This is a genomic window from Kitasatospora sp. NPDC087314, assembly GCF_044744365.1.
Taxonomy (GTDB): Bacteria; Actinomycetota; Actinomycetes; order Streptomycetales; family Streptomycetaceae; genus Kitasatospora.
In genome coordinates, this window is sequence record NZ_JBIUYE010000002.1 from 435,510 (window position 1) to 550,852 (window position 115,343).

At 73.9% G+C, this 115,343-nt stretch carries 88 protein-coding genes and 1 pseudogene (1 of these 89 only partly in view); 39 read left to right on the forward strand and 50 right to left on the reverse strand.

From position 1 onward, the window contains the following. From ACIO5E_RS05775 to ACIO5E_RS05785, 3 genes and pseudogenes are all read right to left on the reverse strand, one after another. A pseudogene (locus ACIO5E_RS05775) lies at positions 1–1,667 on the reverse strand (hypothetical protein); the annotation flags it as partial. A gap of 203 nt (positions 1,668–1,870) precedes the next feature. Beyond that, positions 1,871–3,460, reverse strand: a complete 1,590-nt coding sequence (locus tag ACIO5E_RS05780) for a lipase maturation factor family protein (protein WP_400664159.1) — start codon at positions 3,458–3,460, stop codon at positions 1,871–1,873. A 337-nt stretch (positions 3,461–3,797) separates the two neighbouring features. Continuing rightward, positions 3,798–4,859: a GAF domain-containing protein gene (locus ACIO5E_RS05785; RefSeq protein WP_400664161.1), complete on the reverse strand. Its 1,062-nt coding sequence runs from the start codon at positions 4,857–4,859 to the stop codon at positions 3,798–3,800. Positions 4,860–5,294: 435 nt separating this feature from the next. On the opposite strand from ACIO5E_RS05785, the gene ACIO5E_RS05790 reads away from it, so the two are divergent. The 5 genes from ACIO5E_RS05790 (at position 5,295) to ACIO5E_RS05810 (ending at position 10,593) form a co-directional block, all read left to right on the forward strand. Further along, positions 5,295–6,563, forward strand: a complete 1,269-nt coding sequence (locus tag ACIO5E_RS05790; RefSeq protein ID WP_400664452.1) for an acyl-CoA dehydrogenase family protein — start codon at positions 5,295–5,297, stop codon at positions 6,561–6,563. A gap of 502 nt (positions 6,564–7,065) precedes the next feature. Continuing rightward, positions 7,066–9,153 carry an ATP-binding protein gene (locus ACIO5E_RS05795; RefSeq protein WP_400664162.1) on the forward strand — a complete coding sequence of 696 codons (2,088 nt, stop codon included), beginning with the start codon at positions 7,066–7,068 and terminating at the stop codon, positions 9,151–9,153. Then, on the forward strand, positions 9,153–9,584 hold the full coding sequence (locus ACIO5E_RS05800) for a roadblock/LC7 domain-containing protein (protein WP_400664164.1): 432 nt from the start codon (positions 9,153–9,155) through the stop codon (positions 9,582–9,584). The genes ACIO5E_RS05795 and ACIO5E_RS05800 overlap by 1 nt, the downstream gene beginning before the upstream one ends. After that, positions 9,581–9,961 carry a DUF742 domain-containing protein gene (locus tag ACIO5E_RS05805; RefSeq protein WP_280680941.1) on the forward strand — a complete coding sequence of 127 codons (381 nt, stop codon included), beginning with the start codon at positions 9,581–9,583 and terminating at the stop codon, positions 9,959–9,961. Before ACIO5E_RS05800 ends, ACIO5E_RS05805 begins: the two co-directional genes overlap by 4 nt. 56 nt (positions 9,962–10,017) lie before the next feature. Next, the gene (locus tag ACIO5E_RS05810) at positions 10,018–10,593 is read left to right on the forward strand and encodes an ATP/GTP-binding protein (RefSeq protein WP_280680940.1); all 576 of its coding nucleotides are present in this window, start codon (positions 10,018–10,020) and stop codon (positions 10,591–10,593) included. Positions 10,594–10,638: 45 nt separating this feature from the next. On the opposite strand, the gene ACIO5E_RS05815 is transcribed toward ACIO5E_RS05810, so the two are convergent. The 7 genes from ACIO5E_RS05815 to ACIO5E_RS05845 form a co-directional block, all read right to left on the reverse strand. After that, positions 10,639–11,136, reverse strand: a complete 498-nt coding sequence (locus tag ACIO5E_RS05815) for a MarR family winged helix-turn-helix transcriptional regulator (protein ID WP_400664166.1) — start codon at positions 11,134–11,136, stop codon at positions 10,639–10,641. A gap of 400 nt (positions 11,137–11,536) precedes the next feature. Next, entirely contained in the window at positions 11,537–13,507 is a 1,971-nt protein-coding gene (locus tag ACIO5E_RS05820) for a hypothetical protein (protein ID WP_400664167.1), read from the reverse strand. A gap of 2 nt (positions 13,508–13,509) precedes the next feature. Continuing rightward, complete coding sequence (locus ACIO5E_RS05825) at positions 13,510–17,253, reverse strand: DUF5682 family protein (protein WP_400664169.1); 3,744 nt, start codon at positions 17,251–17,253, stop codon at positions 13,510–13,512. A gap of 4 nt (positions 17,254–17,257) precedes the next feature. Next, a complete protein-coding gene (locus ACIO5E_RS05830) occupies positions 17,258–18,421 on the reverse strand; it encodes an AAA family ATPase (protein WP_400664171.1) in 1,164 nt (387 codons plus the stop codon). Further along, positions 18,418–23,664 (reverse strand): hypothetical protein, encoded by a 5,247-nt coding sequence (locus tag ACIO5E_RS05835; protein WP_400664173.1) that lies wholly within the window; start codon positions 23,662–23,664, stop codon positions 18,418–18,420. The genes ACIO5E_RS05830 and ACIO5E_RS05835 overlap by 4 nt, the downstream gene beginning before the upstream one ends. Continuing rightward, positions 23,661–24,536 carry a DUF4132 domain-containing protein gene (locus ACIO5E_RS05840; RefSeq protein WP_400664175.1) on the reverse strand — a complete coding sequence of 292 codons (876 nt, stop codon included), beginning with the start codon at positions 24,534–24,536 and terminating at the stop codon, positions 23,661–23,663. The genes ACIO5E_RS05835 and ACIO5E_RS05840 overlap by 4 nt, the downstream gene beginning before the upstream one ends. Positions 24,537–24,936: 400 nt before the next feature. Beyond that, the gene (locus ACIO5E_RS05845) at positions 24,937–26,088 is read right to left on the reverse strand and encodes a CapA family protein (RefSeq protein WP_400664177.1); all 1,152 of its coding nucleotides are present in this window, start codon (positions 26,086–26,088) and stop codon (positions 24,937–24,939) included. A 349-nt stretch (positions 26,089–26,437) separates the two neighbouring features. Between ACIO5E_RS05845 and ACIO5E_RS05850 the strand changes: the two genes are divergently transcribed. From ACIO5E_RS05850 to ACIO5E_RS05865, 4 genes are all read left to right on the forward strand, one after another. Then, positions 26,438–27,175, forward strand: a complete 738-nt coding sequence (locus tag ACIO5E_RS05850) for a universal stress protein (RefSeq protein ID WP_400664178.1) — start codon at positions 26,438–26,440, stop codon at positions 27,173–27,175. Between the two features lie 69 nt (positions 27,176–27,244). Then, entirely contained in the window at positions 27,245–28,537 is a 1,293-nt protein-coding gene (locus tag ACIO5E_RS05855) for a M48 family metalloprotease (RefSeq protein ID WP_400664179.1), read from the forward strand. A gap of 30 nt (positions 28,538–28,567) precedes the next feature. After that, positions 28,568–28,990 (forward strand): MarR family winged helix-turn-helix transcriptional regulator, encoded by a 423-nt coding sequence (locus tag ACIO5E_RS05860; RefSeq protein WP_280680924.1) that lies wholly within the window; start codon positions 28,568–28,570, stop codon positions 28,988–28,990. Positions 28,991–29,080: 90 nt separating this feature from the next. Then, on the forward strand, positions 29,081–30,265 hold the full coding sequence (locus tag ACIO5E_RS05865) for a PP2C family protein-serine/threonine phosphatase (RefSeq protein WP_400664181.1): 1,185 nt from the start codon (positions 29,081–29,083) through the stop codon (positions 30,263–30,265). Positions 30,266–30,324: 59 nt separating this feature from the next. Here the strand turns inward: ACIO5E_RS05865 and ACIO5E_RS05870 are convergent, their stop codons facing one another. Next, positions 30,325–31,116, reverse strand: coding sequence for an SDR family NAD(P)-dependent oxidoreductase (locus ACIO5E_RS05870; RefSeq protein ID WP_400664182.1), 792 nt, complete (start codon positions 31,114–31,116; stop codon positions 30,325–30,327). A 193-nt stretch (positions 31,117–31,309) separates the two neighbouring features. Here ACIO5E_RS05870 and ACIO5E_RS05875 point away from each other — a divergent pair, with 193 nt between their 5' ends. Further along, positions 31,310–31,831: an SgcJ/EcaC family oxidoreductase gene (locus ACIO5E_RS05875; protein WP_400664184.1), complete on the forward strand. Its 522-nt coding sequence runs from the start codon at positions 31,310–31,312 to the stop codon at positions 31,829–31,831. Positions 31,832–31,945: 114 nt separating this feature from the next. Here ACIO5E_RS05875 and ACIO5E_RS05880 read toward each other — a convergent pair whose 3' ends face one another. Next, positions 31,946–32,875, reverse strand: a complete 930-nt coding sequence (locus ACIO5E_RS05880; RefSeq protein WP_400664185.1) for an NADP-dependent oxidoreductase — start codon at positions 32,873–32,875, stop codon at positions 31,946–31,948. Between the two features lie 149 nt (positions 32,876–33,024). On the opposite strand from ACIO5E_RS05880, the gene ACIO5E_RS05885 reads away from it, so the two are divergent. Both ACIO5E_RS05885 and ACIO5E_RS05890 read left to right on the forward strand, forming a co-directional pair. Beyond that, complete coding sequence (locus ACIO5E_RS05885; protein ID WP_400664186.1) at positions 33,025–34,434, forward strand: LuxR C-terminal-related transcriptional regulator; 1,410 nt, start codon at positions 33,025–33,027, stop codon at positions 34,432–34,434. A gap of 75 nt (positions 34,435–34,509) precedes the next feature. Next, positions 34,510–34,944, forward strand: coding sequence for a protein phosphatase (locus ACIO5E_RS05890; protein WP_400664188.1), 435 nt, complete (start codon positions 34,510–34,512; stop codon positions 34,942–34,944). A gap of 58 nt (positions 34,945–35,002) precedes the next feature. Here the strand turns inward: ACIO5E_RS05890 and ACIO5E_RS05895 are convergent, their stop codons facing one another. The 8 genes from ACIO5E_RS05895 to ACIO5E_RS05930 all read right to left on the reverse strand — a co-directional run bounded on the left by ACIO5E_RS05895 (position 35,003) and on the right by ACIO5E_RS05930 (position 42,055). Then, the gene (locus ACIO5E_RS05895) at positions 35,003–36,013 is read right to left on the reverse strand and encodes an urease accessory protein UreD (RefSeq protein WP_400664190.1); all 1,011 of its coding nucleotides are present in this window, start codon (positions 36,011–36,013) and stop codon (positions 35,003–35,005) included. Further along, positions 36,010–36,630: an urease accessory protein UreG gene (ureG, locus tag ACIO5E_RS05900; protein WP_280680908.1), complete on the reverse strand. Its 621-nt coding sequence runs from the start codon at positions 36,628–36,630 to the stop codon at positions 36,010–36,012. The genes ACIO5E_RS05895 and ureG overlap by 4 nt, the downstream gene beginning before the upstream one ends. 200 nt (positions 36,631–36,830) lie before the next feature. After that, positions 36,831–37,556: an urease accessory protein UreF gene (locus tag ACIO5E_RS05905; protein WP_400664192.1), complete on the reverse strand. Its 726-nt coding sequence runs from the start codon at positions 37,554–37,556 to the stop codon at positions 36,831–36,833. Next, entirely contained in the window at positions 37,553–39,277 is a 1,725-nt protein-coding gene (gene ureC, locus ACIO5E_RS05910; protein ID WP_400664193.1) for an urease subunit alpha, read from the reverse strand. The genes ACIO5E_RS05905 and ureC overlap by 4 nt, the downstream gene beginning before the upstream one ends. Continuing rightward, on the reverse strand, positions 39,277–39,675 hold the full coding sequence (locus tag ACIO5E_RS05915) for an urease subunit beta (RefSeq protein ID WP_400664195.1): 399 nt from the start codon (positions 39,673–39,675) through the stop codon (positions 39,277–39,279). The genes ureC and ACIO5E_RS05915 overlap by 1 nt, the downstream gene beginning before the upstream one ends. Positions 39,676–39,699: 24 nt before the next feature. Then, positions 39,700–40,644 (reverse strand): sirohydrochlorin chelatase, encoded by a 945-nt coding sequence (locus tag ACIO5E_RS05920; RefSeq protein WP_400664197.1) that lies wholly within the window; start codon positions 40,642–40,644, stop codon positions 39,700–39,702. 3 nt (positions 40,645–40,647) lie between these two features. After that, the gene (locus ACIO5E_RS05925) at positions 40,648–40,953 is read right to left on the reverse strand and encodes an urease subunit gamma (RefSeq protein ID WP_063349823.1); all 306 of its coding nucleotides are present in this window, start codon (positions 40,951–40,953) and stop codon (positions 40,648–40,650) included. A 130-nt stretch (positions 40,954–41,083) separates the two neighbouring features. Continuing rightward, entirely contained in the window at positions 41,084–42,055 is a 972-nt protein-coding gene (locus ACIO5E_RS05930; protein WP_400664198.1) for an urea transporter, read from the reverse strand. A gap of 729 nt (positions 42,056–42,784) precedes the next feature. Between ACIO5E_RS05930 and ACIO5E_RS05935 the strand changes: the two genes are divergently transcribed. Beyond that, positions 42,785–44,755 (forward strand): MFS transporter, encoded by a 1,971-nt coding sequence (locus ACIO5E_RS05935; RefSeq protein WP_400664454.1) that lies wholly within the window; start codon positions 42,785–42,787, stop codon positions 44,753–44,755. Then, entirely contained in the window at positions 44,752–45,282 is a 531-nt protein-coding gene (locus tag ACIO5E_RS05940; RefSeq protein WP_400664200.1) for a MarR family winged helix-turn-helix transcriptional regulator, read from the forward strand. The genes ACIO5E_RS05935 and ACIO5E_RS05940 overlap by 4 nt, the downstream gene beginning before the upstream one ends. 34 nt (positions 45,283–45,316) lie before the next feature. Here the strand turns inward: ACIO5E_RS05940 and ACIO5E_RS05945 are convergent, their stop codons facing one another. Continuing rightward, positions 45,317–46,081 (reverse strand): alpha/beta fold hydrolase, encoded by a 765-nt coding sequence (locus tag ACIO5E_RS05945; RefSeq protein ID WP_400664202.1) that lies wholly within the window; start codon positions 46,079–46,081, stop codon positions 45,317–45,319. A gap of 105 nt (positions 46,082–46,186) precedes the next feature. Between ACIO5E_RS05945 and ACIO5E_RS05950 the strand changes: the two genes are divergently transcribed. Continuing rightward, positions 46,187–46,720, forward strand: coding sequence for a SigE family RNA polymerase sigma factor (locus ACIO5E_RS05950; protein ID WP_400664204.1), 534 nt, complete (start codon positions 46,187–46,189; stop codon positions 46,718–46,720). Next, complete coding sequence (locus tag ACIO5E_RS05955; RefSeq protein WP_400664205.1) at positions 46,717–47,664, forward strand: hypothetical protein; 948 nt, start codon at positions 46,717–46,719, stop codon at positions 47,662–47,664. The genes ACIO5E_RS05950 and ACIO5E_RS05955 overlap by 4 nt, the downstream gene beginning before the upstream one ends. Before the next feature lie 205 nt (positions 47,665–47,869). Here the strand turns inward: ACIO5E_RS05955 and ACIO5E_RS05960 are convergent, their stop codons facing one another. Next, positions 47,870–48,676: a nucleotidyltransferase gene (locus ACIO5E_RS05960; protein ID WP_400664207.1), complete on the reverse strand. Its 807-nt coding sequence runs from the start codon at positions 48,674–48,676 to the stop codon at positions 47,870–47,872. A 220-nt stretch (positions 48,677–48,896) separates the two neighbouring features. On the opposite strand from ACIO5E_RS05960, the gene ACIO5E_RS05965 reads away from it, so the two are divergent. From ACIO5E_RS05965 to ACIO5E_RS05985, 5 genes are all read left to right on the forward strand, one after another. Continuing rightward, a complete protein-coding gene (locus ACIO5E_RS05965) occupies positions 48,897–50,036 on the forward strand; it encodes a hypothetical protein (protein WP_400664209.1) in 1,140 nt (379 codons plus the stop codon). A gap of 302 nt (positions 50,037–50,338) precedes the next feature. Continuing rightward, entirely contained in the window at positions 50,339–51,034 is a 696-nt protein-coding gene (locus ACIO5E_RS05970; RefSeq protein ID WP_400664210.1) for an alpha/beta hydrolase, read from the forward strand. A 321-nt stretch (positions 51,035–51,355) separates the two neighbouring features. Continuing rightward, positions 51,356–52,681: a DUF4157 domain-containing protein gene (locus tag ACIO5E_RS05975; RefSeq protein WP_400664212.1), complete on the forward strand. Its 1,326-nt coding sequence runs from the start codon at positions 51,356–51,358 to the stop codon at positions 52,679–52,681. Positions 52,682–52,995: 314 nt separating this feature from the next. Continuing rightward, positions 52,996–53,736, forward strand: a complete 741-nt coding sequence (locus tag ACIO5E_RS05980; protein ID WP_400664214.1) for a class I SAM-dependent methyltransferase — start codon at positions 52,996–52,998, stop codon at positions 53,734–53,736. 93 nt (positions 53,737–53,829) lie between these two features. After that, positions 53,830–54,450 carry a hypothetical protein gene (locus ACIO5E_RS05985; RefSeq protein ID WP_400664216.1) on the forward strand — a complete coding sequence of 207 codons (621 nt, stop codon included), beginning with the start codon at positions 53,830–53,832 and terminating at the stop codon, positions 54,448–54,450. Positions 54,451–54,697: 247 nt separating this feature from the next. Here ACIO5E_RS05985 and ACIO5E_RS05990 read toward each other — a convergent pair whose 3' ends face one another. After that, positions 54,698–55,066 (reverse strand): hypothetical protein, encoded by a 369-nt coding sequence (locus tag ACIO5E_RS05990; protein ID WP_400664218.1) that lies wholly within the window; start codon positions 55,064–55,066, stop codon positions 54,698–54,700. 220 nt (positions 55,067–55,286) lie between these two features. Beyond that, a complete protein-coding gene (locus tag ACIO5E_RS05995) occupies positions 55,287–56,996 on the reverse strand; it encodes a 2-isopropylmalate synthase (RefSeq protein ID WP_400664220.1) in 1,710 nt (569 codons plus the stop codon). 177 nt (positions 56,997–57,173) lie between these two features. Between ACIO5E_RS05995 and ACIO5E_RS06000 the strand changes: the two genes are divergently transcribed. The 6 genes from ACIO5E_RS06000 (at position 57,174) to ACIO5E_RS06025 (ending at position 64,063) form a co-directional block, all read left to right on the forward strand. After that, positions 57,174–57,866 carry a FadR/GntR family transcriptional regulator gene (locus ACIO5E_RS06000; protein ID WP_400664456.1) on the forward strand — a complete coding sequence of 231 codons (693 nt, stop codon included), beginning with the start codon at positions 57,174–57,176 and terminating at the stop codon, positions 57,864–57,866. 545 nt (positions 57,867–58,411) lie between these two features. After that, positions 58,412–61,378: a nitrate- and nitrite sensing domain-containing protein gene (locus tag ACIO5E_RS06005; RefSeq protein ID WP_400664222.1), complete on the forward strand. Its 2,967-nt coding sequence runs from the start codon at positions 58,412–58,414 to the stop codon at positions 61,376–61,378. Next, positions 61,375–61,830: a roadblock/LC7 domain-containing protein gene (locus ACIO5E_RS06010; protein ID WP_400664223.1), complete on the forward strand. Its 456-nt coding sequence runs from the start codon at positions 61,375–61,377 to the stop codon at positions 61,828–61,830. Before ACIO5E_RS06005 ends, ACIO5E_RS06010 begins: the two co-directional genes overlap by 4 nt. A 5-nt stretch (positions 61,831–61,835) precedes the next feature. Next, the gene (locus tag ACIO5E_RS06015; RefSeq protein WP_400664224.1) at positions 61,836–62,294 is read left to right on the forward strand and encodes a DUF742 domain-containing protein; all 459 of its coding nucleotides are present in this window, start codon (positions 61,836–61,838) and stop codon (positions 62,292–62,294) included. Positions 62,295–62,297: 3 nt separating this feature from the next. Next, positions 62,298–62,900, forward strand: a complete 603-nt coding sequence (locus ACIO5E_RS06020) for a GTP-binding protein (RefSeq protein WP_400664225.1) — start codon at positions 62,298–62,300, stop codon at positions 62,898–62,900. 29 nt (positions 62,901–62,929) lie between these two features. Continuing rightward, on the forward strand, positions 62,930–64,063 hold the full coding sequence (locus ACIO5E_RS06025; protein ID WP_400664226.1) for an FAD-dependent monooxygenase: 1,134 nt from the start codon (positions 62,930–62,932) through the stop codon (positions 64,061–64,063). A 395-nt stretch (positions 64,064–64,458) separates the two neighbouring features. Here ACIO5E_RS06025 and ACIO5E_RS06030 read toward each other — a convergent pair whose 3' ends face one another. From ACIO5E_RS06030 to ACIO5E_RS06050, 5 genes are all read right to left on the reverse strand, one after another. Continuing rightward, positions 64,459–65,238: a serine hydrolase gene (locus ACIO5E_RS06030; RefSeq protein WP_400664227.1), complete on the reverse strand. Its 780-nt coding sequence runs from the start codon at positions 65,236–65,238 to the stop codon at positions 64,459–64,461. 183 nt (positions 65,239–65,421) lie between these two features. After that, the gene (locus ACIO5E_RS06035) at positions 65,422–66,927 is read right to left on the reverse strand and encodes a hypothetical protein (RefSeq protein WP_400664228.1); all 1,506 of its coding nucleotides are present in this window, start codon (positions 66,925–66,927) and stop codon (positions 65,422–65,424) included. A 123-nt stretch (positions 66,928–67,050) separates the two neighbouring features. After that, positions 67,051–67,686, reverse strand: a complete 636-nt coding sequence (locus ACIO5E_RS06040; RefSeq protein ID WP_400664230.1) for an SRPBCC family protein — start codon at positions 67,684–67,686, stop codon at positions 67,051–67,053. A gap of 160 nt (positions 67,687–67,846) precedes the next feature. Continuing rightward, the gene (locus tag ACIO5E_RS06045) at positions 67,847–68,602 is read right to left on the reverse strand and encodes a leucyl/phenylalanyl-tRNA--protein transferase (RefSeq protein WP_400664232.1); all 756 of its coding nucleotides are present in this window, start codon (positions 68,600–68,602) and stop codon (positions 67,847–67,849) included. Beyond that, positions 68,599–72,063, reverse strand: coding sequence for an amino acid adenylation domain-containing protein (locus ACIO5E_RS06050; protein ID WP_400664234.1), 3,465 nt, complete (start codon positions 72,061–72,063; stop codon positions 68,599–68,601). The genes ACIO5E_RS06045 and ACIO5E_RS06050 overlap by 4 nt, the downstream gene beginning before the upstream one ends. A 160-nt stretch (positions 72,064–72,223) precedes the next feature. Between ACIO5E_RS06050 and ACIO5E_RS06055 the strand changes: the two genes are divergently transcribed. From ACIO5E_RS06055 to ACIO5E_RS06075, 5 genes are all read left to right on the forward strand, one after another. After that, positions 72,224–75,385: an EAL domain-containing protein gene (locus ACIO5E_RS06055; protein WP_400664236.1), complete on the forward strand. Its 3,162-nt coding sequence runs from the start codon at positions 72,224–72,226 to the stop codon at positions 75,383–75,385. Between the two features lie 396 nt (positions 75,386–75,781). Continuing rightward, positions 75,782–84,238, forward strand: a complete 8,457-nt coding sequence (locus ACIO5E_RS06060) for a ricin-type beta-trefoil lectin domain protein (protein WP_400664240.1) — start codon at positions 75,782–75,784, stop codon at positions 84,236–84,238. Between the two features lie 85 nt (positions 84,239–84,323). Next, positions 84,324–84,695, forward strand: coding sequence for a hypothetical protein (locus ACIO5E_RS06065; protein ID WP_400664242.1), 372 nt, complete (start codon positions 84,324–84,326; stop codon positions 84,693–84,695). A gap of 49 nt (positions 84,696–84,744) precedes the next feature. Further along, the gene (locus ACIO5E_RS06070; protein ID WP_400664244.1) at positions 84,745–84,984 is read left to right on the forward strand and encodes a hypothetical protein; all 240 of its coding nucleotides are present in this window, start codon (positions 84,745–84,747) and stop codon (positions 84,982–84,984) included. A gap of 259 nt (positions 84,985–85,243) precedes the next feature. After that, positions 85,244–85,414, forward strand: coding sequence for a hypothetical protein (locus ACIO5E_RS06075; RefSeq protein ID WP_400664246.1), 171 nt, complete (start codon positions 85,244–85,246; stop codon positions 85,412–85,414). A gap of 335 nt (positions 85,415–85,749) precedes the next feature. Here ACIO5E_RS06075 and ACIO5E_RS06080 read toward each other — a convergent pair whose 3' ends face one another. The 3 genes from ACIO5E_RS06080 to ACIO5E_RS06090 all read right to left on the reverse strand — a co-directional run bounded on the left by ACIO5E_RS06080 (position 85,750) and on the right by ACIO5E_RS06090 (position 87,701). After that, on the reverse strand, positions 85,750–85,992 hold the full coding sequence (locus tag ACIO5E_RS06080; protein ID WP_400664248.1) for a helix-turn-helix transcriptional regulator: 243 nt from the start codon (positions 85,990–85,992) through the stop codon (positions 85,750–85,752). 104 nt (positions 85,993–86,096) lie between these two features. Beyond that, a complete protein-coding gene (locus ACIO5E_RS06085) occupies positions 86,097–87,062 on the reverse strand; it encodes a DUF4331 family protein (RefSeq protein WP_400664250.1) in 966 nt (321 codons plus the stop codon). A 153-nt stretch (positions 87,063–87,215) separates the two neighbouring features. Further along, positions 87,216–87,701 carry a MarR family transcriptional regulator gene (locus ACIO5E_RS06090; protein WP_400664252.1) on the reverse strand — a complete coding sequence of 162 codons (486 nt, stop codon included), beginning with the start codon at positions 87,699–87,701 and terminating at the stop codon, positions 87,216–87,218. Between the two features lie 94 nt (positions 87,702–87,795). On the opposite strand from ACIO5E_RS06090, the gene ACIO5E_RS06095 reads away from it, so the two are divergent. Beyond that, positions 87,796–88,152 (forward strand): HGxxPAAW family protein, encoded by a 357-nt coding sequence (locus ACIO5E_RS06095; protein ID WP_400664254.1) that lies wholly within the window; start codon positions 87,796–87,798, stop codon positions 88,150–88,152. Between the two features lie 145 nt (positions 88,153–88,297). On the opposite strand, the gene ACIO5E_RS06100 is transcribed toward ACIO5E_RS06095, so the two are convergent. The 3 genes from ACIO5E_RS06100 to ACIO5E_RS06110 all read right to left on the reverse strand — a co-directional run bounded on the left by ACIO5E_RS06100 (position 88,298) and on the right by ACIO5E_RS06110 (position 91,767). Next, a complete protein-coding gene (locus tag ACIO5E_RS06100) occupies positions 88,298–89,029 on the reverse strand; it encodes a hypothetical protein (RefSeq protein ID WP_400664256.1) in 732 nt (243 codons plus the stop codon). 104 nt (positions 89,030–89,133) lie between these two features. Continuing rightward, complete coding sequence (locus ACIO5E_RS06105; RefSeq protein ID WP_400664258.1) at positions 89,134–89,673, reverse strand: PadR family transcriptional regulator; 540 nt, start codon at positions 89,671–89,673, stop codon at positions 89,134–89,136. Positions 89,674–89,700: 27 nt separating this feature from the next. Continuing rightward, the gene (locus tag ACIO5E_RS06110; RefSeq protein ID WP_400664260.1) at positions 89,701–91,767 is read right to left on the reverse strand and encodes an FAD-dependent oxidoreductase; all 2,067 of its coding nucleotides are present in this window, start codon (positions 91,765–91,767) and stop codon (positions 89,701–89,703) included. Positions 91,768–91,950: 183 nt separating this feature from the next. Between ACIO5E_RS06110 and ACIO5E_RS06115 the strand changes: the two genes are divergently transcribed. Further along, positions 91,951–93,228, forward strand: a complete 1,278-nt coding sequence (locus ACIO5E_RS06115) for a monooxygenase (RefSeq protein WP_400664262.1) — start codon at positions 91,951–91,953, stop codon at positions 93,226–93,228. Positions 93,229–93,289: 61 nt separating this feature from the next. On the opposite strand, the gene ACIO5E_RS06120 is transcribed toward ACIO5E_RS06115, so the two are convergent. Beyond that, positions 93,290–93,865, reverse strand: coding sequence for a TerD family protein (locus tag ACIO5E_RS06120; protein WP_045709215.1), 576 nt, complete (start codon positions 93,863–93,865; stop codon positions 93,290–93,292). Between the two features lie 247 nt (positions 93,866–94,112). Between ACIO5E_RS06120 and ACIO5E_RS06125 the strand changes: the two genes are divergently transcribed. Next, positions 94,113–94,406 (forward strand): hypothetical protein, encoded by a 294-nt coding sequence (locus tag ACIO5E_RS06125; protein ID WP_400664265.1) that lies wholly within the window; start codon positions 94,113–94,115, stop codon positions 94,404–94,406. 88 nt (positions 94,407–94,494) lie between these two features. Here ACIO5E_RS06125 and ACIO5E_RS06130 read toward each other — a convergent pair whose 3' ends face one another. Beyond that, positions 94,495–96,069, reverse strand: coding sequence for a glycerol-3-phosphate dehydrogenase/oxidase (locus tag ACIO5E_RS06130; protein ID WP_400664267.1), 1,575 nt, complete (start codon positions 96,067–96,069; stop codon positions 94,495–94,497). Then, positions 96,066–96,701: a TetR/AcrR family transcriptional regulator gene (locus tag ACIO5E_RS06135; RefSeq protein ID WP_400664269.1), complete on the reverse strand. Its 636-nt coding sequence runs from the start codon at positions 96,699–96,701 to the stop codon at positions 96,066–96,068. Before ACIO5E_RS06135 ends, ACIO5E_RS06130 begins: the two co-directional genes overlap by 4 nt. Before the next feature lie 20 nt (positions 96,702–96,721). Between ACIO5E_RS06135 and ACIO5E_RS06140 the strand changes: the two genes are divergently transcribed. Together ACIO5E_RS06140 and ACIO5E_RS06145 are read left to right on the forward strand one after the other, a co-directional pair. Beyond that, positions 96,722–98,344 carry an FAD-binding oxidoreductase gene (locus tag ACIO5E_RS06140; protein WP_400664271.1) on the forward strand — a complete coding sequence of 541 codons (1,623 nt, stop codon included), beginning with the start codon at positions 96,722–96,724 and terminating at the stop codon, positions 98,342–98,344. After that, positions 98,341–99,249: a diacylglycerol kinase gene (locus ACIO5E_RS06145; RefSeq protein ID WP_400664273.1), complete on the forward strand. Its 909-nt coding sequence runs from the start codon at positions 98,341–98,343 to the stop codon at positions 99,247–99,249. The genes ACIO5E_RS06140 and ACIO5E_RS06145 overlap by 4 nt, the downstream gene beginning before the upstream one ends. Before the next feature lie 90 nt (positions 99,250–99,339). Here the strand turns inward: ACIO5E_RS06145 and ACIO5E_RS06150 are convergent, their stop codons facing one another. The 9 genes from ACIO5E_RS06150 to ACIO5E_RS06190 form a co-directional block, all read right to left on the reverse strand. Next, on the reverse strand, positions 99,340–100,260 hold the full coding sequence (locus ACIO5E_RS06150) for a DUF6891 domain-containing protein (RefSeq protein WP_400664275.1): 921 nt from the start codon (positions 100,258–100,260) through the stop codon (positions 99,340–99,342). A gap of 59 nt (positions 100,261–100,319) precedes the next feature. Then, a complete protein-coding gene (locus ACIO5E_RS06155) occupies positions 100,320–100,859 on the reverse strand; it encodes a GNAT family N-acetyltransferase (protein ID WP_400664277.1) in 540 nt (179 codons plus the stop codon). Positions 100,860–101,013: 154 nt separating this feature from the next. Beyond that, complete coding sequence (locus ACIO5E_RS06160; protein ID WP_400664279.1) at positions 101,014–102,372, reverse strand: DUF2252 domain-containing protein; 1,359 nt, start codon at positions 102,370–102,372, stop codon at positions 101,014–101,016. A gap of 126 nt (positions 102,373–102,498) precedes the next feature. Then, entirely contained in the window at positions 102,499–104,070 is a 1,572-nt protein-coding gene (locus tag ACIO5E_RS06165; protein ID WP_400664281.1) for a multicopper oxidase family protein, read from the reverse strand. After that, positions 104,067–104,537 carry a hypothetical protein gene (locus ACIO5E_RS06170; RefSeq protein WP_400664283.1) on the reverse strand — a complete coding sequence of 157 codons (471 nt, stop codon included), beginning with the start codon at positions 104,535–104,537 and terminating at the stop codon, positions 104,067–104,069. The genes ACIO5E_RS06165 and ACIO5E_RS06170 overlap by 4 nt, the downstream gene beginning before the upstream one ends. 323 nt (positions 104,538–104,860) lie before the next feature. Beyond that, positions 104,861–107,395 carry an FtsX-like permease family protein gene (locus ACIO5E_RS06175; protein WP_400664285.1) on the reverse strand — a complete coding sequence of 845 codons (2,535 nt, stop codon included), beginning with the start codon at positions 107,393–107,395 and terminating at the stop codon, positions 104,861–104,863. Between the two features lie 94 nt (positions 107,396–107,489). Beyond that, on the reverse strand, positions 107,490–108,332 hold the full coding sequence (locus ACIO5E_RS06180) for an ABC transporter ATP-binding protein (protein ID WP_400664287.1): 843 nt from the start codon (positions 108,330–108,332) through the stop codon (positions 107,490–107,492). Between the two features lie 179 nt (positions 108,333–108,511). After that, complete coding sequence (locus ACIO5E_RS06185; RefSeq protein ID WP_400664289.1) at positions 108,512–109,303, reverse strand: aminotransferase class IV; 792 nt, start codon at positions 109,301–109,303, stop codon at positions 108,512–108,514. Next, positions 109,296–110,240, reverse strand: coding sequence for a GNAT family N-acetyltransferase (locus ACIO5E_RS06190; protein ID WP_400664291.1), 945 nt, complete (start codon positions 110,238–110,240; stop codon positions 109,296–109,298). The genes ACIO5E_RS06185 and ACIO5E_RS06190 overlap by 8 nt, the downstream gene beginning before the upstream one ends. Positions 110,241–110,416: 176 nt before the next feature. Here ACIO5E_RS06190 and ACIO5E_RS06195 point away from each other — a divergent pair, with 176 nt between their 5' ends. Both ACIO5E_RS06195 and ACIO5E_RS06200 read left to right on the forward strand, forming a co-directional pair. After that, a complete protein-coding gene (locus tag ACIO5E_RS06195) occupies positions 110,417–111,799 on the forward strand; it encodes a hypothetical protein (RefSeq protein ID WP_400664293.1) in 1,383 nt (460 codons plus the stop codon). Continuing rightward, complete coding sequence (locus tag ACIO5E_RS06200; RefSeq protein WP_400664458.1) at positions 111,706–112,800, forward strand: glycosyltransferase family 4 protein; 1,095 nt, start codon at positions 111,706–111,708, stop codon at positions 112,798–112,800. Before ACIO5E_RS06195 ends, ACIO5E_RS06200 begins: the two co-directional genes overlap by 94 nt. 478 nt (positions 112,801–113,278) lie before the next feature. On the opposite strand, the gene ACIO5E_RS06205 is transcribed toward ACIO5E_RS06200, so the two are convergent. The 3 genes in view from ACIO5E_RS06205 to ACIO5E_RS06215 are tightly spaced (at most 9 nt apart) and all read right to left on the reverse strand, a layout consistent with a single transcriptional unit that may run on beyond the window. Continuing rightward, entirely contained in the window at positions 113,279–113,935 is a 657-nt protein-coding gene (locus ACIO5E_RS06205; protein ID WP_400664295.1) for a response regulator, read from the reverse strand. Next, positions 113,920–115,284, reverse strand: a complete 1,365-nt coding sequence (locus tag ACIO5E_RS06210) for a sensor histidine kinase (protein ID WP_400664297.1) — start codon at positions 115,282–115,284, stop codon at positions 113,920–113,922. Before ACIO5E_RS06210 ends, ACIO5E_RS06205 begins: the two co-directional genes overlap by 16 nt. 9 nt (positions 115,285–115,293) lie before the next feature. After that, positions 115,294–115,343, reverse strand: the final stretch of a protein-coding gene (locus tag ACIO5E_RS06215; RefSeq protein ID WP_400664299.1) for a DMT family transporter. 892 nt of this gene lie beyond the right edge of the window; 50 of the gene's 942 nt are visible here — the last part of the coding sequence; the start codon falls outside the window, past its right edge — the gene reads right to left on this strand; the stop codon is at positions 115,294–115,296.

Here is a 115,343-nt window from a genome sequence, read left to right on the forward strand (position 1 = left end):
ACAACCGGCTCCACGACGACGGCAGACGCCTCCTCAACGGCCTCGACCTCGGCCACCGGCTCCGTAGCCTCAGCAGCCTCAGCAGCCTCAGCAGCCTCAGCAGCCTCAGCAGCGGGAGCCTCGGCCGCCTCCGCCTGGGCCACCAGCTCGGGCTCGGGCTCGGCAGCCGTCTCGACGGCCTCCTCGACCGCCTCCGGCTCGACGACCGGCGCGTCCTCCAGGGCAGGCGTCTCGTCCGCCGACTCGGCTTCGACCTCGACCTCGACCTCGGACTTGGCTTCGGACTTGGCTTCGGCGGCGGTGGTCTCGACGACGGCCTCGGTCTCCGTGTCCTCCGGCGTCTCAACGGCCTCCGTCGACTCGGCCACGGCCTCGGCCGACTCTGCGGCCTCCGCCAGCGCGGCGGTCGCGGCGGCCACCAGATCGTCGGCGGCCGGGGACGGCGCCGGGAGGGAGACCACGGTGACGGGGGCGTCTTGCGCCACCTCCGCCACCTTCTCCTCAGCCACCCCGACGGCGGCCTCGACCACGGACTCAGCCTCGACCGAGTCCGAAGCCGAGCCCGAGTCCGACTCCGACTCCGACTCCAGCTCCGCCTCGGTCACCACGCCGCTCGCCGGCTCCTCCACCGGTTCCTCCACCGAGGCAGGAGCCGAAGCCGGAGCAGGAACCGCAGCCTCGACGGCGCTCCCCGTCCCCGCGAGCCCGTCACGCTGGCCGCCGGCCAGGGCCTGGCGGGCGACGAAGGCGGCTTCGGCGGCGCGGCGGTCGGCCTGGGCGACGGTGAGTTCGGCGAGCAGGTCGCCGAGGCCGGCCTCCTCCAGGGTGGTGCGCAGGCCGCGGATGGTGGGCAGGCGGTAGAGCGTGCCCTCGTCGGCGGCGAGCCGTTCGACCAGGTCGACGAGGTCGGCGAAGGCCAGCCCGTCGAGGTCGTGGTCGGGGAGCATCCGGGCGAGGCCGCGCAGGCCGGTGTTGATCGCCTCGAAGGCCTGGGCGGTCCGCTCGACCAGCGCGCCGTCGGTGGGCACGACCGGGAGGGTGCCCGCGGGGGCGATGGCGACCCAGGCACGGCGCTCGATCTCGGCGGAGGCGAGTGCCTCGTGCAGGTCCTCGCGGCGGACGCGGCGGTCGGTGGCGAGGGCCGTGGCCTGCTTGCGCAGGGAGCGGGCGCGCAGCCAGGAGAGCTTGACGCCGTGCTCGCGGCGCCAGGTGCTGTCGGCGGTGGCGGCGGTGAGGGCGTCGAGGTCGGCGTCGTAGGCGGCGCCGGTGAGGGTGGCGGAGGTGCGCTGGACGCGCTGGAGCAGCTCGACGAGCAGGGCGGTCTTGGCGACGGTGTCGGGTTCGTCGAGCTTGACCTCGGCGGCGAGGGCGGTGACGGCGTCCCAGGTCTGCTGGAGGTCGCGGCCGCGCAGTTCGGCCAGTGCGGTGGAGGCGGCGCGGGCGTCCTCGGGGGTGGCGACGGTGTCGACGGCCGCGTACCAGGCGTGGGTGTCGGCGGTGAGGGTGAAGGCCCCGAGTTCGGCGTAGCGGCCGAGGTCCTCGCGGAGGTCGGTCTCCGCCGTGGTGGCCTTGGCGTCCTGGGGGTCCTTGACGTCTGCGGCGTCTGCGGCGTCGGCGACGTCCGCCGGGTCGGCTGCGTCGGCGTTGCGCGAGTGAAGCACTGTCATGTGAGGTCCGGTTCTGGGCGACGACGGCGGGGCTGGCGGCGAGGGGGCGGCGGACCGGTTGCGCGGAACGCCCCGGAACGGGGCTGGGGGCGCGCGGTAGGGCCGCCGGTTGTGGACGCCCAGAATACGGGTGCCCGTTCGAGCCTTGCACGCACCCACCGCCCGACGGGCCGGTGTCGTGTGCCATACCGCCCACCTGGCCGCTACTCGGGAGGGCCGCCTGGGTGGTGGGGCGTTGGGCCGGACGGGTGCTCGGGGCTTCGGTCCCCGGGTCGGCCGGACGGTCTCCCCGACCGGGCCCCGAGCCGCCGTGGCCGGTCCAGCGGCACGGTGCGGAGCCGTCGGCCGAGGGGCGGGCGGTACCCGGCGCGGGCGAGGGAGGCGAGGTCGACCGGCGCGAGGTACTCGTAGAGCGCGGTGCGGTGCCACCACGCGCCGGTTTCCCGCAGTTCGCGCCAATCGGTGAACCGGTAGAGATAGAGGGTCGCCCGGACGTGGGTCGGCGGGGTGCCGGGGAAGGGGTTGTGGCGCAGCAGCCGGAGGGTGGCGCGGTCGCCGGAGAGCAGGCGGGCGACGAAGGGCAGGAACCAGGGGCGGGCGTAGGCGGGCGAGATGCCGGCGAACCACATCAGCCAGTCGAGCCGCAGGTGGTAGGGGGCGTACTGGCGCGGGAGCCGGCGCACGTCTCCGGGTTTGCCCTTGAAGCCGTACTCGTGCCAGACCGTGTGCGGGGTGAGGGTCGGTTCGTCGGTCCCTTCGACGACGATCTCCTGGCGGATGCGGTTGATGCTGCCGAAGGCGCCGTAGGTGTTGACGAGGTGCAGCCGGTTGAAGGAGCGGTTCATGGCCTGGCGGCGGGAGACGAGGTTGCGGACCGGCCAGTAGCTGAGGACGGCGACGGCGGCGGTGAGCGCGATCACCAGCACCTCGAACCAGACCGGGGCGCCGGGGCGCGCGTGGGCGTGAACGGGCAGGCCGAGGCGGGCCGGGTCGACGGCGGCGAGGGCGAGCGTGATGGTGAGCCAGTTGAGCCAGGCGAAGTTGCCGGAGGCGATCAGCCACAGCTGGGTGGCGACGACGATGCAGGCGGCGTAGCTCGCGACCGGCTGCGGGAGGAAGAGGCAGACCGGGACGACGAGTTGGACGAAGTGGTTGGCGGCCACCTCGACGCGGTGCAGCGGGTCGGGCAGGTGGTGGAAGAACCAGCTGAGCGGTCCGGGCATGGGCTGGGTCTCGTGGTGGTAGCGCAGGCAGGTGAGGTCGCGCCAGCAGCGGTCGCCGCGCAGTTTGATCAGTCCGGCGCCGAACTCGACCCGGAAGACCAGCCAGCGCATCAGCCAGAGCACCAGGGTCGGCGGGGCGGTGTCGGCGTTGCCGAGGAAGGCGGCGAGGAAGCCGGCTTCGAGCAGCAGTGACTCCCAGCCGAAGGAGTACCAGGTCTGCCCGACGTTGACGATCGAGAGGTAGAGCCCCCAGAGCACCGCCCACAGCAGGACGGACGCCCAGAGCGGGACGAGGTCGCCGAGTCCGGCGGTCACGGCGGCGGCGAGCGCGGCGCCGCTCCAGGCGACGGTGGCGAAGAAGCGGTCGCTGTAGTGGAGGTGGAACAGCCCGGGCGCGTGGCGGAAGGGGACCCGGGCGGTGAAGCGGGGCACCGGCAGCATGCCGTCGGTGCCGATCAGGGCGCGGAACTGCGCGACGGCGGCGAGGAACCCGATCAGGTAGAGGCCGGCGAGCAGGCGTTGGACGAGCAGCCGGCTCAGCCAGTAGTCGGGGGCCGCGAACCAGTCCATGCGGCCCATGCCTACCATCGGCGCCCTTCGGGCGGGCCGTGGCCGGGGCGCGGGCGGGGCCGGTTCACCCACTCGGGCTCGGACGCCGGGGTGCTCCGGGTGGCCCGGCGCCCCCGGACGGCACCGTGGCGGGGAGCCTCTCATCGGGGGTGAGAGGCGCCCCGCCACGGTGGCGGATGTCGCGGTGGTGCGGTCGTGGGTGGTGCGGTCATCAGTGGTGCGGTCGCTGGTGGTGCGGTGATCGGTGCTGCGGTCGCGGGTGGTGCGGTGGTGCGGACCGGTGGGCGGTGGTACGGAGGGGGACTGCGGCGCCGCACGCGGACGGCAGGTCGGCGGCTCAGCTCGGCAGGATGAGTCCGGACTCCCCGGCGAGGCCCGGGCGTCCGACCGGGGTGGCGCCGTTCTGCTGGAGCCGGTCGACCAGCAGGGCGGCCAGCGTGCCGAGCTCCTCCTCGGTGCGGGACTGCGCGGTGACATCCATGCCGACGGTGAGGACGCCGTTGACCTGGCCGGTGCGCGCGGTCCGCAGCGGGGTGCAGGTGAAGCTGAAGATCTGCTGGATGCGCTGGGCGTCCGGGCGGCCTGACTGGGTCCGGACGTCGTTCAGGACCGTGCTGCGCCCGGTGTGGTAGGCCTCCACGACGGCCTGCTGGAGTCCTGCCGCGCCGAGCTGCGGGTAGGCCGCGCCGATCGCCCCGTACGCCGCCGGGGCCCCGAAGGTGTCGGCGTGCTGGGCGTTCGCGTAGCGGATCTCCTGGCCGGGGCCATCGGTGAGCATGATGGGGAACGGGGAGCCGTCGAAGGCGGCGAACATCTCCTGCTGCTGGGCGAGCAGGTTGTCGCGCAGCCGGATCTCGGAGAGCAGCGCCTCGGCGAGGTGCTGGATGTCGCGCAGCCGCTCGCGCCCCCACTGCCGGGGTTCCCGGTCGAGGACGCAGACGGTGCCGATGACGGTTTTGGTGTCGTCGACGAGTGGGGCGCCGAGGTAGGCCCGCACGCCCAGTTCGTCGACGACCGGGTTTCCGGAGAACCGGGGGTAGGCGAGGATGTCGTCGAGCGCGAGGGGGGAGCGCTGGGCGACGACGTGCGGGCAGAAGCCGTGACTCAGCGGCATCTGACGGGTCGGAAGGTCGAAGGCGATGCCCCGATCGGCCCAGGAAGCGCCTTCTTCGGACGCGACGTCGCTCGAGTTTGGCGGAATGTAGAGCCCCCGGAACATCTGGCGCTCGTCGTTGATGAAGTTGACCATCGCGATGGGAGCGCGGGTGATGCTGGCGGCCAGGTGGGCGAAGCGGTCGAAGGCCTCGTCCGCGGACGGTTCGTTGAGACCGAGGCTGCGCAGCCTGCGGGTCCGCTCGGACTCCCCGGGGGCACCCGGGAACTGGCCTTGAGTGCTCATCACATCAGTCATGGCGCACATGTAATCAGACATCAGGGCGCTTCGGCTCGCTCGGTCCGGTTCGTCACCTTTGCTGATGAACAGTCAAAGCCGCATGTGAGCGGCCGCTCAGCAGGTTGTCGCGGTGGGGAGGATCACTCCCCACTCGGCGTCACGGCCAAACACCTCAGCGTAAGGACGGGCCGATTTCCGCCAATCGAAGATCGACTCTGGGTCAGCACAGGAGACCCATATGACAATGAGCCCTGCCGAAGACACGGACGGTATTCCCAACCCCGGGAAAACCGCCCCGAGTTCCGCTTGCCCCGATCGCAAAGGGGCAGTCGGCCACCACCACCTCCACACCCCACTCACCCTCGGGGGCGGCCGAAGCGGCTTCGACGGCGCGGACGGAGGCACGGCACACCCCTGACACGAGAGGACCCCAGCATGGCGATGGACTACTTCACCGACGAGCGCCACGAGAGTCTCCGAGCGGAGGTCCGTGAGTTCGCGGAGAAGGAGGTACGTCCGCACGTGGCCAGGATGGAGGCCGAACGGAACGTCGAGGTCGAACTGTCGAGGGAGATCGCCCGACGGGGATGGATCGGCGTGACCATTCCGCGCGAATTCGGCGGAATGGGGCTGGGGCACCTCGCCAAGACCGTCATCGTGGAGGAGCTCGCCCGGGTCAGCGGTGCCATGGGCGCGGTGGCGCAGGCCTCGCAGCTCGGTGTCGCCAAGGTCATCCACTTCGGCTCGAACGTCCAACGGCGGTACTGGCTACCGAAGTTCGCCTCCGGTGCGGCGCTGCCGACGATCGCCGTCACCGAGCCGGAGTCGGGCGGCCACGTGCTCGGGATGTCCGGCACCGCCCGTCGCGAGGGCGACGAGTACGTGCTCGACGGCCGCAAGTGGTTCGTCGGCAACTCCCACATCGGCGACGTGCACGGGGTGATCCTCCGCACCGGAGAGGGCAGCCGGGGCCTGTCCGCGTTCCTGGTCGAGAGCGACCGCCCCGGCTTTCGCGCCGGGGAACTCGGTTCGCAGAGCGGCCTGCACGGCTTCAGCTTCGGCGAGATCGTCTTCGAGGACTGCCGCATCCCGGTCGCCAACCGGCTGGGCCTGGAGGGCCAGGGCCTGGACGTCGCCTACTCCTCCTCCACCCTGTACGGCCGGCTCAACCTCGCCGCCGTCGCGCTCGGCATCCACACCGCGATCGTCGCGGACACCGCGCGCTTCGCGGAGGAGCGGGTGCTCTACGGCAGGCCACTCAACCAACTGCCCAACATCGCCCTGAAACTGGGCGAGATGCAGTCGCGGCTGATGACGGCGAAGCTGGCCGCCTACCACGCCTCGTACCTGCTCGACCACGGCAGGGCCTGCGACGCCGAGCTGATGAACGCCAAGCTCATCAACACCGAGTACGCGCTGGACTCTGCGCGCAACGCCATGGAGATCCACGCTGCCCGGGGCCTGCAGGCCGAGTTCAGCATCGAGCGCTACCTGCGCGACGCCACCCACGTCTACCCGCCGGCCGGGACCTCGGACGTCCAGCGGCTGCGGCTCGGCCAGGTCGCCTGCGGCACCTACGGCAAGCAGTGGTCGGCGGAGCTGTCCGACCTGGCGAGCTGGGCGTGGACCGAACTGGCCCAGCGGGAGGCCGCGATGGAGTTGCAGGTCGTGGGGGGCGGGCAGGTGGTGCCGATACCGCTGGCGGGTTGAACCGACGCGCCCGACGGACTGGACCCGTGGCACGTCGGCGCGAACCGGCACATCGGCAAACCGGCTTGGCGAACCGACGCATCGGCAAACCGGCCTGGCGAACCGACGGACCCGACCGGCCGGACGGCGTCGAAGCCTCCAGCATAAGCGGCTTGACCTGTTCCTGACGGCTCTCCGGGAGACTCCCCTGCCCCCCGGAGAGCTGTCCGGGGCACTCCCCCCGGCCGACGTGAGCTGCGACGATCCGACGACTGACGATCCGTCCGCGACTCTCCACCACCGCCATCAGTCGCTCACACATCGTCAGTTGATGTTGCGACGAGGGCGCCTGGGGCTGATAGCGTTCCTGCCGTCGGCGGCCGTGCTGCACCCCCGTCCGGACGATGACACCGCGTCACCCCGTCCGGCCACCCCGGCCGTGGCGCCCTGAAGCCCCGGCCGGACCACGGACAGGCCCAACCGCCGTTCGGCCCAGCGACTCGGCCCTGCAACGAGGAATCAGATGCCAGGCATATCGGCCCCCCGCACGGGCCACCGCGCCGGCCGGTCCGGCTCGCTCCGCAGCTCGCTCCTCGCCCTCGTGCTGGTTCCCAGCCTGGGCCTCGCCGCCGCCTGGGGCTACGCCGCCTACCTGCTGCGCGACGCCGGACACCGCACCGCCCTGATCGCCGGCAGCTCCGTCGTCGCCCTGGTCCTGCTGGTCAGCCTGGTCCGCGGCATCCGGGCCGCCCGGGCCCTGTCCACCCGCCTCTCCGTGCTGCGCACCGACACCCTCGCGCTCGCCCAGGACGAGATCCCCGAGGTCGTCGGACGGCTGCGCGCCGGGGAGCCGGTGCCCACCCCGCCCGCCTGGTCGCCGCCCCGGCGGGCCGGCGACGAGGTCCAGCAGACCGCCGACGGCCTCGCCGCCGTCCGCCAGGCCGCCGTCGCCGCCATCGTCCACCAGGCCCAGGGCCGCGAGGGGACGAAGAAGGTCTTCCTCAACATCGCCCGCCGCACCCAGATCCTGATCCACCGGCAGATCAGCATGCTCGACGCCCTGGAGCGCGAGCACGAGGAACCCGAGCTGCTGCGCGAGCTGTTCGCGGTCGACCACCTCGCGACCCGGATGCGGCGCAACGCCGAGAACCTCGTCATCCTCGGCGGCGCCCTGCCCGCCCGGCGCTGGCGCAACGCCGTGCCCGTGGTCAACGTGCTGCGCAGCGCCGTCTCCGAGACCGAGAACTACGCCCGGGTCGTCGTCCAGGGCGTGCCGCGCGCCTCGCTCAGCGGACAGGCCGTCGCCGACGTCATCCACCTGATCGCCGAACTCATCGAGAACGGCACCACCTTCTCCCCGCCGTACACCCAGGTGCAGGTCTCCGCGCAGGAGGTCCCCAAGGGCCTGGCGGTCGAGGTCGAGGACCGCGGCCTCGGCATGACCGAGGAGGAGTACGAGCGGCTCAACGACTACCTGGCCAACCCGCCCGAGCTGGACGTCTCCGCCCTCGGCGACGACCTGCGGCTGGGCCTGTTCGTCGTCGCGCGGCTGGCCGCCCGGCACGACATCCAGGTCACCCTGCGGCCCTCGCCGTACGGCGGCACCCGGGCCGTGGTGCTGGTGCCGTCCGTGCTGCTGGAACAGGCCGAGCAGCCGGCCGCGGTCTCCGGGCTGCCGTCCGGCGCGCGGGTCACCCGGACCCCGGTCCCCGAGCCGCTGCCGACGGCGGGCGGCGACCTCGGCGGTGCGGGCGGGGAGCTGTCGGGCGCGCTGGCCGGGGTCCTCGGCGGGCTGCTGGGTGGGGGGCCGGGGGCTCCGGTGCCCGGGGCCGCGCCTGGTGCGGCCGATGGGGCGGGTGCGCCTTCGGTGCCTGGGGTTCCTGCGGGGTCCGGTGTGGGTGACGGTGTGGGTGACGGTGTGGGTGACGGCGGTGTGATCACCGGTAAGCTGCTCGCCCAGTACTCCCTGGGCGCCACCCCCGCTCCGACCAACGGCGGTCTGCCGGTCGGCGCCGAGATCCCCGGCCTGCCCGGTGCCGTGGTCGTCCCCCGGCCCGTCCTTCCGCGCCCGTACGACCTCCCGGTCGGCGAGCCGTCGGCGGACGGGCACGCCGTGGACGGGCGTACTGGGGACGGGCGCGCGGCGGACTCGGTGGTCGAGCCCGCGGCCGTGCCCCTCGACGGCGCCTGCGCCGACCGCGCCCAGGAGAAGCGCTTGGAACACGGCTCGGACGGCGAACTGCGCACCCCGCGGGTCCTGCCGCAGCGGGTCCGCAACGCCAGCCTCGCCGAGCAGCTCCGCGAGGCCAACGCCCCCGGCGTCATGCTGCCCCCCGTGGTCGGCCACCCCGCCCGGACCGGGCCCCAGTCCGTGCCCCAGTCCGGCCCGCGGCACGGCGCCCCTGAGGCCGACGATCCGTCACCGCAGCGCTCCCGCGCCACCATGGCCGCCATCCAGCGCGGCACCCGGACGGCCCGCGCGGCCGACCCCGACCCCTACGCGCCGATCACGCCCACCACCCCCCAGGCGCCCGCCGCGCCCCACGCCCCGGCCGCGCCTTCCGCCGTCCGGGACGCCTCCGCCGTTCAGGAAGCCAAGGAACAGCAGTGATGACGCAGCACACCGACACCCCGCGCGACCTCAACTGGCTGCTGGACCAGCTGGTGGCCCGGGTACCCGAGACCCGGCACGCCATCGTCCTCTCGGAGGACGGCCTGCTGGTCGGTATGTCCCAGGGACTGGACCGGGCCGACGCCGAGCACCTCTCCGCCGTCGCCTCCGGACTGCAGAGCCTCGCCCGCGGCGCCGGACACCGGTTCAACGGCGGGCGGGTCCGGCAGACCGTGGTCGAGATGGACCAGCTGTTCCTGTTCGTCACCACCGCCGGGCAGGGCGCCCGGCTCGCCGTCCTCACCAGCGAGCAGGTGGACGCCGGCCTGATGGCGTACGAGATCAACGTGCTGGTCAAGCAGGTCGGCCAGTACCTCACCGCGGCGCCGCGCAGCGACGCCGGCCAGGTCGGCGCGGGTGGCGGTGCGTGACCGCCGACGCCGACGAGGCCTGGTTCTACGACAAGGACGCAGGCCATCTGGTCCGCCCTTACGCGATCACCAACGGGCGCACCGGCCCGGTCCGTGACGGCTTCGCGCTGATCACCCTCGTGGTCACCGCCGACCCGCGCACCGACACCAGCCGGCTCACGCCCGAACCGGCCGCGATCATCGACCTGTGCCGCGAGCGCCCGCTGGCCGTCGCCGAGATCGCGGCCACCCTCGACCTGCCGGTCAGCGTCGTCAAGGTCCTGCTCGACGACCTGGCCGAGGCCCGGCTGATCCTCACCCGCGCCCCGGTCCAACTCGCCGAGGCACCGGACATCTCGCTGATCCAGGCCGTGATCGAGGGCGTCCGCCGGCTCTGACCCGGCGGGGCCCCGGCCCGCCCCGCATCTCTCAGTCCCACTCCAGGAGACCCGAATTGACGACCCAGAGCCTGGTGCCGGGCGCGGTCAAGATCCTCGTCGCCGGCGGCTTCGGCGTCGGGAAGACCACCATGGTCGGCTCGGTCAGCGAGATCGAACCGCTGCAGACCGAGGAGCGGATGACCCGCGCCAGCATCGGGGTCGACAACCTCGACGGCGTCCAGGGCAAGTCCACCACCACCGTGGCGATGGACTTCGGGCGGATCACCGTCCGCGAGGACCTGGTGCTCTACCTGTTCGGCACGCCCGGGCAGTTCCGGTTCTGGTTCATGTGGGACGACCTCGCCCTCGGCGCCCTCGGGGCGATCGTCCTCGCCGACACCCGGCGGCTCGAATCCAGCTTCGCCGCCGTGGACTTCTTCGAGCAGCGCGGCATCCCGTTCGCGATCGGCGTCAACTGCTTCCACGGCCGCCGCGACGCCAGCCCCGAAGCCGTCCGGCGCGCCCTCGACCTCGGGCCGGACGTCCCGGTCGTGCTCTGCGACGTGCGGGAGCGGGCGTCCAGCAAGGAACTGCTGCTCGCCCTGCTCGACCAGGTGCACCGCAACGCCCTGTCCGCCGGGCGGCGGTGAGGGCGCGGGGTTCGGCCTCGCGGACGGTCCGGCAGGCGCGGACGGTCAGGCGGTGACCGGGGTGCGGTCGGCGTGGTCGGCCGGGTCCGTGTGGTCGGCCGGTTCGTCGAGTCCGGCGAGGGCGTGCACCAGCGGCGCCAGCTCCGGGACCTCCGCGGCCTGCGCCAGGGTCGCCTCCAGGGTGGCGTCGTGCACCGGGCGGGCGGCCGCCAGCAGGGTGCGGCCCTCCGGCGTCAGCTCGGTGTAGATCCCGCGCCGGTCGTCGGCGCAGAGGTAGCGGCTGAGCAGCCCGCGATCCTCCAGGCGGGTCACCAGGCGGGTCGTCGCGCTGCTGCTCAGCGCCGCGGCGCGGGCCAGCTGCTGCATCCGCATGTGCCACCCGTCCTGCCGTGACAGCGCGTCCAGCACCGTGTACTCGACCACCGAGAGCCGGTGCTCCGCCTGCAGCGCCTTCTCCAGCGCCGTGTCGATCAGCCCGTGCAGCGCGGCCAGAGTTCGCCAGCCACGGGCCCGGATCTCGGCCGCGTCGTCGCGGATCCCCATCGCTCGCCTTCCCTTCCGTTTCCCTGCGCGTTCCGTCTTCCCTGCGCGTCCCGCAATGTCCCTCGTCAGACAAGTATGCCAGTCGGCGCGGATTACCTGTCTGTGCAACTAATTTTCCTTGTACCTCGCCGCCGGATCGGCCCCTCTGCCGGGTCGTTCGTATCCGTTGGGAGGTGGCGGCGGCCGTGCTGTGCCAGGTTGGTGGCCGGATCGGCCTCCTCTGGCCGGGCAAGGACCACGGGATGGTCCACAAGGCCTGGGACGTGAACGCCTGGCCACCCCCTCCCAGACAGGCTCGGTGTCGCTCGGCGGCACCTTCTCGCCGTCCGGCGGCACCCTTGCGTGAGCGGGGCGCCCGGCTGATCCGGGCAGCCCGGACGGGCCGGCCTGACCTCCCCGGCTATCCATCCTCCCCGGCCCAGGCGGCGGAACAGAGCGCGGTGGCCAGCTCCTCGGTGTAGCAGGCGGCCGCCAGCCAGGCCCCGGCGAAGGCCTCGTGGTCGTCCGGGACGACCCGGCCGAACACGTCGCGGCGCTGGTCGACCGCGGCGGCCCGCAGGGTGTCGAGCAGCTCGGCCGCCGTCGCCAGCCCTGCGACGCGCAGCAGGCTCCGGTCGGCGGCCGCCGTGGCCGCCCCCGGGGCCAGGGCGTAGCGCCCGGTGGTGACCGTCTGCTCGACCCGGCGGCCGAGCACGTGGGCCGGAGGGCCGTACGGCACCGTGGCCGGGAGGCCGGGGGCGGCGTCGGTGGGTGGGACACCGACGGGCACGGTGGCCCCGGGGCTGGTGCTGGCCGGGCTGGTGGTCTGGAGGTCGGCGGTCTGGAGGCGTTCGAGGCCGAGGTTGATCCGGCCGGCCCGGTCTGCGGGGACGACGAGCGCGGGGAGTCCGGCGGGACCGGGGGCTCCGGGGCCAGCGGTCCCGGGATCCTCCAGGGACTCCGGGGGTGTGCCGATCGCGAGCAGGCGAAGCTCGGGACGGTCCGAGCGCTCCAGGCGGCCGATCACCCGTAGCCGCAGGCCGGGCGCGGTGGCGAGCAGCGCGAGGTTCGCCCGGAAGGCCAGCCCCGGGTGCTCGTGCCCCGCCCGCAGGGCCACCACCAGAGCGCCGTCGCCGCTACCGGCGCTGGTACCGACGCCGCCCGCGCAGCGCGCCAGCAGCTGTGGCGCCCCGCCCTGGCCGACCGGGGCCGGGCCCAGCAGGGTGACGTCCAGGAACAGCAGATCGCTCCCGGCCGGGCGACTCTCGTACGGCAGCGACTCCGCCGCGAGCGCCCGCGCCACCTGGGCGGCCGCCGGTTCGGCCCAGAGCGCGGCCGGCGGCTCCGCCGTCCACGCCGCGCCCGCCGCCCGGACCGCCCGGACGGAGGCGCCGGCGCCCAGCCGCCCGACGGCGGATCGGGTGGCGCCCTGCACGGCCAGCCCGGCGCGACTGAACTCCCGGTGGCTGAGCGGGGCCTCGCCCAGCCGGACCGTCCGGTTGCCCGCCCCGACCGCCTGCGGGGCGGAGGCTGCCGCGTCCCCGTGCGGCATCACCTCGGCCACCGTGCTGAGCCGGCCGTCCGCGTCCACCGCCCAGCTCACCACCCCCGCGTGGGTGGCCGTGAGCACCGGTTCTGCGAACAGTCCGTACAGCCGCAGCCCGCCCTCCTCGCCGTACACCTGGCGGGCGGTGCCGCGCAGTCCGGCGACGGGGCCGAAGCCGGTGGTCAGGGCGGTGGTGAGGTCCAGCAGGTCGCGCAGACCGGCCACCAGGTCCGCCAGTCGGTGGTCCGGCGCCCCTGAACGGGCCGCGCGCACCCGCGTCACCACGGCGACCGCCGCTGCGGCCGGGCGGTACAGCCCTGCCAGCCGCGCCCGGTGGGCCGCCCGCAGCAGCTCGGCCTGCGCGACGGCCCCCGCCCCGCTCACCCCGGCGGCCAGGATCGCGCACCCGGCCCGGTGGAGGTGGCGGGCCGCCGCCAGTTCGAACGCGGTGAGCGCGGGCTCGGGCTGGTCTGGCTGCTTGGCCGTCTTGGCCGGGCCGATCGGCTCGGCTCGCTCGGGTGGCTCGGCCGTAGCGGGCTCCTCGACCGGGTCGGCCAACGGGCAGAGCGTGACCACGGCGGCCCGGTGCACGCAGGCCGGGGCGAGCAGGCAGCCGCAGCGCACGTCGGCTGCCTCCGCGACCACCCCGCCCGGGGCGTGCAGCACGAGCACCGTCTCCTCGTCCACCTCCACCCGCCACTCGTCACCGCTGCGGGTCACCGGCCGCTCCGCCAGCTTCGCCGCCGCGCCGTCCAGCCGCTTCTGCAACCGGGCGCTCAGCCCGGCCACCACCTCGGCGACCACCTCCGGCCGAACCGTCGGCCAGCCGCTCGTCCGCTCCGCCACGCTCATCGCACCTTCTCCCCCACCCAGCGGGCCAGTTCCAACGGACTCAACGCCGCCACGGGCATGCCGGCCGCGACCAGTTGGCCCGCGACCGCCTTCGAGTAACGGGCCGTCCCCGTGTCGTCCAGCGCCGCACAGCCGAGCAGGTGCACGCCGGAGTCCACCAGCGCCCGGGTCTGGGCCAGCAGCCCGCCCACCGGTCCGCCCTCCTCGAAGTCGCTGATCACCGCGACCAGCGTCCGGGACGGCACCGTCACCAGCTTCCGCGCGTACCGCAGCCCGCTCGCGATGCTGGTGCCGCCGCCGATCCGCACCTCCAACAGCAGGCTCAGCGGATCCTCCACCCGCTCGGTCAGATCGACGATCTCGGTGGAGAACGCCACGAAGTGGGTGCTGAGCGAGGGCACCCCGGCCAGGATCGACGCCGTCAGCGCCGCCCAGACCGTGGACGCCTCCATCGACCCGGAGACGTCCACGACCAGGATCAGCCGCCAGTCGGCCGCCTGCCGGGCCCTGGTCCGGAACACCGGACGCTCCGGCACGATGATCGTGCCGCCGTCCCCCGACGGGCGGGCGGTGGCGAGGTTGGCCCGGATCGTCCGGTCCAGGTCCAGCCCGCCACCCGGTCGACGCGTCGGGCGCGGCACGCTGATCCCGGTCAGCGCCGGGCGCAGCCTGGTCGCCAACTCGCGCGTCAGCTCGTCCACCAGCCGCCGCACCAGCGGACGCAGCCGGGCCACCCGCGCCTCGGGCAGGCCGCCCGCATGCTCGAGCACCGTGCGCAGCAGATCAACCGACGGGCGGACGGCGCCCGGCTCGATCGCCTCCAGGACGTCCGTCCGGCCCTGCGCCACGGCGGCCGCCAGCACCTCCTCCCGAACGCCCGGCCCGAACAGCGCCGACAACTCCTCGGCCCACTCGCGCACCCCCGGATAGGGCGCCTCGCGTCCGCCCCGACCACCTCGTCCGGTCCGCCCGTCCAGGCCCGGGCCGGAGCCCTCGCCGCGCCCGCTGCCGTACAACTCGTCGAGGGCGGTGGCGAGTCGGGCGCCGCGACCGCTCAGGACCCCGCTGCCGGGGCGGCCGAGGAGCAACCGCCAGCGCTCGGCCGGGGCCAGGGCGTGCGCCTGCGGGGCGCCGGGCGAGGCCGGGAGGGACCCGCTGCGGTGTGGTGGTCCGGGCGCGCCGACGGCCGGCTCCGGGACCCCGGCCACCGGCGGCAGCAGGCCGCGCCGGGCCAGCGCCGCGCGGGCGGCCAGATCGGCGCGGACCCAGCCGGCCAGCACGGCGGGCGGAACCTCCTCGGGCAGGCCGGAGAGCCGGGTGCCCAGGCGTTCCTCGACCAGGACCAGCAACCGGTCCCGGGCCGCCGGGCTGAGCGAGTCGAAGCCACCGCGCAGTGCCGGCAGCCGGTCCAGAAAGGCGGAGTCCGGCAGCGACGTGACCCGCTCCAGCAGCGGGTCCAGCGCCTCCGGCGCGGTGGCGAACAGCCCCTCCGCCGCCGTCAGCAGACCGACCAGCCCGCGCCCGAGCGCATGCCGCGCCTCCGGGCCGGTCGCGCCGTCCACCCACGAGGCCGTCCGCCCGCCCAACACCTCCGCCCGCTCCCGGCCCAGCAGCACCCGCACCGCCCCGGCCGCGCCGCGCACCAACGGACTTCCCCGGTCAGCGAGTTCGGCCAGGGCGTGCCCCAACCGCAGTCCACCGTCCGGATCCGCCCGCCGCGCCAACTCCACCAGCGCCCGCGCATCCGCCGGATCGTCCGACCCGCCCAAGCCCTCCAGCTGCCGCACAGCCGCCACGGTCAGCAACTCGCCCACCGCACCCAGCCGATCCGCACCAGGCTCGACAGCGAGCCCCCTAGGGGTGGGCGATGGTTCGGGGACGCCGAAGGCTGTGGGCGCAGCGAGGTGGTGAGACGTCGGCTCGCCGGGAATGCCCGCCGCACCGGGGGCGCCGCCAGGGGTGGGGGTGTAGCCCGGGATGTGGCCGGCGGTGAGGCGGTCGAGGAGGGCCAGGGCGTCGAGGAGTTCGGGGAGGGTGCCGGAGGACGGGAGGACGGTGGCGAGTTGGGCGAGGCGGGTGTCGACGAGGCCCGGGAGGCCGCAGGCGGCCGCGTCGGCGAGGCCCTGGAGGACCTCGCGGGCGGTGGGGCCGTCGACCTGGTGTTCGCGGCGGAGGCGTTCGCGCAGGGCGCCTTCGGCGGCCTGCGCGGGGGTGACGCCGCGGGTGCCGGCGACGGTGAGCATGGCGGCGGTGGCCGGGGTCCAGTGGAGGCGCCAGCGGGTGCCGAGGGCTTCGGTGCCGCCGGCGCCGGTGGTGGTGACGGGGTCGGCGTAGGGGACGTCGCAGGCCGCGAGGCGTTGGAGGAGGATCTCGCGGCGGCGGTCGAGGGGGGTGCGCAGCGGGGCGAGGCGGAGTTCGCGTGGGCCGGGGTCGGCGGGGTCGGGCAGGCCGAGGTCGGCGAGGAGGGTTTCGGCGGCGGGGGCGAGCCCGCTGCGCGGGGCCGCGGGGGTGGCGCGGCCGGTGCGGGTGCCGATCAGGACGCGTTCGAGGGCGCGGGCGACGACCCGACCGCGGCCGAGGGGTTCGCCTTGGGCGAGGACGGTCTGGACGGCTTCGACGAGTTCGCCGCGGCCGGGTGCGGCGTGGCCGCGGAGGCGGGCGAGGTCGCCGGCGAGGCGGACGATCTCGCGGGCGTCGGCCGGGCCGGAGGGGTGGTCCTGGCTGCGCAGGGCCTCGCAGATCCGGACGGCGGTGGTGGTGAGTGCCCGGGTCAGCTGGTCCGGGTCGCCGCCGGCGTCGAGGACGGTGTGCTGCCATTCGGGGTCGCGGATGCCCGCCGGGTAGCCGGAGCGGGCGTCGAGCAGCGGGTAGGTGTAGGGGATCAGGGAGAGGACGTGTCCGGGGTGGTCCGGGTGCGGCGGTTCGTCGGTGGCGGCGGGGCCGTCGAGCAGGGCGGGCGCGTGGAAGGCGCCGACGACGGCGGCGACCCGCCGTCCGCCGGCCGCCGCGGCCCGGATCCGGGCGCGCATCCAGGCTTCGCGCCGCAGGTCGTACGGATCGACGCCGGGGCCGGTCTCGGCGTCGCGGCGCAGCGCCCAGCCGACCAGCAGTGCGGCGCGCCGGACGGCGTCGGGGGCGGAGCCGGGGGCGGCGGTCTCGACGAGGCGGTCCCACAGGTCGTCGTCGGAGCCGCGCCCGGTGAGGCGTCGGCGCAGCGCGTCGGCGACGCCGGGGGTGTCGGCGGCGTGCCGGTCTCCGTCGCCAGGCGCGACGCGGTGGGCGAGCGGGAGGTCGCAGGCGAGCGCCTCGACGCCGTTGCGCCGTGCCCAGCGCAGGGCGACCAGTTCCGGGGAGAAGTCGGCGAACGGGTAGAAGGCGAGCCGCCCGGGACCGGGACCGCCGGCCGGGCCGTCGTCGGGACCGGCCGGGGCGGCCGCGAGGGCGACCGGGGCTTCGGTGGCCTCGTCCGCCAGCCAGCCGAGCCAGGGCTGGAACTCGGCGGGGAGTTCGACCAGCACCACCTCGGGCTTGGCGGCGTCGAGCAGCGCGGGGAGGACCGCGCTGAGCGACGGTGCGTGGTGCCGCACGCCGATCAGGTAGGGCCCGGGCCGGTCGGTGCCGGCCAGCCGGTCGACCTCGGCCTGGACGGCCCGGCGCGGGTCGTCCAGGTGCCCGTCGTCCAGGCGCCCGTCGTCCGGGTGGGAGGGGCCCGCCGGGGCGGGCTTCACCGCGCTGCTCATCGCCTCACGCCTCCAGTGCCGGGCGGAGGTCCCACAGGGTGCGCCAGGTGGCGGCGCCCTGTTCGGCACGGCGACGGACCGGGCCGTCCCAGTAGCCGAGCAGCCGGGCCGCGTCGGCCGGGTCGTCCTTGCGGACGACGCCGATGAGCTGGCCGGGGAGGCGGCCGAGCAGGTCTCCGCCGTCGGGCAGGTAGGCGGCGGAGACGCCGAGCGCGGTGGCGACCGAGACGGCTTCGGCTGTGCTCATCACGGTGGACGGACGCTCGACGTCCCAGCCCTCGGTGGAGCGGCCGGTGCGCAGGTCGCGGAAGGCGGTGACCAGGGCCTCCAGGACGGCGTCGTCCACCGCGTAGGGGGCTCCGGCGCGGGCCACGGCGGCGGTGGACTGGCGGCGGACCAGTTCGACCTCGGCGGCCAGGCTGGCGATCGGGCCGACCGTCTCGAAGTTGAACCGCCGCTTGAGCGCCGCGGACATCTCGCTGACGCCCTTGTCCCGCAGGTTGGCGGTGGCGATCAGGGTGAAGCCGGCGGCCGCGTGCAGCTGCCCGTCCGGGGTGCCGGCCAACTCGGGTACCGCGACCCGCCGTTCGGAGAGCAGGGAGACCAGCGCGTCCTGCACCTCGGGCAGGCAGCGGGTCACCTCCTCGACGCGGGCGACCGCTCCGGTGGTCATCGCGGTGAGCACCGGGGAGGGCACGAGGGCCTCCCGGCTGGGCCCCTTGGCGAGCAGGAGGGCGTAGTTCCAGCCGTACTTGAGCTGGTCCTCGGTGGTGCCGGCGGTGCCCTGGACGGTGAGCGCGCTGGTGCCGCAGACGGCGGCGGCGAGCAGCTCGGAGAGCATGGACTTGGCGGTGCCGGGCTCGCCGACCAGCAGCAGGCCGCGCTCCCCGGCGAGGGTGACGACGCAGCGTTCGACGAGGGCGCGCTCGCCGACGAACTTCTGCTCGACGGCGAGGCTCCGGCGGCCGGCCTTGAGCTTCTCGCCGTCGCTGCCCATGACGAAGGTGACGACGGCACGCGGGGTGAGCCGCCAGCCGGGTGGGCGCGGGCCGGTGTCGTGCGCGGCCAGGAACTCCAGCTCCGCGGCGTACTTCTCCTCGGGCGGGATGATCTGCCGGGTCGCGGTGGCGGTGTCGGCCCGGTCGGGGGCGGTGGTGGCGGTGCTCATCGGCGGGCCTTCCTGCGCTTGCTGGTCTGGAGCTCTTCGTAGCCGGGGGTGTCGCCGTCGAGGATCCGCTGCCAGGTCCGGGCGAACAGCTCCGGAACGGGCAGGTGCGGCAGCGAGACCTGGTGGGTGGGCAGTTCGTACAGGCCGGCCTTCCAGGTCTCGGCAGGAAGGGCGGGTGACTTGGCCTCCTGCCAGCCGCCGGGCAGGAAGAGGCTGCGGCCCGCCCGAGCGCGTTTGGCCTCCAGCACCAGGGCGGTGGCGGCGAGTTCGGCGCGGGCGCGCTTGAGCCGGGCGGGCTTCCAGCCCGTCCAGCGGGCGACGTTGCGGTCGGTGGGGTCGGGCAGGGCGAGCAGTTGGAGGTAGAGCACGGCGGCGTCCTCGCCGAGGCCGTGCGTCCGGGCCACCTCGGCCACCAGGTCGGGGACGGTGTGCTGCGGATGCTGCAGCCAGGTCTGCTCTCCGGTGGCCGCGGCGGCGGCATCGGCAGCGTCGGCGGCGGTGTCCGTGTCAGCGTCCGCGTCGGTGTCTGCGGAGGCGGGGATGGAGCCGGAGGCGGCCAGGTGCTCCGCCTCGCCGCGCAGGACGGCCTCGATGGCGGCCCGCTCGGAGGTCAGCCAGTAGCTCTCGCCCAGCCCGCTGAGCAGGTCGAGCACCGGGTCGTCGGGGCCGGTGAGCCCGGCCGGGCGCAGCCAGATCCGCTCGAACTCGGCGTGGTAGGGCGTCAGGACGAGGGCCGGGCCGCAGCGGACCAGTCCGTCCGGGTCGGCTCCGCCCTCGGCCGGCAGGCCGAAGTGGGTGCGCAGCACGGCCGACATCGAGGTGCCCTTGGCGGTGTGGACGAGGTGGAAGTCGAGCAGCAGGCCGGGGTCGGCGAGGCGGCTGCGCAGCGCGGCGGCGGCTGAGGGCAGCAGCGGGCGCAGCGGGCTGTCGGCGGGCAGGTGGTAGGCGAGCCAGCGCAGGGCGTCGAGGGTGCGCCCGAGGTCGCCGGAGTCGGGTGCCGCGGCCGGGTCCTCGGCGACCAGCTGGGCCGTGGCCCGGCCGTCGTCGGTGAGCCGGAAGCCGGTGGTGCGGGTCAGCCAGGGGGTCTGTGCCGGGTTGAGCACCGCCTCGATGTTCTCGATCCGCACGCCCTTGACGGTGGCCTGGGCGGCCTCGGGGAGGGTGACGAGCCGTCCGAAGTGCCGGATCCAGGCGGCGGCCCCCGCGTCGAGGTCCGGGCCCTCGGTCCAGAAGGCCTTCGGGTCGGCGGGCAGCAGGGCGCTCCAGACGGCGGCGAGGGCGGCCCGGTCGTGTCCGCGCAGCCAGTCGCGGGCGGCCTTGGCCTCGGCGGGCTTGAGGCCGTACTCGGCGAGCCGGTCGGCGGGCAGGACGGTGCCGTACCACTCGAAGAGCGTGGGCGGCGGGCTGAGCAGCAGGGCGGCGCGGGCGGCGCCGATCCCGGTGAGTTCGCCGAAGGCGGCGGCGCGGGCGGGCTCCCAGCGGACGCTGCCGCGCAGCGCGGCCACCCGCCAGAACTTGGCGACCCAGGCGGCGCTGATCCGCTCCTCGGTGCCGCGCTCCTCGACGGTGGTGAAGTGGGCGACGGGGCCGAACTCACCGCTCGGGTCGTGGTCGACGGCGAGCCACTGCTCCATGTCGTCGCGGTGCTGCCGGTGGCCGAGGATGACGACGGTGCGGTCGCCGTGGCGCAGCACCTGGCCCTGACGCTGGACGGCGGGCTGGTTGCGGTTGGCCCGGGCGGCGGGTTCGGCGAGGACGATCTCGCGCAGGGTGGCGCCGCGGTCGGCCAGGACGCCCCTGGTCAGTTCGCCGAGGAGGAGGACCAGGCTGGAGCGGTGGGCCGGTTCGGTGAGCGGGGCGGCCACGCCGAAGGCGAGGGTGTCCAGACGGCCGAGCAGGTGGAGCCAGCCGTGGTGGCCGGCCTCGCCCTGCAGGGTGACGGTGGCCGGGCTGCTCCAGCCGTCTCCGGTGCCGGCGGGCGGCTCGGCGAGGACGGCGGTGACGGTGCGCAGGTTGTTGAGCACCCGCCACCGGTCGGCGGTGCCCCAGCCGGGGCCGAAGCCGTCGACGTCGGGCAGCAGGGTGTCGACGGCGTCGCGCAGTTCGTGGTCGCGGCCGTGCTCGGGCCGGTGTTCGGCGGCCTCGGCCCCGGGGCGCCTCTCGGCCTCCGGCTGCGGGAGGAACCGGGCGATCCGGGCCAGCAGGTCGGCGGCGCCACGGGCGAGCCCGGCGACCCCGGCGAGCAGCAGCGGGTGGCTGATGCCGGGCAGGACGGCGCCGACCGCCTGGAGCGGCAGGGTACGGGCGACGCCGGACCGGGCGAGTGGGCGCCGGACGCCCTGGACGGTGATCCAGCGCTGCTCCTCCTCGGGCACCGGCCGACTGTCGGTCGGCCAGGCGGCGTCGATCAGGCGGGCGGCCTGCTCGGTGCCGACGGTGCGCAGGACGCGGGAGCCGGCCTCGTCGCGGGGCCGCAGGGCGTGCCAGTGGTCGAGCGGCGGGACGAGCGCGGTGCCGGCGGCGGAGAGGTCTCCGGCGCGGCAGGGCCGCAGGTCGGTGGTGCGGTCGGTGTCGGCGGCCAGGTCGGGCAGCGTGAGGGCGAGGCCGTCGCGGCGCGCCTCGGTGACGACCGGGCGGGCCTGGCCGGGGAGGGTGAGCCGGCCGACCGGGACGCTGTCCGGGTGGCGGCCGGTGATCGGCAGGACGATGGTCGACCCGTCGGCGGTGGCGGTGGTGACGGTGCGTCCGGGCTCGACCCGGACCCAGCTGCCGAGCACGGTGCCGTCGGTGCCGAGCGGCGTCTGCTCCAGGCCGGGCTGCAGCGGCAGCAGCCTGCTGCGGCCCGGGTCCAGCGGGCCGGCGGCCGCGGTGGCGGCGATCACCGGCGGTTCGGCGGCGCGACCGAGGGTGCCGGTGCGCGGGTCGAGTTCGCGCACGGCGGCGCCGCCCCGGCCGTGGTGCAGCGTCCAGTAGCCGGTGCCGTCGCCGAGGACGCGGTGCTCGGCGGGCATCCGGGTGTCGCCGGGGTGCAGCGGGCGTTCGCCGGTGGTGCGGCCGCCGCCGGGCAGCGGGAGGGAGGGGACCTCCGGGTCCCGTTCGCCGTAGTGGTAGCCGGCGATGCGCTGGCCGCCGAGTTCGACGACCTCGTCGGGACGGCTGGACCAGTAGGCCTGCTGCTTTCCGTCCTGGTACCAGACGACGAGGAGTTCGCCGTCGACGAAGCGCAGCCGGGGCCGGTTCCAGCTCTCCAGCGCGGGCAGGCGCAGGGTGTGCTCCAGCACGACGCCCTGCGGGCCGACGACGAGGACCCGGTCGTGGCGGGCGAGGATCAGGTGCGGCCAGGCGTCCTCGACGCTCAGGCCGGTGAGGCGTGCGGCGCCGAGGCCGGGTGCGTCGTTCGCCCCGGAGGCCGGGTCGGCGTCCTGATCTACGGCGGCAGCGGGCGCAGCGGGGAGGGCGGAGCCGGCGGCGCGGTCCGGCGGGGCCGCCGGGTCGGCGAGCTTGGCCAGGGCCTGCTCCAGGGCGGGCCAGCCGAGTTCGTCGAGGATGCCGGCGCCGAGCGCCCCGGCGAGCAGGGCGGCCACGTCGAGGCCGGCGATCCGCTCCGCGGCGGCCGGGGCGACGGCCCGGATGGCGGCGCGGTACGGGGTCAGCGCGCCCACCAGGTCGGCGGCGCCGGCCAGGCCACGGGCGGCGGTCAGCTCCTCGGCCCGCAGCTCGGCCCACTCCCCGAACAGCCGGCGCAGCAGCGGCCGGACGGGCGCCCCCCGCTTGACGGCGGTTTCCCAGGCGGGCGGGGTCGCGGCGCGCAGGGCGGGCCGGAAGCGCGGGTCGGCGGCGACGGCGGCGAGGCCTGCGCTGCCGGGGCCGCACTGGTCGACCCAGCCGGTGAGGTCGAACGTGTGGGTGGCCGACGGGTCGGCGACGGGCACGCCGTCGGCGAGCAGCCGGTCCAGCAGGTCGAGTTGGGTCAGGCTGCGGCGGACACCGGTGTACAGGTCCACCGGGACGCCGTCGGCCCGCAGCCGCTCGGCCATCCGGCCGGCCAGGGCGACGGTGGCGGCGCAGCTGGGCCGGGAGCGCCAGCCGCGCCCCAGGTGGTGGCACCACCGCTGGAGCCACGCGGCGGCGGGCTCGGCGCCCTCGGCGCGCGGGCCGGTGAGCAGCTGCTCGGCCCCGGTCTCGGCGAGCAGGCCGAGCCAGGCGGTGTCGTTCGGGGCGGCGTCGGAGCCGGCCGGATCGGGCGTGAGCTCCAGCAGGCGGGCCCGGACCGCGGCGTCGCGCTTGCCGAGCTCGGTCAGCGAGCCGTGCCAGGACTTCCAGAACGCGGCGGGCGCCCGGTTGACGCCCGGGGCGGCCAGTAGTTCGGCGAGCAGCGCCTGCTCGTGCTCGGTGCGGTCCAGCCCGGCGGCCTTGATCAGCGCGCGGGCGTCCTCGGCGACCCCGGCGTAGGGGGCCATGCCGGCGGCGGAGCGCTCGGTGCAGAGCTGGCGGAAGCGCTGCCAGGCGGTCAGCGGGTCGAGCCGCCCGGCGAGCTCCTTGACGTACTGGCGCAGGGACTTGACGGTGAGTGCGCCCGCGAGGGCGAACTCCAGGAAGACGGTGCGCAGCCGCTCCTCGTCGACCGCCAGGCCGTGGGTGCGCTCGGCCTCGCGGGCCTTGCCGAACCAGGCGGCGGCGTAGGTCTGGTTGCCGTGGGTGAGGAAGATCCGGCCGACCTCCTCGCAGAAGGTGGGCAGGAAGTGCGGCACGGCGCGGCCGAGCCGGACGGCGAGCGCGTCGAACCCGTCCTTGGCGGCGCCGGGCTTGGACCGGGCCTGGCGGGCGAGCCGTTCCATCTCCTTGACCAGGGCGAGTGCGTGGTGCCCGTTGGCCGGGTCGTGGATCAGGGCCCAGGCGGGGAAGCCGAGCGCCTCCTGGCGCACCTGGCCGACCTCGGCGGGCGCGCCGTCCGGGGCCAGCCCCAGGAACTCGACGGCGAGGTCCTCGGCGGGGCCGAGCGCGCCGGGGACCAGCCGGACGATCCGGCGCCCGTCGAGCGCGGGGTGGGTGTAGGCGCGGGCGGTGAGCACGTCGGCGGCGCTGTCGGGGCGGCCCGCGCCGGGCAGGGTGCCGGGCGGGAGCACGGCCCCGGCGTCGAGCAGGCTCTCGTGGCGCTCGGCGCCGTCGGGCCGCTCGGTGCTCGTCGGCTGTGCGGTGCTCGTGTGCGGTGCGGTGCTCGCCTGCGGTGCGGTGGCGGTCATGCCGCGTCCTCCCCTTCGATCGTGCGGCCTGCGTACAGTGCGGCGGCCATCCGCATGCCCTCGGACCAGGCGACCGGGCCGACCTCGGCGAGCGGCAGGGCCCGGCCGTCGGGGCCCGACCAGCTGAGCGCGCCGGTCTCGCAGGCGTCGTACTCGTAGTAGTCGCCCACCCAGACACGGGCCTCGACGGTGCGCCCGTCCTCCACCACCGGCTGGACGGCGGAGCCGCCGCGCACCCGGTGGCCGAGTCGGGCGCAGCGCCCGAGCAGTTCGCGCAGCTCCCGGTAGCGACCGCCGGAGTAGGTCGTGACCTCGGTGCCGGACGAGGACTCGGTGCCGGACGAGGGCGAGCCCGGCCGGTGCCAGACCTCGCGGTAGAGCTGCTGGACGCGCTGGGAGACGCCGAGTTCGACGGCGAACTCGCGCAGGTCGTCGAGGTCCGGGAGCAGCACGGGGTGGGGTATCAGGATCTCGCCGTCGGTCAGGCGCACGGTGTCGCCGTCCAGGTCCACCAGGCCGAGCCCGCGCTCGGCGTCCGCACCGCGCAGGAAGCCGGCGACGGCGCCGTCCGCCCCGGTGACCACGAGGTCGCGCAGGACGGCCCGCCAGGCCTCGTCCGCCCAGACCGCGGTGAGCACGGCGGCGGGCACCGGCAGCGAGCGCACCATCCAGCGCTCGACGTCCTCCTGGCAGCGCCGCTCGTGGGCGGCCAGCCACTCGGTGAGCTGCCGGAGCTGGGCGACCACCGGGTCGTCACCGAGCTTCGACGGAAGGGACTTGAGCTCGCGGCCCGCCGCGTTGCGGCACACCACCTTGCCCTCCCCGTCGAGTGCGACGCGGTAGCCTCCCGCGCCTGTCTCCACCCATGCCACGGACGTTCTCCTCACCTGTCGGTCAGCGATGGGAGGAACGTAGCGAGGGGTACTGACAAAACGACGGCCTGGGCGGCTGCTCCGCGGACCCCGGAGTCCAAACCAGTCGAACGAGTGAACGGGGCCTGCTGCCAGGGGAAGCGGACCCTCAGGGCGGACCCCGCCGTCGAGAACCCACCGTCGAAGACCCGCCGTCAGCGCGACGGCGCCCGCGGGACGATCACGGGCGCGCCGTCGCCCGGGGCGGCGAGCTCGTGGCTGTCGATGTCGTACAGCGCGCGCACGAGCGGCGCGTCGACCACCTCGCGCGGCGGCCCGCTGGCGACCACCGCGCCGCCGCGCAGGGCGACGACCAGGTCGGCGAAGCGGGCCGCCGCCGCCTGAGCGCTGCGCGCCCGCGTCAGTGCTGCGCGGCTGCCGGGGCCGGGGTGAGGCCGGTGCAGCCGCGAAGGGCGTCGCGGCGCTTGAGGGCCGCCTCGGCGGTGGCGCCGGCGACCGGGACGGGGACGCCCTTGTCGTCGATGGTCGCCGGAGTGAAGGCCTCGCCGGTGACCTTGCCGTCGCCGGTGAGGGTGAGGGTGGTGACGCCGGTCTCGTTGGAGAAGGCGTAGTTGGAGGTGCCGTACCAGAGGAAGTTGCCGAAGCCGTAGCCGATGTACGTGTTGCCGAGCATGCCCGAGCCGACCATGGTGTGCGCGTGGGTGCCGACCACGGCGGTGGCGCCGGCGGTGGCGAGCTTCTTGGCGATGGCGGTCTGCGGGCCGGTCGGGCAGGCCTTCCCCTCGTCGCCCCAGTGCAGGTAGACGAGGACGACGGGCGCCTGCCGCTTGGCCGCCTCGACCGCCTTGACCAGCGCGGGGACGTCGAGCGCGGAGGCGATGCCCGGCTTGTCGGCGCCGGCCCGCCACTTCTGGTTGGTGAGGTCCTCGACCTGGCTGGCGGCGACGACGGCGACCTTCACACCGCGCACGGTGGTGACGTACGGGGCGTACGCCTCCTTGGCGTTGCGCCCGACGCCGACGACCGGGATCGGCGAGGAGTCCTTGGCCGCGAGGGTGTCGGTGAGGCCGTCGGCGCCGAAGTCCACGGCGTGGTTGTTGGCCATCGAGACGACGTCGACGCCGGAGTCCTTGAGCACCGAGAGCGCCTTGGGCGAGGTGCGGAAGGTGTAGGTCTTCGGCTCCGGGGCGCCGCGCCCGGTGATCGCGGTCTCCAGGTTGAGGACGGACAGGTCCGCGTCGCCGAGCGTCCTGGAGAGCGGGCCGAGGGCCTGGTCGGGCGACTGGACGGCGAGCCGGGCCTCGGTGCGGCCCTCGAAGTGGACGTCCCCGGCGAACGCGACGGTGATGCTGCCGTCCGGCCGGGGCGCGGCGTTCTGGCCGGCGCCGGCGCCGGTGCCGGACGGCGCAGCGCCCGGGGTGGTGGGCGGGCCGGCGGGGGCCGTCGTCGTGCCGGGCGCGGCGGCCGGCGCCGGGGCGGGGTCGTCGGGCCCGCAGGCGGCGACGGCGGTCAGCCCGACGAACAGCGCGACGACGGCCGCGGCACGGCGCATGAGTGATCCCCCCGAGGTCGATTCAGAAGCGGTCAGCCTACGGCACGGCTTCACCACTCATCCGCCCCTGATCCGCAACATTGCGAACACCACACGGCACCGGAACCAGCGACGCGTCCGCCATCAGGACGTCCCGTCCCAACCGCCCCACCCGACCCGGCCATCCCGTCCCTGGCGCACCGGGCGCGCACGCGCGCAGCGTGGTGGAGGGGGCGTCACACGGACATCACCCGGGCCCGGCAGCACACCGGCAGCACACCGGGGCGTCACACCGGCCCGGGGCAAGACACAGCGGGGACAACGACACGGAAGCCTGCCGCACGCAGGTTCCCGCCGGAGGTGGTAGGCCATGGGCAGCAACGAACCCGCCCCCGGCCGGGCGCGCCGGATCGTGGTCGGGATCGACGGTTCACAGCCCTCGAAGGCGGCCCTGCGCTGGGCAGTCGGGCAGGCCGTCCTCACCGGGGCGACGGTGCACGCCGTGGCGGCCTGGGAGTACCCGTCGCTGTACGGCTGGTTCGCACCGATGGTGGACGACGGCTTCGAGCAGGCCGCCCGCCGCACCCTGACCGTCGAGGTGGACGAGGTGGTGGGCCCGAACCGCCCGGTGGAGGTCCGGGAGAGTCTGGTGCTCGGTTATGCCGCCGAGGTGCTGCTGGAGGCAGCCGAGGGCGCGGACCTGCTGGTGCTGGGCAGCCGCGGCCGCGGCACCTTCGCCCGCACGCTGCTCGGCTCGGTCAGCACCCGCTGCGCGGTGCACGGGGTCTGCCCGGTGGTGATCGTCCGTGCCGACGGGACGGCCTCCGCGCCGCGGCGGCCCACCGGGGAGGAGGCCGCCGCCGTCCGCACCAAGGACTGGCAGCTCAGCCTGCACGTCGTGGAGGACCGCGACACCACCCGGGTGCACGCCGTACTGGACACCGACGGCGGCGTCCTGCACAGCGACGCCCTCGCCCGCCGCAATCCGCTCGACGCCCCGGCACCCGCCGTCGGGGACGAGTTCGCCGTCGGCCGCGCCCTGGTCGACCTGGGTCACCAGCTGTTGCGCGCCGGCGTGCACGGCGCCACCGGACCGGCCGAGGACTGAGCACCGCCCCGGCGCGGTAGGAGATGCTGAACCGCCACGTCCGCCAGAGCCCGGAGCCGCACGCACCCCATGGACGACACCGAGACCACTGACCGGGCCGGGAACACCCCTCCCGGCCGCGAACCCGCCTACCGCGAACCCGTCGGCCGTGAACCCGCGGGGAGCACCCCGGTCGGCCTCGAACCCACCGACTTCACCCCCGCCGAGCGCGCCCGCGGCCGCGCCCTGCGCCGCGCCCAGCTGCCCTGGGCGCTGGGCGGCCGGCTGGCGGGCCTGGCCCTGACCCTGCTGCTCGGCCTCACCCCGGTCGGCGCCGGCCTGGTCTCCGCCGTCGGCGGCTGGTTCGGCGGTTCCCGGACGGCAGAGGTGCTGGCGGGCGCGGCCGCCCTGGTGGTGCTCGGCCAGGCACTGGGGTTGCCGTTCGGCGCCCGGGTGCGGGCCGTCCGGGCCCGGTACGGGCTGGTGACGCAGGGCTGGGCCGGCTGGGCCGTGGACGCGCTGCGCGGCCTGGGGCTGACCCTGGTGCTCGTCCTGCCGCTCGCCCTCGGACTGTTCGCGCTGACCGCCTGGTCACCGCGGCACTGGTGGCTGCCGGCGGCGGGCGCGGCGGCGGTGCTGACGGCGGCGCTGTCCTTCCTGCACCCGCTGCTGATCGAGCCGGTGTTCAACCGGTTCACCCCGATGCCGCCGGGCCCGCTGCGCACCGACCTGCTGGCGCTGGCCGAGCGGGACGGCGTCCGGGTGCGGGACGTCCTGGTGGCGGACGCCTCGCGGCGCACCACCGCCCTCAACGCGTATGTCTCGGGGCTGGGCGCGACCCGCCGGATCGTCGCCTACGACACCCTGCTGTCGACGGCCGAGCCGCGCGAGGTGGAGCTGGTGGTGGCACACGAGCTGGGCCACGTGAAGCACCGGGACGTGCCGACCGGGACGGCGCTGGGCGCGGTGGGCGCGGCCGCGGCGGTGGCCGTGCTGGGCCTGCTGGGCACCTGGCATCCGCTGCTGTCGGCGGCCGGGGCGGCGGATGCGGCCGATCCGCGGGCGCTGCCGCTGCTGGCGGCGTGCGCGGCGCTGCTGGGGGTGCTGTCGGGGCCGGCGCAGTGCGCGGTGAGCCGCCGGATCGAGGCCAGGGCGGACCGGCACGCACTCGAACTCACCTCGGACGCCGATCAGTTCGTCGCCATGCAACGCCGGCTGGCACTGGTGAACGTGTCCGATGTCGACCCGCCGAGGCTGCTTGAGCTACTGTTCGCCACTCACCCGAGTGCGACCCGCCGGATCGCCGCTGCCCGCGCCTGGCAGGCCGCCCAGGGGCGGGTCGCCCCGGAGCGGCGCGCGAACCCGGGCGATTCCGTTGTATAGTGCAACAAATATCGAGGAGGTAGGAACGCCGTGCCCGGCCGCCAGTCGTCCATCGACGCCATTCAGCGCGAGCTGACCGCCTTCGCCCGCCGTGCCCGGCACAAGGCCTCCCAGCTGCACCCCGACCTCTCCCTGGTCACCTACAGCATCCTCGACCTGATCACCGAGCGCGGCGGCTGCCGGGCCGCCGACGTGGCCACCCACTTCATGCTCGACAAGTCCACCGTCAGCCGCCAGGTCACCGCCCTGGAGAAGCTCGGCCTGTTGCGGCGCGAGGCCGACCCGGACGACCAGCGCGGCCAGATCCTGCGCGCCACCGAAGCCGGGCTGGCGCTGCTGCGGGACGCCAACGAGCAGCGCCGACTGGCCTTCACCGCCCGCTTCACCGACTGGTCCGACGAGGACGTCGCCCGCTTCGCCGGCTACCTGGCCCGCTACGGCGAAGAGGGCTGACGCTACCCAGCGCGACCGGTCCCGGGGCCGGCCGAAGCCGGGGCGCGCCCGGGGATGCGCCGCACCGCCCCGACGGTGTACAGAGGAAATGTGCCACTTCGGCAGCGTCCCTGCGACCCGCGCCCCCGCGACCGCCCGCGCGACCGCCGCCGCTCCCGGCGGCCCGACCATGGCGTGCTGACGGGGCTGTCGCTCGCGCTGATCCTCGTGATCACCGTCGTCGACATCCTCTCCCCGCCACAGGTCCACCTCGGCCCGCTGCTGATCGTCGCCCCCGCCCTCACCGCCTCCTTCGCCGGCGCCCGGGCCACCGCCGGCGTCGCCGTGCTGGCGCTCGCCGCGCTCACCGTCATCGGCGCCATCCGGGAAGGCCTCACCAGCGCCAACATCGAGACCCAGCTGAGCGCCCAACTCGTCGTCTCCGCCCTGATCGTCGGGCTGCGAGCGCTGCGCGAGCGGTACGAGCGCGAGCTGGCCCAGGTCCGCTCGGTGTCCGAGGCCGCCCAGCGGGTGCTGCTGCGCCCACTGCCGGCCCGGATCGGGCCGCTGCACCTGGCCTCCGTCTACCTGGCCGCCGAGGCCGAGGCCCAGGTCGGCGGCGACCTGTACGCGGCCGCCCGTACCGCCACCGGCACCCGGCTGCTGGTCGGCGACGTCCGCGGCAAGGGCCTGTCCTCGCTCGGCGACGCGGCCCTGCTGCTCGGCGCCTTCCGCGCCGCCGCCCACCTGCACGCCGACCTGCCCGGGCTCGCCGCCTACCTGGACGGCAGCGTCTGTTGGGACCTCGCCCAGCTCGGCGAACAGACCCGCCGGCGCCGCCTGCGCGGCGAGGAGCCGGACGGGACGACCCTGCCGGAGGACATCGGCGAGTCCTTCATCACCGCCGTGCTGCTCGACATCCCCGACGACGGCACGGCGGTCCGGCTGATCGACTGCGGCCACCCGCCCCCGCTGCTGCTGCGCCCCGACGGCATCACCGCCGTGGCCGCCCGCCACCCCGCGCCGCCGCTGGGCCTGGGCGACCTCGCCCCGGTCCACTACGAGGTGGAGACCTTCCCGTTCCGCCCCGGCGACCGGCTGCTGATCTACACCGACGGCGTGATCGAGGCCCGGGACGCCCGCCGACGCTTCTACCCGCTCACCGAACGCGTCACCGCCTGGCAGGACGAGCGCCCGACCACCCTGCTGCACCACCTGCGCCGCGACCTCCTCGCCCACGTCGGCGGGCGGCTGGACGACGACGCGGCGATGGTCCTCGTCGAGCGCCTGCCCTGACGAGTGACGACCGGTGGCTGACGACCGGTGGCTGACGGCGGACGGCTGACGGCTGACGGCTACTGCGCGAGGTACCCGCCGTCGACGGGCAGCACCGTGCCGGTGATGAAGGAGGCCTCGTCGGAGGCGAGGAACAGGACGGCGGCCGCGACCTCCGCCGGGGCACCGAGGCGGCCCATGGGGTGGAGCTTCTCCATCGCGGCGAGGTACTCGGGCCCGCCGGGTTCGTCGTACAGGCGGGCGACGCGTTCGGTGGTGATGGTGCCGGGCGCGACGGCGTTGACCCGGATGCCGCGGTCGGCCCATTCGACGGCGAGGTGCTTGGTGAGGCCGGAGGCGACGAACTTGGCGGGCCCGTACACCGCCTGGCCGCGCTGGCCGGCCTCGCCGGAGATGGACGACACGCACACGACTGCGCCGCCGGGCCGCTCCTGCGCGGTCATCGCCTGGATGGCGTACTTGCAGGTGAGGAACATCCCACGGCCGTCGACGGCCATGACGTGATCCCAGTCCTCGGCGGTGGCCTCGGTGAGCTCCATGAGCGGGATCACCCCGGCATTGGCCACCAGGACGTCGATCCGGCCGTGCCGCTCGACCGCGGCCCCGACCATCCGCCGCGCGTCCTCGTCCCTGGCCACGTCACCGACCACCGTACTGACGGCGTCCGGGAGTTGCTCCGCCAACCGGCGCAGCCCCACCGCATCGACATCGGCGGCCACCACCAACGCCCCCTCCCGGACGAAGCGTTCGGCAACGGCCCGCCCGATCCCACTGGCCGCCCCCGTCACCACACAGACCCGCCCGGCCAACCGCCCGGCCCCGACGCTCTCCGCCGCACTCGCTGTCACCATGCCGGGACTCTACCGACCGCGCACCGTCCGACGCTGTCCCCATCCGGCCGATTCCACGGGGCGCGAGACGCCACCTGTCCGCGCGGCCGCTTCGGAATCGACGCCCGGTCGCTTCGACATGCCAGATCGCCTGTGCCGGGGGGAAGCTGGAATTGTCCCACAGATTGACCAGCGACAGCTCAGGAGGTGCTCCATGAGGCGCACATACTCCGCCGGGGTCCTGGTCGCCACCGCCGCCGTTCTGTTCACCGGAACCGGAACGACGTTCGCGACCGGGACCCCCGCCCAACTCTCCGCCGATCGCAGTACTGTCACGAGCGCCGCCCAGCTTCCCACCGAGGGACAGATCAAGGCCCTGTTCGACCAGTGGAACGCGGCTTTGGCCACCGGCGACGCGAACCGGGTCGCGGATCTCTACGCCCCTGGTGCCGTGCTGCTACCGACGGTCTCCGCCGAAGTCCGCACCACCCGGGCCGGGATAGTCGACTACTTCAAGCACTTCCTGGAAAGCAAGCCCGTCGGCCGCATCCAGGAGCAGTTCATCAACATCCTGGACCGCACCAGTGCCATCGACACCGGCCTCTACCAGTTCACGCTGACCAACAAGGACGGCAGCAAGACCAAGGTTGACGCGCGTTTCACCTTCGTCTACGAGCTGCGCGGAAGCCAATGGCTCATCGTCAACCACCATTCCTCGGAGCTGCCCACGGGCTGACGCTCGCCCGTCCGGCCCATCCGCGCGATCACCGCGCATCACCGCGCATCACCCGTCGAATTACTCCGAACGGGTGAGAGCGGGTGACGGCGGGTGACAGCGGCCACGGCCAGGTCAGACGGTGAGCACGATCTTGCCGCGCAGGTGGCCCTGCGCGCTGAGCCGGTGCGCCTCGGCCGCCTCCGCCAGCGGCAGCACCCGGTGCAGCGGCAGCCGCAGGGTGCCCGCCTCGTGCAGGGCGAGCACGGCGGCGTAGGCGCGCTGGTGGTAGGACTCCACCCCCTCCGCGCCGCCGCTGAAGCGGATCCCGTGCTCGGCGGCGCCCACGAAGTCGGCGATCGTCAGCACCCGGTCCGCGGCGCCGGTCAGCTCGACCGAGAGCGGCAGCACCCCGCCCTTGCCGACCGCGTCCAGCGCCCGGTCCACCCCGCCCGGCGCGGCGGCCCGCACCCGCTCCGCCAGGCCGTCACCGTAGGCCACCGGGATCGCGCCCAGCTCGCGCAGGTGCTCGTGGTTGGCCTCGCTCGCGGTGCCGACCACGGTGACCCCGCGCGCCCGGGCCAGCTGCAGCAGCACGGTGCCGACCCCGCCGGCCGCGCCGTGCACCAGCAGCGTCTCGCCCGCCCGCACGCCCAGGACGTCCAGCGCCCGCTCGGAGGTCTCGGCCGCGGTCGGGATCGCCGCGGCCTCCTCCCAGCTCAGCGAGGCGGGCTTGCGGCCCAGCTGCTCGGCGTCGACGAGCGCCTGCTCGGCGTACGCGCCGCCCATGAGGGCGCCGAACACCTCGTCGCCGGGCGCCCACCCGGTCACGTCGGGGCCGACGGCCTCCACCACACCGGCCAGCTCGTAGCCGCCGACGTGCGGGAAGGCGATGGGGAAGATCTCGGCCATCGAGCCGCTGCGCACCTTGTGGTCGAGCGGGTTGACGCCCACCGCCCGGACCGCGACCCGCACCTGGCCGGGGCCCGGGGCGGGCACCTCGATGTCGGTCGGGCGCAGCACGTCCACGTCGCCGTACTCGGAGAAGGCGATCGCCTTGGTCATGGAAGGAATCCTTGCCGTTCAGAGGAGTTGGTTCTTCCGACGCCTCCATCCTGGGCCCCGGAGGGCGCCCGCCGAGCCCGCCGTTCGGCCGGTTGGACCTGTCCGAACGGCCAGGCGTCCGCCCCGGTCCCCGGGCTAGGCTGAACGGCATGGGTGACGCGGACGACAACGTGGCCGACAACTCGGCCGGCGCCCCGGCCGGCACCGCGACCGGGCGGGCGGGCGGGAACACGGACGAGCGCTGGCGCCGCCACTGGGGACGCCCCGAGGACGCATTGGCGCACGCCGTCGAGGTGCTGCGCACACCCCGGCCGGGCCTGATGAACCGGCTCTCCGAGGTGATCGCCACCCTCGTCCCGCACGTGGCGATCGCCCAGCTCAGTGGCATCTGCACGTACTCCCCCACGATCGCCTTCGGTCTGCCCGAACCGGCCGGGGCCGTCAGCGGCCTGGAGCTCGCCCGGCTGGCCGAGGTGACGGCCGGTGCGACGGCGAACGGCCGGCCCTGGCAGGGCGAGACGAAGCTGGCCGGGCAGGTCAGGTCCGTCGTGGTGGTCGCGGCGTCACCGACGGACGCCAACACCGCGGTGCTGGTGCTGGTCCGGGGCGGCTCCGACCCGGTGGCGGCGGAGGCACTCGCCGTCCTCCAACAGCTGTGGGACCTGCTCGTCGCCCACTCGCACCACCGTGCCACCGACGCCGGCCCCAACCACGCGGCGGCCTCCCGCGCCTCCGCAGGCTCCCGGGCCCGGGCGATCGCCGAGTTCACCGGCATGCACAGCGCGGCGCTCACCGCGATCCTCTCGCCGCTGCGGTCCGCCGCCCTGGACGACGCCACCGCGCGCCGCGCCGCCACCGAGCTGGCGGTGACGGCCCTGCTCGACCTGCGCCGGGGCGCGGACCTGGACCGGACGCTGAGCGAGGAACCCGCCGACGCCGCGTTCGCCCGGCTCGACCGGGAGCTGCGCCCGCTGCTGCGGCACACCCGGGTGCGGCTGGACGTGGCACCGCCGGCGGAGGCCGCCCGGTCCGTGCCGGCGGACACCGCGCACACCGCCCGGGACGCCGTCCGGGCGGCCGTCCTCCTCATGCTGGAGCAGGACGGCCTGACCAGGCTGCACGTGAGCTGGCAGTTCACCGGCGACACGCTGCGGGCGGTGGTGCGGGACGACGGCCCCGGCCTGCTGGCCGCCGACGCGCTCACCGTCCACCGCACCGCCGACCGGATCGCCGCCCTCGGCGGGCGCGGCACCATCGAAGCCGTCCCCGGCTGGGGCACCACGGTGACCGTCGACCTGCCGCTCACCCTGCCCGAACCGCCGCGCGTGACCGACCCGTTGGACGGGCTCCAGCCGCGCGAGCTGGAGGTGCTCGACCAGCTGGCGCAGGGCCGGCGCAACCGGGACATCGCCGAGGCGCTGCACATCAGCGGGTCCACGGTGAAGTTCCACGTCGCCAACATCCTGGCCAAGCTCGGCGTCGCCTCCCGCGGCGAGGCCGCGGCCCTGGCCCACCGGGCGGGCATGCCGGGCACGGCGGCCCTGCACGTGGCGTCCTGAACACCCGTCGACCACCCGACCCACCCGACCACCCGACCACCCGCGAGCAGTGACGCGACCACCGTCAGGAGCGACGTGACCGATCCGACGACCTGGGACCCGGCCGCCCCCGGCGTCCTGCGCCTGCCCTCCGGGCGACTGCTGCGCGGGCGCGGCCTCAGCCGCCCGCTGCCGCCCGGCCCGCAGCCCTCCTTCGGGCTCTACCTGTTGGGCCACCCGCCGAGGCAGTTCGGCTGGGAGAGCCGGTGGGTGCGCTGGCCCGACTTCCGACTCCCCGCCGACCGCGCCGACGCGGCCGACGCCTTCCGCGAGGCCTGGCGGCGGTCGGCGACCGAACGCGTCGAACTCGCCTGCGCCGGCGGCCGCGGCCGCACCGGCACCGCCCTCGCCGCCATCGCCATCCTGGACGGCGTCCCCGCCACCGAGGCGGTCGCCTACGTACGGGCGCACTACGACCGGCACGCGGTGGAGACCCCGTGGCAACGCCGGTTCGTCGCCCGGCTGGGCTGAGGCTCGGTGCACGTCCGCAGGTGTGCCGGACCGGCTGGCCGGTCGGCGCCCCGGCGGGTCAGGTCTTGCGCAGCGCCGGGGCCGGGACGCCGATCAGCAGTCGGCGCACGGCGTCCCAGGCGGCCCGCTGGGCGGCGGCGCAGGCCCGGGTGTCGGAGCCGAGCAGGCGCAGCCAGGCGCCGCTGTCGTGCGGCAGGACGCTGACCCCGTACAGCAGGCCGCAGTCGGCCAGCGCCCCGTGCAGGGTGTCGGCCACGAGCGCCGCCGGGGCGAGCGGGGTGACGACGTAGAGGCTGGCCATGACGTCGTGGCCGGCCAGCACCGCCGGGCCGGTGACGCCGGCCGCCGACGGCTCCAGCCTGACGGTGTCGAGGGCCGTCAACTCGCCGTCCGGACGCCGGATTTCGAGGTCGGAGGCGAACACCTGGTAGGCGTTGCGCTCGCCCCGGGCGAGGCGGCCGGCCAGCACGGTCTCGCCGGCCAGCACGGTGGCGGTGGGGTCGACGGTGAACACCGTGCGCTGGTAGAAGCGCGAGTCGACGAAGGGGATCACCGGCTCGGGCAGGTACTCGACGTAGGCGCGGGGCCCGGCGTCGAGGTTGACCAGCTGCGTCGCGTAGTCGAACTCCATCCGGTAGACCTTGGTGGCCGCCTGGGTGGTGAGGTGGGTGGCGGTGTCGGCGCCGCAGCGCAGGTCAGTCCGGAGCCGGTCGGCCTGGAGGATGCCGCCGCCGGTGGACATCAGGAAGGTGATGGCGAGGTCGGGGCGGGCCGGGTCGAAGTAGAGCGGACGCATGATCTGCAGCGGCGACTTCTGGTAGTGGCCGGTGAGTTCGGTGCGCTCGCCGATCCGCTCGAAGGCGAGCTCCAGCAGGCCGACCTTTCCGGGGCGCCCGACGCCCAGGGTGTCGGGCGTCCCGGCGTGCCGGCGGACGGCGTACGGGACGCGGGCCGGCTCGAAGTGCCGCGGGTCCAGCCGTGGCACGGCGGCGCCCGCTTCGGCGGCGGCCGCTTCGACGGTGGCCACGGCCGGCGCGTCCGGGGCAGGTGCGGCCGCGGTGACGGTCATGCGGGGACCTTGCGGAAGGTCTCCAGGAAGGTGGCGATCTCGTCCAGCCCGTGCCCGGTGAGGCAGTTGGTGAGTACGACCGGTCCGCCCTCGCGCACGCGGTGGGCGTCGGACTCCATGATGCCGAGGTCCGCGCGGACGTACTGGGCGATGTCGATCTTGTTGATCACCAGCAGGTCGGACTCGGTGATGCCCGGACCGCGCTTGCGGGGCATCTTCTCGCCCTCGGCGGTGTCCAGGACGAAGAGGAAGAGGTCGACCAGGACCGGGCTGAAGGTCAGCGTGAGGTTGTCGCCGCCGGACTCGAACAGCAGGGTGTCGACGTCGGGGAAGCGCTCCAGCATCTCGGCGCCGGCCGCGAGGTTCATCGTCGGGTCGTCCCGGACGGCGGTGTGCGGGCACGCGCCGGTCTCGACGCCGACGACCCGCTCGGGGTCGAGCACACCGGCCAGGGTGCGGCGCACGTGCTGCGCGTCCTCCTGGGTGTAGATGTCGTTGGTGATGACCGCCGGGCGGTGGCCGCGTGCGATCAGCACCGGCACGAGGGCCTCGATGAGCGCCGTCTTGCCGGAGCCGACGGGTCCGCCGATGCCGACGCGGAGCACGTTCTCGGTCATGCTGTCTCCTCTGCTGCGATTCTGCTGCGGTTCTGGTGCGGTTCTGGTGCGGTTCCGGTGCTGCCGGTACGGCGAGCACGGTCAGTGCGGTTGGTGCGGTCAGTGCGGTCAGTGCGGTTGGTGCGGTTCACGCGGTCGGTGCAGTGTCACCCGGCCCCGCCGCCGACGGGGGGTGCGCCACGGCGCACCCCCCGGACGGCTCAGCTGGCGAACAGCCGGGCCTCGGCCCGCTCGTGCCGTCCGGACATCGCGTCCGCCACCGGCACGCACCCGCCCAGGTCGTCCAACTCCCGGGTGAGGGCGGCCCGTACGGTCTCCTCGATCACCGGTGCCATCGCCCGCAGCACCACCTGCGCCTTGCGGTGGTCGGTCAGCCGCAACCGCAGGGCGGCGCCGACGAAGCTGGTGCAGAAAGCGAACAGGTCGCTGGCGGCGGCCTGTTCGACGGGCACGCCGGCCGAGGCGTAGGCGACCCCGGCGGCCACTGCCTGGGAGCCGGGGGCCTGCTTGGCGGCGACCAGCTCGGCGTACCGGTCCAGCGGCTCGCCGCCGACCGACTCCCGTGCGATGTCGAGGAGTTGGCGCCCGGTACGGGTGGAGGCCAGGCGCAGCTCGCGGTTGAGCTTGGTGGCGTGCAGCCGCTGATCCACCTCGACCAGCAGACCCCAGTCGCCGGCCCGGGCGGCGCGGTGCGCGAGGGCGAGCGCGGTCGCGTCGGACGGGCCGACGCTGTGGCGCAGCAGGTCGGCGAGCAGCTCGGGCATGGTGTCCGGGGTGACCGCCTTGGCCTGCGCGTAGCCCTCCAGACCGTGCGAGAGGGTGTAGAAGCCACTGGGGAAGGCGGAGTCGGTCAGCTGGAGGCTGACCAGCAGGGCGTCAAGGCCTCCCGTGGACGCGGCGGCGGCCTGCTCCGCGACGCCGGTCACGCGAGGTAGAACAGGTGGTTGAGCGGGAGTTCGCGGGCGGGCTCGATGGTGGCCGGCTCGCCGTCCAGGGTGACCTTGTACGTCTCCGGGTCGACCGCGATCTTCGGCAGCGCGTCGTTGCGGACCATGTGCTGCTTGCCGACCGAGCGGCAGTGCCGCACGGGCAGGACGCGGCTGTCCAGGCCGAGTCGGGCCGGGACGCCGAGGTCGATGGCGGCCTGGGACATGAAGGAGACCCGGGTGGCCTGCTTGGCCCGTCCGAGCGCGCCGTACATCGGGCGGTAGTAGACCGGCTGCGGGGTGGGCAGCGAGGCGTTCGGGTCACCCATCAGGGCCCAGTTGATGACGCCGCCCTTGATGACCATCTTGGGCTTGGCGCCGAAGGAGTTGATCGGCCACAGCACGATGTCGGCGAGCTTGCCGCTCTCCAGCGAGCCGATGTGGTCGGCGGTGCCGGAGGCGATGGCCGGGTTGATGGTCAGCTTGGCGAGGTAGCGCAGGACGCGGACGTTGTCGTTGCGCTCGGTGTCGCCGTCGAGCTTGCCGCGCTGGTCCTTGCAGTGGTGCGCGGTCTGGAAGGCGCGGGTGAAGGACTCCCCGATCCGGCCCATCGCCTGCGAGTCCGAGGAGAAGATCGAGATGACGCCCTCGTCGTGCAGGACGGTCTCGGCGGCGATCGTCTCGGCGCGCACCCGGGAGTCGGCGAAGGAGACGTCCTCGGGGATGTCGTGGCTGAGGTGGTGGCAGACCATCACCATGTCCAGCAGCTCGTCCACCGAGTTGACGGTGTAGGGCAGCGTGGGGTTGGTGGAGGACGGCAGGACGTTGGCCTCGCCGGCGATCCGCATGATGTCGGGGGCGTGGCCGCCGCCCGCGCCCTCGGTGTGGAAGGTGTGGATGGTGCGGCCGTCGATGGCGGAGAGGGTGTCCTCGAAGAACCCGCCCTCGTTGAGGGTGTCCGTGTGGATGGCCACCTGGACGTCGTACTCGTCGGCGACGCTGAGCGCGCTGTCGATCGCGGCCGGGGTGCTGCCCCAGTCCTCGTGCACCTTGAGGCCGCAGACGCCGGCCTCGACCTGCTCTCTCAGGGCGCCCGGCAGCGAGCCGTTGCCCTTGCCGAGGAGGCCGACGTTGACCGGGAGGTCCTCGACCGCCTGGTACATCCGCCCGATGTTCCACGGGCCGGGGGTGCAGGTGGTGCCGTTGGTACCGTCGGAGGGGCCGGTGCCGCCGCCGATGAGGGTGGTGATGCCGTTGCTCAGCGCCTCCTGCACCTGCTGCGGGGCGATGAAATGGATGTGGGTGTCGATGCCGCCGGCGGTGGCGATCAGGTGCTCGCCGGAGATCACCTCGGTGCCGGGGCCGATCACCAGCCTGGGGTGCACGCCGCTCTGGGTGTGCGGGTTGCCGGCCTTGCCGACGGCGGTGATGAAGCCGTCCTTGACGCCGATGTCACCCTTGACCACGCCGAGGATCGGGTCCATCACGACGACGTTGGTGATCACCAGGTCCAGGGCGCCCTGGGCGGAGGTGGCGGCCGGGTCCTGGGCCATGCCGTCGCGGATGCCCTTGCCGCCGCCGTAGACGGCCTCGTCGCCGTAGTGGCCCTGGTTGAAGTCCTTCTCGATCTCGACGACGAGGTTGGTGTCGGCGAGGTGGAAGCGGTCACCGACGGTGGGCCCGAAGAGATCGGTGTACTGCTTGCGGGACAGCGTGGCCATCAGCGGTTGCCTTCCTTGTGGTCGAGGTTGGTGCCCTTGAACCCGAGCGCGATCGCCCGGTCGATCGCCCGGGCGCGGGTGTCGGCCGCCCTGATGCCGCCGTCGACGAGGTTGCTGAAGCCGACCAGGCGGCCGTGGCCGCCGAACTCGGCGAGCGTGACGTCCTTGGTGTCGCCCGGCTCGAAGCGGACGGCGGTGCCGGCCGGGATGTCCAGGTGCTTGCCGTAGGCGGCGTTGCGGTCGAAGTCGAGGGCGCGGTTGGCCTCGAAGAAGTGGTAGTGCGAGCCGACCTGGATCGCCCGGTCGCCCGTGTTGCTGACCGTGATGGTGACCTGGGCGCGGCCGGCGTTGATCTCCACCGGGTCGTCGCCGTACAGGTACGTGGCGCCACCAGACATGGCTGGCCCTTCCTCTCTGTCGGTTCAGTGATGTGTGTGGCCGTGTCCGTGGCCGTGGGCGTGCGCGTGCGCGTGGCCGTGGTTTTCCCCGTGCCCGTGTCCGTGTCCGTGGCTGTCGCCGTGGCCGCGCCCGTGCCCGTGCCCGTGACCATGTGTGTGGTCCCCGCCCGGGCCGTGGCTGTGGGCGTATCCGTGCCCGTGCTCGGCGTCGAGGCCGGCCAGGATGCCGTCCTCGCCGTGGCCGAACAGGTGCAGGGCCGCCGCCGTACGGGCCGCGACCACCCCGGCGATCGCGGCCGGCCGCAGCAGCGGCCCGCCGTCCCGCACCCCGGGCAGTTCGGTGCGCAGGGCCGGTCCGAACGAGGCCGGGACGGCGGTCACTTCGCGGGCGCCGAGCAACCGGCAGCGTTCGGCGCCCTCGGCCGGGCCGGGGTCGCCGCCCGCGAAGGCCACCTCCACCCAGCGGTGGTTCCCGTACTGGCGGACGAGCCGGGCGATCCGGAACAGGTCCGCGTCCTCGAACGGGCCGGCCGCCGGGGCGGTGACCAGGACGGCGCCGTCGGGCTGGGGGCCGGCGGAGGCCGCGGCCCGCAACCAGCCGACGAGGTGGTCCTTGCCGCCGAACGGCTCGGTCAGGGCGAGTCGGCCCCGGCCCTCCCCGGCGGCCAGCCAGCGCAGCGCCCGGGCGGTGTCGGCCACCAGCTTCGGGTCGCGCCCCAGCGTCATCGGCACGACGCACACCGGGCCGTCGGTGGCGGCCAGCGCCGAGCGGACGGCCTCGCCGAGCGCCCGGCCGGCGGCGGCCGCGGCGTGGACGGCGGGCTCGCGCTCCACCAGGGCGGCCAGGTCCCGGCCACCGTCGCTCTCGTGCCCACCGGCCAGTACCACCGCGGCGGTGGACACCGAGGCGGACACCGGGGCGGCCGCAGACACCGGCGCCGGCGCGGGCGCCGCCTGAGGTGCGGTCATGGCTCAGGCACCCACCGGGTCGTGGCAGGAGACCAGTTTGGTGCCGTCCAGGAACGCGGCCTCCACCTGGAGCAGCGGCAGCATCTCGCGGACGCCGGGCATGACGTCCTCGCCGCTGACGACCTGCTTGCCGATCTCCATGCACTCGGCGACGGTGCGCCCGTCCCGGGCGCCCTCCATGATCGCCTCGCTGATCAGCGCGCAGGCCTCGCTGTAGTTCAGCTTCACGCCGCGGTCGCGGCGCTTGCGGGCCAGATCGGCCACGACGTAGATGTACAGCTTGTCCATCTCACGCGGTGCGAGATTCACGGGAATCACTCTTCCTTTCCGAATGACCGAATGGCCGAATGACTGAATGTCCAAATGTCCGAACGGACGCGTGGGGCACTCGAAGGCGTCCGACGCGAACGGGGATCGGGATCCGACGCCGGCGATCCCGTCAGATTCTGCGAAGCCGGGGAATGGCCGGCACGGCCGCCAGGAACAGCATGGTCGTCAGGACGAACGGCCAGGTGAAGGCGTGGCCGCCGAACGGCACGGTGACGGCGCCCAGCGCGGGGGTCAGGACGGTGGAGGCGGCCGCGCCGAGCACCGCGTAGGCCGCGCTCCAGCCGTCGGCGGCGACGAACACCCCGCACAGCGCCATCGCGACGAGCACCCCGCTGTAGCCGAGCAGCCCCTGGCCGACGGCGTCGGCGGGCGCGCCGAGCGCCCAGGCGGTGAGCAGCCCGGTCGCACTGCCCGCGCAGGCCAGCAGGCCCGCCGGCCGGCCGGCCGCGAAGATGCCGGCCAGGAACAGCAGGCCGACGTACCACTGGGGCATGAAGAAGATCTGGCCGATGTTGGCGAAGAACCCGTGCCACAGCTGGTCCCAGGTCAGCCCGGTCGGGCCTGCGGCCGGCGTGGCCAGGGCCGCCGGGGCCCCGGCGCCGTGCCACAGGTGCCGGAAGCCGGGCGCGCCGGCGGTCGTGGCGGTGGCGACCAGGCAGAACGGCGCGGTGAGCGCCGGGAGTTTCCAGGTGTCGAGCACCGCACCGAGGCCCGCGGTGACCACCACGGCGACGGCGGCGCCGAGCACGGACACCGTGACGGTGGCGGGGTGGCCGGGGCCGAGGAACACCGCACACCCCAGCGCCACCAGGCAGCCGTTGTACCCGTGCAATCCGGCCTCGACGGCGCCGCGCGCCAGCCGCAGGCCGTACGCGACGGCGGTGCCGACGGCGCTACCGAGCAGGCCGTAGACGCCGTACTGCCAGCCGGCCGCGAACAGTGCCGCCACGAAGAACAGCCCGCAGACGGCGGACGGCATGAAATCCACCTGCGCGACGCCGCGCAGGACTTCGACGACTAACTTGAGTGATATCGGGCGGGCAACCTCGGAGTCTCCCGACCCACCCTTTTTCCGACCCATACGTCACACCAATTCCCGCTCCGACTTTCCACGGCATGGCGAATAATCCGCAAGGCCGCTCGACTTACTCGCGAGCACGCCCGGCGATTCCTCCGGAACCGTACTCCTGTGGAATGCCACCCGGAACGGACACGACCGGTTACAGCCGTACAGCGAAGGGTGATCATTACAGCCCTGAGCTGCAACAATATGTTGATTCTGCAGGTCAGAACCCCTCTTGAAGAGGGGAATTCTTTGCGAAGTTTTACGTGCGGTAGACGATAATAAGAAAGTGGTCATGTCAAGGAATTCGACACGAAGCCATCCCGTCCGGGCAATTCGGACAGCCTGCGCGGCGAAATGACGGCGGCCCACGGCAACAATGTGACGGGAATGTGTACGCGCTGCGTCGGGCAGCATGCGATCGAGTCGGGCCCGCCACCCCGGCGGACCGCCGACCGGTACCCCCCTACGAGTACGAGCTCACCAGCGGTCGGCGGTACCGCACCACGGAGGCGATCACCGCCCGGGACGGGCCCATCCGGGAGGTCCGGATCCTCTTCGACGGCAGAGCTCGACCACCGGGCCCGGAGTGCTTCCCGAAGGCCCCCGCCCCTCGTTCACGCCCCCCGTGCGCCTGCCACAAGAAGGACGATCCGACTATCGTTAGTTAACGAAAGCTATCGACACTCTCTCCCCGCCTGCCGGCCACGGCCGACCATGCACCAGGAGGCAACGGTGGCGACACACATGTCGAGCGGCGGCAGGGCCGGGCGCGTGCGCGCGCTCCACGGGGGCGTGCAGCCGGACCATCCGCGGTACAAGTGGGTCGCGCTCTCCAACACCACGCTCGGCACCCTGATCGCCACCATCAACGCCTCCATCGTCCTGATCTCGCTGCCCTCGATCTTCAACGGCATCGGCCTGGACCCGCTGCAACCCGGCAACGTCAGCTACCTGTTGTGGATGCTGATGGGCTACATGCTGGTCACCGCGGTCCTGGTGGTCACGCTCGGCAGGCTGGGCGACATCCACGGCCGGGTGCGGATCTACAACGCCGGCTTCCTGATCTTCACCGTCACCTCGGTGGCCCTCTCCCTCGACCCGCTGCACGGCGGGCCGGGCGCCCTGTGGCTAATCGGCTGGCGGGTGGTGCAGGCGGTCGGCGGTTCGATGCTGATGGCCAACTCGGCGGCGATCATCACGGACGCGTTCCCGGCCCACCGGCGCGGCATGGCGCTGGGGGTGAACATCGTCGCGGGAATCGCGGGCTCGTTCATCGGCCTGGTCCTGGGCGGGCTGTTGGCCGAGTGGAACTGGCGGTCGATCTTCTGGGTCAACGTGCCGATCGGCATCCTCGGCACGGTCTGGGCCTACCGGTCGCTGCGCGAGACCGGAGCGCGACGGCCCGCCCGGATCGACTGGTGGGGCAACGTCACCTTCGGCGTCGGCCTGACCGCCCTGCTCGCCGCGATCACCTACGGCATCCAGCCCTACGGCGGCCACACCATGGGCTGGACCAACCCCTGGGTGCTGGCCGGGCTGTTCGGCGGGGTGGCGCTGCTGATCGTCTTCTGCCGGGTCGAGTCCAGGGTCGCCGAGCCGATGTTCCCGCTGGCCCTGTTCCGCGACCCGGTCTTCGCCGGCGGCAACGCGGCCACCCTGCTGGGCTCGATCGCCCGCGGCGGCCTCCAGTTCATGCTGATCATCTGGCTGCAGGGCATCTGGCTGCCGCTGCACGGCTACGACTACGCCGACACCCCGCTGTGGGCCGGCATCTACCTGGTCCCGCTGACCGTCGGCTTCCTCGCCGCCGGACCGCTCTCCGGGTACCTCTCGGACCGCGCCGGGGCCAGGCTCTTCGCCTCCGGCGGGCTGGTGGTGATGGCCCTGTCCTTCGCCGGGCTGCTGATGCTGCCGACCGACTTCGGGTACCCGTGGTTCGCCGTCCTGGTGTTCCTCAACGGCCTGGGCGGCGGCCTGTTCGCGGCCCCCAACACCTCGTTGATCATGTCGAGCGTGCCGGCCGAGGCCCGGGGCGCCGCCTCCGGCATGCGGGCCACCTTCCAGAACGCCGGCATGGTGCTCTCGATCGGCGTGTTCTTCTCGCTGATGGTGGCCGGGCTGGCCGGGTCGCTCCCCCACACGCTCAGCTCCGGACTGACCGCACAGGGCGTGTCCGCCGGCGACGCGCACGCCATCGCCGCGCTGCCGCCGGTCGGCACGCTCTTCGCCGCGTTCCTCGGGTACAACCCGATCCAGCAGCTGCTGGGCCCGCACGTGCTCGGGCAGCTCCCGGCGGCCAACGCGCAGACGCTGACCGGTCGGGAGTTCTTCCCGCAGCTGATCTCGGGACCCTTCCACGACGGTCTGGTCGTGGTGTTCTGGCTGGCGATCGCCATGTCGCTGGTCGCCGCGGCCGCCTCGCTCGTCCGAGAACGGCATCGGCCCGGCAGTTCCCGGTCCGGCGGCCCTCGGCTCGGCAGTTCCCGGTCCGGCAGCCCCCGGCCCGGCAGCCGCCACTCCGACAGCCCCCGGCCCGACGGTTCCCGGTCCGACAGCCCCCACTCCGACAGCCCTCGCCCAGCCAGTCCCCGATCCGGCAGCCCCCGACCGGACCGGGACGAGCCCGGCGGACGCCCCGGGACGCACCGGAGCGAGCCTGGCGGGCCCTCCGGGACGCACCGGGACGCGCCGCGGGGGAAGGCCGACCGGCCATGACCGGCGCCGGCGGCGAGGCCGCGAGCGCGAGCCGGCCCGGCGGCGACGGCCTCTCCGCCGACGCCGTCGTCCGGCTTCGCCTGGTGATCGGCCGGCTCAACCGGCAGATGGCCCGCGCCTCCGGCGGCCAGGACCTCACCGTCGCCCAACTCTCCGCGCTGGTCCGGGTGGAGCAGCACGGCCCGCTGCGGCTCGGTGAACTCGCCGCGCGGGAGGCGGTGGCCGTCCCGTCCATGGTGCGGACGATCGCGCCGCTGACCGCCGACGGGCTGATCGCCAAGAGCCCCGACCCGACGGACGGCCGGTCGCAGCTGCTCGAACTCACCCCGGCGGGCCTGGAGACGATCACCCGGATCCGCCGCGAGCGTTCCGCGTTGCTGGCCCACCGCAGCGCACGGCTCACCGCGCAGCAGTGCCGGGATCTGGAGGCGGCTCTCCCCCTGCTGGAACTGCTGCTGGACGAGCCCGAGGCGGCCTGCCCGTCCGCCGTCCCGCCGCCCCGGGACCGGGACGCCTCCGGCAGCTGAGCCCGGGCTGCCGGTGCTGCCCGCGCTACCGGGCCTACCGGGGCTGCGGCGCCGCCGCCTCGTCCAGGAACCCCGTGAGCAGCACGAAGGCCTCCTCGGGCCGTTCCAGGCCGGGGAAGTGGCCGGCCCACGGCAGTTCGACGTGGCGGGCGTTCGGGATCACCGTCGGCAGGAAGGCGCCGATCTGCCGGAAGTCCTCCACGTCGTGGCCGCCCGACACGACCAGGCAGGGCGCCGTGATCCGCCCGAGGTCGGCGCCGTCGTCGGACGGGCCGAACCGGGCGTCCGCCTGCACCTCGAAGGCGTGCCGCTGCATCCGGCGCACGTGCGCGCGCGCCTCGTCGTCCGCCTCCGGTCCCAGCCAGGTCTCGACGTTGAGCTCGACGGCCGCCGCGAGGTCGCCGTCCACGAGCAGTTCCCGTTCCTTCGCGGCGAAGGCCCGCAGGGCCGGGCCCGGCGTGCGCCCGGACGCGCCGGGACACAGCAGGGCCAGCGCGGTCACCGCCGCCGGGCGCAGCGCCGCCACGTCCGTGGCGATCTTCCCGCCGTGCGAGGACCCGATCAGCGCGGCGGACTCGATGCCCAGGTGGTCGAGGAGGGCGAGGACGTCCTGTGCGTCGCTGTACGGGCCGTCCGCGAGCGGGGTGTCGCCGAAGCCCCGGAAGTCGCACCGGACCACCCGGTATCCGGCGTCGACGAGACCTTGCCACTGCGGGTCCCACATGCGCCGGTCACACACGGACGAGTGGAGCAGCAGCAGCGTGGGACCGGTCCCGGATACGTCATGAGAGAGGATCATCCGATGGATCGTAGCGACGTCCCCGGGGGACGCCCACCGATTAACGATCGACGGGAGTAAGCGCTTTGGAGGGCCGCTGGGCTCTAGGTGGGTGAGGAGGTGCTCATGGGAGAACCGAAGACCGATCGGGACGCGGAGTTCCAGGCGTTCATCGTCGGAGCCTGGCCACGGCTGCTGCGGACGGCCTACCTGCTGGCCGGGGAACAGTACGCGGCGGAGGACCTGGTGCAGTCCGCCGCGGAGAAGGCCTGCGCGGCGTGGACCAAGGTGCGACGGGCCGGCGATCCGCACTGCTACGTGCGGCGGATCCTGGTGAACGAGCACGCCCGCCGCTGGCGCCGCCGCGCGCCGGAGCTGCTGGTGGACGCCGTACCGGACGCGGCCGGGCCCGAGGACGGCTACGCCCGCTCCGACCAGCGCGGTGCGCTGATGGCCGCGCTGGCCACCCTGCCGGCCCGCCAGCGCGAGGCCGTGGTGCTGCGGCACTGGGAGGACCTGAGCGACAGCCAGGCGGCGGTGGCCATGGGCTGCTCGGTGGGAGCCGTGCGCAGCCACGCGGCCAAGGGGATAGCGAAGCTGCGGGAGGCCGCGGCGCTGAGAGAACTCAAGGGCATGACACCCATCGGAGGTGCGGTATGAGCGCGAGCGGCAACGGCGGGACGGTCGGGGCGGGCGCGGCGGACGACGACGCGGACGTGTGGGTCGGGCTCGGCCTTGCGGAGGCGGCGGCCGGGGCGAAGGTCGGCTCGGTGCCGGTGGCGGACATCATGGCGGGCGGCCGCCGGATCCGGCGCCGCCGCCGGTCGATGGTCGGCGCGCTCGCGCTGGCCACCACGGTGGTGCTGGCGGGCGGGGCGATGGCCGGTCTGCACGGCGCCCCCGCGAACGGCCCCACCGCACAGGCACTGGTCCCGGCCGACGGCGGTCCCGGCGGCGGCACCGGGGGCGGTCCCGCCTCCCAGCCGACCGGTACGGGCTCGACCGCCGCGAAGGACCCGTTCACCCCGCTCCGGGTGGTGATCGGGCAGGGCACCGTCGACGGCAAGGAGTGGAAGCTGTGGGAGGCGCTCTGGCCGACCGCCCCGAAGGAGCGGGCGTTCGAGCAGGCGATGGCGGTCTGGAAGGAGCGCAACGCCGTCGACCCCTCGGTCGAGAAGCCGACCGAGGCGTTCGTCCAGCATTACTGGCGGGACACCGAGGACGTGGTGAACACCTACGTCACGTTGGACGGGGTGCGCCAGAAGGACGACTCCGCGGGCAGCGTCCCCAACGCGAGCAACTTCGACCCGAGGGACGGCACCTACCTCGGCGGCGGCGTCATCGGCCCCCACGCCAAGGCGGGTACCCCCGGCCCGCTCCCGATCAGGCTGGCAACGATGTCCATCGGCCCCGACGTCGCCAAGGTCGTGGTGAACTGGACGGACGGCACGAAGCTCGAACCGCAGCTCGTCACCGTGGGGGACTCCCCCTACCGCCACCTCGTGGTGGCCGAGCAGCCGGGCAAGAAGGTGACGTCCTGGCAGTTCTTCGACAGGAACGGCACCAAGCTCCCGGACTCCGGCATGAAGATGCTGTCCGAGTAACGGTGGCCACGGCCGCCTGACCGAGCCGAGGGGCCGACCCCGCCCCCGTCGGGCCGACCCCGCTCCCGTGCCCCCGTCGGGCCGACCCCGTTCTCGCGCCCCCCGGAAGCCCACCGGGAACCGCGCGCCCCGCTGCTCCCCCCTCAACTCGCCGAGCCCGTCGTCGGGTTGCGCTCCGGCGGGCGGTGGGGGGAACACGGGTCCCTCAGGTCCGGGGCGCCTTCTCGCCGTGGACGGCGGCGTACTCGGCCGCCAGCCAGGGGCCGAGGTCGTCGATCAACACGTCGAGTGCGGCCAGGTCGGCCGTCGGGGTCCGGGCGATGGCTGCGGCCCGCCGCATCTGCGCGGCACGTTCGGGGTAGTAGTGGCCGAAGACCTCCGCGGATCGGGTGAGGTCACTGGTCCAGCCGCCCCAGCGGGGCATCACCAGGGTGAGACCGGTCCGCACGATCCGGCGGGAGACGATGCGGCTGAGCGCCTCGCGCTCGGCGTCCGTCCCGCCGGCGGCCCGCCGCTCGCGCCACTGCGGGAGCGAGAGCCCCAGATCTCCGTTGGTCTCGCGGGCGAGCAGGGCCGTGGGACGGTAGCGGGGCAGGTCGGTGGCGAGGTCGTCGCCGAGCAGCGGGGTGCAGAGGCAGGCGAGGAACCAGCCGAGGTCGTGGCGTTCGAGGTCGCTCAGCAGGGTGCTCGTGCTGAAGAGGAGGATCCCGACGCCGTTGACCTGCGGGAAGGAGGCGTCCAGCGCGGCTTCGAGCGCGTCGGCGTCGGACCGGTCGGCGCCGGTGGGCTCGCGACGAAGGGCGAGCAGCAGGTCGAGGTCGGACACGGCGGGGATCGCGGTGCCGCGCGGGATGCTGCCGTAGAGGTAGGCACTGTGCAGCCGGTCACGGTCGAAGGTCTCGGCGATCAGCGCGCGAGCGGAGTCGACCACCGGCGCGAACTCCTGCCGCACCCGCCCCAGGGAGCCCTCACGGGCGATGAAACCGTCGTCGTCCAGTCCTTCAGCAGCCATGGAGGTACTCTGCCGCGCCTCCTCACCTGCGGGCGAACGGATTTCCCCCGGCGCGACCTGGCGGGCTGGCCGTTACGCAGTGTGATCAACCTTTGGCGGATGTTGCCGCGCGCACCGGGGGTGGCCAAACCTAACGTGGCGTCCTGGGGGTCACTCTGCGCCATGTCCGCGGCCACGTGCCTGTCCTGGCCGCGCCGGCGCCATCTGCAGGAGGCAGTACATGAGATTTCGGGCAAGTTCGAGCGCGCTGGCTGCGGCAGCCCTGGCCGTCGGCCTGACGGCTACCGCGACTCCGGCCGGGGCCACTGGCGCCGAAGGCGGCCGGGAGCCGTTCCTGAACCGCCTGAACACGGTGTCGTTCGTTGCGTCCACCGTCCCGGCCAACGGCGACCAGAACCCGTACGGCACGTTCGTGATCCGGGAGAACGCCGGCGATCTGCATCGGGGCAACGTCCTGGTCAGCAACTTCAACAACTCGGTGCCGCCGAGTGGACAGCAGGGCAGGGGCACCACCCTGGTCCAGATCAGCCCGGGCGGGGCGACGACCACGTTCGCCACGATCGACCCGACCACGCTGCCGGGCCCGTGCCCGGGCGGGGTCGGGCTGACCACCGCGCTCACGGTCCTGCCCGGCGGCTGGGTCGTGGTCGGCAGCCTGCCCACGGCAGACGGCACCTCGGACACGGCCCAGGCCGGCTGCCTGCTGGTGCTCGACAGCCACGGCACGGTACGCGAGACCATCGCGGGCGACGGCATCAACGGCCCGTGGGACATGACCGCCGTCAGCCACGACGACAAGAGCGAACTGTTCGTGACCAATGTGCTCAACGGCACGGTCGCCGGCGGCGGCAACGAGGTCGACCAGGGGACGGTGCTGCGGATCACCCTGTGCCATGAGGGCGACGCCCCGCCGCGGCGGGTGGCCACCACCGTGATCGGCTCCGGCTTCCCCGAGCGGACCGACCCGGCGGCCCTGGTGGTCGGCCCGACCGGCGTCTCCCTCGACCGTGACGGGACGCTCTTCGTCGCGGACACCGTCCTGAGCCGGATCACGGCCATCCCGCACGCGCTGGACCGGAAGGACAGTGACGGCATCGGGCGCGTCATCAGTGCGGGCGGCCACCTGAACGGACCGCTCGGCATGGCCCTCGCACCCGGCGGCGACATCCTGACGGTGAACGCTGGGGACGGCAACATCGTGGAGACCACGCCCCACGGGGACCAGGTGGCGGTCAAGCAGATCAACTCCAGCGGCAGCCCGGCGGGCGCGGGTGCGCTCTTCGGCCTCGCGGTGGACCTGGACCGCGACGAGGTCTTCTTCGTCAACGACGCGACCAACGAACTCGACGTCCTGCATTGACGAGCGGCGGTACGAGGAACGCGGTGCATCGGCTCGGTGCACCGCCTTCCCTGACCAGCGGTTCGGCGGGTTGTGAGGGCAGAGGCGGCCCAGGGGACCCACTGCCCTGAGTCCACGATCCGTCGGAGGCGCGGACGGGCCGGCACCCACAGCAGTCCGGCCTCACGCGACAGCGCGTGAGGCCAGAACCCGAAGGGTGTGGCTCGGGCTTCCGACCCGTCGTCGGCGTCAGCTCACGTGACGACCGAACCGATACGTCTACCGTTCTCGGCAGCCGATCGGATCAAGACCAGGAGGTCGCCATGAGAGTCGTCTTCGTACACGGAGCATGCGTCAAGGACGGATCGTGGTGGTGGCACCGCACCGCTGGGCTGCTGGCCGAGCGGGACGTCGCCAGCGAGGCGCCCGCCCTGCCGAGTTGCGGCGAGACGGGTGAGCCGACGAACGCGCAGGGCCCGGGGCTGGCGGAGGACGTCGCCGCCGTCCGGGGGGTGCTGACGGCGGGCGACGAGCCGACCGTCGTGGTCGCCCACAGCTACGGCGGCATCGTCACCGCGGAGGCGGCGGCGGGCGTCGAAGCCGTGCGCCATCTGCTGCTCGTGTCCAGCTACCTGCCCGAGGTCGGGCAGAGCCTCTCCTCGTTCGGCAGCCGGGAGCCCGCCCCGTTCCTCGACATCGATTCCGAGGACGGCACGTTCACCGTCCGGCCGGACGCGCTGGCCGAGACGTTCCTCCAGGACTGCGGTCCGGAGATCCAGCGACAGGCCACGGCCAAGACGGCCCGCCAGAGCCTGGCAGTACTCAAGCAGCCGGTGCGGTCCGCGGCCTGGCAGCACGTGGCCACGACGTACCTCGTCTGCGCGCAGGACCGGGGCACCCCCGCCGACCTGCAACGCGAGTTCGCCCGCCGGGCAGGCCGCGTCGTGGCCCTGGACACCGGCCACCACCCGTTCCTGTCCCGGCCGGCCGCCGTCCGCGACCTCGTACTGAGCTTGTGACGGCGAGCTGGTCAGTGCGGCCAGGCAGTCTCCGCCTGCCATTCATCGAACGTCCAGGCCGGATGGCAGGTGCTCAAGTACGGCAGGTGCCCGTCCCACTCGACGGCTGTCAACACCATGGCGGGCCGGAGGCCGATGTGGCCGGTCGCATCGATGTCGCCGCTACGGCGCGGCCTCCCCCCAACCTGGTGCGCCGCATCGACGTCGGGGCACCGTGCAGTGCGTCTTCAGGCAACAGGGACTGCCCGTACGAACCTGGCGTCACCGCTGGGGTCACGGATATCCAGGAGAGGGTTGAACTTTCGAGCCGAAAGAAGGACGATGCGCGCCCAAGACAACGCCAAGGATGTCGACGCCGGCAAGGTCCGTTCCTCAGCCCGCACGCCGGACACGGCGACGGGGAGCCCGGGCCGGGCACAGACCGCTCCTCAGGCGCTCCTCGCCCTGCAGAGCAGCCGCGGCAACGCGGCCGTTGTGCAGATGCTCCGCGCGGCCGGTCACCCGGGCGCCCGGGAGCAGCACCAACACAGTGACAGCTGCGGCCACTTGGGGACCGAGGACCCCTCCGTTCAGCGTTCCGCCGTCCACGACGTCCTGCGCTCGCCGGGCCGGCCCCTCGAAGAGGCGACCCGCACCGACATGGAGGGCCGTTTCGGCGCCGACTTCTCCGACGTCCGCATCCACGACAACACCGCGGCGAAGGCCTCCGCCGCCGAGGTCGGAGCCCGCGCGTACACCTCCGGCAGCCATGTCGTCATCGGTCACGGCGGCGCCGACAAGCACACGCTCGCCCACGAGTTGACGCACGTGCTCCAGCAACGGCAGGGACCCGTGGCCGGCACCGACAACGGTTCGGGGCTCAAGGTCTCCGACCCCTCCGACCGCTTCGAACGTGAGGCGGAGGCCAACGCGACGAGGGTCATGTCACGCGGCCCGGCCTTGCAGCGCGCCGAGTCGGAGGCGTCCGCGGTCCCGCGGGTCGGCGCGGCCGCGATCCAGCGTGCGCCCGAGCAGAACCGGCCCGCGATCACCCACAACAACCCGGACGACGACTGGGTGGCCGACAACACCGCGCCGGCGCGCGCGGACGGTCTCGTCCTCAGCGGTCACGGCGCCTGGCATGCCGCGAACGGTCAGTTCCGGGTGCCTGCGGGGACGCGAGTGCACTTCTACACGCAGCACGGCATGGTCCTCCCGGACGACCTGGGCGGGAACGTGGAGCAGGGCGCCAACCAGCGCGGCAGTGTGGAACAGGGACAACGCGCCGGCGCCTCTCGCACCATCGTGGGCGGGCGGACCCTGCAGAACTACACCATCTCCTACCCCAGCGGCCTCACCATTCGAGGAAACCCCGCGATCGCCACCCCGGTGGCCGGCGGGTACAGCGTCGAACTCGATCCGGAGACGCAGCAAACCGCCGTCATCAACGTCGCCTCGCTGACCGATCCCCAACTCGCCGGCCACTCCATCGTCTTCGACGGCGACGTGCTGCTGAGCGACATCCTGCAACCCGGCATGGGCGACGTCCACTTCGCCGCCTGCCGCTTCGTCGAGACCGGCAGGCCCGGAACCCGGAACCAGGGCCGCCCCCAGGACCACAACTACGTCGGCGACCCCGGCGACCCCGGCGGCCTCTTCAACCCCTGACCCGCCCGGGTGCGCGGTCCTGGCCGATTGGGCGGGCCCCGAGGATCATCCTCGGGACCCGCCTGCTCGCCGGTTCGGCCTTCGGTCTTCCGCCTACCTGGCGAGGGGCGCGCTCGTCCTCTCGCCGGCGCCGGGGCGGCGTTACGGGCTGATGCGACAGGGAACGCCGGCCGGGGGCGGATGACCTCTGGGAGGATCCGCCGATAGGCCGGGCCGGGTGGGGCTGGTTAGAGTCGCCGCACTCTGACGGACGGTCGGACGGTCGGGTACCTGGTGATCGGCTTCATGTCGCCATGGTCGAAGGGGATTTGCCCGTGAGCGCACAGCAGTACGACGAGATCGGTGAGGCGTTCGAGGGCTTCAAGTCCCTGCCGCTGGCGAAGCACGCGGAGGTGCCCGGCTTCCTGACCATGGTCGGGGACGTGCGCGGCAAGTCGGTCCTCGACCTGGCCTCCGGCACCGGCTTCTACAGCAGGGAGTTCAGGCGGCGCGGCGCCTCGGAGGTGCTCGGAGTCGACATCTCCGGCGCAATGGTCGCCGCTGCCCGCAAGTTGGAGGAGGCCGACCCGCTGGGTGTGCGCTACGAGGTGGGCGACGTGTCCGAACTGCAGATCCTCGGGCGGAAGTTCGACGTCGCCACGGCGGTCCAGCTGCTCAACTACGCGGAGGACGCCGCCGCCATGGAGCGGATGTGCCGCAACGTCCACCAGAGCCTGGCACCCGGCGCCGAGTTCTTCGTGCTCCTCCAGACACCCGACTACCGCTTCGACGGCCCGTCCCCGGAGAAGTACGGCTTCCTCGCCGAGCTGACCGGCGAGGACGCCGCGACCGGACCGCGCATCCGGATCACGGCACTGCTCGACCCCCCGATCTCCTTCGTCTCCACCTGCCCGCGCCGCGAGGTCTACGAGGAGTCCCTGCGGGCAGGCGGATTCCGCGAGCTGACCTGGGTCCCGCTGGAGGTGTCCGAGGCCGGCCTGCGCGAGTTCGGCGCGGAGTACTGGTCGGACTTCCACGCCAACCCCCCACTGCAGATGCTCCGCTGCCGCGCCTGACCACCACTCCGGGGGCCCCACCGCCGACCGCGGAAGCGCGGCACCCGGTAGGCTGCTGCTCCAACACCTGCTTGAATCAGGGGAGTTCAGCTGATGCGGCGATCCGAAGGGCTCCCCGGAGCAGCGGGCCTCCTTGCTGCTGCCGCACTCCTGGCCGCATGCACCGGCGGTGAAGCACCGTCCCGGCGAGAGGATGTCGCCTGGGCGCTGGACGGACTGGCCGCCACCTCGGCAGCCCCTGCCGTCCAGCGCAGCATCGACGCCCTTCCCGCCAGGGGCACGGCCAAGATCCTGGGCATCGCCGAGGTTTCAGGCATCGACGTAGTCCTCGCCATCAGAAACGGCACCTGCCAGGTGTCGCTTCTACCGGACGGGTTGGCCGAGCCGACCACCGCCGCCCCCGATTCCCTCGGATCGCAGCGCCCGACGGTCGGCGGCGGTTTCTCGGACGCCCACCGGGACTTCCCGGGCAGCGTTCTCGCCGGGGCATACACCCAGGCGTCCGCCGAAATGACGCCCTTCACCTTCATGACCGTCGGCTGCTCCGAGAAGGCGATGGCGGTCAGGATCGAGGGGGTCAAGGATTCCGCGGAGGCGCGGAAGAAGTCCGGTGATTCGCTGCGATCGTGGCGCGACGGCCCCGACACGCTGCTGGCCGTCGGAGCCCCCGAAGCGATCCGTCGGTCCGCGCCGGACTCCGGCCCCGGCTCCTGAGAGCGTGACGCCCGGATGAAGGCGCCCTCGGACGTCGCTACGCGCTACCCCTTCCGTGCAGGTCACCTCGCCGCGACAGCGGGCGGAGTCCGGCCGCCGTACACGCGGGGGCGGTGCGGTGCGCGGGGTGGCCGTGGCGGCCCGCGCGGCGGTGGGGCGCGCCTACCAGGCCCGCCCGAAGCCTGTGAACAGGCCTGTGACCTGCAAGGGTTTCGGGCACGGACATTCCAGGAAGTCGACCCCCGGGTCAGTGGGAAGTCGGGGACGGGGTGGGGGGCATCAGGCAGGGGGTTTTGACCAGGAAGAGGAGGAGCCCTCCGGTCGTGGTCTCGACCGTGACCAGGTATCGGCTCGATTCCTGGGATGCGTCGAGGACCGTGTCCACTTTGCCGTCGATGGTTTCCCGGTAGCCATCGATCTTGAAGCCCTGCTGTTCGATCATCGCACGGACCTTGCGGACGGCCTCGGGGTGCTGTTCGGGCGGGGCGGAACTGTAGGCCACGTACGTCAGCTTGTACCGGCCGTCATCCCGGACCTCGTCGTTCTTGCCGACACAGTTGCTGAACTTCGGCTCGGCGCTGCCGGCGTCGAGGGGCTGCGGCGGACGCGATCGCACAGAGCCTGGCCGAGCTCGTCGGCAACGGGACGCTCCGTGCAGGCCAACGTCATTCCAAGACTTTGCAAAACACTCAGAAAGGGTTCCGACATGTCAGCTTCTTCCGACGCATCCAGTGATCCAGGCGGACAGCCACTCCCGACCCCGAACGGCCCGCCCCTTCGACGCAGACGTCGAAGGGGCGGGCCGTCGCCGCACACCTACCGTCCGTACCGGCCGCTCACCCCCGCCGCGCCCGGCCGACGGCGCTGAGCACCGCCCGCCGGCCGGCGTTGAGCACCGACGCGTCGAGCCCGACGCCCCAGACCACTTCTCCCCCGATCCGCGCCTCGACGTAGGCGACCGCGTCCGGGCCCGTACCGACGGCGTGCTCGCTGAAGTGCAGGACGTCGACCCGCAGCGCGGCCGCCAGCGCGTCCAGGGGCCCGGCGCCCTCGCCCCGGCGGGTCTCGGCGCCGACCGTCACCTCCGCCCAGTCCTCCCCCGCCCGCCACGGCCAGTCCGGCACGGCGTCCAGGTACTCGGCGCGGAACAGCCCGTACAGCTCCTCCCCCGTCACTTCCCTCCCGCTGTCGTCGGTCGTTTTCTGGACGATCCGGGAGAACTCGATCTGCAGCCGCCTCGGCAGGTCCAGCCCGTGCCCGGACTGCAGCAGGTAGGCGATCCCGCCCTTGCCGGACTGGCTGTTGACCCGGATCACCGCCTCGTAGTCCCGTCCCAGGTCCGCCGGGTCGATCGGCAGGTAGGGCACCGACCACGGCGCCTCGCGCTCCGGGACGCCCAACTCGGCGGCCACCTTGGCGTGGTGGGCGAAGCCCTTCTTGATGGCGTCCTGGTGGGTGCCGGAGAACGCGGTGTGGACGAGGTCCCCGGCGTACGGGTGCCGCTCGTGCACGGGCAGCCGGTTGCAGTGCTCCACGGTGCGCCGGATCTCGTCGATGTCGGAGAAGTCGAGCATCGGGTCGACGCCCTGGGTGTGCAGGTTGAGCGCCAGCGCCACCAGATCGACGTTGCCGGTCCGCTCGCCGTTGCCGAACAGGCAGCCCTCGACGCGCTGCGCCCCGGCCAGGACGGCGAGTTCGGCGCAGGCGACGCCCGTCCCCCGGTCGTTGTGCGGGTGGACGGAGAGGATCACCGACTCGCGCCGCTCCAGGTGGCGGTGCAGGTACTCGATCTGGTCGGCGTAGACGTTGGGGGTGGCGATCTCGACGGTGGCGGGCAGGTTGTGGACGACCGGCCGGTCGGGGCTCGCGTCCCACAGCCGGGTGAGCCCGTTGCAGACCTCCAGGACGTAGTCCGGCTCGGTCAGGTTGAACACCTCGGGCGAGAACTGGAAGCGCACGCCGTCCCGGCCCTCCGCGCGCCGGGCCAGGTGGGCGGCGGCCTCGGTGATCAGGGCGCGCAGTTCCTCCCGCCCTCGGCCGAGGACGACCTCGCGCCACAGCGGGGCGGTGGCGGTGTAGAGGTGGACGACGACCCGGGGCAGGCCCTCGACCGCCTCGAAGGTGCGGTCGATCAGGTCCGCCCGCGCCGCCGTGAAGACGGTGATGGTGACGTCCTCGGGCACCGCTCCGGGCACGGTGGCCAGTTGGCGGACGAAGTCGAAGTCGGTGCGGCTGGCGGAGGGGTAGCCGACCTCGATCTCCTTGAAGCCCATGGCCAGGAAGAGGTCGAACATCCGCTGTTTGCGTACCGGGTCCATGGGTTCGGCCAGGGCCTGGTTGCCGTCGCGCAGGTCGACGGGCACCCACAGCGGGGCCTGGGTGATCCGGCGGCCGGGCCAGCGCCGCATCATCGCGGGGACGTGGACGCGCTCGTGGGCGGGCCGGTAGCGGTGGGAGGGCATGGCACCCGGGCGCTGCGGGTTCCAGGCGGGGGCGGTGGCCGGGACGGGGCCGGTGGGGGTACGCAGGGTCGGGAATCGCATCATGAGTCCTTACGGAGGTACCGGTGGACCGGCAGGACGGCGCCCCGCAGCGGGGTGCCGGTCCGGTCACGCCCCGCTGCGGCCACCAAGAAGAAGGCCACCCAGGGGAAGACTCCACGGCTGCATGCCGGGTAGACTAACCACGGAACAACTCCTCAGACAACCTGACAGGTGAACGCGATGTCCCCGCTCGGCCCCCTGCACCGCTCCCCCCTGGTCGACCAGGCCACCCGGCAGCTCGAGGAGCAGATCACCGCCGGACACTGGCCGGTGGGCGGGAAGCTGCCGGGAGAGGTCGCCCTGGCGAAGGAGCTGGGCGTCGGCCGCTCGACCGTCCGGGAGGCGCTGCGCGCGCTGGCCGGGGCCGGGATGGTGCAGAGCCGGCAGGGCTCGGGCGTGTTCGTGACGGCCCACCGGCCCGCCGTCGACTGGCCGACCCGGCTGCGCCGGGCGGAGCTGGCGCACGTCTACGAGGTGCGCACCATGGTCGAGGTGCAGGCGGCCCGACTGGCGGCGGTCCGCCGGACGGAGGCGGACCTCGCCGCGGTGGACACGGCGCTGGCGACCCGGCTGGCGGCGGGCGACGCGGACGACGCGGCCTTCGTGGACGCCGACATCGCGCTGCACACCGCCGTGGTGGCGGCCGCGCACAACCCGGTGCTGGACGACCTCTTCGCCCAGTTCGCCCCGGTCCTGAGGGAGCACCTGGTGGTACTGGTGGGCCTGCTGGGGCTGCGCAGCGGGGACCCGCACCACGGCTACGACTCGCACGCGGACCTCGTCCGAGCGCTGCACCGGGGCGACCCCGAGGAGGCCGGGCGGGTCCTGGCGGCCGAGCTGGAGGCCACCCGGTCGCGCCTGCTGGCCGACTAGAGCCCAAGCGGGGCCGACACGGGACGCGGGACACGGGGCCGACACGGGGCGCGGGACGCGGGGCCGACACGGGACGTGCGGCGGGCACCCCCGAGAGCGACGCAGAGCCCGGAACGGCCGGCCGGCCGACCGATCGACCGATCGACCGGCCGGATATCCGGAGCGCGGGCACACAGTTTTCACACGGCGGCCACCACGACACCCACGCCCCGTCCCGACACTCCGTCAACCCGCCCCGAACTGGGATGCTTCGAACACGCACGATCAACCATCAGGTGACATTGTGTCCGGAGCGTGTGTGAGCACGGTCCAGGCGGCGAACGCACTTTCACTCCAATCACACGGTATGACTAGTATCGCCTCGTCAAAGCCCGTGCCCCGGACGGCCCGCCCCGATCAGGCCGGCCGCCATCCCCAAGGAGTCTGTTCTGCGCGCGCGTGCGAATCGGCGGCCCCCGACGCCGAAGGCCCCCCGCAGGCGTCCGCGCCTGTCACTGCGGACGGCGCTGCTCGTCCTCGCCGTCGTCCCCAGCATCGCCCTCGCCGTGCTGTGGGCGGTCACCAGCGGTGAAACCGTCTTCGACTTCCAGCGCCAGGCCGCACAGGGCATGCTCGCCCAGAAGGCCGGCCAGCCGTCCAACATCGTCTACTACAACCTCCAGGAGGAGCGCCGGCTCAGCGCCGAGGCGCTCGCCCGGCCCGGTGCCAACGCCGACCAGCTGCGCCGCCAGCGGCAGCAGACCGACGACGCGGTGCGCCAGTTCCAGGCCCTCTCCGGCGAGACCGCCGACAACGCCCCCGACGACGTCCGCACCGCCGTCGCCGAGGCCCGCCAGGCGATGGGCAAGCTGGCCGAACAGCGCGCCGCCGTCGACCACGGCTCGATCGACCAGCAGTCCCTCTACGCGTACTACACCGACCTGATCGCCGTCGACCTGCGGCTGTTCACCGCGCTCAGCCACGTCGACACCGGCGAGGTCACCTGGATCTCCAAGACCCTGGTGAACGCCTTCTGGGCCAAGGAGATGCTCGCCCGCGAGGACGCCATCCTGGCTCGCGGCTGGCCCACCGGGCGGCTCACCGTCAGCGACTACCAGCAGGTCCAGCAGGCCATCGGGGCGCAGGAGCACCTGTTCACCGTCCAGGTCGTCCCGTACATCCCGGACGGCGAGGCGGCCGCCTGGCACGACCTGATGAACAGCCCCGCCTGGCAGGCCAAGGCCGCCGTCGAGCAGTCGCTCACCAAGCCCACCGCCGCCGAGAGCAACGGCACCGTCAAGCTCCCCGCCGCGCAGGACCAGTGGCGCCAGGCCCTCGACCAGCTCAACCCGTCGCTGGTCAAGGCCATCGAGACCCGCACCAGCGGCATCGTCGACGTCGGCAAGGGCGCCATCCTCTCGCTGCTCACCAAGGTCGTCCTGACCACCGTCGTCGGCCTGATCACGGTCGTCGCGGTGATCATCGCCTCCTGGCGGCTCAGCCGCTCGCTGCGCCGGCGCATCAAGGAACTGCACACCCAGGCCGAGGAGATGGAGCGCACCCTCCCCGAGGTCGTCGAGCGCCTCGGCCGCGGCGAGCAGGTCGACGTCGAGGCCGACAGCCGCAGCATCACCGACGGTCCGAACGGCAACGGCACCGACGAGATCGCCCGCCTCGGCCAGGCCCTCAACCTGGCCCGCGCCTCCGCCGTGGAGGCCGCCGTCAAGCAGGCCGAGCAGCACCGCGGCTTCGAGCGCCTGCTCCAGCGCATCGCCCGCCGCACCCAGCTGCTGATCGGCCGCCAGCTGCGCAAGCTCGACGAGCTGGAGCGCAAGCACGAGGACCCGGAGGTCCTGGAGGGCCTGTTCGACCTCGACCACCTCACCGCCCGCCTGCGCCGCTACGAGGAGAACCTCGTCATCATGGCCGGCGGCCAGCCCCAGCGGCGCTGGCGCAAGCCCGTCCCGCTGCTGGACGTGCTGCGTGCCGCGCAGGGCGAGGTGCAGGACTACCGCCGGATCATGATCGACGTCGAGGGCCACCCGTGGCTGTCCGAGCGCGCCGTCGGCCCGGTCGCGCACGTGCTCGCCGAGCTGATGGAGAACGCGACCACCTTCTCCAAGCCGCCCACCCCGGTCGAGGTCCGGGCCGCCATGGTCGGACGCGGACTCGCCGTCGAGATCGAGGACCGCGGCCTCGGCATGGACCCCGAGCAGTACGACGCGGCCAACGAACTGATGAGCCGCCCGCCCCGCACCGACGTGCTGGCCCGGGCGGACGACATCCGCCTCGGCTTCTTCGTCGTCGCCCGGCTGGCCGCGCACAGCGGACTGAAGGTCGAGTTCCGGCCGTCCGCCTTCGGCGGCACCCGGGTGGTCGTCCTGGTCCCGGACGAGCTCGTCATCGACGGCGACGCCGGGCTGCCGGACGCCGTCCCCGCCGAACCGATCCCGCTCGTGCGGCGCTCCCGCAAGGCGCTGCTCACCGCCTCCAACGAGGCGCCGGAGCCGGAGCCGGCGGCGCCGCCGGTCGCGCCGGTGGACTCCTTCCCCGACTCCTTCCCGCCCGCGGGCTCCGTCACGGCGGTGGAGGCGTTCGGGCCGGCGGAGGCCTTCGGGCAGGTCCAGCAGGTGGCGCAGCCCGCGTACGTCGAGCCGCTCGGACAGCCCGGGCCGGACCCGCTGCTCGGAGCGAACCCGCTGCTCGGCCCGGACCCGCTGCTCGGACCCGATCCGCTGCTCGGGCAGCTGCCGCCGGATCGGCAGGCCGAACCCGTCCAGGCCTTCGGGCACGTCGAGTACGTCCCGCCCCTGCCCGAGCCCATGCCCATGCCCGAGTCCATGCCCGAGCCCGCGCCGCCCGCCGACCCCGCGCCGTTCCCCGTCGGATACGCCGAGCAGCCGATCGAGCACAGCTCCCCGGCCCCCGACGCCCCGGCCGACCTGGCGCCCTCGCACGACACGCCCGCCTACCCGGACATCGCCTACGCCCGGGTCACCGACGCCGAGGCCCCGTACGCCGACGAGCAGTACCGCCCGGCCGACCACTACCGGCTGGCCGAACGGCGCCGGCGTCGCGAGTACGCCTCCGCGGTGCCGCTAAGCCCCGCCGAGAACGAACAGCCTCCGCTGCCGCAGCGGGTCCGGCAGGCCAGCCTGGCCGCCGAACTGCGCGTCCCGCCGCCGCCCCGGCAGCCGTGGGCCGACCCCGCCGGCGGGCACCGCCCCGACACCGACCCCCGGACCACCGGGCCCACCGGCGCCGCCGGAGCCACCCCCCAGGCCACCGGACCGGCCGGCGGCCCGTTCCAGCGACCGACGAAGCGCTCCGGCGCGACCATCGGCGCCTTCCAGCGCCAGTCCCGCGCCGCCCGTGCCCAGGACAGCGGCGAACACCCGCTGCCCCCGGGCCTGACGGCCCCGCCGGCTCCCCCCACCGCCCCCGCCGGCTCCCCGACGCCCGCGCCCGACCCGTCCCCCTGGGCCCTGCCGGCCGCGGACCCCCGAACCACACGAACGGATGACCAGTCATGAACCGCACGATCGCCACCCACCAGGACCTGGACTGGCTGCTGGACGGACTCGTCGACTCGGTGCCCGAGACCAGGAACGCCGTCCTGCTCTCCGATGACGGCCTGGTCGTCAGCCACTCCCGCACCATCGAACGGGCCGACGCCGAGCGCCTCGCCGCCATCGCCACCGGCCAGCAGAGCCTCGCCCGCGGCGTCGGCCAGCTCTTCGACGGCGGGGCGGTCCACCAGGTGATCGTCGAACTGGCCGAGTGCTGGCTGTTCATCATCGCCGCCGCCCAGGGCACCCACCTGGCCGTCGTCGCCTCCCAGGAGGTCGACGCCGAGGTCATGTCGGTCGCGATGCACACCCTGGTGCAGCAGGTCGGCCAGAAGATGACCACCCCGGTGCGCGGCGAGACCGGCTCCGCCTCCCCCGCCGGCTTCGACGCCTTCGCCGCCCGGAACCGGGGCTGACGCCGGTGGGCCCGTACGGGAACGGGGGCTGGCAGCGCGGCGACGCTCCGCACTGGAGCGAACTGCCGGACGAGGACGCGGAGGACGACGCGGGCGCCATGGTGCGCCCGTACACCATCACCCGCGGCCGCACCGCCCCCGAACGCGACGACCTCACCCTGATCACCGTGCTCACCACCGTCGAGGACGAGGCCGACCGGGCCCTGGCGCGGGGCAGCCGCGCCGGTACCCGCGGCCTCCAGCCCGAGCACCGGATGATCCTCGACCGCTGCCGGCGCCCGGCAGCCGTCGCCGAGGTGTCGGCCGGCCTGGACCTCCCGGTCTCGGTCACCAAGATCCTGTTGGGCGACCTGGTCGCCCAGGGCCTGCTGCGGGCCCGGGCGCCGCTCTCGGTGGCCCGGGCCGCCGGAGGCGTGGACCTCGGCCTGCTCACGGCCGTTCGCGAAGGACTCCGGAGACTCTGAACCATGGCAACACCCCACCCCAGCAGTGCCGTCGACGCCGCCGCGCCCAGTGCGCCGGCCGCCGTCAAGATCCTCATCGCGGGCGGCTTCGGCGTCGGCAAGACCACCCTCGTCGGCTCGGTCAGCGAGGTCACCCCGCTGCGCACCGAGGAGTACCTGACCCGGGCCAGCGTCGGCGTGGACGACCTGTCCGGCGTCGACCAGAAGGACACCACCACCGTCGCCCTCGACTTCGGCCGGATCACCGTCAGCCCGGACCTCGTCGTCTACCTGTTCGGCACCCCCGGGCAGGAGCGCTTCTGGTTCATGTGGAACGACCTCGTCAACGGCGCCCTCGGCGGCATCGTCATCGCCGACACCCGGCGGCTCGACACCAGCTTCGCCTCCATCGACTTCTTCGAGAGCCGGGGCATCCCCTTCGTCGTCGCCATCAACTGCTTCCACAGCCACAACACCCGTACCCCCGACGAGATCCGGGCCGCACTCGACCTCGACCCGCAGGTGCCGATGCTGCTCGGCGACGTCCGCGAACGCGCCTTCGGACGCGACCTGCTGCTCGCGCTGGTCGACCACCTGATGGACCTCGCCGCCGCCCCCGTCGGCTGACCCGCACCCCGATCCCTGGAGCACCCCGCATGACCTCTCCCCTGCGCGTCCTGATCCACGGCGGCGGCATCGGCGGCCTCACCCTCGCCACCGCCCTCGCCCGGCGCGGCCACCACGTCGACGTCGCCGAGCTCCGCGACCAGCCGGAGGCACTCGGCGTCGGCATCATCCAGCCCTCCAACGCCCTGCACGTGATGCGCGAGATCGGCGCCCTGGACGCCTGCCTCGCCGCCGGCTTCGAGTGGGAGGTGCTGACCATCTGCGACCCGACCGGGGCCGTCCTCGCCAAGATCCCGCAGCCCCGCATGGGCGACGCCCCCTCCAACAACGGCATCCCCCGCCCCGCCCTCGCCCGGATCCTGGCCACCGCCGCCACCGGGGCCGGCGCGAACCTGCGCTTCGGCACCACCATCGCCGAACTCGCCGAGGACGCCGACGGCGTCGACGCCACGCTCACCGACGGGCACGGCGGCCGCTACGACCTCGTCGTCGGCTTCGACGGCATCGGCTCGCCGCTGCGCAAGCGCCTCTACGGCGAGACGTACCCGCCCGAGTACACCGGCTTCGCCAACTGGCGCGTCACGCTGCCGCGTTCGCCCGAGGTCGAGGGCGTGGTGATGTCCACCGGCAACCTCAAGGCCAAGGCGCTGCTCACCCCGATCAGCGACGACCTGATGTACCTGGGCTCGGTGTTCGCCGAGGCCGAGGACTTCCGGCCCGACCCCGAGCACGCCCACGAGCAGCTCGCCGAACGCCTGGCCGGCTTCGGCGGCCCGATCGCCGAGGCCCTCGCCCAGGTCACCGACCCGGCCGCGGTCGTCTACTCGCGGATATCCCAGGTGAGCGTCGAGGAGCCCTGGCACGTCGGCCGGATCGCGCTCGCCGGCGACGCCGCCCACGCCTCCACCCCGCACCTCGCCCAGGGCGCCGCGATGGCCGTCGAGGACGCCCTCGTCCTCGCCCTGAGCCTGGACACCGCCGACACCGTCCCCGCCGCGCTCGCCGCCTGGGAGGAGCGCCGCCGCCCCCGCGCCATGTGGGTCCAGGCCCTCTCCCGGGCCGTCCTCAAGCAGGAGACCGGCGCGCCCACCACCCCGGAGGAGGACGAGCTGCTCGAGGTCGGCATCCCCGGCGCCGCCCACGTCCTGGTCCAGCCGTACTAGGACGTGGCCGACTTCTCCATTCCCGCCGGTCAACGGCCTGGGAGTGGAGAAGTCCGGGCGGCGAACCGGGCGCTCGGCGCGGGCGGGGTCGTCGTAGAACAGCGGGTCGGCGAGGCAGTGGCGCTCGTAGCGGTCGTCCACGGCGCCCGCCTCAGCCCTCGGTCCACGGCCGGCACCGGTCGGCGCCCGGTCCGGTGACCGCCCGGCTGTCGGATGTCGTCGTCAAGGGAGTCCCCCGGATGCAGTGGATCCCGCCGGTCGCGGGCTGCTTCCGACCCTGCCAGCCGGTGCGCGCGGGGTCGACGGCTCCGATCCGTCACCTTCGTGCCAGGCGGCGTACGGGCGGGCCGGGGGCGGCTGCCGTCAGGGGGCCGGTACGGTGAGCCTTCGGGCGCTCAGCCGATCTCCCTGCCGATCCCGCCGCCGATCTGACCGCGACGCTCCCACACCGCCGCCGAGACCCGGGCCAGCAGCCGGGCCGCCGGGTCCGTACGGTCCTCGCCCGAGGCCAGCGGGCCGGTGTAGCAGACGGCGATCAGGTACGGCGGGCAGTCCTCCGGGTGCACCAGGCCCACACTGTGCCGTGCTCCCGGCACCCAGCCGTTCTTGAAGGCGATCCGGGTGCCCGGCGGCAGCCCCGCCGCCAGGTCCACCCGGAACGCGTTGTGCTCCAGCAGCGCCAGCAACTCCGGTTCCCCGCCCAGGGAGTGCAGCAGCCGCACCAGATCCCGCGCGCTCACCCGGTTGTGGACGCCCGCGTCGCGCGCCGCGTAGTCCTCGATCCCGCGTGGGCTCGCGCTGCGCGTCGCCCCGGCCCGCCGCCACGCCTCGGCCACCGTCGCCCGGTCGATCTGCGCCAGGCACAGGTTGGTGGCCAGGTTGGAGGAGTGCGTGATCATCCGCTCGGCCAGCAGCCGCAGCGGCGCCGCCGTGCCGACCAGCTCCCAGGGCAGCGGATCGCTGTCCCACGCCGGGTCGTTGCCGAACTCCCCGCCCACGACCGACGCGAAGCGGTTCACCACCGGCACCTCGGCGTCCAGCTCCACCCCGCTGCGGTACAGCGCCGCCAGCACCGCCACCTTCATCGTGCTCGCCGCATCGTGCAGCTCGTCCGGCTCCCGCACGAACACCGGCTCCGCCTCGCCCGCCCAGGGGGCCACCACCACAGACAGCATGGCCGAAGCCTAGGCCTGTCCGGCCTGTCTTGTCGGATCAGCCCGCGACGTTGGGCGCCTCTCCCGGCCGGAGGCTGGGGAAGGATGCCCGGCGTCGCGGGCCCGGCAAGATCGGCCGGACAGACCCAACGGGGGCAGCCGGTCCCGCGCCGGCGCGCGGTGCTCCGAGGTTTTCCCGGATCGTCAGCTGCTCGGACGCGGGGACGGCAGGGCCACGGAGCCCGCCGCCAGGGGCCATTCACGATGGAACGGGGGAAGCGGGAACGTGCCCTCGACGACCGGGGTCCCGAACACCTTGAGGTGGGCGAGCAGCGAGCCGGTCAGGTCGATGCCGCCGACCAGGGACCAACTGCCCTGGGCCTGCGGCGGGTTGCCGGAGGAGTCGGCGGTCAGCGAGCCCTCGACCTGGGCCCGCAGGTAGGGGGCGACGGTGGTCTCGACGCCGACGGTGTCGTAGAGGCCGACGGAGACCTGGGCACCGAGGGCGGCGCGGACGCCGGCCTTGCCGGTGAGGCGCACCCGGACCGGGGAGACCTTGGTGTCGGCGTCGGTGGTGGGGGTCCAGCCCTTGCCACCGGTGTAGTCGGCGCGGACGGCCCAGGTGCCGGTGGCCTCCTGTTCGGCCTCCAGGTGCACTTGGCCGTCGGCGCTGATCTCCAGGTAGCAGGTGAGGCCGAGGTTGACGACGACGGGCAGCCCGGCGACGGTGAGCACCGGACTGGCCTGCAGCTTGGCGAAGGGCAGCCGGACGGGCGCCGCGCCGGTACTGCGGGCGAGGTCGCCGGTCACCTTCCACTGCACGTGGGCGCCGAGGTCGAAGCCGATCGACGCCGTACGCGGGCTGCCGGCGGCCGCTCCGTGGTACGCGAAGTGGACGGCGGGGTGGAGCTGGAGGGAGCCGGAGGCGTCCACGCTCGCGCCGTCGGGCAGCGGGACGGGGGCCTTGACGTCGACCTCCAGGGTCCCGGAGGCGTCGGCCTGCACGCCCGTGACGCCCGCGCCGACGGTGGCCTTGAGGTCCTTGACCAGCGGGGTGACGGTGATGCCGTGCGGGTCGACGGGGACGCTGCCGTCCGCCTCGGTGCCGCCGAGGAGTTCGGCGAGGGTGGCCGGGCGGGTGGTGAGGTTGAGGCTGGCGCCCGCGCCGGGGCGGACCCCGGTGACGGCGACCAGCGCGCCCTGCGGCGCGGCGGCGGTGGGCGGGCTGGCGATCAGCTGCCCGGGCTGGACCGCAGGGGTGGGAGTGGCCGTGGCGGTGGCCGTGGGGCTCGCGGACGGCGGCGCCGAGAGGACGGCCGTGCCGCCCGCCGGGTCGTAGGCGGTGAGTTGGAGGTTCTGGGTGGCGGCGGTGGCCGCGCCGCCGTCCTTGGCGGGGGCGGCGATGGCGGCCTGCCGCTCGCCGGCCGGGGCGGCGGTGACCGGTGCGCCGACGGCGGCGGCGGTCGGCCGCCCGGTGGCGGGGGTCTGGCTCGGGGCGGCGGCCCGGGCGCGGGGGGTGCCCGCGGGCTGTGCGGCGGTCGGGCCGCCGGTGGCGGCTGCCGGGGTGGCGGCGGTGGTGGCGGCCGGTTCGGGGGTGCCGACGGCGGCCTGCGGGGTACCGGGGGTGGTCGGCCCGCACGCGGCGACCCCGGCGAGGACGAGGGTGAGGAAGGCGGGGGCAGTAGCCCTGCCTATGGAGCTTTTGAACACGCGGCGTCATGTTACTGACGGGGAATAACTTTGTCGAAGACCGGCCAAGCCACGCCGAACCACAGGTCAGGCCGCCCGCCCCGACAACGGCGGACGGCCTGACCGCGGACTTCGGTTCGCGGCTCAGCTCGACTGGTGATGGGCGCGGGCCTCGGCGGTGGCCTTGAGGTCCCGCAGCCAGGCGTCGAGACCCTGGCGGAGGATCTCGGTCGCGAAGGGAACGTTCGCGTCGACCTGGGCACCGGCGTGGGTCTCCTCGGTGCTCACCCGGACGCCCCCCTTCACCTTCGTGAAGTTCCAGACGTGGACGCCGTCGATGCGCAGCCCCTCGCCGGTCGCCGGGCCGGTCCAGCGGATGCAGGAGCCGCGCTCGAGCTGCTCGACGGTCGAGGTGATCTCCAGGCTGGTGGCGGGAGTCGAGGGGTTCGGGGGTATCGGGGCCGTCCACCGGAAGGCCGAACCCTTGCGGAACGGGCCGTCGTCGAGGCGCTCCACGGTCTCGACGGTGCCCTGCCAGGACGGCCAGCGCTCCACGTCGGTCTGCACCTTCCAGATGGTGCGCAGCGGCGCGTCGATCACGGTCTCGGCGCGGTAGCGGACAAGGGCCTCGGGGTCGACGCCCTTCCCCCGGCAGGTGAGGGACGCGACGGGTCGGGAGGCGGCGGCCCCGGCGGGTGCGGCGGCGGCGCCGATGAGGCTGACGGCGAGCGGGACGGCGAGCAGGGCGGTGCGGATTCCGGTGCTGCGGAGGCCGGACATGGGAGTTCCCCTCGGTCGGTCGGTTTGTCGCGCCGCGATAGATGCCAGCGCGTTCGTTAGACGTTATAACGCGACGCGGCGTGAGTGGTCAACAGGTTTCGCTAGAACCTCTCACCATCCCTTGAGCGCATAGCCCTACGAGCCTCGCCGAACCCGCAGGTCAGACCAGTCGTGCCACCGGCAGCGCCTCGCCCGACAGCGGACCCACCGGCACCTCCGCCGCCAGCTCGGCCAGGTACCGGGCACGGGGCATCGGCTCGGCGCCGAGGCTGCGGACGTACGGCCCGTCCCACTGGGCGTCGAGCAGTCGCCCGCCGGCCGCGGCGAACCGCGCCCCGAGGTCGGCGACGGCGACGCGGGCGGCGTCCGGACGGCGGTGGAACATCGAGTCGAGGCTGAGGACGGGCCCGACGGCCACGCCGAACGCCCCGCCGACCAGCTCCTCCCCCTCCCACACCTCACCGCTGTGGGCGACGCCGAGAGCGTGCAGCCGGGCCAGCCCGGACCTCAACTCCTCGGTCAGCCAGACGGGTCGGCGGCCCTCGGCGCAGCGGGCCAGAACCTCGCCGAAGGCCCGGTCGGCACTGGTCCACCACGGCGACCGGTGGCGCAGCCGCCGGGCCAGCCGGCTGCCGAGCCGGACGCCGCCGGGCGACAGGACGGGCCGGGGGTCGGGCGACCACCAGGCCAGCGCGTACGGATCGTCGCCGCCGGGCAGCAGCGCCGACTCCCCCGTCCCGACCGCCCGTTCGTACCGCGCCTCGTTGTACGCGCTCGCGTACTCGTCCGCCGCCGGCATCGGGAACAGGCCGCGCCGGTACGCCGCCAGCAGCTCCTGCGCTCCGAGCCCGGCCCCGAACGCCACCGGCCCGTCCCCGGGCCCGCCTCGGACGTCCACCCCGTCGAAGACGCTCATCCGCGCCGCGCCTCCGGCGGCGGCCCGAGGAAGCCCTCCGCGGCCAGCCGGCGCAGGTAGTGGTCGAGCAGCCCGGCGTCGACGGCGGGCAGTTCGATCCCGCTGCCGGCGAGCGCGGCATCGGTGTTGGTCCGGTCGAAGCGCGGGAAGGTGGGCCGGAAGTACATCTCACTGAGCGACAGCTGCGACCCGGGGGCGCGGTCGACGAACAGCGGGACGAACGGCGTGATGGGGTGGCCGGGGTGCCCGGCGGCGAACCGGACCAGGCCCTGCACCCACTCCCCGTACGGGAGTTCGGCGATCGGGTGGCCGCGCGCCCGGAGCCGTTCGGCGAGGTCGGCGAGGACGGCCGGGTCCGGCGAGGTCAGGTGGTAGACCTCGCCGTTGGCGGGGGCGTGGGCGGCGATGTGGGCGACGGCCCGTCCGAACCGGTCGGCCGGCACGAAGTCGAGCAGCAGCCGCACGTCCGGGCAGGTGCCGCTGTCCGCCAGGTACTTGATGAGCGCGCAGATCTCGGTGCCGGTGTTCATCACGCCGGTGGCCAGATCCCCGGTGACGTCGTTGGTGCGCAGCACGGTGACCGGCAGCCCGGCGGCGGCCGCGTTGTGCAGCAGCTGTTCGGCGACCCACTTGCTCTCGACGTAGCCGACGCCGAGCTTGTCGGGGTGGGCGAGCGGGGTCCGCTCGGTGACCTCGCCGACGCGGGCCGCGCCGAAGCCGGCCAGCACGGCGAGCGTGGACAGGTAGTGCACGGGTATGCCCCGGCTGTGCCCGGCGAGCCGGACGATCTCGCGGGTGCCGCCGACGTTGGGCCCGCGCAGCTGGTGGTACGGGTAGATGAAGTTGACCTGCCCGCCGAGGTGGTGGATGGCGTCCAGGATCCCGGCCAGCCGGTCGAACTGACGCCGCGTCAATCCGAGTCCGGGCTCGGCGAGGTCGCCGACCAGCGGCACCACCCGGGTGTCGACGAGGTCGTGCCGCAGGAAGCGCTGCTGGGCGGCGCGCAGGCGTTCCAGCGCGTGCTCCTCGTCCGGGGCGCGGACCAGGCAGTGGATCCGGGCCCCGGTGGTGGCGAGCAGGGCGTGCAGCAGGTGGGCGCCGCAGAAGCCGGTCGCGCCGGTGAGCAGGATCTCGGCGGGCTCGGCGCGGCTGGGCGCGGGGCTCCAGGACTGCGCCACGGGGTGGGTGAGTCGGGCTTCGGCGGCCCAGTCGACGGCGGTCTCGCCGGTGCCGGAGCCGTCGGCGCGGGCGAGCCGGACGGCGGTCGCGAAGGCGCGCAGGGTGGCGTCGCGCAGCAGGGCGCGGGTGAGCGCGCGGATCCGGGTGACGTCGATGCCGAGCATGATCCGGGCGCGGGCGAGCATCTCCATGGCGAGCAGCGAGTTGCCGCCGAGGGCGAAGAAGTCGTCGGCGGGGCCGACCTCCTCGACGCCGAGCAGTTCGGTCCACAGGTGCCCGATCGCGGCCTCGACGGTTCCGTCGAACGCGTGCGGTCCGTCGTCCGGCGCACGGGGCCCGCCGTCGGGCGTGTTCGACCCGCCGTCGGGCCGGTGCGCCCGTGGCTCGGCACGTGCCAGGAGGCGGCGGTCGACCTTCCCGGCCGGGGTGAGCGGCAGGTCCGCCAGCACCACGAACTCGGTCGGGACCAGGTACGCGGGCAGCCGTTCGGCCAGGTAGGCGCGGATCCGGACGCGGCGGGCCCAGGATCCGGCGGCAGTGCCGGCGTCGGCAGCGCCGTCGGCGAGCGTGTAGTAGGCGGTGAGCACGTGGCTGCCGTCGGCGGCGACCCGGGCCTGCCGGACCTCGGGGTGGGCGGCGAGGACGGCCTCGATCTCGGCGGGGTCGACGCGGTAGCCGCGCACCTTCACCTGGTCGTCGAAGCGGCCGAAGATCTCCAGCTGTCCGTCGGCCCGCCAGCGCCCGGCGTCGCCGGTGCGGTACATCCGCTCGCCGGGCACCGGCGCGTACGGGTCGGGCAGGAAGGATTCGGCGGTCGACACGGGGGCCCGCCAGTAGCCGCGCGCGAGGCCGGGCCCACCGAGGTGGATCTCGCCCTTCTCGCCGGGCCGGACGGGATTGAGCCGGGCGTCCAGCACGTGCACCCGCACGCCGGGCAGCGGTCGGCCGATCGGCACCGGCGCGGCCGGCCCGCCCGGCGCGGCGTCCAGCAGGGCGGGGGTGACCTCGCAGAGCGTGGAGGTGACGGCGGCCTCGGTGACCCCGTAGGCGTTGACCAGACGGACGCCGGGCAGCCGGTCCAGGCAGGTGCGGCAGTCGTCGGCGTGCACGGCGTCCCCGCCGACCAGGACCAGCCGCAGCCCGTCCGGGCCGGGTCCGCCGGGCGGGAGCAGCGCGAGCACGTGGTGCCAGTACGCGGGGGTGAGGTCGACGACGGCGAGGCCGAGCTCGTCCATCCGCTGCACCAGTTCGGTGGGCGCCCAGGTGCGACCGCCGCCGGTGACGAGGGTGGCCCCGGCGTGCAGGGCCGCGAAGACCTGCTCCAGCGCGGTGTCGAAGCCGAGCGCGGCGAGTTGCAGGACCCGCTCGCCGGGGGTGAGCCCGTAGCCGCGGACGACCCGGTCGAGGGTGAACACCAGCGAGCGGTGGGTGACCGGGACGCCCTTGGGGGTGCCGGTGGTGCCGGAGGTGTAGATCAGGTACGCGAGGTCGTCGGGCCCGACGTCGTCCGACAGGGCGCCGTCCGACAGGTCATCGTCCGGCAGGGCGCCGTCCGGCCCGGCGCCGTCCGGCGAGCGGCCCTCGGGCAGCGGGCCGGTTGACCCCCCGGCGTCCACCGCGAGCGACTCGGCACCCGGCAGGTCCCTACCGTCCGTGACGGCCACCCGCGCCCCGCAGTCCTCGACGAGCCGGGCGAGCCGCCGCTCCGGGAACCCCGGGTCCAACGGCAGGAACGCCGCGCCCGCCTTCAGCACCCCGAGCCAGGCGACGACGAGGCCCGCCCCGCGATCGAGGCAGACCGGCACGACCTGCTCGGTGCCGACCCCGCGGGCCCGCAGCGCGCGGGCCAGCCGGTCGCTGCGCCGGTCGAGCTCGCGGTAGCTCAGCGTGGCGTCCTCGGCGATCACGGCGACCGCGTCCGGGTCGCGCGCGGCGCGGGAGGCGAACAGGCCGTGCACGGTGTCGGCCAGGCCCGCCGCCACCGCCCGCCCGCGGCGGTGCTCCCCGGGGAACCCGAGCCCGGGCGGGCGCCACTCGCGCGCCACGTAGGCCCGGCAGGCGGCGCGGGCGGCCGGCCCGTACACCCGCTGCCAACCGCCCGGCACGGTCAAGTCGCCGGGCCAGATCGCATACTGACCGTCGTCGTTTCGAACCACGGCGTGACGCCCGGAGTTCACATCCGTGCGTACGCCCTGTGCGCTGTCTGCTGCGTCGTCCACCGGCTTGACCTCGTGCTGTGGCGGCAGAATGCTGGGAGGTGCGACATTTCCGACTATACGCACTCACGCCACAGGGAGAGCGTCCGATCGCGATCCGACCGGACGTGACGGTCCTGTGCGCCCGTCGGCCCGGAACGAGATGACCCCTCCACCGCCAAGACCCGCCCTCGCCCGAACTCCCCCGTCCGACCGGCCGGGTGGCGTCGCGGAGGAGGTAGCCTCGTTGACACCTCGGCGACAACGCCTGATGGTCTGTTACCTGCTGTGGATGGTGCTGCTCACCGGCATCTACTACGCCTTCCCCGCACAGCGGATCATCTGGTGGACGGGCATCGGCCTCGGCGGCGTCGCCGCCATCGTGGTCGGCGTCCGCCTCAACCGCCCCGCGCACGCGCTGTTCTGGTACCTGCTGGCGCTCGCCAACCTGAGCTTCTCCGCGGGCGAGGTCGTGCAGGTCGTCCAGACCCAGTTCCTGCACCTCGACAACCCGTTCCCGTCCGTCGCCGACGGCTTCTACCTCGCCGAGTTCGTGCTGTACGCGGCCGGCGTGCTCGGCTTCATCCGCTGGCGCACGGCCCGTCAGGACCGCGCCGGCCTCCTCGACGCGCTGATCCTCACCATGGGCCTGGCGCTGCTCGCCTGGATCTACCTGATCCTCCCGTACGCCCTCAACCCCGACCTCGGCTGGTTCCAGAAGGCCGTCTCGATCGCCTACCCGCTCGGCGACGTGGTCGTCCTCGCCCTGCTGCTGCGCCTGCTGACCCCGCGCGGCGGCAACAGCCGCTCGCTGCAACTGCTCGCCGTCGGCACCGTGGGCATCCTGGTCTCGGACACCCTGTACGGGCTGATCCAGTTGCACGGCGGCTGGCACATCGGCACCGGCGTCGACCTCGGCTGGGCCGCGTTCTACACCGCCTGGGGCGCGGCCGCGCTGCACCCGTCCATGGTCGAGCTGACCAGACCGGTCCCCACCCAGCAGCCCGACCTGAGCGCCGGCCGCCTCGGCCTGCTCACCCTGGCCTCGCTGATCGCCCCGGCCATCCTGATCATCGAGTCGCTGAACGGCAACACCCGCAACGCGGGCGTGATCGGCGCCTTCTCGGCGCTCCTCTACCTGCTGGTGCTGGCCCGGCTGGCGGTGGTCGTGGCCGCCCGGCGGCAGGCGATCGCCCGCGAGCGGGCCCTGCGCGAGGCGGGCGCCAGGCTCACCGCGGCCCTCAGCGTCGAGGAGGTCGCGGACGCCGTCCAGGCCGCCGCCTCCACCCTGATGCCCACCGAACCCGGACACGTCGCCCTGCTCGCCGTCACCCAGGCGGGCGTCCTGCACGTCCGGCACGCCGAACGCGGCGCCGCCCAGCACCTCCTCGGCCCCGCCGCCGACTCCGACCAGGCGCTCGCACTCGCCGCCTACCGGGAGACCCGGCTCCTGCCCATCGAGGACATCGGCAGCGACCTCGCCGCCCGCCTCGACGGCATGCCCTCCGCCCTGCTGTGCCCGCTCACCCTCGACGAGCGCCCCTCCGGTGACCCGCTGATCGGCGCGCTCATCGTCACCGGCACCGCACAGGAACTCACCAGCCTGTGGGGCTCGCTGGAGATCCTGGCCGGGCAGGCCGCACTGGCCGTCGAACGGGTCGTGCTGAGCCAGGAGGTCAACCGCCGCAACAGCGAGCTGTACTTCCGCACCCTGGTGCAGAACGCCAGCGACGTCATCCTGATCCTGGACGCCGACGACAGCGTCCGCTACGCGTCCTCCTCCGCCGAACGGGTCCTCGGCCACCCCAGCCTGGACGGCACCCTGCTCACCGACCTCGTCCCGCCCGAGGACAGCCGGACCGTCGGCAAGGCCCTGGCCCGGATGCGCGGCCCGGCGGACCCCCCTGCCGCAAGCCCGCCGTCACGTGAACAGCCCCGCGAGCACTGGCAGCTGCTGCGGCAGGACCGGACCCCGATCGAGGCCGAGGTGCGCTTCAACGACCTGCGCGCCGACCCGACCGTCGGCGGCCTGGTGCTCACCCTGCGCGACGTGACCGAGCAGCGCCAGATGGAGCGCGAACTCACCCACCGGGCCTTCCACGACTCCCTCACCGGCCTCGCCAACCGGGTGCTGTTCCAGGACCGGGTCGGCCACGCGCTGTCCCGCGGCCAGCGCAGCGGCGCCGTCACCGGCGTGCTCTTCCTCGACCTCGACGACTTCAAGGTGGTCAACGACACCCAGGGCCACGCGGTCGGCGACGAACTGCTGGTCGCCGTCTCGCTGCGGATCTCCACCGCCCTGCGCAGCTCGGACACCGCCGCCCGCCTCGGCGGCGACGAGTTCGCCATCCTGGTGGAGGACGCGCTGCTCCCGGCGGACGTGGACGCCATCGCGGACACCGTGCTGACGGTGTTCGCCGAACCGTTCAGGCTCAGCGCGGGCGCCGTCCGGGTCGCCGCCAGCATCGGCGTCGCCACCACCGAGGACAGCGTGGACGCCACCGAACTGCTCACCCACGCCGACCTCGCGCTCTACTCCGCCAAGGCGGCCGGCCGCCGCCAGTGGCGCCACTACCAGCCGGCCCTGCAGGCCGGGCTGGTGGAGCGGCACGAGCTGAACGAGAACCTGGACACGGCCATCGCCGAATCCGCCTTCCAGCTCTATTACCAGCCGATCGTCGACCTGCGCACCGGCGATCTGGTCGCCTTCGAGGCGCTCGTCCGCTGGCCGCACGACCGGCGCGGCATGGTCCTGCCCGACGAGTTCATCGCCCTCGCCGAGGAGAGCGGCCAGATCGTCCCCCTCGGCGCCTGGATCCTGGAACGCGCCACCCAGGAGGCCGCCGCCTGGCACGCCGCCAGCTCCGCCACCCGCGCCGCCGCCGGGCGGCCCCCGCTCCGGGTCAACGTCAACGTCTCCGCCCGCCAGTTCCGCGACGCCGGCTTCGTCGACGTCGTCCGCGGCGCCCTGCGCACCTCCGGCATCGACCCGCACGCCCTCGTCCTCGAACTCACCGAGTCCGTCCTGATGCGCCGCGACGACCGTGTCCGCGCCGACATGGCCACCCTCAACGGCCTCGGCATCGGCATCGCCATCGACGACTTCGGCACCGGCTACTCCTCGCTGTCCTACCTGCGGGAGTTCCCGATCTCCGTCCTCAAGATCGACAAGTCCTTCATCGACGGCCTCGGCCTCTCCCCCCAGCAGTACGCCCTCGTCGAGGGCATCGTCCGCATCGCCGACACCCTCGACGTCCAGGTCATCGCCGAGGGCATCGAACACCCCGAACAGCGCGACCTCCTCGCCACCATGGGCTGCCCCCTCGGCCAGGGCTACCTCTTCGCCCACCCCCTGACCGCCCCCCAGGCCCGCGCCCTCGTCGGGGACACCACCTACGAGCAAGTCTGACGCGGCGCACCCGGGGATTCCGCCCGGGATTCGGCCGTGCCGTGCCGCAAGACCCGCCCGGGCCCACCCCGCACGCGGAATGTTTCGCCAGGTGAACAATTCTGACGCCCGGTCGAACGACCTCCACGCAGATACGGGATCTTCCCTGCCAGTCGCGCCATACCAGACATAGCGTCACATTTACCTATCCAATACCCCTTTTCATCACTGGCAGCGACTGATCCGTTACGAAATCTTCATCACTGGTGGTCATTTGAGATCGTTTGGGAATGAGAGATTGTCATTCGGCTTGATGTAAGCCATTCCCGACAATGGCAATCTCTTGAGAGAGTTTTGATGTCACGACGTTCTCGGGCCTCGTCCGCATTCGCGGCCGGGGCCTTCTCTACGCGTCGAATGCGGCCGATATCGGCACTTCTGACGCTCGGCCTGCTGGTGCAGGCCGGAGTGGTGGTGGACGCGGTGACCGCCGCTCCGGCCGCCGCCGCACCCACCCCGCCCACGCCACCCGCCGCGCCCGCCACGGAGGCGCCGGACGAGGCGTCGGCGCTGCTGTCCGCTCGGCTGCAGAAGCGGCGGATCGAGGTCACCAACGCCCGGACGGAGTTCACCACGCTGTGGGTGAACCCGGACGGCACGCTGACGTCGGACCGGTCCACCGGGCCGATCCGGATGAAGGTCGGCGAGGCCTGGGTGCCCGTCGACACCACGCTGGTGCAGACGCCCGACGGCAAGGTGGTTCCCAAGGCGCACCCGGGCGGGGTGGTCTTCGAGGGCGGCGACGCCGGGGTGACGGTGGGCGACAGCCTGCCGGGTGCCACGGTCCCGACGGCTGCTCCGACGACCCCGGCCGCTGCCCCGACGGCTGCCGGATCGCCCAGCGCGACGCCGACCGCGGCCGCCGAGCCGACCCCGACGGCAAGCTCGACGGCAACGCCGCCGGCCACCACCGCGCCGTCCGCGTCCGCTCCGGCCTCCGCTCCGGCCTCGACCCCGGCCTCGGCCGACCCGACCCGGGCCTCTCGCGGTGCGGCACGTGCCGCCGCCCCGGCCGCCGACCCGCAGCCCGCCGACCAGAAGCCCGCCGAGCGCGAGCTGGTCAAGATCGGCTCCGGTGAGCAGCAGGTCACGTTCGGCTGGCTGGGCAAGCTGCCCAAGCCCAGGCTGGAGGGCAGCAAGGCGACCTACGTCAACGCCCGCCCGGGCGTGGATCTGGTGCTGCAGGCGACCCGGACCGGCTTCGAGCAGTTCCTGATCGTCAAGGACCGTTCCGCGGTATCCCAGGCGGGCACCCTGACGATCCCGCTGGACACCACCGGTATGACGGTGGCACCGCAGCAGGACGGATCGATCCAGCTGCTGGACAAGGCGTCCGGCAAACCGGCGGTGAAGATCCCGACTCCGGTGATGTGGGACGCCGCAGTCGACCCCGCGTCGCAGGAGCACCTGAACCGGGCACCGGTCAAGGCCGACGTGCGCGGACAGGGCACGGACACCGAGTTGGTCTTCACCCCGGACGCGGCGTTCCTCGCGGACGCGAAGACGCAGTATCCGGTCACCGTCGACCCCGTCGTCAACGTAGACGCCACGTACGACACTTACGTCCAGACGAACGAGAGCTTCGACGCCTCCTCCTCGGAGGACCTGAAGCTGGGCAGCTACGACGGAAAGGTCGCGGCCCGGTCGTTCCTGACCTTCCCGGGCGCGGACTTCAACGGCAAGCAGATCCTCGGCGCCACGCTCAACCTGTACAACTACCATTCGTCCTCCTGCGTCCCGAAGCAGTGGGAGGTCTGGGAAGCCGGCGGTGCAGGCCTCTGGACGCGGTGGAACAACCAGCCGTCGTGGGGGAACAAGTACGCCACCTCGAACGACACCTGGGACGCCGACGGAGGGGCGGACGCGCACGAGTGCTCCGGGTCCGACGGTACGGCCTGGGCACGTGCCGACGTCACAGACCTGGTCAGGTACTGGGCCGGGTTCGGCTACCGCGACTACGGCATCGGCCTCAAGGCGGCGAACGAGTCCGACAGCCTGTCGTGGAAGCGGTTCAGCTCGGCTGAGGGCGGCGCCCCGCCGTACCTGTCGATCACCTACAACACCGTCCCGGCCACCCCGGCAACCGTCGAGGTTCAGCCCTCGCAGCAGGGCAACCCGCGCTACACCTCGGACGCGAACCCGCGCTTCCAGGTGCAGGCGGCCGACCCCGACGGCGACCCGCTGACGGTCTACCTGGACCTCTGGCGCGGCGGCACCTTCCTCGGCAGCATCGCCCGGGCGACCCCGAACGGCGCGATCGCGACCGTCCGCCCGTCCGACTACGGCATCGCCAAGCTCGACGAAGGCGTGCAGTACACGATCTGGGCCATGCTCGACGACGGCAAGTCCCGCTCCGGCTGGGTCGGCACCAACGTCATCGCCGACACCGTCAAGCCCGGTACGCCGTTCGTGAGTTCGTCCGACTACCCGGCGGACGGGCTCTGGCACGGCACCGCCAACCAGGCGGGTTCGTTCACCTTCTCGCCCGCCCCGGGCACTGACGACACGACGGCCTACGTCTACACCCTGGACGGCGGCACCCCGGTGACGGTCGCCGCGACCGGCGCGCTGACCACGTCGATCACGCCGACCACCGAGGGCCGGCGCGTGCTCAGCGTGCAGTCCAAGGACCGCGCGGGCAACCTCTCCCCGCCCGCGACCTACACGTTCCAGGTCGGCCAGGCGGGCATCAGTTCGCCGGTCAACGGCACCCAGACCGCGAAGCGCGTCAAGCTCGCGGTCGACGCGCAGACCCAGTTCAAGCGCGTCGTCTACCAGTACCGCCGCGGCCCCGGCGCCACCGAGTACGACGTCCCGCACGCGAACCTCACCAAGGCGGACAACACCGCCGTCACCGAGGACAAGCCGCGGCTGGCGGACCTCGGCCCGCACGCCAACTGGAACGTGCTGGACACCCTCGGCCAGGTCGGCGGCGTCGTCCAGGTCCGGGCGCTCCTCTTCCCGGAGGACGGCTCGGGCAACGGCTACGCGACCGTCTGGAACACCATGACGGTCGACCGCAACGCCGACGGCGCGGCCGGCGCCGACATCGGCCCCGGCTCGGTGAACCTGCTGACCGGTGACTACTCGACCGATGTGACCGACGCCAATGAGTTCGGCATGTCGGTCAAGCGCGCCACGTCCTCACGTGACCTCGGCCGCGGCTGGCAGCCGCAGGGCGAGCGCCTCACCGTCAACCAGCGCCAGATCAGCACGGACACCACCGGCTTCGCGCCCGGACAGGCGGACATCGCCCGGTCAACCGAGCGAGGCCACGACAGCTCCACCGACTCGCTGCTGGTCACCTCGAAGGGCCAGCTGGACTCCTATGCCGGCATCGGCCCGGACGACCAAACGCTGTCCCTGGGGATGAAGCCGGGCCGCACCTACCGTCTGACCGGCTGGATCTACGTCCCGGGCGCCACCGGCCTCAACCCGGACTTCGGTGACCGCGGTCTGCGCCTGGCCGGTTTCGTCAAGACCGCGGCCGGCTACAGCAAGGTCACCTCCGACAAGGCCGGCTACACCGACGCCTGGCAACAGCTCTCGGTCGACCTGACCGTCCCGGCCGACGCCACCGAGGCCTTCTTCCGCCTCTACAACGGCTTCACCGCCGCCGGCAAGCAGGTCTTCTTCGACGACCTGTCGGTGAAGGAGATCGTCGCCCCGTTCGGCCCGCAGTGGGCCGGCGGCCCGGATGCCGGTGCCGGTTCGGACTACCGGGCGCTGTCCTTCCCGCAGTCCGACCTGGTCGAGATCAAGGGCAACGACGACACCTCGCTGACCTTCGCCAAGGGCAGCGACGGCACCTTCTTCCCGGAGCCGGGCGCCGAGTCCCTGACCCTGAAGGCGGTGCCCGCGAAGTCGGGCGCGATCGTCCTGTCGACCACCGGCCAGTGCCTGGAGGTGCCGAACGGTTCGGCCGGCAACGGCGCCGGGCTGCGGCCCGCTCCGTGCACGGGCGCGTCCAACCAGCAGTGGACCCGCGGGGACGACCTGACCCTGCGCCTGCTCGGTTACTGCCTCGACAACCCCTGGGGCCAGACCGACAACGCCACCCCACTCGTCCTGTGGGGCTGCAACGGCGGGGACAACCAGCAGTGGGAGGTCCGCACCGACGGCATGGTGACGAACCGTCACTCGGGCAAGTGCCTGGACGCCGACAGGGGTGCCTCCATCTGGGTCTGCTGGGCCGGGCCCAACCAGATCTGGGACGTCCAGACCGCCGGTACGACGTACGAGCTGACCGAGCTGGACGGTTCGAAGACCGTCTTCGCCCGCCAGGCCGGCTCCAGCATCTACCAGGTGGTCAGTGACAGCGGCCCGGACGCGGCCTCGACCACCCGCTACCAGTACGACACCACCGACGGCCGCTCGCTTGTCAAGCGCGTCATCCCGGCCGTCGAGCCCGGTGTCGACGACGTCAACGGCTGCACCGTCGACCCGCTGCCGCGCGGCTGCGAGGTGATGGAGTACGACTACGCCAAGGCGACCACCGCCACCTCCTCGACCCCGGGTGACTACCTGGACCGCGTCCGGGGTGTGAAGGTCTGGTCGTGGAACCCGGCGACCTCCATGCAGGAGGCCGTCGAGGTCGCGCACTACGCGTACGACGACCGCGGCCGCCTCGCCCAGGTGTGGGACCCGCGCCTGGCCACCCCGCTGAAGACCGCGTACGGCTACGACGACGCCGGCCGGGTCACCCGGATCGGCAGCGCCGGCGAGCTGCCGTGGAACTTCGACTACGGCAAGGCCGCGGCCGACCAGGACCCGGGCCGTCTCCTCAAGGTCCGTCGCAGCACGCTCGCGCCGGGCAGCAAGGACCAGGTCAACGGCGAGAACGCGACCAACGTCGTCTACGAGGTGCCGCTGACCCGCGGCGCCGGCGGTCCGTACGACCTCGCGGGCGCGGATGTGGCCAAGTGGGCGCAGACCGACGCGCCGACCGACGCCACGGCCGTGTTCGGGCCGGAGGACGACCCGGGCACCAACACCGCCTCGGCCGCCAAGCCGGGCGCGGACGGCTACAAGCCGGCCACCGTCCACTACCTCAACGCCTCCGGCAACGAGGTCAACACCGCGACGCCGTCCGTCACCCCCGGCGGTGACATCGACACCAAGGAGTACGACCGCTACGGTCACGTCGTGCGCTCCCTGAGCGCGACCAACCGCTCGATCGCGCTCGGCACCCACCCGGACGCGGACAAGTTCGCCGCCGAGCTGAACCTGACGACGGCCGACTCCGCCTCCCGGGCGCGTCTGCTGGACTCACGCACCGCCTACACGGCCGACGGCCTGGACGTGGTGGACACCCTCGGCCCGGTCTACCGCGCCTCGCTCGCCGAGCAGGTGGGCGGCCAGACCAACCCGGTCTCCGTCACCTTCGAGGCCGAGAAGCTCCCGCAGCTGGGCACCAACACCAAGGTCCAGGTCGACAGCGACTGCTGCGGCCTGGCCTGGTCCGGCGGCGCCCAGCTCAGCATCCGCGGCACGGCGGCGGGCGCGTTCGACAGCATGCGGGTCACCGTCCCCGAGGAGGGCGACTACGTCCTCTCCGGCCAGCTCACCAAGTACACCGACCACGGCGTGATCCAGTGGTCGATCGACGGGCAGAACGTCGGCCAGCCGATCGACACCTACATAGCCATCCCGGCGGTCGCGCCGTACACGGTCGGCCAGGCGGTGCACCTGGCGCGCGGCGACCACGAGCTCAAGCTCACCGTCACCGGTACCAACACCGCCTCCGGCGGCGAGCGCTTCCACGCGGGCGTCGACACCGTCACCCTCACCAAGACGACCGTCAACCCGACCCTCCCGGCCGGTACTTCGGTCGTCGCCCGGGACCACAACACCAACACCTACGACGAGGGGAAGCCCGACGGCCAAGCCTACCACCTGGTCACCACCGCCACCGACGGCGCCCGCATCGACGGCTACGCCGACGACGTCGAACTGCGCGTCACCAAGACCGGCTACGACGCCCCGATCGGTGGCACTTCCGGTTGGACGCTGAAGTCGCCGACCTCGGTCACCACGGACGCCATCGGCGCCAAGCTGACCTCTCTGGTCAGGTACGACGCGTTCGGGCACGCGTTGGAGTCCCGCAAGCCCGGGTCGAACGGCAATGACGCCGGGACGGTCAGGGCGGTGTTCTACACCGCTGGTGCCAACCCTGACGACGCAGCCTGCGGCAACCGACCGGAGTGGGCCGGCCTGGCCTGCGTCACCATGCCGGGCGGTGCGATCACCGGTGGCGACGAGACCAGGATGCCGACCACCTTGCCGGTGAAGCGGGTCACCCGCTACTCCCCCTTCGCCGAGCCGGAGGAGTCGACCGAAACCAACGCGGGCAAGTCCCGTAAGACCGTCACCGTCTACGACGGCCTGGACCGGATCGTCTCGACCGAGATCACCTCGGACGAGGGCAAGCCGCTGCCGAAGGTCACCACCGAGTACGACCCGGCCACCGGCGACATCGTCAAGACGACCGCCGGCGGCAAGTCGCTCACGCGCGTCCTGGACGCGCTTGGTCGGCTGACCTCCTACACGGACGCCGACGGCGGCACCACCACCACGGAGTTCGACAAGTTCGGCAAGCCGGTGAAGGTGAGCGACCCGACCGGGTCCACCGCCTACGCCTACGACCGGGCGAAGGAGCCCCGCGGGCTGGTCACCTCCGTGACCGACAGCGTGGCGGGCGAGTTCACCGCCAAGTACGGTCCGGACGGCCAGTTGGTCGAGCAGACCTACCCCGGCGGGATCGTCCGCAAGGACACCTTCAACGCCGTCGGTGAGGCCACCGGCCGTACCTACACCCGTAGCTCCGACAACTCGGTGGTCTGGGCGCAGACCACCGACATGTCCACCCAGGGCCAGGTGGCCAAGGACACCAGTTCCACCGCCACCCGCTCCTACCAGTACGACCGGCTCGGCCGGCTGGTGAAGGCCGAGCAGACCACGGTCGCCACCGGCTGCGTCACCCGGCAGTACGCCTTCGACGCCCACTCCAACCGCCTGTCCAAGCAGACCTCCCCGCGCGGGGCGGCCGGCGAGTGCAGCACGGCCGGGGCCACGGCGGAGAACCACACCTACGACAGCGCCGACCGACTCACCGACCCGGGCTTCACCTACGACGCCTTCGGGCGCACGGTGAAGACCGCCACCGGTGCGACCAACACCTACTGGGCGAACGACCGCGTCGCCGCCCAGGAGAAGGGGGACACCAAGCAGGAGTGGGCCGTCGACGCCGCCCACCGCCTGACCGCGTTCACCACCAGCAAGAAGCAGGCGGACGGCTCCTGGGCCAGCGCCACGTCGAAGCTGAACCACTACGGCGACGACTCGGACCAGGTCCGCTGGACCATCGAGGACACCACGCAGGGCACCCTGACCCGGAATGTCACGGGTCCGGACGCCAGCTTGGTCGCCACCACCAGCAAGACCGGTGACGTCCAGCTCCAGCTCACCAACCTGTTCGGCTCGGTGGTCGTCACCACCGACACGGCGCTGACCAAGCCGGTGGTTCTGGACTTCGACGAGTTCGGCATCCCGCAGGACGGCCAGGCGAACGTCCGCTACGGCTGGCTGGGCGGCAAGGAGCGCTCCGCCGAGGCCCTGGACGGCGACATCCTCATGGGTGCCCGCCTCTACAGCCCGGCCCTGGGCCGCTTCCTCCAGGTCGACCCGGTGCCCGGCGGCAACGCCAGTGCCTACGACTACTGCACCGGCGACCCGATCAACTGCACCGACCTCGACGGCAACTGGGGCATGCCCAAGTGGCTGAAGAAGACGGTCGAGGTCGTCGCCAAGGTCGCCGAGGTCGCCGCCTATATCCCCGGCCCCATCGGCGCCGTCGCCGCCGCCGTCTCCTCGGTCTCCTACGCGGCGACCGGCAACTGGGAGAAGGCCGCCGAGATGGCCGTGACGGCGGTCGCACAGACCGTCGGTGCCGGACCCGTGGTCAAGGCAGCGGCAGCGGTGGTGAAGACCACCCGGGTCGCCTCCCGAGTGGACCGCGCCGCCGGGGCGGTCAAGGCCGCGTACAAGGCCACGACGACAGCAGCGAAGCGGGTGCTCGGCAGTTGCAACTCCTTCGCGCCCGACACGCCGGTCCTACTGGCTGACGGCACCTACGCGGCCATCGGGTCGATCGAGGCCGGCGACGCCGTCGTCGCCTACGACCCGGCCACCGGGGAGGAGGTCGCCAAGCCGGTCCTGGCGGTCATCGTCGGGTACGGCGACAAGCACCTGATCACCCTGTCCACCGACGCCTCGGGCGACGCTCCCGGCATCGAGGTGACCGCGGAACACCCGATGCTCGTCGAGGGCAAGGGGTGGACCAACGCGGTCGACGTGCGGGTCGGCGATCACCTGGTGTCCCCGGACGGCGGACGCCTGCTGGTGACGGCCGCCGTGGACCGCGGCCTCGTCGCGGACCAGCTGGTCTTCAACCTCAACGTCGGGGACGTTCACACCTACGTGGTGGGAACGGATGGCGGCGACGCTGTCGCGCACAACAGCAGCTGCAACGTCAACAACATCTCCCAGTACCGCTGGAATCACATCTGGGAGCGCCACGTCCTCGACAAGAACCCGAAGTGGACGCACAAGAGCAAGTTCAACACTCGCAATCAGGCGAAGATCCATTCCATGATCAAGAAGACCGTCAAATCCGGCTCGCAGAACGGCGGCAACTACACTCTCAAGTTCAACAAGGCCGTCGGAAAGCAGCAGGCCAAGGACGGTGGCGGTAAGGCGTACCACGTGACCGTGGTAACACGGCGCGGAAAGATCATCACGGCGTACCCGCACTGATCCGCACCAAGTAACCCATCATTCAACCGGCGGGGTTGTCGCGTGACGGCAACCCCGCCGGCCATCCGTGCAAGGAGGTAGGGACATGGGACTGTCCATCCAACTGGTGAATACCACGCTGACCGCAGAAATGGAGCGCCAGGCAAAGGGGAAAGGGAAGGGGAAGAAGGGACAGTCTGCCGTGTCCGACATCGTTTCGTACCTATTGGAAGACGGAGAGTTCGAAGCGGTGCTGACCACAGTCGGTCGGGATGCCCTTCCGACGCTGGCGCGCATCGACCCCTATGACGACACCGAATTCGACCACTACTTCTGCGAACTGGCTCTCGCCGAGCTCGACCGGGTCGCCGGCCGTCCCCTCTCCGTGGCGGAGAACTCCTTCCTCTCCGAACTCCGCCTGATGTTCCAGCAGGCCCTCTCCGAGCCCGCCTACATCGTTCGCTTCATCGGCGACTGAACAGGCACGGCGACAGGAGCTCGGTCACCGTGCGCCGCCTCACAAGCCGATGCACCGTTGGAGGCGCTTCGCGCTGGAGTTCCACGACGTCGGCGAGCTGGTCATGCACCAGAACGCGGTGAGCTCGGACGGCTGGCAGGGTGATCCTCCGGAGACGCCGGACGGGATCGACTCCGTCACGTACTACGAGTACGGCGCCGACCTGCCGCCGGTGTTCGAGATTCTCGCGTCCACGCTCCGGCTGAAGTTCCGGGCCTGGGAGGTGGCGCTGCGCCCGCTTGCGGCGTAGCACCAGATTCAGGGAGCGTCGGCCCTCGCGATCGGTTCTCAACCGACCGCGAGGGCCGTTCCGCGTCCACCGTGGCTCCAAGGGCGAGGTCCACGGCCACCCGTCGGGCCCTGGGAGGCGCTGACGTAGGCTTCCCCGTTTCCTGCACGAGTCCGGCCCGGTGCTTTGCGGTGCTACCGCGAAGCACCGGGCCGGCGCCACGGCTTTCAGGCTGCATCCCGAGGGCCACGCCACAGGGGAGTGTGTGTTCCCACCAGCCGTGGAAGGCGACGGGGCTGGTGGGAACGAGGAACGGCTGCTCGCCGACGTCGTCGGCGGCGCAGGGTTCGCGCTGCTGTCCAGCAACGAGCTCGGTCGCACGATCCCCCTCCGCCTTGCGGACGCCGACGGGCCCGTCACTCTCTACGAAGCACTCTTCTCGTTCGACTGACCCGACGTCCGCTGGAGGGTGCGGGCGAGCCGGTACGGCGGGCCCTGATCCACCCGAGCCGAACCCCTGCGGCGACGACTCGGACCACGTCCGCCGGACCGTCGAGGACACCACCCAGGGCACCCTGACCCGCAACGTCTCGGGCCCGGACGCCGACCTGGCGGCCACCACCGGCAAGACCGGTGACGTCCAGCTCCAACTGACCGACCCGTTCGGCTCGGTGGCCATCACCACCGACACCGTGCTCACCGAGCCGAACGCGACCTCCTCGCCGCCATGGGCCGCCCCCTCGGCCAGGGCCACCTCTTCGTCCGGTCAGCCTTCCGCGCCACCGTTCACGCGAGGGGCGCCGACTCCAGTGCCCGGGAGAGGGCGGTGAGGAGGGGGAGGGTGGGGGCGGCGTGGCCGGCCTCGATGGCGCGGATCTGGGCCTCGGTGAGGTCGGCGCGCTTGGCGAGGTCGGTGGTGGAGAGGCCGAGGGCGGTGCGGCGCTGGTGGACGGCGCGGGCGAGGGCCGCGGCCGGGTCGCCGTCCGGGTGCGCGGGGAAGTCCTCGATCAGCGGGCGTGCGTGGTTCACCGAATCTCCTCATCGACCCGTGGGGTCGCACAGCCTGACACACGGTCAGGGAGAGGAGGGAGAAGCGGCGGTCAAGATACCTTGACCGCCGCTTTGCCGTCCGGCTACTTGACGGGGTGCGGGTGCCCGAGGTGGGGGAAGGCGGGGAGGAGATCGGCGTGCGGGGGGATGTGGTCGCTGGTGATCTTGCCGCCGGAGACCATGGTGAGGCGGGCCGAGGTCACGTCGTCGACGAGGGTGCGGCCGTTGGGGTAGGCGGCGGGGCGGGAGCGGTCGTAGCGGAGGATGTCGGGCAGGACGAGCTTGAGGGCCTCGGTGGCGGCCTCGGTGGTGTAGTCCCCGGCGTGCTGGAGGACGGCCGTCCAATCCTCGCGGTAGGTGTCCCAGTCGTCGGCCGGCTCACCGGCGTTGTACGCGTCCTTCACCTCCTCCTGGTTGAAGTAGGCGGTGAGGGAGGGGTGCGCGCCACGGTCGACGGAGAGGAGCCGGCCGCCCTCGCGGAGGCTGACCCGGGCCCAGACGCCGATCGTCGGGTCGGGGCCGAGGTCGGAGTCGGGGACTTCGAGGGCGATGCCGAAGATGTTCGTCTCGGCCATCGCGTCCTTGCCGGTCCAGGTGAAGTCGTTGACGATCCCTTCGAGGTCGGCGAAGAAGGGGTCGCTGCGCAGTCCGACCGAGAGCTTGTAGCCGTCCGTCTCGACGACGTCGGGCGCGTCACCGAAGGCGACCGGGACGGCCGAGAAGAGGACGTCGCCGGCGGCTTCGTGCCGCTGGGCGGCGGTGCCGGTCGCGCGGTGGACGGTGACGGTCTGTCCGCCGGTGCCGGGGGCGGAGAAGGTGAAGGAGTAGGCGACGTCGGCGCGGTGGTCGCCGTCGCTGTCGATGTTGATCCGGTAGACGGCCTGCGGGTGGAACTCGGCCGCCCGGGTGGGGGCATAGGGGTTCACGTTCATGATCAGGACGGTCCGGTCGGACGCGTCGGCGGCCGGGAAGGCGAACAGGTCGGTCAGGTCGAGCCGCGCGTCGCCTCGGGGGGAGCGGAGGTTGGGGCCGCTGAGGTGGTGGGACATGGGACTGTCGTAGCAGGGCCCGCCCGGGCCGGTCCCGACGACACCCGTACGGAGCGCGGCTGTCCGCTGATCAGCGGACAGCCGCCACCCCGCACATGCCCGACCCGGAGCGGCCGCCCCGGAGCGGACCGACCCGAGCGGACCGGTCCCGCGCTACGGCGTCTCCGCCCGGATCTCGTCCAGTGACTCCCCCAGCACCCCCTTCGCCCGGGTGAACCAGTCCGCGATCACCGCGATCTCGTCCGGCGTGTAGTCGGCGAACAGCGCGCCGATCCGCTCGTAGAACGGGCCGTAGACCTGGAGGATGCGCGCCTGCGCGTCCTCCGCCATCACCACCCGCACCCGGCGCCGGTCGGCCGGGTCCGCCTCCCGGCGCGCGTACCCGGCCTTCTCCAGCCGGTTGAGCACCCCCGTCACGGCGCCGGTGGTCAGCTGCGCCCGCTCGGCGAGGTCGCCGGCGGCCAGCGCCTCGCCGGCCAGCGCCGCCTCGATGACGAAGCCGAGGCAGGTCAGGTCGGTGACGTTGAGCCCGAGCCGGGCGGCGATGTCCTGCTGGCCGAACTGCGCCAGCGCGATCATCCGATCCATCGCGTACAGCGCCTGCTCGGGCGTCGCCTGGGGGCGCGGCTTGCCCTTCACCCGGGATCTCCTTAGCATCTAAGTAACTTATCTCGTGAGATAAACGGCCTGGGGTCGTTCACCACCACCCGCCCATCACACCAAACGAGGAGACATGAGCGCACACGGCGACCACGACATGGGGCACACCATCGCCGGCTGGACCGGCTCCGTCATCGCGATCCTCGGCTTCGCCGTCGCAGGCGCGGCCCTCATCCTCGCCTCACCCGCCGGCCTCTGGCTCGGCGCACTGCTCGTCGCCCTCGGCGCCCTCGCCAGCTGGCTGCTCCACCTCGCCGGCCGGGGCAAACCCACCGGCGCCCGCCCACCGCACCTCCAGCACTGGCGCACCCCCGACCCGGCCGGCCGCCGAGGCCACCCCGACTGCCTCGGCTGCCGCCTGGTCGGCCGCGCCCCCGACCGCGCCCCGGGCCCGACCCCCGTGCGGGACCGGCAGCGCGTCGAGGCCTGAGCGCCTGCACCGACCACCCTCGCCCCTCAAGCGGACTTGAGGTCAAGGGCGGGCCGGCCGGCACCGTCCCCGTCCGGTGCGGCTCCGCCAGGCGCGCCGGACCACCGCGGCCCGCTCCGGGGCCGCGGTGGCGGGTGGCGCCGGGTCAGACGGCGGTGCCCTTGGTGGCGGGGGCGGTGGGTGGGGTGGTGGCGCCGGCGGTGGTGCCGAGGGCGTGCTCGACCTTGGCGACGGCGGTGCGGTACTGCACGGAGGCGAGTTGGGAGGAGTCGCCGTCGCGCTGGTAGAAGGCGAAGGCCATGCCGACGGTGCCGAAGCGTTCGATGCCGACGAAGGCGTTGAGCTGGACGCCGGCCAGGGTGCCGTCGAGGCGGACGGCGGGGGCGTCCTGGCGGTCGCCGAGGGCGATCGGGGTGACGGTGAAGGTCACCGCGTCGTCGGTGCCGGAGTTGAAGGTGATGGTGCGGCAGTTCTTCAGGGCGTCGGTGGCGCTGTTGAAGTCCGTGGCGAGTTTGGCCGGGTCCTCGGCCGTGAGGGCCTCGGTCACCAGCGGATTGCCGTCCTGACCGTCCAGTTCGACCTCGACGTGCGGGGTCGAAGGGCCGGGTTCGCCGGTGTGCATGTTGATCAGGGCGCTGAGGGCGTCGCAGCCACTGGCCGGCGTCGGGTTCTCCTCGGGGCCGGGGCCGGCCGTGCTGGGGACCTCCGTGAAGCCGGGCCCGACGTCGTCGACGGTGAGCAGCGCCGACGTGAGCCGATCGGTGGAGGGCAGGTCCTGGGTGGGCGCCACGGCCGTGGCGAGGTGGGCCGGGCCGAAGGTGACCGCCGCGAGGAGGGCTGCGGCGGTGAGGGCGCGGAGAGGCCTCGGGAGATACATGGATTGGCCCCCGGTCGAGAGTTCGGGCAGGGACAGGTCACCAGTGTCCCACCGGGGCCGGGACGGGGCGCGCGGGGAGCCGGAATGCGCGGGAAACCCGCAGGTCAGGACCGGTCCGGCGGCAGCGCTTCGAGGGTCTCGGCGAGCCACTGCACCCAGAAGGCCTCCAGGCCGATGCCGGCCCGCAGCACGGCGTGTTGGAGGCGGTTCTCCCCGTCCGCCGCCTCGGCCGGGAAGTCGTGCCGCTCGATCTCCAGGTAGTCGTCCAACTGCGCGCGGTGAAGCGTCAGATGGCGCTGCAGCTCGGCCGCCAGGCCGTCCGTGCCGACCACGGCGGCGGCGCGCAGCCGCAGCAGCAGCGGTTCCCGGACGGCGCGGGGCGCGGCGCCCTCGGCCGTCCAGCGGGCCAGTTCGGCACGGCCCCCGGGCAGGACCTCGTACTCCTTCTTCTGCCCGCGGACGGGGCCGGACGGCTGGAGGGCCCGGATGTGTCCGGAGGCCTCCAGCCGGCCCAGTTCGCGGTAGATCTGCTGGTGGGTGGCGGGCCAGAAGAAGCCGATCGACTTGTCGAAGCGCCGGGTCAGCTCCAGCCCCGAGGACGGCTTCTCCAGCAGGGCGGTGAGGATGGCGTGCGGCAGCGACATGCCGTCGATCGTACGAGGCCCGGCCGGTCAGAGCGTCGCGGCCAGTTCGGTGCCCTGCTTGATGGCCCGCTTGGCGTCGAGTTCGGCGGCGACGTCGGCGCCGCCGATGAGGTGGACCTCCAGGCCGCGCTCGCGCAGCGCGTCGTACAGGTCGCGGCGCGGCTCCTGGCCGGTGCAGAGCACCACGGTGTCGACGGGCAGCAGCTGGCGTTCGCCGTCCACCGTGAAGTGCAGTCCGGCGTCGTCGATCAGGTCGTACGTGACGCCGGCGACCATGGTGACGCCGCGGTGCTTGAGCTCGGTGCGGTGGATCCACCCGGTGGTCTTGCCGAGCCCGGCGCCGACCTTGCCGGTCTTGCGCTGGAGCAGGTGGACCGTGCGCGGCGGTGCGGGCCGTTCGGGGCGGCGCAGTCCGCCGCGCTCGCGGTAGTCCGGGTCGATGCCCCACTTGGCCTGGAACACGGGCGGGTTGAGGCTCGCGGCGTCGCCCCGATCGGTGAGGAACTCGGCGACGTCGAAGCCGATGCCGCCCGCCCCGAGGATGGCGACCCGTTCGCCGACGGGTGCGCCGTCGCGCAGCACGTCGAGGTAGCCGAGCACGCTGGGGTGGTCGACTCCCGGGATGTCGGCGGGAGTTCGCGGGGTGACGCCGGTGGCGAGGACGAGTTCGTCGAAGCCTTCGGCGGCGAGCTGCTCGGCGGTGGCGGCCGCACCGAGGCGCAGCGTGACGGCCAACTCGGCGAGCCGGGTGCGGTAGTAGCGCAGCGTCTCGTCGAACTCCTCCTTGCCGGGGATGCGCCGGGCGATGTCCAGCTGCCCGCCGACGGCCTCGGCGGCGTCGAACAGCGTGACGTCGTGGCCGCGTTCGGCGGCGGAGACGGCGAACGCGAGCCCGGCCGGTCCGGCCCCGACGACGCCGATCCGCTTGCGCGACCGCGTGGGCGCGAGCACGAGTTCGGTCTCGTGGCAGGCGCGCGGGTTGACCAGGCAGGAGGTGATCAGGCCGCTGAAGGTGTGGTCGAGGCAGGCCTGGTTGCAGCCGATGCAGGTGTTGATGGCGTCGGCGCGGCCGCCTTCCGCCTTGGCGACGAAGTCGGCGTCGGCGAGCAGCGGGCGGGCCAGCGAGACCAGGTCGGCGCAGCCTTCGGCGAGCAACCGCTCGGCGATCTCGGGGGTGTTGATGCGGTTGGTGGTGACCAGCGGGATGCCGACTTTGCCCATCACCTTCCTGGTCACCCAGGCGAACGCGCCGCGCGGCACGGAGGTGGCGATGGTGGGGATGCGGGCCTCGTGCCAGCCGATGCCGGTGTTGATGATGGTCGCCCCGGCGGCCTCGACGGCCTGGGCGAGCCGGACGACCTCGTCGAGGGTGGAGCCGCCGGGCACCAGGTCGAGCATGGAGAGGCGGTAGACGATGATGAAGTCCTCGCCGACCCGTTCGCGGACCCGGCGGACGATCTCCACCGGGAAGCGCATCCGCCGCTCGTACGGGCCGCCCCACTCGTCCTCGCGCCGGTTGGTGGCGGCGACGATGAACTCGTTGATCAGGTAGCCCTCGGAGCCCATGATCTCGACGCCGTCGTACCCGGCGCGGCGGGCGAGTTCGGCGCAGCGGGCGAAGTCCTCGATGGTCCGCTCGACCTGTGCGGCGGTGAGCTCGCGGGGGACGAAGGGGCTGATCGTGGCCTGGAGGGCGCTGGGGGCGACCAGGTCGCGGTGGTAGGCGTAGCGGCCGAAGTGCAGGATCTGCAGGGCGATCCGGCCGCCGGCGGCGTGCACGGCGTCGGTGACGACGCGGTGGCGGTCGGCCTCGGCCTCGGTGGTGAGCATCGCGCCGCCCTCCCAGGGGCGCCCGGCCTCGTTGGGGGCGATGCCGCCGGTGACGATCAGGCCGACGCCGCCGCGGGCGCGCTCGGCGTAGAAGGCGGCCATCCGCTGGTAGCCGCCGGGGGCCTCCTCCAGGCCGACGTGCATCGAGCCCATGATCACGCGGTTGGGCAGGGTGGTGAAGCCGAGGTCGAGCGGGCTGAGCAGGTGCGGGTAGCGGCTGCTGTCGGGGGCGGTGCTCATCGACGTGCTGATCGACGCGCTCATCGATGTCTCCTGGGGGGCGGCGGGGTCGGTGTTACCGCAGAGTAGGTGACGCCGGGAGCATGTGCAACTAGTTGCATAAGAGTGCCGGCAGGGGCGGCGGCGGGGATGACGGCAGGGCGCCGCCCCGGCTCCCCGATTCACGCCAACTCCGCTCAAGGATCCGCGTATTGTCGTATTGACATCATGAACATGTGGGAGGGGACGGCCGTGCGGGGTGGCTCGATAGCCGTGATCGGCGGCAGCATCGCCGGAAGCGCCTTCGCCGGGGCCGCCGCCCGGCTGGGGGCGGACCGGATCGTGGTCCTGGAACGCAGCCCCGGCCGCCTGGAGGACCGCGGCGTCGGGATCTGCATCCACGACGACCGCTTCGCCGAACTGGTCCGCGCCGGCCACCTCGACGAGGGCGTCCGCCGCCACCGCCTCACCGTCCGCCGCTGGGTCACCCGGGACCCGTCCGACGACGGGCCGGGCGGGCGCGGGCGGGTGCTCTGGAACCAGCCGATGCCGTTCCACTCCCACCACTGGGCCGTGCTCTGGCAGGCCCTGCGCGAACGGACACCCGACCGGGTCGAGTTCCGGCTGGGCGCCACGGTCGCCGCGGTCGGCGGCGACCGGGACGGCGCCTGGACCGCGGCCGCCGACGGCACCCGCGAACCGTACGACCTGGTGATCGGCGCCGACGGCTACCGCTCGGTGGTCCGCGCGGCCGTCTGCCCGGAGGCCCGGCCCGAGTACGCCGGGTACGTGTGCTGGCGCGGCAGCTACGACACCGCGCTGCTGGCGGAGCTGCCCGGGGGCGCCGGGGCCTGGCCGGAGGACGAGTGCGCCACCGTCTGCTACCCCGGCGGCCAGGTCGTGATCTACCGCATCCCGGGACTCACCCCCGGCAGCACCCAGGCGAACTGGGTCTTCTACGCGCCCACCCCCGCCTGGCTGCGCCTCGACGGCCCGACCAGCATCCCGGCGGGCACCCTCACCGACGCCCAGGTGGACGAGCTGCGCCAGCTCGCCGAACGGCACCTGCCGCCGTACTGGGCCGCCCTGGTCACGATCACCCCGCGCGAGCGGACCTTCCTGCAGCCCGTCTACGACCTGGCGACCCCGCGCCGCACGGCCGGGCGCCTGCTCCTCGGCGGGGACGCGGCCACCGTCGTCCGGCCGCACAACACCAGCGGCGCGGTGAAGGCACTGCAGGACGCGCACGCCTTCGAGCGGGCGGGGCAGGCGGGCGGCGGGTCCTGGTCGTCGCTGCTGGCCGGGTACGACCACGAGCGGGGCGTGGTCGGACGGGAGCTGGTGGAACTGGGCCGACGGCTCGGCCGGGCGCAGGTCGCCGCGGCGCCCGACTGGTCGGCCATGGACGAGCCGGCGATGACCGCCTGGTGGCGGCAACAGCTCACCGGCGGCGGGGGTTTCGGCGGCCACGCCCTCGGGCCGACGCCGGACGGGCGGCCCGCGTGAGCCGCCCGCCCAGGGCCCGTCCGGCCGATCCGCCGAAACCCCGTCGGATCACCCGCAGGGCTCAGACGTTGACGCCGTAGTCGGTCGCGATACCACGCAGACCGGAGGCGTAGCCCTGCCCTATCGCGCGGAACTTCCACTCCGCGCCGTTGCGGTACAGCTCGCCGAAGACCATCGCGGTCTCGGTGGACGCGTCCTCGCTGAGGTCGTAGCGGGCGATCTCCTGGCCGTTGGCCTGGTTCACGACCCGGATGAACGCGTTGCGGACCTGCCCGAAGTTCTGCAGCCGGGCGTCGGCGTCGTAGATCGACACCGGGAAGACCACCTTCGCCACGTCGGCCGGCACCCGCGCCAGGTCGACCTTGATCTGCTCGTCGTCGCCGTCGCCGCCACCGGTCAGGTTGTCGCCGCTGTGCTCGACCGAGCCCTCGGGGCTGCGCAGGTTGTTGAAGAAGACGAAGTGCTGGTCCGAGACCACCTTGCCGAGCGCGTTGCACAGCAGCGCGCTGGCATCCAGGTCGTAGTCGGCCCCGGTGGTGGTGCGCACGTCCCAGCCGAGACCCACGATCACGGCGCTCAGACCGGGCGCCTCCTTGCTCAGCGAGACGTTGCCGCCCTTGGCCAGCGAAACTCCCACAATGCCCTCCTCGATCTCTCCCTGCGGACGAATCTACAACACTGTAGAGATCACCGGAATCCACCTGCGGTCGGGCCCCACCCCGGGGATTTCTCAGGGGCTCCACCGGGAACCGACCGTCACCCCGGCCCGCCGACACCGACCCGCAGGGGCGCCCCTGCCGGGTGGCCGCCCTAGACTGGCCGTGGATCCTCTGGTCCTTCCCGATTGACCTTCCCCGATCGAAGCCCCCGCGCGGGAGGTTCCCATGCGTCAGCGGTACAGCTTCCACGCCGACCAGGCCGGGCACTCGGTCACCGTCAACGTCCGGACCGGCTGGATCACCGAGACCGAGCTGCTGGTGGACGGCAAGGAGTGCGCCTTCCACCGCGTCCACGGGCACGGCGTCTACCCGCTGACGCTCTCCGCCCAGCTCGCCGGGGAGCCGCCGCTGCCGCTCTCCGTCCGGCTCGACCGGACTGGTGTGGCCGAACAGCCGTACTCCTGCGTCCTGACGGTCGCGGGATCCGAACACCCGATGCCGGAGCGCGCGGCGCGCTGAGACCACCCGGCCGATGCCCCCTGTCCTTGACGGTCATCACGACTACCACGACCGGGCGGGTGAGAGCCCGGGGCCCGCCGCAGCACGTCTAAGCGCCGCCCTGGTGCCGCGTCAGGATCTCCTCGACCGCCGGGCGGGCGCACTCGGCGTCCTCGGCGACCAGGCCGATCCTGGTCCGGCGGTCGAGCACGTCGGCGACGTCCAGCGCGCCCTCGTGCGTGACGGCGTAGGCGACCTCTGCGCGCGTCACGTCCAGGCCTTCGGCGATCGGCCCGAGGTCGCCGGCGGCCAGCACCTCCCAGGCCGCGCCGCCGTGCCGGGCGAGCAGCGAGCCGGGCGCGCCGCTCGCCGGGAGCGGGCGGCTGTCCCGGTGGGTCGGGGCCCCGACCAGCGGCAGGCGGGCCGTCCAGCAGGCACGGGCCGGCAGGCCGCGCAGCCGGACGGCGGTGTCCACCGCGTCCTCGGCCATCCGCCGGTAGGTGGTGAGCTTGCCGCCGACCACCGTGACCACCCCGGACGGCGACTCCAGCACCGCGTGCTCCCGGGAGATGTCGGCGGTGCTGCCGCCCCCGGTGTCGATCAGCGGCCGCAGTCCCGCGTACGCGCCGCGCACGTCCGCCCTGGTCAGCGCGGTGCTCAGGGCGGCGTTGACGGTGTCGAGCAGGAACGCGAGCTCGCCTTCGGTGGGCACCGGCTCGTCCGGGATCGGCCCGGGCGCGTCCTCGTCGGTCAACCCGATCGCCACCCGGCCGAGCTGCTGCGGCAGCGCGAAGACGAAGCGGCTGGTCGAGCCGGGCACCGGCACGGTGAGCGCCGCGGTGGGGTGGCCGAGCGCGGCGGCGTCCACCAGGAGGTGGGTGCCCCGGCTGGGCCGCAGCTTGATCGACGTGTCCACCTCGCCCGCCCAGACTCCGGTGGCGTTGACCACCGCGCCGGCCTCGACGGTCAGCGACTGCCCGGTGAGCGTGTCGGTGAGCCGGGCGGAGGTTCCCGTCACGGACTCCGCCCGCACCCGGGTCAGCACGGTGGCGCCGTACTGCGCCGCGGTCCGCGCCAGTGCCACCACCAGCCGTGCGTCGTCCACGAGTTGGCCGTCGTGCGCGACCAGCGCGCCGGACAGGCCGGCCGTCCGCACGCCCGGCACCAGCTGCCGTGTCCGCGCGGCGTCGATCCGGCGCACCCGGGGCAGCAGCGCGCCCGGCGTCCCGGCGCTGAGGCGCAGCGCGTCCCCGGCGTGGAAGCCCACCCGGATCAGCGAGGCCTGTCCGGGGCGCAGCAACCCCGGGAGCAGCGGCACCAGTTGGGGCAGTGGACGGATCAGGTGCGGGGCGGTGCGGGTCATCAGCACGCCGCGCTCGACGGCGCTCTCCCGGGCCACCCCGATCCGGCCGGAGGCGAGGTAGCGCAGGCCTCCGTGCACCAGCTTGGAGCTCCAGCGGCTGGTGCCGAAGGCCAGGTCGCGGGCCTCGACCAGCACCGTGCGCAGGCCGCGCGCGGCGGCGTCCAGGGCCACCCCGGCGCCGGTGACACCGCCGCCGATCACCAGCAGGTCCACCCGCGGGCGGTCCCCCAGCGCGTCCAGCTCCCACCGCCTCCGGGCCGCGTCGAGTCGACTGGAACCGGCGAAGGGGCCGGCGGAGGAAGCAGCGGGCGTCGAGGTCATGGCGCGAGGTATCCGTTCAGCGCGGTGGCCAGTTCGCGCCGCCAGGCGGCCTCCGGCAGCAGCGAGGCCACCATGCGGTGCGACTGGACGGTGGACTGGGCGATCAGCAGGACCATGGCGGCCAGTTCGACCGGCTCGCCGGCTCGGATCGAACCGTGGGCCTGCCCCTGTTCGATGCCGGCGCGCAGCGCCTCCAGCAGGCCGCGCTGGCTGGTGCCGAGCCGCTCGACGACGTACTCCAGCAGCAGGTCGGAGTCGGAGGAGCGCAGCAGCGCGCCGAGCACCGGGTGGTCCCGCAGCCGGACGGCCACCTCGACGACCCCGTCGACGAAGGCCTCCCGGTCGATCGGGGTCCCGCCGCCGAACTCCAGGGCGACGCCCTCCCGGGTGGCCCGGATCTCCCGGGTGAGCAGCGCGCCGATCACCGACCGCACGTCCGGCCAGCGCCGGTAGACGGTCGGCCGGCTGACCCCGGCGCGGCGGGCGATCTCCGCCAACTGCGTTCGGCGCACGCCGAGATGGACGATCAGGTCGGCGGCGGCGTCCAGGATCGCGTCGTCGGTGCTGCGGGGCGCCGGGGCTGCCTCGGGAGGCTGCGCGGCGCTGCGGGGCTCGGCGTTACTACTTGACATGATGTGTGAAACTGTAACGCATGGCACCTGAGACGCAAGCGGGACCGGCCGACGCCGCGCTGCCGCTCCCCCCGATGAAGTGGGACGCCTGGGGCGACCCGGCCCTCGCCAAGGAGCTGTCCGCGGACGTCAAGGGGCTGCTCGCCGCCGCCCTCGGCGTCACCGGCGACGCCGCCCCCGGACCGGCCGCGGACGAGGTCGTGCTGCACCCTTCGCGGATCTCCGCCGACGACCTCAAGGCCCTCGCCGCCGCCGTCGGCGAGGCCCACGTCAGCGCCGCCGACGCCGACCGGCTCCCGCGCGCCGGCGGCAAGTCCACTCCCGACCTGCTGCGCCGCCGCAGCCGCGCGCCCCAGGACGCGCCCGACGCCGTCGTCCTGCCCGGCGACGAGCAGGAGATCGCCGCCGTCCTCGCGCTCTGCGCCGAACGCCGCATCGCCGTCGTCCCGTTCGGCGGCGGCACCAGCGTCGTCGGCGGCCTCGACCCCGAGCGCGGCTCCTTCACCGCCGTCGTCTCGCTCGACCTGCGCCGGTTCGACCGCCTCCACGACCTCGACGAGACCTCCGGCGAAGCCGTCCTCGGCGCCGGCCTCACCGGCCCGGCCGCGGAGGCCCTGCTCGCCGAACGCGGCTACGAACTCGGCCACTACCCGCAGAGCTTCCGCTACGCCACCATCGGCGGCTTCGCCGCCACCCGCTCCTCCGGCCAGGACTCCGCCGGCCACGGGCGCTTCGACGAGATGGTCCGCGGCCTGCGCGTCGTCACCCCCGCCGGGGTGCTCGACCTCGGCCGCGCCCCCGCCTCCGCCGCCGGCCCCGACCTGCGCGAACTCTTCCTCGGCTCCGAGGGCGCCCTCGGCGTCATCACCGCCGTCCGGCTCCGGGTTCACCCGCTGCCCGCCGTCAAGGCCTACGAGGCGTGGAGCCTGCCCGACTTCGCCACCGGCAGCGCCGCCCTGCGCGCCGTGGAGCAGGGCGGCACCGGCCCGACCGTCATCCGGCTCTCCGACGAGGCCGAGACCATGGTCAACCTCGCCATGACCGAGCAGATCGGCGGCGCCCCCGCCGTCAGCGGCTGCCTCGCCGTCACCGTCTTCGAGGGCACCGCCGAACAGGTCGCCGCCCGCCACCGGCTCACCCGCGACACCCTGCTCGCCGCCGGCGCCACCTCCCTCGGCGAAGCCCCCGCCCGGGCCTGGGAACACGGCCGGTTCAACGCCCCCTACCTGCGGGACTCCCTGCTCAGCGCCGGCGCCCTGTGCGAGACCCTGGAGACGGCGACCGACTGGAGCCGACTGCCGGAGCTGCGCACCGCCGTCACCCAGGCCCTCACCACCGCCCTGCCCGGCGCCCTCGTCCTCTGCCACATCTCGCACGTCTACCCGACCGGCGCCTCGCTCTACTTCACCGTCGTCGCCGCCCTCGGCGAGGACCCGCTCGCCCGGTGGGCCGTCGCCAAGCGCGCCGCCTGCGACGCCATCGTCGCCGCCGGCGCCACCATCACCCACCACCACGCCGTCGGCGCCGACCACCGGCCCTGGATGACCGACGAGATCGGCGAGTTGGGCGTGCGCATCCTGCGCGCCGTCAAGGCCGAACTCGACCCGGCCGGCATCCTCAACCCCGGCAAGCTGATCCCTTGACCGGCCCGAGAACCGTCCACCGGGTCGCCGTTCTCACCAACCCGGCGGCGGGCGCCGGCCACGCCGCACCCGTCGCCCACCGGGCCGTCGCCCGCCTGCGCGCCCTCGGCCTCGACGTCGACCGGCACGCGGGCCGCGACCCCGAGGACTCCGTCCGCCTCGCCCGCCAGGCCGTCGCCGACGGCGTCGACGCGGTCGTGGTGGTCGGCGGCGACGGCATGATCAACCTCGCCCTGCAGGCCGTCGCCGGCACGGACTGCCCGCTCGGCGTGATACCCGCCGGCACCGGCAACGACCACGCCCGCGAATACGGCCTCCCGCTCGGCACCCCCGAGGCCGCCGCCGACGTCGTCGCCGCCGGACGCACCCGGACCGTCGACCTCGGCCGGGTCACCGCCGCCGACGGCACCACCCGCTGGTACGGCTCCGTCCTCGCCACCGGCTTCGACTCCCTGGTCAGCGACCGCGCCAACCGGCTGCGGTGGCCCCGCGGCCGGATGCGCTACAACCTGGCCATCCTCGCCGAGTTCGTCAACCTGCGTCCCCTGCCCTTCCGCATCACCCTCGCCGACGGCACCGTCATCGAACGCGACCTCACCCTGGCCGCCGTCGGCAACACCCGCAGCTACGGCGGCGGCATGCTGATGTGCCCCGCCGCGCTCCCCGACGACGGCCTCCTCGACCTCACCCTCGTCGCCGCCATGCCCCGCCTGCGCATCGCCCGCTTCTTCCCCACCCTCTTCAAGGGCACCCACACCACCCACCCCGAGGTCACCACCCACCGCACCACCTCCCTGCGGATCGACTCCCCCGCCATCACCGCCTACGCCGACGGCGAGTTCATCGCCCCGCTCCCCGTCGACGTCACCGTCGACCGAGCCGCCCTCCACCTCCTGGTCCCCTGAACCGCCCGACGTCCCGACCGCACCCGGTCCGGCGCGCCACCCACCGCGCCGGACCCGAGGCCGCGGCGGGCTCGGCTTCGGCCGTGGGGCTCAGCCGGTCAGGCGGCGGAGCCAGAGGAGGGGGCGGATCTCGATGGCGTGGGACGGGTCGGCGTTCCAGACTGCGGGCAGGCCGGCGTCGGTGAGGGCGGCGACGACCTCGTGGCCGATGGCGGTGGTGGTCAGCGGGGAGGCGTCGAAGCCACCGTAGAGGAGGCTGAGGCCGTGGCAGGCGGCGGCGGAGTCGGTGCCCTGGCTGTGGAAGTAGACGTAGCCGTGGGCGTCCGGCTCTGCGGCGGCGGCGATCTCCGCGTCGCCGCAGGAGCGGCAGCAGGCGAAGTGCTCCCGCGCGGTGAGGCCGGCCGCCGTCAGGGCGGCGAAGGCGCGGGTGAGGCGTTCCGGATCGGTCTCGCCGATCCAGCCGGTCTGCTCGCCGACGCGCTCCAGCCAGAGCCGGTCGGCGAGTTGCTCGGCCTGGTCGCGGGAGAGCGGGCGGTGATCGCCGGAGACGAGGTGGTCCTCGGCGAGCTCGGCGAGCTCGGCGCGGGTGGTGTAGCCGGCGGCCAGGGTGAGGCGCAGCCGGTCCTCCAGGTGCCGGAGGTCGGCGGCGGGCAGGTCGAACGGCGGGACGGGCTCGGGCCGCGGGCCCAGGTCGAGCGGCTGCCAGTCCAGCCCGTCGCCCCAGCCCGGCTCCCGCCGCGCCCAGCCGGTGATCGCGGCGACCACCGGCTCGGGCCCGTCCGTCCGCACCTCGAAGTGCCGGGCGGCGGAGCCGTCGCGGTGTTCGAGCGTGTAGTCACCGCCGTCGGCGTGCCACACCTGGATGAAGACGTCCGGCAGGTCCGGTATCCGCTGCGCGACCAGGAAGCGGTCGCCCTCCGCGCCGATCCGCCGCACCAGCCGCGCCAACTCGTCCGCGCCCACCCGAAGGTGTCGCGTCCCGTCGTTCTCCTGCACCCCGATCGCCAGCATGTGGATCACCCAAGCACACGCCACTGACAACGGCGGCGGCCGCGTCCGTCCGTCCGACCTCAGCCCGTCTGCTCGCGGCGGAGGCGGAACAGGACGTTGGGGCGCAGCGGGCCCTCGGGGGCGTCCGGGTCCTCGAAGTCGTCGGCGGGGTCGGACGTCATCCCGAGGCGGCGCATGACGGCCTGGGAGCGGAGGTTGGTCGCGGTGGTGACGGCGAGGATCTCGTCGAGGCCGAGGGTGCCGAAGCCGTGGGCGAGGACGGCGCGGGCCGCCTCCGTCGCGTAGCCGTGGCCCCAGGCCCCGCGGGCCAGGCGCCAGCCGATCTCGACGCCGGTGAAGGGCAGGCCCTCGTCGACGTCGTCGAGGCCCGCGAAGCCGACGAACTCGCCGGTGGCCCGAACCTCGACGGCCAGCCAGCCGTAGCCGCGCGCCGCGCTCTCGGCCTGGAAGCGCGCCACCGAGGCGTCGCTCTGCTCGCGGGTGAGGACGTCCCCGAGGTGCTCGCGGACCTCGGGGTCGGCGTTCATCGCGGCCCACGGCGCGAGGTCGGTCTCCCGCCAGGGGCGGATGAGCAGGCGGTCGGTGCGCAGTTCGGTCATGCGGGCAAGCCAATGTCAGCCGCCCCCACCGGGGCAACCGCATTTCCGGCGGGCCCCGGCGGCCGGGCCGCCCCGCAGATCCCCGGCCCCTCAGATCCCCGGCCGCGCAGATCCCCGGCCCCGCAGATCCCCGGCCCCGCAGATCCCCGGCCCCTCAGATCCCCGGCCGCGCCGTGATCCGTCCGGCGTCGATCGCGGCGAGCAGCTCCGCGTGGTCGAGCGCCGTCTGGTCCGCGTACCGGACGGAGAAGTCGGCGATCGCCTCCGCGAAGGTGTCCGCGCCGCCCAGGTAGCCGGCGATGGCGAGGCGGTCGCCGGTGCGGGCGTGGGCGCGGGCGAGGGTGCGACCGCACAGGTCGGCGTAGCCGCGCAGGCCGGCCGGAGTCAGGTCGGCGACCTCCACCGAGCCCTTCATGTCGCGCAGTTGGCGGCCGTAGAAGTGGCGCCCGGCGGGGCCGGTGGTCCAGCCGAGGAAGATGTCGCTGGCGGCCTGCATGAGGTGCTGGCCGGTGACGACACGGCGGCCGCCGTGGTGGGCGGCGACCTCGGCGGCGACCCGGGTGGGCGGCAGATGCTCCTCCAGCACGGACCGCCCGGCCTCCTTGAGCTGGAGGAACAGCGGGTCGCGGGTGTCCCGGCCCTCCAGCAGGACGATGAAGCAGCGGGTTCCGACGCTGCCGACGCCGACGACCTTCGTGGCCGCGTCGACGAAGCGGTAGCGGTCGAGAAGGAGCCGGCGGTCCTCGGCGAGGGTGGCCCGGTAGTCGCTGAACACCTTGCCGATGTCGCGCAGTCCGGTCTTCTTCAGCGGTTCGATCAGCGGTGGCGCGCTGATGATGCACCGGCGCCCGTCCCGTTCCTCGGTGAGCTTGCCGAAGGCCTGCAGGCTGGTGCGGCGGCGGACGTGGGCGAGGCCGTCCTCGGCCCGCTTGCGCCCCCTCGGCCTGCGCAGCAGCGGCAGCAGGTCGCCGGTATCGATCCGGGAGTACCAGACGTCGAGTTCGCCGAGCCCCGCGAGGCGGCGCATCGCGGTGGCGTACCCCTGGGCGGCGGCGCGGGCGGCGCGGTGGGCGCGGTCCTCGTCCTGCCCGTTGCCGCGGGCGGCGACGGCGATGCTGGCGGCGAGCCGTTTGACGTCCCATTCGAAGGGGCCGGGGTAGGTCTCGTCGAAGTCGTTGACGTCGAAGAGCAGGGCGCGTTCCGGCGAGGCGTACACGCCGAAGTTCACCAGGTGGGCGTCACCGCAGAGTTGGACGGTGAGGCCGGTGTCGGGGACGGCGGCGAGGTCGGCGGCCATGACGGCGGCGGCGCCACGCAGGTAGCTGAAGGGGGTGTCGGCCATCCGCCCGTAGCGGATCGGCAGCAGCCGGGCGACCCGGTCCTCGCCCTGGCGCACCAGGACCTCCACCGGGTCCGGCCGGTCGGCGGCGGGGATCCACCGCCCGTGGGCGGAGCGGGAGACGCGGTCGCGGGCGGCCCGGCCGTGCCGGCGACGTTCGGCGGGGGTGGTCATGCGCGGCTCCTCGGTGGACGGGACGGCGGGTGCACCTCCTCGCGACGCTAGGTCACCGGCGCCGGAGGGCGCACCGCGCGCCCTCCGGCACTCGACCGAACGGATGAAACGGATGAACCCGCGTGCTCACTGCACGGTGAAGTCCGCCATCATCGCCATGTCCTCGTGCTCCAGGTTGTGGCAGTGCAACAGGTACGTCCCCCGGTAGTCGGTGAAGCGCACCAGGACCTCGGCCGCCTCCGCCGGCCACAGGTCGACCGTGTCCTTCCAGCCGGTGTCGTACGGGCCCGGGTCCCTGCCGTTGCGGGTGAGCACCTGGAAGGGGTTGAGGTGGACGTGCACGGGGTGGTGCAGGTCGGTGGAGAAGCGCCACCGCTCGATGCTGCCGAGGGCGGGCCGGGCGAGGTCGCGTCCGGGCTGGTACGGGTCGTCGTTGATGGTCCAGCCGTCGTCGCGGCTGCGGCGGAATCTGAAGTGGCGGGTGGCGACGGCGGCGGAGGCGTCCAGGGCCTCGACGGTGGACAGCTTGTCGGGGACGGTCGAGTCGTCGCTGACCTGCCGGGAGGAGACGTCGAAGCGCATCACCTCCGCCGTGCGGCCGCTGCCGAAGCGGTTGACCAGGCGCACGGAGGTGCCCGGGGCGTAACGGGAGAAGTCGACGACGAGGTCGAAGCGCTCGGCGGGGGCGATCTCCAGGGCGTCGTGGGTGACCGGGGCCGCCAGCAGCCCGCCGTCGGAGCCGATCTGGACGAGGGCGTCGCCGCCGGAGGGCTGCGGGTCGAGTTCGAGCCGGTAGAGGCGGGCGTTGGAGGCGTTGAGCACGCGCAGCCGGTAGCGGGCGCGGTCGACGTCGAGGCGGGGCCAGGGGGCGCCGTTGACCAGGATGACGTCGCCGAGGACGCCGTTCATGTAGTCGTCGGTGACGCCGGGCACGGCGAGGGCCGCGTCGGTGGCGGGGTAGTGGAACGAGCCGTCGGCGGCGAAGGCGCGGTCGGCGAGCATCAGCGGGAGGTCGCGTTCGCCCTTCGGCAGCGGCAGGGCGTTCTCCTCGTCGTCGTGGACGAGGTGGAAGCCGGCCAGGCCGCGCCAGATCGCGGGGCCGGTGAAGCCCATCCGATGGTCGTGGTACCAGAGGGTGGCGGCGCGCTGGTTGCCCGGATAGGTGTGGGTGCGCTCGCCGGTGACGGTGTCTCCCGTCGCGTGCTGCATGCCGGGCATCCCCGACATGCCCTGGTCCGCGCCCGCACCCGAGGAGCCGACCGGCAGCAGCAGGTCGATGGGGTAGCCGTCGCTGTCGGCCGGGGTGTGGCCGCCGTGCAGGTGGACGACGGTCGCCACCGGCAGCTCGTTGCGGTGCTTGACCACCGCCGCCCGGCCGGACCGGGTGACCACGGTCGGCCCGGGGAAGGTGCCGCCGTACGTCCAGGCCTCGGTCCTGACGCCGGGCAGGATCTCCAGCTTGGCGACCTGCTGGGTGATCTCGTAGTAGTCGGTCGTCCCGTCGGTGCGCACCGGCTGGAGCACCGCCGGCACCGGCAGCGGGACCTGGAAGGGCTCGGGCAGGGCGAGGTCGCTGCTGAGCAGCCGGCCGGGGCGGCCCTCGGCGAGCAGCCGGGCGGCCGCGGGGACGGTGACGGCCGCCAGCGCGCCGGCGCCGAGGACGGAGGCTCCGAGGCCGAGGAACCGTCGGCGGTTCACTTGACCACCTCCCGCGACCTGGTGGGACGCGGCAGCCGTCCGCTGCCGTCCGGCACGGGCAGGCTCCCCGCGCGGGCGGACAGCGGGATCCGCCAGGCGCCGACCAGCCCGAACAGGACGCCGCTGACCAGCAGCACGCCCAGGGTGACGTGCACGCCGAGCGCCCGCCCGTAGCCGGCGCCGATCTGGCCGATGACGGCGACGGTCAGCAGGGCGGTGGTCCACAGCGGCCAGATCGGGCCGCGGCCGGGCCGGCGGACCAGCGCGGCCACCACCAGCTGGCAGACGACGACGGTGGCCAGCATCATCGCGTTGCCCTCGTGGTCCTCGAGTGACTCGTAGGTGCCGTTGAGGAAGCTGCCGGCCAGCATGGCCTGGAGCACGGCCAGGAGGGTCAGGGTGGTCGCGGTGATGCGCAGCAGGATCAGCGGCCAGCGGGGCGCGGGGGCCGCGGGAGGACTGCTCATGTCGGGCTACTCTCTGCTTCGGCGGGTCGGTCGGGGCGGGCGAGAGCGTAACTGATCCGGCGTCATACTCGGCTCCGACAAAGGATTCCGGACTTTTCCCACCACCCCACTACGCCTGCTCGGCCGGGCTTTTGTCACCCGTCCGAGCGAGCCCCTCGTCCGGCCGTCCAGCGGTCCTGGAGGACCGCCGGCCGGCGGTCCTCCAGCGGGTGCCGCACCCGCCCGAAGGCACCCGCAGCAGAACGGAAGGGGGGCTCCGAGCAGACCGAAAGGGGCCCCGTCCGGTAGCACCGGACGGGGCCCCGAAGGCCTCGGGACCGCGGCTACTGCCGGGCCGCGCCCAGCTCCACCGGGCGGGTGCGCAGCAGGGCCCGGGCGGGCAGCCCGGTGGCGCCGAGGCAGAGCAGGACGGCTCCGGCGGCCAGCGGCAGGGCGAGCGCCGGCGGGACGTACGGGGAGGAGTTGGCGACGCCCCGGGCGATCGGGACGAGGGCGATCCAGGCGATCGCCCCGCCGACCACCAGCCCGGTCGCGGCGACCAGCAGCGCCTCCCAGCGCATCATGCCGCGCACCTGGCGCCGGGTGGTGCCGGCCAGCCGGAGCAGCGCGACCTCGCGGCGCCGGTCGAGGACGGTCATCACCAGGGTGTTGGCGGCAGTGACGGCCGCGAAGCCGCCGAGGACGCCGGCCATCACCTTGTTGGCCCAGGCGTTGAGCTCCATCATCTTGTCGGACTGGGCGACGAACCCGGCCCGGTCGGTCACGGTCGTCCCGCCGGGGCCCGCGAGCCCGGCCAGGGCGGCCGTCACCGCCGCGCGGTCGGCGCCCGGCGCGTCGGCGACCAGCACCTGGCTGTCGTACCCGGCGGTGACGTGCCCGGCGACGGCCGCCCGCGGCAGCAGCACCTGGCCGAAGCCGAGCCCGCGGTCGTAGACGGCGACCACGGCGGGCCGCACGGGGGTGCCGTCGCCGAGCCGCAGCGACACCCGGTCGCCGACCTTGGCGTCCAGCGCGTCGGCCAGCGTGACGTCCAGGGCGACGGTGTCGTCGCCGTGGCCGAGGTCGGCGAGCGAGCCGCCGCGCACGCCCAGGTCGAGCACCCGGGCCAGCCTGGCCGGGTCGCCGTCGACGCCGAGCGCGGTGGCGGAGGCGAGCTGCTGGCTGTGCTCGTACACCGCGGCGGTGCGCAGCACGCCGACCGCGGCGTCCACGCCGGGCACCTTGGCGGCGCGCTCGGCGGTGCCCGCGGGCAGGCCGGGGCCGGTGGAGCCGACCACGTGGTCGGCGGTGATGCCGTTGCGCACGTTCTCGCCGGTGGCGTGGCTGATGGTGCTCTGGAGGAACAGCAGGGTGCCGCAGAAGGCGGTGACGAGCACGATCGGGGTGATCGCGGAGGCCAGCCGGCGGGCGTTGGCCCGGGTGTTGTCGGCGGCCAGCGAGCCGGGCGCGCCGCCCGCCCGCAGCGGGGTGCCGACCACCGCGGCGGCGATCCGGGCCACCCAGGGGCCGAGCAGGGCGACGGCCATCATGAAGCACATGACCACGCCGAGCGCGGTGTTGGCGGCGTTCATCCCGTCCAGGGCGGCCGCGAAGACGGCGGCGGCCACGCCGCCGGCGGCGAACACCAGCCCGATGACGGTGCGCACCGTGCCGGGGCGGGCCGGTTCGACGGCGGCCGCGCCGAGCGCCTGGCCGGGGCGCAGCCGGGCGGGGCGGCGGGCGGCCAGGAAGCCGGCGGTCAGCGCGGCGAGGGTGCAGGTGAGGATGGCGGCGAGCATCGGCAGCGGGCCGACGTCCAGCTGCACGCCCTGCGGCACCGCGCCGCGCGCGGCCAGCTCGTCGAACCACCAGCGGGCGAGGGCCAGCCCGGGCAGGATGCCGAGCGCGCCGGCGACCGGCGCGACCAGCATCGCCTCGGTGGCGATGGTGCGGCGGATCTGCCGCGGGGTGGCGCCGATGGCGCGCAGCAGGGCGAACTCCCGGGCGCGCTGGCCGGTGGCCAGGGCGACGGTGCTCATCACGACGAAGATCGCGGTCATGGTGGCGTAGCCGCCGAAGGTGCCGCCGAGCGCCATCAGCAGGGTGCGGCCCTCGCCGATGGCGGGCTGCTCGACGGTGCCGCGGCCGTCGCCGGTGAAGACCATGGCGTCGGCGCCGACGGCCTGGCGGACCTGGGCGGCGAGCGCCGCGCGGTCCACGCCCTCGCGCGGCTGCACGGCGATCGCGTCGATCCGGCCGGGGTGGCCGGACAGGCGGTCGGCGGTGGCGTCGGCGAACCAGGCGGTGGGGCCGGCCGATTGGGCGGCGGCCAGGCCGGAGACACGGTAGGCACCGGTGCCGCCGGGGGCGGTGAGGGTGAGGCTCGCGCCGGGCGCGAGGCGGGCGGCGCGCGCCGTGTCGGCGTCCAGCACCACCTCGTTCGCGCCGGGTGCACGGCCCTCGACCAGCTTGTCGGCCGGGCCGGCGATGCCGAGCGCGGCGTAGCCCCGGCCGGTCAGGGCGGGGGTGCCGGCCCCGGCCGGCAGCGGGAAGGCGCTGTCCGGGCGGGCGGCGGCGACGCCGGACAGGGCGGCGATCCGGCTCACCAGGGCGGCGTCCGCCCGGGCCCGCTCGGGGGTGGTCAGCTCCCTGGTCTCGGTGTCCCTGCCGACCTTGGCGGAGATCTTCACCGCCTGGTCTGCCGCGACCACCACCGGGGCGCCGGCGTACCGCTGCGGTGCGACGCCCACGGTCAGGCCGGTCTGCAGGAGGGCCCCGCAGGCCACCACCACGGCGGCGCCCAGCAGCAGGGCGATCAGGGTGCCCGCGAAGGACGCGGGCCGGAAGCGCACCGAGGCGCGTGCCAGTCCGTTGCTCATGCACCCGCCCCGTTCCGCTCGGTGGTGAAGTCGTTCTGCTCGTTCCGCCCGGTGGCGGAGCCGTTCTGCTCGGCGGCGACGTCGTTCCGCTGGTTCATGCCGCGACCCTCGCCGGGCGGGCGGTGAGCCGGACCATCCGGTCGGCGACGGCCTGCGGCTCCGGGTGGTGGAGCTCGTCGACGATCGCGCCGCCGGCCAGGAACAGCACCCGGTCGGCGAACGAGGCCGCCACCGGGTCGTGGGTCACCATGACCACCGTCGCGCCCAGGTCGTCCACGGCGCGCCGCAGCAGGCCCAGCACCTCGTGCGCGGTGGTGGTGTCCAGCGCGCCGGTCGGCTCGTCGGCGAACACCACGTCCGGGCCGGTGATCAGCGCGCGGGCGATCGCCACCCGCTGCTGCTGGCCGCCGGAGAGCTGGCCGGGCCGCCGCTTGGCGTGCTCGCCCAGCCCGACCTGGGCCAGCAGCTCCCGGGCGCGGGCGCGGTCCTGGCGCTCGCCGGCGAGCCGCTGCGGGAGCAGCACGTTCTGCTCCACCGTCAGCGAGGGAAGCAGGTTGAAGGACTGGAAGATGAAGCCGATCCGGCTGCGGCGCAGCTTGGTGAGCCGGTTCTCGCTCAGCCGGGTGATGTCCTCGTCGCCGAGGCGGATCTCCCCCTGGTCGGGCTTGTCCAGGCCCGCCGCGCACTGCAGGAAGGTGGACTTGCCGGAGCCGGACGGGCCCATCACGGCGGTGAAGCTGCCGTGCCCGAGCGCGAGGTCGATCCCGCGCAGCGCGTGCACGGTCTCGCCGCCGCGGCCGTAGGTACGACGCACCCCGCGCAGCTCGATCGCGGGCCGGACGCTCTGCCCGGCGTACGCCCCGCTGGCGTACGGGCCGGCCGTGTACGGCTCGGTCGCGTACGGCTCGGTCGATGGGCGGTCGTGGCGGCGTGCCATGGGGTGGGCCTTCCTTCGGGGATCGTCGCTGGTCGTCGACGTGTTCCAGGCTAGGAAGGACCGGGCTCGCGAACCATGGAGGCCGCTGGCGGACCGGGGGTGGGGATATCCCCACCGCCCTCCGGGGGGCAGCAGCGCGCGCGGGCGTCGCGAGCCCGTAACAGGGCCGGGACCCCGGCTCACACCAGGTCGGCGGCGATCCCCTGGTAGGCGGCGCGCAGCTCGGCGAGCACGGGGTGGGCCGGGTCGAAGGCGGTGCCGTCGACCGCCGCCAGTGGGCGGACACCGACGCCCGCGTTCACCGCGAACGCGGCCGCGAAGCGGTCCAGCCCGGACGCCTCCACCGGCTCGCGCGACTGCGGCCCGTCGTACGCTCCGGCCAGTAGCGCGGCGGTGACGCCGGGCAGGCTCGGGCCGTCCGGCCAGACCAGTCGGCGGCCGTCGAGGAAGCCGACGTTCCAGGTGGCGCCCTCGGTCACCCGGCCACGGCCCGGGTCGACCAGCAACACGTCGTCGTAGCCGTCGAGCTGGGCCAGCCTGCGCTGATGGACCAGGCCGAACAGACCGACGTGCTTCACCTCCGGCAGCTCCCGACGGTACGCCGCCGTCCGCACCCGCAGTGGGCCGGGCGCGGTCGTCGGGGCCGGGCGGGTGGTGACCAGCAGGCCGGGCCTGGCCGGGCCGCCGGGGCGCTCCAGGCCGAGCTCCGGGTCGTACCCGGTCACCCGGACGATCACCGGCGCACCGTCGGCGGGCAGCACCGCGCGGATCCGCTCCCGCGCCGTCAGCCGGTCCAACTCGGCGGCGAACAGCGCCCGGCAGTCCCGGACCAGCCGGTCCAGGTGCAGTTCCAGGCCCCGGACCCGGCCCGCCTCGGCGCGCAGGGTCGTGAAGTGCCCGTAGTTCAGCAGCCCCAGTGCGGCCAGCCGCGCCGGGTCGGCCGGCGCGCCGTCGATCTCGATCTCAGCCATCCCCCGAGTCTGCCAGCCCCGGTACCGCCACCGGGGCCGTCGGCGGGTCCTGCGGGCCGACCACCGGGCGGCCCGCCGCCCGGGCCGACTGCTCGAACTGCTCGATCCTGTACGCCAGTCCCTCCGGTTCCCCGGCGTCCGACCACCGCCACGCCTCCGCCCACCACTGCGGGCCGCGCACCAGCGGCCGGCCCTCGAGCGCCAGGTGCAGTGCCAGCGTCGACCGCGCGTACTCGTGCACCCAGCCGTCGGCGGCCCGGTAGTCGGGCGTCTCGTCCAACCGCAGCCAGCGGCCCTCACGGCCGGCCGCGAGCATCGGCACCCAGCCCCGCGCCCGGTCCGCGACCAGCAGGTGCAGCCAGCCGTCCTCCTCGCGCACCTGGTAGAGCGGGAGTTGGGGCATCCGGGCCAGGGCCAGCGAGCGCTTCCAGCCGACCACCCAGAGGCCGCGGCGCAGGTAGTAGCGGACGGCGTGCGGCCAGGTCCAGTGCGTCTCCAGCCGGAAGCCGGGCAGGCCCTCCGCGACGGCCGCCGCGTACACCTCCTCCAGCACCCCGGCGGCCAGGCCGCGGCCGCGCGCCTCGGGGATCACGTAGAGAGAGGAGACGGCGAGTTGGCCCGGCCCCCTGGTCCAGTTGTCCACGGCCACCGTGCCGGCCACGGCACCGCCCTCGTCCAGCACCCAGTAGCGGCGCCGGTACAACTCGCCGCCGGGCCACTCCCGGCCGCTCTCGCCCAGCCGTTCGCGCCACCGCCGCTCGGCCTCCGGCGCCAGCCCGTCCGGGGCCACCCGCTCCCCCAGCCCACCCTCCACCAGGGACGCCAAGTCCCAGAGCGCGAACCGCTGTTCGTCCCCCACGGCGACCACCCTCAGCCGCGGCCCCGCCGCCAGCCGGTCCTGCGCCCGCTCCACCGCCGCATCCCACGACCTCACCACGCCCGCCACGATAGCGGGACCGTGGGCACTTTCCGTAATCCACCGAACACCGAACGTCAGATCGGATGCGAATTCCGCCGCGCCGGGGCCCGGACCGGCGGTAGGGGAAACCCGACCAGAGGACTCGACCTGACCGTGATGACCACGCTGACCTGCGGCGATGCAATGAAGGGGTGATGAATCGGCAAGACCTTCACGACAGACGGCAGGCACGGGCGTGGTGCGGCGGATGGCTCCTCGCGGCCGGCTGGGCCGGGGCGTTCCCGCTCCTCTCCGACCTCGGCCCGCACCGCGCCTGGGGCGGCTGCGCCGCCGTCGGCTACCTGCTGGCGGCGCTCGCCGCCCTCCTGCTGCCGCGTCGGGGCCGGCGACTGTCCGTCGCCCTCGCACTCGCCGGAGCGGTCGCCGTGCCCCTGGTCGCACTGGTCCTGGTCGGCCGGGGACAGAGCGAGGTCGGGGTGATCGAACGCTCCGGGGCACTGCTGCTGCACACCGGCACGCCGTACCTCGCCGAACCGCGGACGGTCGCCGAATACACGCCGTACCTGCCGGGGATGGCGATCCTCGGACTGCCCCGGGCCCTGCTGGACGGCCTGCCGGCGGCCTGGTCCGGCGCCCTTCCCGCGGCCCCGGCCCGGCTGGTGGGCGATGCGCGACTCTGGTGCGCGGCCGTGTTCCTGGCCTGCCTGCTGCGCTCCGCACCCGCCGGGCGCCGGACCGCGCTGGCCGCGCTGGCCGCCTCACCGGTGGTCGCGCTGCCGCTCTGCGTCAGCGGCGTCGACCTGCCGATGACCGGCCTCTGCTGGCTCGCCCTCACCCTCGCCGCCCGGCAACGGCCCGGCACCGCCGGGCTGGCCCTCGCCGCCGCCTGTTCCCTCAAGTGGACGGCCTGGCCGGCCGTCGCCGTGGTCACCGCCCTGCTGGCCGCCACCGCCGGACGGCGCCCCGCGCTGCGCGCCGCCGCCGTCGCGGTCGGCGGCGCGGCCCTGCTGATCCTGCCCGGCGCGCTGCGCTCGCCCGGGCCGATGCTCCAGCAGGTCTTCGCCTTCCCCACCGGGCGCGGCGACCTGCCCACTCCCGCCGCCAGCCCCCTGCCCGGACGACTGCTCGCCGACCTCGGCCCGCCCGGCTGGTACGCCGCCGTCGGCCTGCTGCTGCTCGCCGCCCTCGCCCTCGCGGCCTCCCTGCTCACCCACCCGCCCCGGCACACGACGGCCGCCGCCGACCGGCTCGCCCTCGGGCTCGCCCTGGCCTTCCTGCTCGCCCCCGCCGGGCGGTTCGGCTACCTCGCACTGCCGCTCGTCCTCGTCCTGCTCCCCCGGCTCCCGCTGCTCCGCTCTCCGACGCCGAACCCGAACCCGAACCCGAACCCGAACCGAGGTCTCACCCGCCCATGGGCACCACACTCATCGTCACCAACGACTTCCCGCCCCGCCAGGGCGGCATCGAAACCTTCGTCCACGCCCTGGCCACCCGCCTGCCCGGCTCCGACGTCGTGGTCTACACCTCCGCCGAACCGGGCGCGGACCGCCACGACGCCGCTCTCCCCTTCCCGGTGATCCGCGACCGGGCCCGCACCCTGCTGCCCACCGCCCGGGCCACCCGCCGCGCCGCCGAGATCGCCCGTGCCCACGGCTGCGACCGGGTCTGGTTCGGCGCCGCCGCCCCACTCGCCGCGATGACCCCCGGCCTGCTCCGCCAGGCCGACGGCATCCGCCGCACCGTCGCCACCACCCACGGCCACGAGATCTGGTGGGCCCGCACCCCCGGCGCCCGCCGCCTGCTGCGCCGGACCGGCCGCAGCGTCGACGTCGTCACCTACCTCGGCGAGTACACCCGTGCCCGGATCGCCCCCGCCCTCGGCCCGGACGCCCGGCTGGCGCGCCTGGTGCCGGGCGTGGACCCGGACCGCTTCCGGCCCGCCGAGGACGGCGCGCGCCGGGCCCGGTCCGGGCCGGTGATCCTCTGCGTGGCCCGCCTCGTCCCGCGCAAGGGGCAGGACGTGCTGATCCGCGCCCTGCCCGCGATCCGCCGGGCCGTCCCCGGCGCCACCCTCGTGCTCGTCGGCCGGGGCCCGTACGAGGACCGCCTGCGCGCCCTCGCCCACCGGTGCACCGAACCGGGCACCGTCGAATTCACCGGCGGCCTCGACCACGCGGCCACCGCGGCCCACTACGCCGCTGCCGACGTCTTCGCCATGCCCTGCCGCACCCGCCGCGCCGGCCTCGAAGCCGAAGGCCTCGGCATCGTCTACCTCGAAGCGGCCGCCGCCGGACTCCCGGTCGTCGCCGGCCGCTCGGGGGGCGCGCCCGACACCGTCCTCGACGGCGTCACCGGCACCGTCGTCAACGGCCGCGACCCCGCCGGCGTGGCCGCCGCCCTCACCCGCCTCCTCCTCGCCCCGGCGGCCGACCGCGCCCGCATGGGCGCCGCCGGCCGCCACTGGGCCACCACCCACTGGACCTGGGACGCCTCCGCCCACCGCCTCGCCCACCTCCTCGACCCCGCCCACCCCGTTCCCGCCCACCCCGTTCCCGACGTACTCGCCGAGCCCTCCTGACGCCCCCCCCCCGATCCTGTCAACGAGGCTTCACCCGAGGGGAGTTCGAACCCGAGGCCCATTCCCCCACCGGTCCGCGGACGATCTCCCCGCCGGGGAGTGAAAGCGCTCGGCGGGGCCGTGAAACGACGCTTTCGCCCCGCCGAGCGAGTGCGCCCGCAAGGTGCGCCGCCAGCGCACGAAATCCCGAACGCGCAAGGGGCGCAAGCTTTTTCATCAATGAATATTTGCCTTCCGGTTTTCAATCCGACTGAATCACGGAAACCCAAGGAATACAGCGGAAATCACGAGGAGGTGGGCACGATGGTGGACGTCGAACGATTGCTGACCGACTGCCTCCAGGACGTTCGTGGCATTCCGCGGGGAACGGTACCGGTCGATTCCGCGGGCCCCGAATACGAGGCCGCGCGTCGCACCACCTGTTCGCCCGGTTCGCCGACCACGCCCGGCGGGACGACCGGCGGGCGGCGCACCCGCCCTACTCGCCGCGGAGGTGGGCGAGGACGGCGAGGACGCGGCGGTTGCCCTCGGTGGGGTCGAGGTCGAGCTTCATGAAGATGTTGCCGCAGTGCTTGACCACCGAGGCCTCGGTGATGACGAGCCGGGCGGCGACGGCCTGGTTGTTGAGGCCTTCGGCCATCAGGGCCAAAACTTCGCGTTCGCGGGGGGTGAGGCGGCTGAGCGGGCGGTCGGCGGACTGCTGGCGCATCAGGACGCGGACCACGTCGGGGTCGATGACGGTGTCGCCGGCGGCGACCCTGCGCAGGGCGTCGAGGAAGTCGGCGACCTCGCCGACCCGGTCCTTCAGGAGGTAGCCGAGGCCGGCGGGTTGAGCGCCGGCGGCGGCGAGCAGGCGGGTGGCGTACGGGGTGGCGACGTACTGGGAGAGCACCAGGACGGGCAGGCCGGGGTGGCGTTCACGCAGGTCGAGGGCGGCGCGCAGGCCCTCGTCGGAGAAGCCGGGCGGCATCCGGACGTCCGTGATGACGGCGTCGGGCCGGTCCGCGTCGACGGCGGCGGCGAGGGCGCGGGCGTCGCCGACGGCGGCGGTCACCCGGTGGCCGCCGAGGGTGAGCAGCTCGACGAGTCCGGCACGCAGCAGGACGGCGTCCTCGGCGATCACGACCCGGAGCACGGGACCTCCAGCCGCAGTGTGGTCGGGCCGCCCGTCGGGCTCGTCACCATCAGCCGTCCTTTCAGGAGTGCCACCCGGTCGGCGAGTCCCCGCAGTCCGGCCCCGGCGGCCGGGTCGGCCCCGCCGTGGCCGTCGTCGGTCACCTGGAGCACCAGGCGGCCGTCGGCGACACTCCCGCGGACGGTGATCGCGGTGGCGCCGCTGTGCTTGGCGGCGTTGGTGAGCGCCTCGGTGACGGTGAAGTAGGCGGTCGTCTCGACCGGCGCGGGCAGCCGGCCCGGGAGGTCGAAGTCGGCCTCGACCGGGATGGGGTGGCGCAGCGCGACCTCGGCGACGGCGGCGGCGAGGCCGTGGTCGGTGAGGACCTGGGGGTGGATGCCCCGGACCAGGCCGCGCAGTTGCTCCAGGGCCTGCCGGGCCTCGCCCCGGGCCCGGGCGACCAGCGCCGCGGCCTGGGCCACGGCCGGGTCGGCAGCCGCATCGGCAGCCGGGTCGGCGGAGGGATCGACCGGGTCGGCTTCGCGCAGGCGGCCGTGCAGCGCGTGGTCGGCGAGGCCGAGGGTCATGCTGAGCGCGACGAGCTGCTGTTGGGCGCCGTCGTGCAGGTCGCGTTCGATGCGGCGGCGTTCGGCCTCGAAGGCGTCGGCCAGCCGGGCCCGGGAGCGGGTGAGTTCGAGGACCTGCCGGCCGGGGTCCTCGTCGCGGGGCCCGAGCAGGAGGCGGGCGAGTGCCACGTGGGCGGTGGTCAGCAGGGCACCGGCGTAGGCGCAGAGGAGCAGTCCGGCCAGCCCGACGGCGGTGAACGGCAGTGCGGCGAGCGGCCCGGACACCACCCGCCCGGGAATGATCATGACGGTCTCGGGAGCCAGCGCCCAGACGATCGCCGGGGAGACGACCAGGGCGCCGGCGAACAGCAGCACGGCGGTGAAGCCGAGCGCGGCGGCGGCGAGGACGGTCGCGGTGAGCGCGGTGTGGGCGAGTTCGCGCCAGGTGGCGCGCTCGCGCAGGCGGGTCCGCAGCCGGGCGCGGCGGCCGGCTCCGGGCAGCGGGCGGTGCGGGTCGGGGACCGGCGCCGGTTCGACCAGCCGCAGCCGCAGCCGTTCGACGGCGGCCACGGGGACGCCCGCGAGGGCCAGGGCGAGGAGGACCGGCAGTCCGACGCCGACCACGGACAGCCCCAGGCCGACCGTCAGCAGTGCCGCCAGGACGACCAGCAGCAGCGGTCCGAGCAGCGCGCCGCCGAGCAGGTACGCCCAGCAGCGCGGCACCCACCGGGTGGACGGGAAGCGCAGCGGGTGGGCGCGCAGCGCGGCCCAGACGGCCACCGGCGGCTGCTCCTCCTCGTTCACCCGGTCACTCTAACGAACCGTCTGACCAGGCCTCGGAGCGGCAGCGGCGGTACCGGCGG

Excerpts from the sequence above, each read along its gene's own strand:
- ACIO5E_RS06085 (WP_400664250.1), bottom strand. The coding sequence starts at position 87,062 with ATGTCCCACCACCTCAGCGGCCCCAACCTCCGCTCCCCCCGAGGCGAC.
- ACIO5E_RS06155 (WP_400664277.1), bottom strand. The coding sequence starts at position 100,859 with ATGACCGAACTGCGCACCGACCGCCTGCTCATCCGCCCCTGGCGGGAG.
- ACIO5E_RS05870 (WP_400664182.1), bottom strand. The coding sequence starts at position 31,116 with ATGGTGACAGCGAGTGCGGCGGAGAGCGTCGGGGCCGGGCGGTTGGCC.
- ACIO5E_RS06135 (WP_400664269.1), bottom strand. The coding sequence starts at position 96,701 with ATGTCAAGTAGTAACGCCGAGCCCCGCAGCGCCGCGCAGCCTCCCGAG.
- ACIO5E_RS05915 (WP_400664195.1), bottom strand. The coding sequence starts at position 39,675 with ATGTCTGGTGGCGCCACGTACCTGTACGGCGACGACCCGGTGGAGATC.
- ureG (WP_280680908.1), bottom strand. The coding sequence starts at position 36,630 with ATGACCGAGAACGTGCTCCGCGTCGGCATCGGCGGACCCGTCGGCTCC.
- ACIO5E_RS06130 (WP_400664267.1), bottom strand. The coding sequence starts at position 96,069 with ATGACCTCGACGCCCGCTGCTTCCTCCGCCGGCCCCTTCGCCGGTTCC.
- ACIO5E_RS05785 (WP_400664161.1), bottom strand. The coding sequence starts at position 4,859 with ATGAGCACTCAAGGCCAGTTCCCGGGTGCCCCCGGGGAGTCCGAGCGG.
- ACIO5E_RS05920 (WP_400664197.1), bottom strand. The coding sequence starts at position 40,644 with ATGACCGCACCTCAGGCGGCGCCCGCGCCGGCGCCGGTGTCTGCGGCC.
- ACIO5E_RS05995 (WP_400664220.1), bottom strand. The coding sequence starts at position 56,996 with ATGATGCGATTCCCGACCCTGCGTACCCCCACCGGCCCCGTCCCGGCC.
- ACIO5E_RS05955 (WP_400664205.1), top strand. The coding sequence starts at position 46,717 with ATGAGCGCGAGCGGCAACGGCGGGACGGTCGGGGCGGGCGCGGCGGAC.
- ACIO5E_RS06150 (WP_400664275.1), bottom strand. The coding sequence starts at position 100,260 with ATGCTGGCGATCGGGGTGCAGGAGAACGACGGGACGCGACACCTTCGG.
- ureC (WP_400664193.1), bottom strand. The coding sequence starts at position 39,277 with ATGGCCACGCTGTCCCGCAAGCAGTACACCGATCTCTTCGGGCCCACC.
- ACIO5E_RS06105 (WP_400664258.1), bottom strand. The coding sequence starts at position 89,673 with ATGTCGCTGCCGCACGCCATCCTCACCGCCCTGCTGGAGAAGCCGTCC.
- ACIO5E_RS06020 (WP_400664225.1), top strand. The coding sequence starts at position 62,298 with ATGGCAACACCCCACCCCAGCAGTGCCGTCGACGCCGCCGCGCCCAGT.
- ACIO5E_RS06010 (WP_400664223.1), top strand. The coding sequence starts at position 61,375 with ATGAACCGCACGATCGCCACCCACCAGGACCTGGACTGGCTGCTGGAC.
- ACIO5E_RS05965 (WP_400664209.1), top strand. The coding sequence starts at position 48,897 with ATGAGATTTCGGGCAAGTTCGAGCGCGCTGGCTGCGGCAGCCCTGGCC.
- ACIO5E_RS06060 (WP_400664240.1), top strand. The coding sequence starts at position 75,782 with ATGCGGCCGATATCGGCACTTCTGACGCTCGGCCTGCTGGTGCAGGCC.
- ACIO5E_RS05930 (WP_400664198.1), bottom strand. The coding sequence starts at position 42,055 with ATGGGTCGGAAAAAGGGTGGGTCGGGAGACTCCGAGGTTGCCCGCCCG.
- ACIO5E_RS05945 (WP_400664202.1), bottom strand. The coding sequence starts at position 46,081 with ATGATCCTCTCTCATGACGTATCCGGGACCGGTCCCACGCTGCTGCTG.
- ACIO5E_RS06065 (WP_400664242.1), top strand. The coding sequence starts at position 84,324 with ATGGGACTGTCCATCCAACTGGTGAATACCACGCTGACCGCAGAAATG.
- ACIO5E_RS06040 (WP_400664230.1), bottom strand. The coding sequence starts at position 67,686 with ATGTCCGGCCTCCGCAGCACCGGAATCCGCACCGCCCTGCTCGCCGTC.
- ACIO5E_RS05830 (WP_400664171.1), bottom strand. The coding sequence starts at position 18,421 with ATGAGCACCGCCACCACCGCCCCCGACCGGGCCGACACCGCCACCGCG.
- ACIO5E_RS05825 (WP_400664169.1), bottom strand. The coding sequence starts at position 17,253 with ATGAGCAGCGCGGTGAAGCCCGCCCCGGCGGGCCCCTCCCACCCGGAC.
- ACIO5E_RS05940 (WP_400664200.1), top strand. The coding sequence starts at position 44,752 with ATGACCGGCGCCGGCGGCGAGGCCGCGAGCGCGAGCCGGCCCGGCGGC.
- ACIO5E_RS05850 (WP_400664178.1), top strand. The coding sequence starts at position 26,438 with ATGGGCAGCAACGAACCCGCCCCCGGCCGGGCGCGCCGGATCGTGGTC.
- ACIO5E_RS05960 (WP_400664207.1), bottom strand. The coding sequence starts at position 48,676 with ATGGCTGCTGAAGGACTGGACGACGACGGTTTCATCGCCCGTGAGGGC.
- ACIO5E_RS06140 (WP_400664271.1), top strand. The coding sequence starts at position 96,722 with ATGGCACCTGAGACGCAAGCGGGACCGGCCGACGCCGCGCTGCCGCTC.
- ACIO5E_RS05835 (WP_400664173.1), bottom strand. The coding sequence starts at position 23,664 with ATGACCGCCACCGCACCGCAGGCGAGCACCGCACCGCACACGAGCACC.
- ACIO5E_RS06095 (WP_400664254.1), top strand. The coding sequence starts at position 87,796 with ATGAGCGCACACGGCGACCACGACATGGGGCACACCATCGCCGGCTGG.
- ACIO5E_RS06030 (WP_400664227.1), bottom strand. The coding sequence starts at position 65,238 with ATGCTGTCTGTGGTGGTGGCCCCCTGGGCGGGCGAGGCGGAGCCGGTG.
- ACIO5E_RS05950 (WP_400664204.1), top strand. The coding sequence starts at position 46,187 with ATGGGAGAACCGAAGACCGATCGGGACGCGGAGTTCCAGGCGTTCATC.
- ACIO5E_RS05885 (WP_400664186.1), top strand. The coding sequence starts at position 33,025 with ATGGGTGACGCGGACGACAACGTGGCCGACAACTCGGCCGGCGCCCCG.
- ACIO5E_RS05975 (WP_400664212.1), top strand. The coding sequence starts at position 51,356 with ATGCGCGCCCAAGACAACGCCAAGGATGTCGACGCCGGCAAGGTCCGT.
- ACIO5E_RS05845 (WP_400664177.1), bottom strand. The coding sequence starts at position 26,088 with ATGCGCCGTGCCGCGGCCGTCGTCGCGCTGTTCGTCGGGCTGACCGCC.
- ACIO5E_RS05800 (WP_400664164.1), top strand. The coding sequence starts at position 9,153 with ATGACGCAGCACACCGACACCCCGCGCGACCTCAACTGGCTGCTGGAC.
- ACIO5E_RS06185 (WP_400664289.1), bottom strand. The coding sequence starts at position 109,303 with ATGGCTGAGATCGAGATCGACGGCGCGCCGGCCGACCCGGCGCGGCTG.
- ACIO5E_RS05970 (WP_400664210.1), top strand. The coding sequence starts at position 50,339 with ATGAGAGTCGTCTTCGTACACGGAGCATGCGTCAAGGACGGATCGTGG.
- ACIO5E_RS06110 (WP_400664260.1), bottom strand. The coding sequence starts at position 91,767 with ATGAGCGCGTCGATCAGCACGTCGATGAGCACCGCCCCCGACAGCAGC.
- ACIO5E_RS06125 (WP_400664265.1), top strand. The coding sequence starts at position 94,113 with ATGCGTCAGCGGTACAGCTTCCACGCCGACCAGGCCGGGCACTCGGTC.
- ACIO5E_RS05855 (WP_400664179.1), top strand. The coding sequence starts at position 27,245 with ATGGACGACACCGAGACCACTGACCGGGCCGGGAACACCCCTCCCGGC.
- ACIO5E_RS05780 (WP_400664159.1), bottom strand. The coding sequence starts at position 3,460 with ATGGACTGGTTCGCGGCCCCCGACTACTGGCTGAGCCGGCTGCTCGTC.
- ACIO5E_RS06100 (WP_400664256.1), bottom strand. The coding sequence starts at position 89,029 with ATGTATCTCCCGAGGCCTCTCCGCGCCCTCACCGCCGCAGCCCTCCTC.
- ACIO5E_RS06180 (WP_400664287.1), bottom strand. The coding sequence starts at position 108,332 with ATGGCACGCCGCCACGACCGCCCATCGACCGAGCCGTACGCGACCGAG.
- ACIO5E_RS06025 (WP_400664226.1), top strand. The coding sequence starts at position 62,930 with ATGACCTCTCCCCTGCGCGTCCTGATCCACGGCGGCGGCATCGGCGGC.
- ACIO5E_RS05790 (WP_400664452.1), top strand. The coding sequence starts at position 5,295 with ATGGACTACTTCACCGACGAGCGCCACGAGAGTCTCCGAGCGGAGGTC.
- ACIO5E_RS06115 (WP_400664262.1), top strand. The coding sequence starts at position 91,951 with ATGAACATGTGGGAGGGGACGGCCGTGCGGGGTGGCTCGATAGCCGTG.
- ACIO5E_RS06070 (WP_400664244.1), top strand. The coding sequence starts at position 84,745 with ATGCACCGTTGGAGGCGCTTCGCGCTGGAGTTCCACGACGTCGGCGAG.
- ACIO5E_RS06160 (WP_400664279.1), bottom strand. The coding sequence starts at position 102,372 with ATGACCACCCCCGCCGAACGTCGCCGGCACGGCCGGGCCGCCCGCGAC.
- ACIO5E_RS06175 (WP_400664285.1), bottom strand. The coding sequence starts at position 107,395 with ATGAGCAACGGACTGGCACGCGCCTCGGTGCGCTTCCGGCCCGCGTCC.
- ACIO5E_RS06045 (WP_400664232.1), bottom strand. The coding sequence starts at position 68,602 with ATGAGCGTCTTCGACGGGGTGGACGTCCGAGGCGGGCCCGGGGACGGG.
- ACIO5E_RS05880 (WP_400664185.1), bottom strand. The coding sequence starts at position 32,875 with ATGACCAAGGCGATCGCCTTCTCCGAGTACGGCGACGTGGACGTGCTG.
- ACIO5E_RS05795 (WP_400664162.1), top strand. The coding sequence starts at position 7,066 with ATGCCAGGCATATCGGCCCCCCGCACGGGCCACCGCGCCGGCCGGTCC.
- ACIO5E_RS06195 (WP_400664293.1), top strand. The coding sequence starts at position 110,417 with ATGAATCGGCAAGACCTTCACGACAGACGGCAGGCACGGGCGTGGTGC.
- ACIO5E_RS05985 (WP_400664216.1), top strand. The coding sequence starts at position 53,830 with ATGCGGCGATCCGAAGGGCTCCCCGGAGCAGCGGGCCTCCTTGCTGCT.
- ACIO5E_RS06170 (WP_400664283.1), bottom strand. The coding sequence starts at position 104,537 with ATGAGCAGTCCTCCCGCGGCCCCCGCGCCCCGCTGGCCGCTGATCCTG.
- ACIO5E_RS05895 (WP_400664190.1), bottom strand. The coding sequence starts at position 36,013 with ATGACCGTCACCGCGGCCGCACCTGCCCCGGACGCGCCGGCCGTGGCC.
- ACIO5E_RS05935 (WP_400664454.1), top strand. The coding sequence starts at position 42,785 with ATGTCGAGCGGCGGCAGGGCCGGGCGCGTGCGCGCGCTCCACGGGGGC.
- ACIO5E_RS05875 (WP_400664184.1), top strand. The coding sequence starts at position 31,310 with ATGAGGCGCACATACTCCGCCGGGGTCCTGGTCGCCACCGCCGCCGTT.
- ACIO5E_RS05815 (WP_400664166.1), bottom strand. The coding sequence starts at position 11,136 with ATGGGGATCCGCGACGACGCGGCCGAGATCCGGGCCCGTGGCTGGCGA.
- ACIO5E_RS06000 (WP_400664456.1), top strand. The coding sequence starts at position 57,174 with ATGTCCCCGCTCGGCCCCCTGCACCGCTCCCCCCTGGTCGACCAGGCC.